We start from the raw sequence: 114409 nt of genomic DNA, 5'->3' as shown, positions 1-114409 counted from the left end.
CTGTGCCTGATATTGCCACTATAACCGCTATTTCTGCAGAAGTGGAATCCTGACGTATCATCGCGTAGTGTAGAACGGCCTTTTTTTCATCAGTCACGCCTGCTGATGAGGTTTAATTGAAGGAATAACAACAAGATTATGCAAAACCTGTCCCCCGCATCGCGATATCAACTGGCCCTGGACGAGGGCTCACATCAGCCGGATGACGTTCAACGTGAAGCGGTTAACCGTCTGGATACCCTTTTCCATGAGCTTACGGCAAAACCTGCGGAAGCAGGGCAGAGCGGTGGGCTGAAGGCGGCATTGAGCCGGCTGCTCGGAAAAAAAGAGCCACAGGCTAACGCTCCGGCACGCGGTTTATATATGTGGGGCGGTGTCGGGCGCGGGAAAACCTGGTTGATGGATCTGTTTTATCAGAGCCTGCCGGGTGAGCGTAAACAACGCCTGCACTTCCACCGCTTTATGCTGCGGGTACATGAAGAGTTAACGGCGCTGCAGGGCAAAAGCGATCCACTGGAGATTGTGGCTGACAGGTTTAAGGCCGAAACGGACGTCCTCTGTTTCGATGAGTTTTTTGTTTCGGATATCACCGATGCCATGCTGTTGGGCGGCCTGATGAAAGCGCTGTTTGCCCGCGGCATCACGCTGGTCGCCACCTCGAATATTCCGCCGGATGAGCTGTATCGTAACGGCCTCCAGCGGGCGCGTTTTCTGCCTGCCATTGATGCCATCAAACAGCATTGTGACATTATGAATGTTGATGCGGGCGTGGATTACCGTTTGCGCACGCTGACTCAGGCGCACCTGTGGCTCTCACCGCTGAATGCCGAGACCACCCGCCAGATGGATAAACTCTGGCTGGCGCTGGCCGGGGCAAAGCGCGAAAACGCCCCGACGCTGGAGATTAACCATCGTCCGTTGCCTACGCTCGGTGTTGAAAACCAAACGCTGGCGGTCTCTTTTGCGACGCTGTGCGTGGATGCCCGCAGTCAGCACGACTACATCGCTCTTTCGCGCCTGTTCCACACGGTGATGCTGCTGGATGTACCCGTCATGACACGGCTGATGGAAAGCGAGGCGCGACGCTTCATTGCGCTGGTGGACGAGTTTTACGAACGCCACGTCAAGCTGGTGGTGAGCGCCGAGGTGCCTTTATATGAGGTGTATCAGGGGGAACGTTTGAAGTTTGAGTTCCAGCGCTGCCTGTCGCGCCTGCAGGAGATGCAAAGCGAAGAATACCTGAAGCTGGAGCATATGCCTTAAATGCCCTTCTCTCTCCCTCAGGGCTGAGGGATCTCCACAGAAAAAGCGCGCACGGACGGCCCCCTCTCCTCTTAGGGGAGAGGGCTGGGGTGAGGGGGAACATACAGCTCTGGTGGTTATTCCGTTCACTTTATATTCCTTGCTACTCTGTAACGACTTCATCGGTGAACGTGCCAGGGCGGCTCAATCGCCGCCGCCCTGGCGACCCGGGCTCCCGGCGGTAAATCGCCGCTTCGCGGTGCCTTCGGCTTATTCCTTCCGGCTTATTCCTTCCGGCTTATCGGGGACGGGCGGATGTAACGTCCCTGTAAAGCCGCCCTCTCGGCGCATCCATGCGCCTCGCCCCGGCCTGCAGGAAACGCCTCAGCGATTTACAGCCGGACCAGGGCATCGCTGAATGCTCTCAGTCATTCTGAGAGCAGCGTTATCGCTTCTGGTTATGAATTACTGGGGAACCCTTAGCCCAGTGGGAGAGGGGCTGGGGGTGAGGGCACCGGACCGCAAAAACTCGCCCCCCGAAAAACCCATTCCAAATCACATTTAAGGGTCGATCTTTGACCTCAACTTCTCTATAATCTTGCGACCCCACGTTACGAGAAGGTTTTTTTCCCGAAACTTTCTATGTGTCGGCATGAGCTATTCGAAGGGGTAGGTTTGCCGGACTTTGTCGTGTGAACCTCAACTGACTAAACGTTTGGGTGTTCACCAACGTGTAACTTATTATTTGGGTAAGCTTTTAATGAAAACTTTTACAGCTAAACCAGAAACCGTACAACGCGACTGGTATGTTGTTGACGCGACCGGTAAAACTCTGGGCCGTCTGGCTACTGAACTGGCTCGTCGCCTGCGCGGTAAGCACAAAGCGGAATACACTCCGCACGTTGATACTGGTGACTACATCATCGTTCTGAACGCAGAAAAAGTTGCTGTAACCGGCAACAAGCGCGAAGACAAAATGTACTACCACCACACTGGCCACATCGGTGGTATCAAAGAAGCGACCTTTGAAGAGATGATTGCTCGCCGTCCTGAGCGTGTGATTGAAATCGCGGTTAAAGGCATGCTGCCAAAAGGCCCGCTGGGTCGTGCTATGTTCCGTAAACTGAAAGTTTACGCAGGTAACGAGCACAACCACGCGGCACAGCAACCGCAAGTTCTTGACATCTAATCGGGATTATAGGCAATGGCTGAAAATCAATACTACGGCACTGGTCGCCGCAAAAGTTCCGCAGCTCGCGTGTTCATCAAACCGGGCAACGGTAAAATCGTAATCAACCAGCGTTCTCTGGAACAGTACTTCGGTCGCGAAACTGCCCGCATGGTAGTTCGCCAGCCGCTGGAACTGGTTGATATGGTAGAAAAACTGGATCTGTACATCACCGTTAAAGGTGGTGGTATCTCCGGTCAGGCAGGTGCGATCCGTCACGGTATCACCCGCGCTCTGATGGAGTACGACGAATCCCTGCGTTCTGAACTGCGTAAAGCTGGCTTCGTTACTCGTGACGCTCGTCAGGTTGAACGTAAGAAAGTGGGTCTGCGTAAAGCACGTCGTCGTCCACAGTTCTCCAAACGTTAATCATTTTCTGCTCACGCAGAACGATTGGCGAAAAACCCGCTTCGGCGGGTTTTTTTATGGGTAATGCTCAGGTTATCCACATTATCAATGCATATATCTCCTCTTTTTCCGCATTTCCAGAATCCCCTCACCACAAAGCCATCAAAATCTGGTAAACTATCATCCAATTTTCTGCCCAAATATCGGTGAATACTCGATTTTTGTTCGATTCTTGAACAATGTGTCTTCTCTGGGATGGGCGCTACATCATCTGGCTGGCCCCACCGGGCCGGTAGCAGTAAAAATTCTGAATATACCTGGAGGTTTTCATGGCTGTCGCTGCCAACAAACGTTCGGTAATGACGCTGTTTTCTGGTCCTACTGACATTTATAGCCATCAGGTTCGTATCGTGCTGGCCGAGAAGGGTGTCAGTTTTGAGATCGAGCATGTGGAAAAGGATAACCCACCTCAGGATCTGATCGATCTCAACCCGAGCCAAAGTGTACCAACGCTGGTGGATCGCGAGCTGACCCTGTGGGAATCCCGTATCATTATGGAATACCTGGATGAGCGTTTCCCGCATCCACCGCTGATGCCTGTTTACCCTGTGGCGCGTGGCGAAAGCCGCCTGTACATGCAGCGTATCGAGAAAGACTGGTACACGCTGATGAACGTGATCGAAAACGGCTCTGCTTCAGAAGCAGACGCTGCACGTAAACAACTGCGTGAAGAGCTGCTGGCGATTGCCCCTGTGTTCGGCCAGAAACCGTTCTTCCTGAGCGATGAGTTCAGCCTGGTGGACTGCTACCTGGCACCGCTGCTGTGGCGCCTGCCGACACTTGGCGTTGAATTCAGCGGCCCGGGCGCAAAAGAGCTGAAAGGCTATATGACCCGCGTCTTTGAACGCGACTCCTTCCTGGCATCCTTAACTGAACCGGAACGTGAAATGCGTCTCGGCCGAGGCTAATGACTGTGGAAATGTCACAACTTTCACCACGCCGTCCGTATCTGCTGCGCGCCTTCTATGAATGGCTGCTGGATAACCAGCTCACGCCGCACCTGGTTGTGGATGTGACGTTGCCGGGCGTGCTGGTTCCGATGGAATACGCGCGTGACGGACAGATCGTTTTGAACATCGCCCCCCGTGCGGTGGGTAATCTTGAACTGGCGAACGACGAAGTGCGTTTTAACGCGCGTTTCGGCGGCGTACCACGTCAGGTTTCCGTGCCGCTGGCCGCGGTGCTGGCTATCTACGCGCGGGAAAACGGCGCGGGTACGATGTTCGAGCCGGAAGCGGCTTACGATGAAGACGTTGCCAGCCTGAATGAAGACGATGCAACCGGGGAGCGAGACAGCGACACGGTGATGTCGGTTATCGACGGCGACAAACCTGACCGCCAGGATGAAAACGATCCTGATGACGATCCGCCACCACGCGGCGGGCGTCCGGCTCTCAGAGTGGTAAAATAAGCGTCATCCATTATAAAATCCAGCCCTCCTCAGTCGGCTGGATTTTTTTTGCCGATGTAATGATTAAGCGCCTGTTGAACGGATATTTTTTCTATGTATAGATTTGTACAAAATTAAGACAGTGCAATGCTTTATTCTATATGACAGAAATTTTGGAATACAAAGCCGGAAAAAATAAATCATCGCAATCAATAATTATTCTGAATATAAATGGTCTAAAAAGAACTGGAAACCTCTGTTTTATAAATCCTGCCTATTGTTTGAGTAAATCTAAAAAGAAAAGTTAATAAACCTAAGTTGCATGTATTTATGATTTCTATATTATCGCACCATGCATTTTGCAAACGGAGGTAATAGCGACTATCAAGGATGAACTCAGTCGAATTTTATTTTCTTTAAATCATAAGTTATGGATTAACTCGTGAAAAAAATTCTATTGGCTACAGCATTATTCCTTTGCGTAAACTCTACGTTTGCCGCTGAAACCGCGATATTGAAAATTAAAGGGACGCTGACAGCCTCGGCCTGTACTCCTGAATTTAGCAATGGCGGCGTGGTGGACTATGGAAATATCCGCTTAGGTGAATTGTCCTCTACGGCGGTGAACCAGTTAGGGCAACGGAATATCGATCTCACCATCACCTGCACGGCAGCAACAAAAGTGGCCTGGAATATGATAGACGATCGCGCCGACTCTAACGCAGGATTAACCGTTTCTGCCGGTACATTTACGGGTGGGGCACAGAGTGCGACTAACCAGACCTATGGCGTTGGCAAAGCAGGCACGGTAAATATTGGCTCTTATGCCATGTTTATGAAGGTGAATAGCGTTACAGCAGACGGAAAATCTGTCGATCCAATATATCAGCAGAATGGCTCAACGACCTGGGCTAAGAGTACTGATGGTTCAAGTCAGGGTGAAAATAATCGTAATATTACCGTCGCATTAGCGGGAAGTATTGACCCGCTTGCTTTCCAGACAGCAACATTTCCGCTGGTAACGTCTCTGGCTATTCAGAATACCACAACGCTTGCCATTACCGATGATACCCGGCTGGATGGTCAGTTGACGATCAGCCTAAAGTATCTGTAATTCTTTCAAATTTAAAGTGAGTTAAATTTAATGCAGAGGGAATACGCTTTCTCTCAAAAATAAGCGCCATCAACACGGAATGTTAAGTAGTGCTTTCAAGGAATATACATATGACATGCTCTAAAAAGGTTTTATTTAAAACACTCGCTGCCGCAGCTTTATTCTCTGCACAGTTTGGCGTACATGCAGCCGGTATGGTGCCAGAAACCAGTCTGCTGGTGATTGATGAAGCGACCCACAGTGGCACCATCAACGTCAAAAATACCGATAGCCATCCGTCGCTGCTGTACACCGACGTGGTGGATCTGCCAGATGATAAAGGCCTGAAACTCGTCACGACTCAGCCTGTGGTACGACTCGAGCCCGGTCAGACTCAGCAATTGCGCTTCATCCTGCAAACCAGCAAACCGCTGGACGTTGAGCACTACAAGCGTGTGACCTTTGAAGGGATCCCGCCGAAGAGCGATGACAATAAAGTGAAAATTGGCATCAATATTCGTCAGGACCTGCCCGTACTGATTCGCCCTGCGAAGCTGGCCGTGGTAACCGATGCGTGGAAATTCCTCGACTGGACCGCGTCAGGCACGTCCGTCACGGTAAAAAACCCAAGCAAATATGTTGTGCGTCTGGCACAGAACGTGGTTCTGCAGCCTTCAGGCATCAGCGGATCGCTTGTCAAAACCTACATTTTACCCGGTGAAACCATGACGGTTTCTATGGGCAAATCCGTCAGTGGAAACACGAAAGTGAAGTTTTTCCCGGCCAGCCGCTATGGGGTCGAAGTGCCCAGCTTTATCTCGGATCTCAATAAAAAATAAAGGATTATGGCAGTGCGTAAAAAAAGCCAACTTGCACTTTTTGTGCGCGCTGTGATTTATAGCGCAATACCTCTGATGTTGCTTGATGCTCCCTCCCTCCACGCGAGGGAGGTGACGTTTGATACTGATATCCTGAAATCACGTGGTCTTGGGGCCGATCTAAACCGCTATTTTGCACAAGCGCCGCGCTTTTTACCGGGGACGCATTCCGTTTCTGTCAAAGTGAACGGTAACGATCGCGGAACAGCAGCCGTACGCTTCAGTGAAGACGGAACGATGTGCGTTGATAACGACTTCCTGGAATTTGCAGGTCTCATGCCGGTGCCCATAAAGGCGAATGAGACCTGCCATGATCTGCGTAGCGATTACGCTCAGGCGGTGATCAATCCCTTGCCAAACCAGGAAGCGGTCGAGCTTTATCTGCCAGCGGAAGCACTTAACAGCCTGAGCGCTGATGTCAAAAATTTCCAGCATGGCGGCACGGCAGGCATGCTTAACTACTCGCTCTTCAGCACCAAAAACGAATACAGCGGAAGTGACAGCAGCAGTAACCGTTACTCACAGGCAAGCCTGGAGGCGGGCTTCAACGCGATGGACTGGTCGCTACGCAGCCGCTATATCCTGACGGATGACGACGGCAACCGAAACGCAGAGAGTATTTATACCTACGCAGAGCATGTGTTTGTTCCTCAACGCCTGACCATGCAGGTGGGGGAAATTAACGCCATGTCAGATGTGTTAAGCGGCGTCCCGATTACCGGTGTGCAGTTAATGCCGACCAGCGGTCTGCAGAAAGACAGCTCGGGGGTGAGCGTATCCGGTATTGCCCGAACCTCGCAGGCGCGCGTTGAAGTGCGTCAAAACGGAAGACTCATTTTCAACACGTTAGTACCGGCGGGCCCGTTCACGCTGGATGACGTCCCGATGGTCCGTAACAACGTCGATCTTGACGTCACTGTTGTGGAGTCCGACGGTTCGACCAACCGCTACATTGTTCCCGCCGCATCTGTAAAAGCCCGAAATCTTTCAAAACCAAACGGCCTGACCGTTTCGGCGGGCCAGGTGCGTGGTATAGACAGTGACTACAGCGATCCGCTGGTGTTCAACGTATCCGATGGCTGGCGAATTTTCCCCTGGATGAACCTGCTTGCCTCCGGCGTGGTGGCCGAAGATTACCAGGCCGCGGGGGCGCGCACAGAATTTATGGTTACCGATGGCTGGAACGTCTCTACCAGTATGGCCGCCAGCAACGCGCAATTTGGCGACAGTGATAACGGTATCAAAAACGAACTCCAGAGCGATTACTCGTTGACTGAGAATGTCGGCCTGTCTACCAGCGTGGCGCATTACAGCGGTGATTATCGTGAACTCGCAGATGCCATGGATGATGATTATCAGGGCTATGACAACAGTTATTCGGCCAACGTACGGTGGTCCACAGAATTGGCCGGGGCATTTAGTGCGGGCCTGAGCTACAACCAGGCCGCAGGAGACGGCGAAGATTCCCGCTACTTGCTTCTGTCGTGGGGAAAAACCTTCAAATACGCTTCAATCAACGTGAACTGGCAAAGCGCAGTGGGCAGCACGGATGACGACCAGGACGACGATCTGCTCTATATCAACCTCAGCATTCCGTTAGGCGGTTCGCAGAGCCTGAGTTCGTATATGCGTAAGCAGGGCGACAGCACCAGCTATGGTCTGGCGAACAGCGGGTCGCTGGGGGAGAACACCAACTACTATATTTCTGCCGATCGTGATGACGAATCACAGGAAAACAGCTTCAACGGCAACATCAACACTAATCTTCACTACACCCAGCTTAGCGTCGGGGGCGGTACCAGCGGCGATCATCAGCGTAACTACAATGCGACCCTGTCTGGCGGCATTGCGATGCACAAAGACGGTGTGACCTTCTCGCCGTATTCCATCAAGGACACGTTTGCCATCGCCAGACTCAGCGAACCGAAAGCGGGCGTTGAGATCACCACGCCGCAGGGCACCGTCTGGACCGATCACTGGGGCCAGGCTGTCATTCCCGGCCTGACTGAATGGCGTAACTCACGTATCGAAGTGGATGCGAACAAGCTACCGCAGAGCATGACCCTGGCGAACGGGACCAAATATATTGCTGCTGCACATGGCTCGGTAAGCGAAGTGAGCTTTAAAGTATTGAACAGTCGCCGCGTGATGTTACGTATTAAGCAGGCCGACGGGAAGCCGCTGACGAAAGGTCTGTCGGTGGTGGATGATAAAAATAACTACGTGGTGACGGTGGTTGATGACGGACATGTCTTCCTGAACGATGCCGATCAGATTAGCGCGCTTTATGCCGTTGATGATGATAATAACCGTCTGTGCAAACTTGATTTTACGCTTCCTGAAAAGCACGACGAAGACGCGTTTTACGAAGAAGTTAACGGAGTATGTCGATGAACATTCAACGTCTGGCTGCGCTATTGCTGCTTGCTTTGCCGTGCCTTTCTTATGCTGACGATTGTCAGCTAACGCTCTCTCAGCCGGTTGTGGATTATCATCAGATGCGGCGTGACAGCATTGTCACCAGCCAGCAGAGCTGGAACAAAATGCCGGAAAAGGACATAAATGTCAGCGTCTATTGCCCGGAAAAACAGCAGATGGCGACGCTGTTACAGGGGGCTTCTGGTCAGAAAGGGCGTTTTCAGTTTGGTCAGAACGGTGGTGTGGCGATAAAGGTCAGCAACCTGACGCTGGATGGTAAAAGCTACAACGTAGGGAAAACAACGGATCAGGTGAATTTTACGCCGGATACTGATAATGGGTCATCGCTCTATATCCGCAATAACGAGGCTGTCGTGGCGGTTGAAAACGGCAGGGTACCCAGCGGCCAGCAGATGAACTTTACCGTCACCATTTTCCCGGTGCTCAATGACAGCGCGTTTAACCATATTTCGGATCAAACCGCGCTGGAGACCGATTTAACCTGGCAACTGCTTAAAAAATAAAAGTTGGCCCGGCAATCGCCTGGCCATTTTTTACACTTCCAGATAGTTCAGTATACCGTCTGCCGCCTTACGGCCTTCGGCAATTGCCGTCACCACCAGGTCAGAACCACGAACGATATCACCACCGGCGAAGATTTTCGGGTTGCTGGTCTGGAACGCATTGTCGCTGCCTTCTGGCGCGATAATACGACCCTGCGAATCCAGCTCAACGCTGTGCTTCGCCAGCCACTCCATGCTGTGAGGACGGAAACCGAACGCCATGACGACCGCGTCAGCCGGGATCACGTGCTCAGAACCAGCCACGATCTCCGCGCGACGACGGCCTTTGGCATCCGGGGCACCCATCTCGGTGCGCGCCATCTTCACGCCGCTCACTTTACCGTTGGCATTCACTTCAATACCCAGAGGCTGGATGTTGAACTGGAACTCCACGCCCTCTTCACGCGCGTTTTTCACTTCGCGTTTTGAGCCCGGCATGTTCTCTTCGTCACGACGGTAAGCACAGATTACGTGCGCCGCGTTCTGACGAATGGAGGTACGCACGCAGTCCATCGCGGTGTCACCACCGCCCAGCACCACCACGCGTTTGCCTTCCATGCTGACGTAAGGCTCGTCAGCCGTTTCGCCATACCCCATGATCTGTTTGGTGTTGGCAATCAGGAACGGCAGCGCGTCGTACACGCCTGGCGCGTCTTCGTTCTCGAGCCCGCCACGCATGGACTGATAGGTGCCCACGCCCAGGAACACGGCGTCGTAATCCTTCAGCAGATCGTCGAGCTGCACGTCGCGGCCCACTTCTACATTCAGTTTGAACTCAATGCCCATGCCGGTGAAGATTTCACGGCGACGGGTCATAACCTCTTTCTCCAGCTTGAAGGCAGGGATACCGAAGGTCAGCAGGCCGCCGATCTCCGGATGACGGTCAAAGACCACCGCCTTCACGCCGTTACGGGTCAGGACATCCGCACAGGCCAGGCCCGCCGGACCCGCGCCGATGATCGCCACGCGCTTGTCGGTTTGCTTCACGCCGGTCATATCCGGACGCCAGCCCATCTCAAACGCTTTATCGTTGATGTAACGCTCAATGTTACCGATGGTCACCGCGCCAAACTCGTCGTTCAGCGTACAGGAGCCTTCACACAGACGGTCCTGCGGACACACGCGGCCGCACACTTCTGGCAGGGTGTTGGTCTGGTGAGAAAGCTCGGCGGCTTCAAAAATACGCCCTTCGTTGGCCAGCTTCAGCCAGTTAGGGATGTAGTTATGGACTGGACATTTCCACTCACAGTAAGGGTTACCACAGGACAGGCAGCGGTCTGCCTGTGCTTTGGCCTGGCCTTCTGAAAACGGCTCATAGATTTCTACAAATTCAATTTTACGGAGCTTCAGCGGTTTCTTTGGCGGATCAACACGCTGCAGGTCGATAAACTGGTATACGTTCTGGCTCATCTGAATTCCTTACTGCGCCTGCACACGCAGCTCTGCTGCGCTACGACTACGGTGACCCAACAGGGCTTTAACATCGCTGGACTTCGGTTTAACCAGCGCGAATTTCGCAGAGAACGCTGGCCAGTTCGCCAGGATCTCTTCGCCGCGCGAAGAACCGGTATGCTGCACGTGTTCGGTAATCAAACCGCGCAGGTGTTCTTCGTGGATCGCCAGCGTATCAACGTCCAGCACTTCCACCAGCTCTGGGTTCACGCGTTTGCGGAACTCACCATCTTCATCCAGGACGTATGCAAAACCGCCCGTCATACCTGCGCCAAAGTTCACGCCGGTTTTCCCCAGCACGCAAACAATCCCGCCCGTCATGTATTCACAGCCGTTATCGCCAATGCCTTCCACCACGGTGATAGCACCGGAGTTACGCACCGCAAAACGCTCACCCGCACGGCCCGCGGCAAACAGACGGCCACCGGTCGCGCCGTACAGGCAGGTGTTACCGATGATGCTGGCTTCGTGACTGCGGAAGGCAGAGCCCACCGGAGGACGCACCGCCAGCAGACCACCCGCCATGCCTTTACCGACGTAGTCGTTAGCATCGCCGGTCAGGTACAGCTCAACGCCGCCGGCATTCCACACGCCGAAGCTCTGACCCGCCGTACCGCTGAAGTGCGCGGTGATCGGATCCGCTGCCAGCCCCTGATCGCCGTGCGTTTGCGCGATGTAACCAGAGAGCGACGCGCCCACAGAGCGGTCGGTGTTGCGGATATCAAACCAGAACGTTTTGCTCTGCTTTTCATCTACATACGGCTTCGCCTGCTGCAGCAGCTGCGCGTTCAGCACGCCATTGTCGAACGGCGGGTTGTTCTCGGTGCAGTAGACCGCTTTACCCGGATGCGGCTCGGCCGTTTCCAGCAGCTTGCCCAGATCCAGTTTCTGCTGTTTGGCAGTGAAACCGTCCAGCTCTTTCAGCAGGTCGGTACGGCCAATCAGATCCACCAGACGTTTTACACCCAGTTGCGCCATCAGCTCGCGGGTTTCACGGGCGATGAAGTCAAAGTAGTTTGTCACTTTGAACGGCAGGCCGTGATAGTGGTTCTTACGCAGCTTCTCGTCCTGGGTTGCAACGCCGGTCGCACAGTTGTTCAGGTGGCAAATACGCAGGTATTTACAGCCCAGCGCAACCATCGGGCCGGTACCAAAGCCGAAGCTTTCCGCACCCAGAATCGCCGCTTTGATGATGTCGAGGCCGGTTTTCAGGCCGCCGTCCACCTGCAGACGGATCTTATGACGCAGACCGTTTGCCACCAGCGCCTGTTGGGTTTCCACCAGGCCAAGCTCCCACGGGCAGCCCGCGTATTTCACGGAAGAGAGCGGGCTTGCACCAGTACCACCGTCATAACCGGCGATGGTGATAAGATCCGCATAGGCTTTCGCCACACCGGTCGCGATGGTGCCGACGCCCGGTTCGGAAACCAGCTTCACGGAGATCATCGCTTTCGGGTTGACCTGTTTCAGGTCGAAAATCAGCTGCGCCAGATCCTCGATAGAGTAGATATCGTGGTGCGGCGGCGGGGAGATCAGCGTCACGCCCGGTACCGAGTAACGCAGTTTAGCGATGTACGGGGTGACTTTATCACCCGGTAACTGACCGCCTTCGCCCGGTTTTGCCCCCTGAGCGACTTTAATCTGAATGACGTCGGCGTTGACCAGGTACGCTGGCGTTACGCCAAAGCGACCAGATGCCACCTGCTTGATACGGGACACTTTATTGGTGCCGTAGCGGGCAGGATCTTCACCGCCTTCACCGGAGTTAGAGTTACCGCCGATGCTGTTCATCGCTTCGGCCAGCGCCTCGTGGGCTTCCGGGCTTAATGCGCCGATGGACATAGCAGCGGTGTCAAAGCGTTTGAACAGCTCAGACGCAGGCTCTACGTCGTCGATGCTGACCGCTTCATCACCTGGGTTCAGCGCCAGCAGATCGCGCAGCGTGGCTGCCGGGCGGTTGTTCACCAGCTCAGCATACTGCTGATAATCGCTGTACTCGCCGCTCTGGACGGCCTGCTGCAGCGTGCGCACCACGTCCGGGTTGTAGGCGTGATACTCACCACCGTGAACGTACTTCAGCAGACCACCTTGCTCCAGCGGCTTACGTGCCAGCCAGGCGCGCTTAGACAGGTTCACCAGATCCTGCTGGAAGTCGGCAAAACCGGCTCCACCGATACGGCTGACCACGCCCTGGAAGCAGAGGTTTGCCACGTCGTTATGCAGGCCAACCGCTTCAAACAGCTTCGAGCAGCGGTAAGAGGCGATGGTCGAGATGCCCATTTTGGACATGATCTTGTAAAGGCCTTTGTTGATGCCGTTACGGTAGTTCAGCATCACGGTACGGTAATCTTTGTCGATCGCGCGGGTGTCCACCAGACGAGCCAGCGTTTCGTAGGCCAGGTATGGATAGATCGCCGTCGCACCAAAGCCTAACAGCACGGCAAAGTGGTGCGGATCGCGTGCGCTTGCGGTTTCAACAATGATGTTGGCGTCGCAGCGCAGGCTCTTATCGACCAGACGCGTCTGGATAGCCCCCACCGCCATTGGCGCAGGCACCGGCAGGCGGTTCTTCGCGATATTACGGTCAGACAGTACCAGCAGAACGGTGCCGTTACGCACCATCTGTTCCGCTTTGTCACACAGCGCGTTCACCGTCTCTTCGAGGCTCGCTTCAGTCACGTCGAAGGTGATATCGAGCGTGTCGGCGCGGTAGTGATCCTCTTTCAGCGTGGTGAGCTGTTTGAAATCGGAGTAAAGCAGGATCGGCGATTTAAAGGTCAGGCGGTGAGCCTGGCCTTCTGCCTCGCAGAAGACGTTCATCTCGCGACCAATGCTTGTTGCCAATGACATGACGTGGGCTTCACGCAGCGGGTCGATTGGCGGGTTGGTCACCTGTGCAAACTGTTGACGGAAGTAGTCATAAATTACACGCGGCTGGCTGGAGAGCACGGCAAACGGGGTATCGTCACCCATGGAGCCGACAGCCTCTTGGCCGTTTTCACCAAGCACGCGGATGACGGAATCCAGCTCTTCCGCACTGTAGTTAAACTGCTTCTGGAAGCTTGCCAGCGTATCGTCATCCAGCTCGCGGCTGCCCACTTCTTCGTCCGGCAGATCTTCGAACGGCACCAGACGGCGCACGTTTTTCTCCATCCACTCTTTATAGGGATGGCGGCTCTTCAGATCGTTATCGGTTTCAGCGGAGTGCAGAATGCGCCCACCGCGGGTATCGATAACCATCAGCTCGCCCGGCCCTACGCGGCCTTTCTCAACCACTTCGTCAGGCTGGTAATCCCAGATACCGACTTCTGAGGCGCAGGTGATGAGCTTGTCTTTGGTGATGACGTAGCGCGCCGGACGCAGACCGTTACGGTCCAGGTTACAGGCGGCAAAACGACCGTCGGACATGACGATGCCCGCCGGGCCATCCCATGGCTCCATGTGCATGGAGTTAAAGTCAAAGAATGCACGCAGCTCCGGATCCATATCCGGATTGTTCTGCCAGGCCGGTGGCACGAGCAGACGCATGGCACGCACGATATCCATGCCGCCTGCCAGCAGCAGTTCCAGCATGTTATCCATGGAGCTGGAGTCAGAGCCGGTTTCGTTAACGAACGGCGCAGCATCATGCAGGTCCGGGATCAGTGGGGTCTGGAACTTATAGGTACGGGCGCGCGCCCACTGGCGGTTACCGGTGATGGTGTTGATCTCGCCGTTGTGCGCCAGATAGCGGAACGGCTGTGCCAGCGGCCAGCGTGGAACGGTGTTGGTGGAGAAGCGCTGGTGGAACAGGCAAATGGCCGATTCCAGACGCAGGTCCGCCAGGTCCAGGTAGAAGCGCGGCAGGTCAGCCGGCATACACAGACCTTTATAGATGTTCACCAGGTTCGAGAGGCTACAGACGTAGAACTCTTTATCGTCCTGGAGACGTTTTTCAATGCGGCGGCGGGCAATAAACAGACGGCGTTCCATATCACGTGGACGCCAGCCCGCAGGCGCATTAACAAAAATCTGTTCAATACGAGGCAGCGAGGAGAGGGCGATTTCACCGAGCACCCCTTCGTTGGTTGGCACATCGCGCCAGCCGACAATAGACAGGGTTTCACGCTGAAGTTCTTCTTCAACGATGCGGCGTGAGGCGGCAGCTTTTTCAGGATCCTGATTCAGGAACAGCATACCGACAGCGTAGTTTTTGGCTAAACGCCAGCCGCGCTCTTCCGCCACGATACGGAAGAAACGATCCGGTTTTTGCAGCAGCAGGCCGCAACCGTCGCCGGTTTTACCATCGGCAAGGATGGCACCACGGTGCTGCATACGGGCCAGTGCGTGAATAGCAGTACGCACTACCTTGTGGCTAGGTTCGCCTTCTATGTGGGCGATCAGGCCGAAACCACAGTTATCCTTCTCAAGGGATTTATCGTACAACATATCAGTGAACCTCCCCAGGCTCGTCGGGCTTCCCACTGAACCGTGGCGCACAGGCACAGAAAGAGCATGGCGACGGGGTTTGCGTTTCATACGCGGACCTCGCATTCGCCCTCTTTTCATCCTTTCGCGCAGGTAAACAAGTTTGAGGACTTGCTTCAGAGGGAATCTCAATTACTGCATAAATATGATGAGCAGGCCGCTCATCCAGAAAGCTTCCAGCGGATTTCCAACTTATCGGGAATTGGTACACAGGTCAAATGGCAATCTTATTTATACAAAAATGTGCTATAGAGAAGCTAATGAATTGTATTTAAAAGATATTTAACTATTTTTACAACCACTAAGCGCCCTGCGAAGTCGCAGCGGAGTGTGATCTGACTCACTATATGAAAGCGGTATTATTGATGCAGCGTGCTGAATAGCGGTTTTATGGCAGGATAATAAACTGCTGTGCGGTTTAAACCCGCATAAAGTCACTGTTTTTCAGTGCTGGCGTTATAAATAAAAAAAACAATCAGAACATAAGGAAAAGTAATCACATTTGGCGTGAATGAAATTGCAGTAATCTTGAGTAGTTATTCAAATAGATAAAAGCCAGCCAGGGCGATTGATCCAGGTCATCGCCGATGGTGGCTAAAAATGGCAGGCTTGTCCCCTTTCTTCGGGACGGTCTATCAGATTATGCAGTTACAGAAATTAGTCAATATGTTTGGTGGGGATCTTTTGCAGCGCTACGGGCAAAAGGTTCACAAGCTGACGCTGCATGGCGGTTTTAGCTGCCCGAATCGCGATGGTACGCTCGGGCGCGGCGGCTGCACCTTCTGTAACGTGGCCTCCTTTGCGGACGAGGCGCAGCAGCATAAATCTATCGCGGAACAGCTCGCGCATCAGGCCCGTCTTGTGAACCGGGCAAAGCAGTATCTGGCCTATTTCCAGGCCTACACCAGCACATGGGCGGAAGTGCAGGTGCTGCGTTCGATGTATCAACAGGCGGTCGCTCAGGCGAACATTGTCGGGCTGTGTGTCGGTACGCGTCCGGACTGCGTGCCCGACGCGGTGCTGGATTTACTCAGCGAGTATAAAGAGCAGGGCTATGAGATCTGGCTGGAACTAGGCCTGCAAAGCGCGCATGACAAAACCCTGCACCGTATTAATCGCGGCCATGATTTTGCCTGCTATCAGCGCACCACCCGCCTGGCCCGCGAACGTGGCCTGAAAGTCTGCACGCATCTGATTGTCGGCCTGCCGGGAGAAGGGCAGCAGCATGGCCTGGAGACGCTGGAAAAAGTCGTTGAGACAGGCGTGGACGGGATCAAGCTGCACCCGCTGCATATTGTGCAGGGCAGCATTATGGCCAAAGCCTGGCAAGCCGGGCGGTTAAACGGCATCGCACTCGACGAGTATACGGTAACGGCAGGGGAGATGATCCGTCATACGCCGCCCGAGATTGTCTATCACCGTATCTCCGCCAGCGCCCGCCGTCCAACGCTTCTGGCACCGCTATGGTGTGAGAACCGCTGGACGGGGATGGTGGAGATTGACCGCTATCTGCATGAGCACGGTGTGCAGGGCTCGGCGCTGGGACGGCCGTGGGTCGCTCCGCTACCGGCGGCGACCGCCTAACAGACTCCCCAGCATGCCGCGCACTATCTGATTCGTGACCTGCCGCGCGGCGCTTTTCGCCATCGTCTGTACAACGCCATCGCGCTTGCCGCCGCGCGGCCCGGTACTGCCAAACAAAATGTCTTTCAGCCCACCCAGAATGCCGTCATCCACCGCGACTGACTGGCCCCTGGCGGGTGGGGCGTCCTGCGAGTCGGTGGTGGCCTGTACCCCTTTTTGCAGCATCTCGAAGGCAGATTCGCGATCCACTTCATCTTCGTATTTCCCGTAAACCGGGGAGTGGTTAATCAGTCCGTTGCGCTCATCGTCCGTTACCGGCCCCATTCGCGAGCAAGGGGCAATCACCATGGCGCGTTCCACAATGGACGGGCTGCCTTTGGCATCCAGGAAGGAGATCAGCACCTCACCGGTACCCAGCGCCTGAATCGCCGCTTCGGTATCAAAGGCCGGGTTCGCGCGCATGGTTTGTGCGGCAGCTTTGACGGCTTTCTGATCTTTTGGCGTAAAGGCGCGCAGGGCGTGCTGGACGCGATTACCGAGCTGCCCCAGCACGTTATCGGGGATATCCGACGGGTTTTGCGAAACAAACCACACGCCGACGCCTTTGGAGCGGATCAGCCGGATAACCTGCTCGATCTTGTCGAGCAGCACCTGCGGCGCATCGTTGAACAGCAGGTGCGCTTCGTCGAAGAAGAACACCAGCTTCGGCTTCTCAAGGTCGCCCGCCTCCGGCAGCTGTTCGTAAAGTTCAGAGAGCATCCACAGCAGGCTGGCGGCGTAGAGTTTCGGCATCTGATAGAGCTTCTCTGAGCTCAGAATGTTGATGATGCCTTTGCCGTTGCTGTCAGTGCGCATCCAGTCTTTGATATCGAGCATCGGCTCGCCGAAGAAATGCTCTGCACCCTGTTGCTCCAGCGTCAGTAACCCGCGCTGAATGGCCCCCACGGAGGCACTGCTGATGTTGCCGTACTGGTTCTGGAAGGATTTAGCGTTATCGCCGATGTATTGGGTAATGGCGCGCAGATCTTTGAAATCGAGCAGCAGCAGCCCCTGATCGTCGGCAATACGGAAGATGATGTTCAACACCCCGGACTGGACATCGTTGAGATTCAGAAGACGGGCCAGCAGCAGCGGGCCAAGATCGGAGACGGTGGCACGTACCGGATGACCTTTCTCACCAAAGATATCCCAGACAACTACCGGGTTGTTGTGCGGCGTCCAGTCATTGACGCCGATATTTTTCAGACGCTCAAGGAGTTTTTCTGAGGGTGCCCCCTCCTGAGCCACACCGGTTAAATCGCCTTTTACATCGGCCATAAAGACCGGCACGCCAATCTCAGAGAGCGATTCGGCCAGCTTCTGCAGGGTAACGGTTTTCCCCGTCCCGGTGGCGCCGGTGATCAGGCCGTGACGGTTCGCCATCGCAGGCAGTAAAAACAGCTCTTTCTCCAGCGTCCTGGCAATTAACAATGGTGTACTCATGATACTCATCCTCTCTTAGTCCTGGGTGGAGTATAGGCAACCTGACGGCAAAATGGCGTTAAAAATTCCTTACTTTGCGGCGTATTACCCAGCGCGGACTATGCTTTTGCATACGGTTCACAACAAGTTGAGAATGTATGTCCAGATTCTTTTTTAATAATCGCAAACAACTGGTCAACGATGCTATTGAAGGCATTCTGATTTCTGCTCCGCACGGTAACCTCGTCAAGCTTGATGTTGATCCTGCCATTCGCATTGTGGCCCGCAGCGACTGGGACAAGAGCCGCGTGGCGGTGATCTCCGGTGGCGGTTCCGGCCACGAGCCTGCACACGCCGGGTTTGTCGGCAAAGGTATGTTGACGGCAGCAGTGTGCGGCGATCTGTTCGCCTCGCCGAGCGTGGATGCGGTGCTGAATGCCATTGTGGCGGTGACGGGTGACCGTGGCTGCCTGCTGATCGTTAAAAACTACACCGGTGACCGCCTGAATTTTGGTCTGGCGGCAGAAAAGGCGAAACGCTACGGCCTGAAGGTGGAGATGGTCATTGTGGCAGACGATATTGCGCTGCCGGACAACAAACAGCCGCGCGGCATTGCCGGTACGGCGCTGGTTCATAAGATCGCGGGTTATGCCGCAGAGCACGGAAAATCGCTGAGTGAAGTGCGTGATATTGCGCAACAGGCCTGCGATAACCTCTGGAGCCTGGGCGTTGCGATGCAAACGTGTAATCTGCCGGGAAGCGACGAGGAAGAAGGGCGCATTAAGCAAGGTCATGTCGAGCTGGGTCTGGGCATTCATGGCGAGCCGGGGGCTTCCGTCGTGGATACGCAGAACAGTAAAGCGATTATCGACACGCTGGTGACGCCGCTCAAGGCGAAGGCGGGTGACGGGCGCTTCGCAGTGTTGATCAATAACCTGGGGGGCGTATCAGCGCTTGAGATGGCTCTGCTCACCAAAGAGCTGGCCCACTCGGCACTGAAAGATAACCTGGCGTACCTGATTGGCCCGGCACCGCTGGTGAGCGCCCTGGATATGAAGGGCTTTTCGCTGACGCTGCTGAAGCTAAACGATCTGTTCGAAAAAGCCCTTCATGAAGAGGTTGAGACGCTGGGCTGGCAGAAGCCGGTGGCGTTTGCCCCGCTGCGTACCCAGGAACATAGCGCGATCCATGACCGCGTGGAGTTTACCCCGTCCGCAAATCCGCAGGTGGGCGAATATGTCTCTGTGGTGACAAAGACGTTGATTCAGCTGGAAAACCGTCTGAACGCGCTGGATGCGAAAGTGGGGGATGGCGATACCGGATCCACCTTTGCGCAAGGGGCGCGGGAGATTGCGCAGCGTCTGGAGGAGAACAACCTTCCTCTTAACGACGTGTCGACATTACTTCTGCTGGTGGGCGAGCGGCTGGCAACGGTGATGGGCGGATCGAGTGGCGTATTAATGTCGATCTTTTTCACGGCAGCCGGACAAAAGCTGCATGACGGACAATCGCTTGCGGATGCATTGCTGAGCGGGCTGGCACAGATGAAGCAGTATGGCGGGGCCGATCTCGGCGATCGCACGCTGATCGATGCGCTACAGCCGGCGCTGGAGACGTTACAGAAAAACGATCTTCAGGCGGCGGCGCAGGCGGCACAGCAGGGCGCAGAGGCAACGGCCAGAATGGGCAAAGCGGGCGCGGGACGTTCGTCGTATGTGAATAAAGAGAATCTGGATGGGGTAATGGATCCGGGAGCGGTTGCGGTGGCAGAGGTGTTTAAGGCCATGGTAGAAGCAAAACGGTAACAACCGTTACCGTTTTTAGTGTTTGCGCCCTCTCCCTGTGGGCTGAGGGATCCCCAGTAATTTTTTTACCGAAAGCGACGAAAGTTGTTTCATGAAAATGAATGATTTACAGCGACGCCCTGGTCCGGCTGTAAATCGCTGAGGCGTTTCCTGCAGGCCGGGGCGAGGCGCATGGATGCGCCGAGAGGGCGGCTTTACAGGGACGTTACATCCGCCCGTCCCCGATAAGCCGGAAGGAATAAGCCGAAGGTACCGCGAAGCGGCGATTTACCGCCGGGAGCCCGGGTTGCCAGGGTGGTGGCGACTGAGCCACCCTGGCACGTTCACGGGTCATGTTGTTACAGAGCAGCAAGGAACGTAAAGTGAACGGAATTACCTCTACAGCCATATATTCCCCCTCACCCCAGCCCTCTCCCTCAAGGGAGAGGGAGTCCTCCGTGCAGGTATTATTATGTGGGGAACCCTCAGCCCTGTGGGAGAGGGGTGTGTCACATTAAAAATCTGCTTTCAACACCACGCGGTAACGGGCTTTGCCGTCACGCACGTGCTGGATCGCTTCGTTGATTTTCGACATCGGATAGAGTTCGGTGGTTGGCGATACTTTCGTGCGCCCGGCGAACTTCATCAGTTTGCGCAACTCGAACGGCGTGCCGGTTGCAGAGCCGGACACGCTGCGATCCCCGCCGATCAGGGTAAACGCCGGAACCGGCAGCGGCTTCAGCACGGCACCCACAGTATGGAAGTTACCGCCGTAGGCCAGTGCTTCAAAGTACGGCTGCCAGTCGAGATCGACATTAACGGTGTTGATGATCAAATCGAATTGACCCGCCAGTGCTTTCAGCGCGTCTGGATCGCGGCTGTTCACCACTTTATCCGCCCCCATCGCCAGCACTTCTTGCTCTTTCGCCGGGTTAGAACTGAACGCCGTTACTTCGCAGCCCATCGCGTGCAGCAGTTTGATGGCAATATGACCGAGCCCCCCGATACCAATCACACCCACACGGCTGGTGGCGGTGATATGGTGCATCAGCAACGGTTTAAAGACGGTAATGCCGCCGCACAGCAGCGGGCCTGCGGATTCGATATCAATGCTGTCCGGCAGCGGAATGACCCATTGCCAGTCGGCGCGCAGTTTATCGGCAAAACCGCCCTTGTTGAGGATGGTTGGAACGGCGCCTTCAAGGCAGTTGATCTGGTTGCCGCTGATACAGGCGTCGCAATGACCGCAGCTGCGTGCCGTCCAGCCAATACCCACACGCTGGCCCACTTTCAGGCCTTTGTCCTGCGCAGCGCTGCCGAGCGCCACGACGCGGCCAATCACTTCGTGTCCGGCGACCAGTGGATAGCTTGAAAAGCCCCATTCGTTGTCGATCATGGAGAGATCCGAGTGGCAGATCCCGCAGTAATCAACCTGTACTTCGACGTCTTCCGCTTTTAGTTCGCCCGCATCGTACTCGTACAGTTCAAGTTCTGCACCCGCCTGCGGTGCGGCGTAGCTTTTTATCTTCGACATCGTGTTTCCCCCGTTATGGTGTGAACTGAGAGTGTAGAGCATTCAGTTAACCACCGCTTAACAGAAGAGGGCAGCAAAAGTATTTACAGCGTTTTCAGCATCCTGACTTCGCAATCGACGTGGCCGGTGCAGCCCAGCGGTGCATCAATATGCTCAAAGCCGAGATGTTCATACAGGCCGATGGCCTCTTTGAGGAAGGCGGTTGTTTCGAGGTAACAGCGTGTAAAACCCTGATTGCGGGCATAGTCGAGTGCGACCAGCGCCAGTCTCTTCGCCAGGCCTTGTCCGCGAACAGATGGCAGGAAATACATTTTCTGCAGCTCGCAGATATCCGGCTCGCTGCAGCTGAGCGGAGCAACGCCGCCGCCGCCCACCACCTGGCCATTCTGCTCAATAACCCAGTAGGCATGGCCCGGCTGGCTGTAAAGCTGGAACAGCTCGTCCAGATTTGGATCAGCAACCGTGTAGCCTTTATCAGCCGTCAGGCCATATTCGGCAGAAACCGTACGGATAACGGCGGCGATAGCCGGGTTGTCCTGCACAGCGATCCGACGCATCGTCGTCGCGACGGGGGTAATCACGCTCATAGCATTACTCATTACAAAAATTGACACACAACTGCTGTTAATAGCACCGCAGAAAGGGGAGTGCAAGCGAGGAGTTTTCAGGAAGAATACCCCTTACGCCCTGAAGCGTAAGGGGTAAAAGCATTACAGGGCCGCAATCACCGCCTGCTGCTCAATCAGCTTGGTCTTCGCATCGGCGAAAGCAACCAGGCGTTCACGCTCTTTGGCGATGACCGCTTCAGGCGCGCGGGCGACAAAGCCTTCGTTCGCCAGTTTGCTTTCGATTTTGCCAATTTCCACGTCGACTTTCGCCACTTCTTTCGCCAGACGTGCCAGCTCAGCGTCTTTGTCGACGAGACCCGCCATTGGGATCAGCAGCTCAGCGCCGTCGATGATTTTCGTCACGGAGACCGGACCTTTGTCATCGGCTGGCAGCACGGTGATGCTTTCCAGACGCGCCATGGTTTTCAGGAAGGTATTGTTCTCGGTGACACGACGAACAGCCGCGTCGCTGCAACCGCGCAGGAGCAGCTCCAGAGGTTTGCCCGGAGCGATGTTCATTTCTGCACGGATGTTACGTACAGCGACGATCGCCTGCTTCAGCCACTCGGTATCCGCTGAGGCAGCTTCATCCACTTTAGCGGCATCGAATTCCGGGAACGGCTGCAGCATGATGGTGTCGGCGTTGATGCCCGCGATGGCTTTCACACGCTGCCAGATGGTTTCGGTGATAAATGGAATGATCGGGTGCGCCAGACGCAGCAGGCCTTCCAGCACTATGATCAGCGTATTACGCGTACCGCGCAGTTCTGCCTCCGTTCCGCCGTTCATGACCGGCTTCGCCAGCTCCAGGTACCAGTCACAGAACTGGTTCCAGGTGAATTCGTACAGAATGCCCGCCGCGATGTCGAAGCGGTAGCTGTCCAGCGCCTCGCGGAACGCTTTCACCGTCTGGTTGAATTCCGCCAGGATCCAGCGGTCGGCCAGAGAGAGGATCATCTCGCCGCCGTTGAAGCCGCAATCTTGATCTTCGGTGTTCATCAGCACGAAGCGGCTGGCGTTCCACAGTTTGTTACAGAAGTTACGGTAACCTTCCAGACGCTTCATGTCCCAGTTGATGTCGCGACCGGTGGAGGCCAGCGCCGCCAGGGTGAAACGCAGGGCGTCAGTACCGTGAGATTCAATCCCGTTCGGGAACTGCTTCTCGGTGCGCTTGCGGATCTTCTCTGCCAGCTGCGGCTGCATCATGTTACCGGTGCGTTTTTCCAGCAGCTCTTCCAGGGAGATCCCGTCCACCATATCCAGCGGGTCAATGACGTTGCCCTTGGATTTGGACATCTTCTGGCCTTCATCGTCACGGATAAGACCGGTCATATAGACGGTATGGAACGGAACCTGCGGCTTGCCGTTTTCATCTTTAATAAAGTGCATGGTCATCATGATCATGCGGGCAATCCAGAAGAAGATGATATCGAAGCCAGACACCATCACGCTGGTTGGGTGGAACTGACGCAGCGCGTCGGTGTTCTCTGGCCAGCCGAGGGTGGAGAAGGTCCACAGCGCGGAGGAGAACCAGGTATCCAGCACGTCTTCGTCCTGACGCAGGGCGACATCCGCGCTCAGGTTGTTTTCCTGACGCACTTCATCTTCACTGCGCCCAACGTATACGTTGCCTTCGTTGTCGTACCATGCCGGGATACGGTGACCCCACCACAGCTGACGGGAGATACACCAGTCCTGAATATCGCGCATCCAGGAGAAGTACATGTTTTCGTACTGCTTCGGCACGAACTGAATGCTGCCGTTTTCAACCGCTTCAACAGCCGGTTTTGCCAGCACGTCGGCACGCACATACCACTGGTCGGTCAGCATTGGCTCGATAACCACGCCACCACGGTCGCCGTACGGCACGGTCAGATCGTGAGGTTTAATCTCTTCCAGCAGGCCGAGTGCGTCAACGGCAGCCACAATCGCTTTACGCGCGGCAAAGCGTTCCAGCTTCTGGAACTCCGCCGGAATGTCGCTTGAGTAAACGTCGGATTCGTTGCCTTTGGTGTCATACACTTCTGCGCTTTCACGGATGTCACCGTCGAAGGTCAGAATGTTGATCATCGGCAGGGCGTGACGACGACCCACTTCGTAGTCGTTGAAATCGTGCGCCGGGGTGATTTTCACGCAGCCGGTGCCTTTTTCCATGTCGGCGTGTTCGTCGCCCACAATCGGAATGCGGCGGTTCACCAGCGGCAGCACCACGAATTTGCCAATCAGATCTTTATAACGCGGATCTTCCGGGTTAACGGCAACGCCGGTATCGCCCAGCAGGGTTTCCGGACGGGTGGTTGCCACCACTAAGTAATCTTTACCGTCTGCGGTTTTCGCGCCGTCGGCCAGCGGATAGCGGATGTGCCACATGGAGCCTTTAGACTCGCGGTTTTCCACTTCCAGGTCAGAGATCGCGGTGCGCAGTTTCGGGTCCCAGTTAACCAGGCGTTTGCCACGGTAAATCAGGTCTTCTTTGTACAGACGGACGAACACTTCTTTTACGGCGTTGGAAAGGCCTTCGTCCATGGTGAAACGCTCGCGCTCCCAGTCTACGGAGTTACCGAGACGGCGCATCTGACGGGTAATGGTGCCGCCAGATTCTGCTTTCCACTGCCAGATTTTATCGATAAAGGCGTCGCGACCGTAATCGTGACGGGTTTTACCCTCTTCAGCGGCAATCTTACGCTCAACCACCATCTGGGTCGCGATACCCGCGTGGTCAGTCCCCGCCTGCCACAGGGTGTTTTTGCCCTGCATGCGCTGGTAGCGGATCATGGTATCCATGATGGTCTGCTGGAAGGCATGACCCATATGCAAACTGCCGGTGACGTTCGGCGGCGGGATCATGATGCAGAAGGACTCTTTGCTTTCATCGCCGTTAGGCTTGAAATAGCCCTGCTGTTCCCAGTGCTCGTAAAGCGGCTGTTCGATATCGCGTGGGTTATATGTCTTTTCCATTATTTCCAGGTTGCCGTATTCAGGTTAAAACCAGCCAGGCGGTACGCTTTGTAGCGTTCGCGCGCCAGTTGTTTCAAGGATTCTTCGTAAGGGACAAAGTCTACCACTTCTGTGAAAGCGGTGGCAAAATCTGCAAAATCTATCCGCAGGCTAATCAGAATATCGCGCGCGCTGCTGTTGCGCTTTTGCGGCCAGGCTATCTCGACCGGTGCGCCGCCGCGCGGCCCTTCGCCAGACAGGTTATGCGGTACAAAACTCTCCGGCGGGCGCGCCCACAGCGCTTCGTCAAGACGAATCGCCTGCTGTTCATCTTCACAGGCAATCAGAACCCGTTTACCTGCGCGCCAACGTTCTGCGGCAATTTCACACACCAGCTGTTCTACGGCGCTGAGGCCATCCTGATGGGTGTCGTTGTCCAGAAGGTAGAACGTTGCATTCTTCATATATGGGGCTTCTTGTGCTCACTTTAAATGCTTAAGCCGGGTGGCGGCTTCGCCTTACCCGGCCTACGGTTTACTGCCGTTTTGACTTACTCGTCGCCATTAAATCCGGCGCGGTTTAGCAGGAACTGCGACAGCAGCGCAACCGGACGACCGGTCGCGCCTTTGGCTTTTCCGGAGCGCCATGCGGTGCCGGCAATATCCAGGTGCGCCCAGTTGTACTTGCGGGTGAAGCGTGCCAGGAAGCAGCCCGCGGTGATGGCACCACCAGGACGGCCGCCGATGTTCGCCATGTCCGCAAAGTTAGACTCCAGCTGTTCCTGGTATTCGTCACCCAATGGCAGACGCCATGCGCGGTCACCGGCTTGTTCGGACGCGCCGATAAGCTCGTGCGCCAGCGGATTGTGGTTCGACATCAGGCCGGTGATGTGGTGGCCCAGCGCGATCACGCAGGCACCGGTCAGGGTGGCCACGTCGATCACCACGTCAGGTTCGAAGCGTTCAACGTAGGTTAATACGTCGCACAGCACCAGGCGGCCTTCGGCGTCGGTGTTCAGCACCTCTACGGTCTGGCCGGACATGGTGGTCAGGACATCACCCGGACGATAAGCGCGTCCACCCGGCATGTTTTCGCAGCCCGCCAGCACGCCGATAACGTTAATCGGTAACTGAAGTTCAGCCACCATACGCATCACACCATACACCGCCGCTGCACCACACATGTCGTACTTCATCTCATCCATGCCTTCAGAAGGCTTGATGGAGATACCACCGGAGTCGAAGGTCAGGCCTTTACCGACCAGCACCACAGGACGCGCGTCTTCTGACGGATTGCCCTTGTATTCGATAACCGACATCAGGGATTCGTTCTGCGAGCCGTTGCCCACCGCCAGGTAAGAGTGCATACCCAGCTCTTTCATCTGCTGTTCGCCGATAACGCGGGTGATGACATTCTTGCTGTAGGAGTCAGCCAGCTGGCGCGCCTGTGAGGCCAGATAGGCGGCGTTACAGATATTAGGCGGCATGTTGCCCAGATCTTTTGCGGCTTTAATCCCGGCGGCAATCGCCAGACCGTGCTGGATGGCGCGCTCGCCGCTGGTGAGTTCGCGACGGGTTGGCACGTTAAAGACCATTTTACGCAGCGGACGGCGCGGCTCGCTTTTATTGGTCTTGAGCTGATCGAAGCTGTACAGGCTCTCTTTTGCGGTTTCGACAGCCTGGCGCACTTTCCAGTAGGTGTTACGACCTTTGACGTGCAGTTCGGTCAGGAAGCAAACGGCTTCCATTGAGCCGGTGTCATTCAGGGTATTAATTGTTTTCTGAATCACCTGCTTATACTGACGTTCATCCAGCTCGCGCTCTTTACCGCAGCCAATCAGCAGAATACGTTCGGACAGCACGTTCGGAACATGGTGCAGTAACAGCGTCTGCCCAGGTTTGCCTTCCAGTTCGCCACGGCGCAGCAGGGCGCTAATGTAGCCGTCACTGATTTTATCGAGTTGCTCGGCGATCGGGGAGAGTCGGCGTGGTTCAAAGACGCCCACAACGATGCAGGCACTCCGCTGTTTCTCCGGGCTACCGCTTTTTACACTGAACTCCATGCACTACGCTCCTGAATCTTAAAGACAACAGCGGCTGCTACGGATAGAATTGAAACCTTTCGTAACTCAAGTCCGCTGTTGTGGTGACTTCGTGTTAATCTTACGTTATTACGGTTTCGACACGTCAGAAAAAGTCCTGAAGCGTGAATCCGCCGGGTGTTTTAATCTTAGCGATGATTTCGACGACTCAAGAGAATAAATGACGTTTAAGCCATGAAACAAGCGATTTTCCAGCAAAGAGACGGGTTTTTACGGGCGTATTTAAAGTGATAATCATAAGATATCTGGTGCGGGAGACGCTCAAAAGCCAACTGGCGATCCTCTTCATCCTGCTGCTGATTTTTTTCTGTCAGAAGCTGGTCAAGATCCTCGGTGCGGCCGTTGACGGCGAAATTCCAACGAATCTGGTGCTTTCCCTGCTTGGTTTAGGGATCCCGGAAATGGCGCAGCTTATTCTGCCGCTGAGTCTTTTCCTCGGTCTGCTCATGACGCTCGGTAAGCTTTATACCGAGAGTGAAATCACGGTGATGCATGCCTGTGGTTTGAGCAAGGCTGTTCTGGTGAAAGCCGCCATGATACTGGCGCTGTTCACGGGTATCGTCGCCGCGGTGAATGTGATGTGGGCGGGCCCAATGTCCTCTCGTCATCAGGATGAAGTGCTGGCTGAAGCAAAAGCGAACCCCGGTATGGCGGCATTAGCGCAGGGGCAGTTCCAGCAGGCGACCGACGGAAACTCAGTGCTGTTTATTGAGAGCGTCGACGGCAGTAAATTCAACGACGTCTTCCTGGCGCAGCTGCGGACCAAAGGAAACGCCCGTCCATCGGTGGTGGTGGCAGACTCCGGTCAGCTTGCGCAGCGCAAAGATGGTTCCCAGGTCGTGACGCTGAATAAAGGCACCCGCTTTGAAGGCACCGCGATGCTTCGTGACTTCCGTATTACGGATTTCCAGAACTATCAGGCCATTATTGGTCATCAGGCGGTGGCGCTCGATCCAACGGATACCGAGCAAATGGATATGCGTACGCTGTGGAACACTGATACTGACAGAGCGCGTGCGGAGTTCCACTGGCGTATTACGCTCGTCTTCACCGTGTTTATGATGGCATTGATTGTCGTGCCGCTGAGCGTGGTGAACCCGCGTCAGGGGCGCGTGCTCTCAATGCTGCCGGCGATGCTGCTGTACCTGATCTACTTCCTGCTGCAAACCTCGATTCGTTCTAACGGCGCGAAGGGTAAGCTGGACCCGATGGTCTGGACGTGGTTCGTCAACAGCCTGTACATCTTACTGGCGCTGGGATTAAACCTGTGGGATACGGTGCCAGTGCGCCGCATACGTGCCCGATTTTCGCGTAAAGGAGCCATCTAATGCAGGCGTTTGGCGTTCTTGATCGCTATATCGGTAAAACCATTTTCACCACCATCATGATGACGTTGTTCATGCTGGTGTCGCTCTCCGGCATTATTAAATTTGTCGATCAGCTGAAAAAAGCCGGGCAAGGGAGCTACGACGCGCTGGGTGCAGGGATGTATACCCTGCTCAGCGTGCCAAAAGATGTGCAGATCTTCTTCCCGATGGCGGCCCTGCTGGGCGCGCTGCTGGGGCTGGGGATGCTGGCACAGCGCAGCGAACTGGTTGTGATGCAGGCATCGGGCTTTACCCGTTTGCAGGTGGCGCTGTCGGTCATGAAAACTGCGATTCCACTGGTGCTGTTGACCATGGCGATTGGCGAGTGGGTGGCACCGCAGGGTGAACAGATGGCGCGTAACTATCGTGCCCAGGCGATGTACGGCGGTTCACTGCTTTCAACACAGCAAGGGTTATGGGCGAAAGATGGCCAGAACTTCGTCTATATCGAACGCGTGAAAGGGGATGATGAGCTGGGCGGCGTGAGTATTTACGCCTTCAATGATGAGCGTCGTTTACAGTCTGTACGTCACGCATCGTCAGCGAAGTTTGACCCCGAACACAAGCAGTGGCGGTTATCCCAGGTTGACGAGTCTGACCTGACGAACCCAAAACAGATCACCGGCTCTCAGACGGTGTCCGGGACGTGGAAAACCAACCTCACGCCGGACAAACTCGGGGTGGTGGCGCTGGATCCGGACGCGCTCTCCATCAGCGGGTTGCACAACTACGTCAAATACCTGAAGTCGAGCGGGCAGGATGCCGGGCGCTATCAACTCAATATGTGGAGCAAAATCTTCCAGCCGATGTCCGTGGCGGTGATGATGCTGATGGCCCTGTCGTTTATCTTTGGTCCGCTGCGTAGCGTACCGATGGGTGTTCGAGTGGTCACCGGGATCAGCTTCGGCTTTGTATTCTACGTCCTCGATCAGATCTTTGGCCCGCTGACGCTGGTTTACGGCATTCCGCCAATTATTGGTGCGCTGCTGCCGAGCGCCAGCTTCCTGCTGATCAGCCTCTGGCTGCTGCTGAAACGCTCCTGATTGTCCTCTCCTCGCTTCCGGTTAGCCGGAAGCGAGGCTAATCTCCTGTTTCACCCCGCACTTTTTCTCACAACCTTCAACGTCCCGCCGCGAATTTGAGTATTATTGAGCGATAAAGTCGTGAAGGGATCCTCTATGAAGCAAATTCGAATGCTTGCCCAGTACTACGTCGACCTGATGATGAAGCTCGGGCTGGTGCGTTTCTCCATGCTGCTGGCGCTGGCGCTGGTTGTTCTGGCCATTGTCGTGCAAATGGCCGTGACCATGGTGTTGCATGGTCAGGTCGAGAGTATCGACGTCATCCGCTCTATCTTCTTCGGTTTGCTGATCACCCCCTGGGCGGTCTATTTTCTTTCCGTCGTCGTTGAACAGCTGGAGGAGTCCCGTCAGCGCCTGTCAAAACTGGTTGATAAGCTGGAAGAGATGCGCGAGCGCGATTTAAAGCTCAACGTCCAGCTGAAAGACAACATTGCCCAGCTTAACCAGGAGATTTCAGATCGTGAGAAGGCGGAAGCCGAGCGTCAGGCGACGCTTGAGCAGCTGAAAATCGAAATGAAAGAGCGTGAGGTGACGCAGATCCAGCTTGAGCAGCAATCCTCTTTCCTGCGTTCATTCCTTGATGCTTCTCCGGATCTGGTTTTCTACCGTAACGAAGACAAAGAGTTCTCCGGCTGTAACCGGGCGATGGAGCTGCTGACCGGCAAAAGCGAAAAGCAGCTGATCCACCTGAAACCCCAGGATGTATACTCCGAAGAGGCGGCTGCAAAGGTCATGGAGACGGACGAAAAAGTCTTCCGCCACAACGTCTCGCTGACCTATGAACAGTGGCTGGATTACCCGGACGGGCGTAAAGCCTGCTTTGAGATCCGTAAAGTGCCGTACTACGACCGCGTCGGGAAACGCCACGGCCTGATGGGCTTTGGCCGCGATATCACCGAGCGTAAGCGTTATCAGGATGCCCTTGAGCGCGCCAGCCGCGATAAGACGACCTTCATCTCCACCATAAGCCATGAACTGCGTACCCCGTTGAACGGCATCGTCGGCTTAAGCCGTATTCTGCTGGACACCGACCTGACGGCGGAGCAGGAAAAATACCTCAAAACGATCCATGTCTCGGCGGTCACGCTGGGGAATATCTTCAACGATATTATCGACATGGATAAGATGGAGCGCCGTAAAGTCCAGCTTGATAACCAGCCGGTTGATTTCACCAGCTTCCTTGCCGATCTGGAAAACCTGTCCGGCCTGCAGGCGCAGCAGAAGGGGCTGAGCTTTGTCATGGAGCCAACCCTGCCGCTGCCGCACAAAGTGGTCACGGACGGCACGCGTCTGCGCCAAATCCTCTGGAACCTGATCAGTAACGCGGTGAAATTTACCCAGCAGGGGCAGGTGGCGGTGCGTATCCGCTATGACGAAGGAGACATGCTGCACTTTGAGGTGGAAGACTCAGGCATTGGCATTCCGCAGGAAGAGCAGGACAAAATCTTTGCCATGTATTATCAGGTGAAGGACAGCAACGGTGGTAAGCCTGCTACCGGCACGGGCATTGGCCTTGCGGTATCGAAACGGCTCGCGAAGAGCATGGGCGGTGATATCACCGTGGCCAGCCAGGCGGGCAAAGGCTCTACCTTTACGCTGACGGTGCATGCCCCGGCGGTGGCAGAAGAGGTTGAGGATACCTTTGAACAAGACGATATGCCGCTCCCGGCGCTGCATGTTCTGCTGGTAGAAGACATCGAGCTGAACGTGATTGTGGCGCGCTCGGTGCTGGAAAAACTGGGTAACAGCGTGGACGTGGCGATGACCGGTAAAGCCGCGCTGGAGATGTTTAAACCGGGCGAATATGACCTCGTCCTGCTGGATATTCAACTGCCGGACATGACCGGGCTGGATATCTCCCGTGCGCTGACAACGCAGTATGCTGCCGATGAACTGCCGCCGCTGGTCGCGCTGACGGCCAACGTCCTGAAAGATAAAAAAGAGTACCTCGATGCCGGTATGGATGATGTGCTCAGCAAGCCGCTGGCGGTGCCTGCTCTGACCGCCATGATCAAGAAGTTCTGGGATACCCATGATGAAGAGGAGAGCACCATGACGTCTGTTGATAGCGCGAAGGCCCAAACGATTCTGGATACTGCGATGCTGGAGCAGTACATCGACCTGGTTGGCCCAAAACTGATTACCGATGGTCTGGCCGTGTTCGAAAAAATGATGCCTGGCTACCTGAGCGTGCTGGAGTCCAACCTGACCGCACGCGATCAGAAAGGCATTGTGGAAGAAGGGCATAAGATCAAAGGCGCTGCTGGCTCTGTCGGGTTACGCCACTTACAGCAGTTGGGACAACAGATTCAGTCACCTGATTTACCGGCATGGGAAGATAACGTGGGTGATTGGGTCGAGGAGATGAAACAAGAGTGGCAGAACGATGTGGCGGTGCTAAAAGCCTGGGTGGATGCCAGAAAAAAATGACCCCGGCTTAACCGGGGTGCGCGAATACTGCGCCAACACCAGGGAAATCGTGGCTGCGCCTGATTTTTCGTGTTGTTTTCGCATGGGCGCCGCCTGAAAATTTAGGCCGCACGCAGATAAGATAGCAAATCTTAAATGGTTTGTTACATGAATCAGTGAAATGTGTGAAGCATAGCGTTTTAATCAAAATTAATTATGTGCTTCAGCAAGTTGCAAAGAAGGAACGTCAGGATGAAAAAGGTTGGTGTCGTACTGAGCGGATGCGGTGTTTACGATGGTTCAGAAATTCATGAAGCCGTCATCACGCTGCTGGCCCTGGCAAGGCAGGGGGCGGAAGCGATCTGTTTCGCGCCAGACAAAAAGCAGGCAGATGTGATTAATCATCTGACCGGAGAGGCCATGGCGGAAACCCGTAACGTACTGATTGAAGCGGCGCGTATTGCGCGTGGCGATGTCCACCCCCTTATTCAGGCGGACGCCGCTGAGCTCGATGCGTTAATCGTGCCGGGCGGGTTTGGGGCGGCCAAAAATCTCAGTACCTTTGCTTCAGAAGGGGCGGCGTGTCAGATCGATCCCCATTTAAAAGCGCTGTCGCAGGCGATGCACGCGGCAGGTAAACCGCAGGGCTTTATCTGTATCGCGCCGGCAATGCTGCCTAAAATTTTTGATTTCCCGCTGCGGCTGACAATCGGCACCGATATTGATACCGCAGAAATCATCGAGGAGATGGGCGGCGAGCACGTACCTTGTCCGGTGGATGACATTGTGGTGGATGAAGACAACAAGGTCGTTACCACACCTGCCTGGATGCTGGCGCAGAATATTGCCGAGGCCGCTGCAGGCATCGAAAAACTGGTGGCCAGAGTGCTGGTGTTGACTGAATGAGTCGTAAATTCGGCGCAGGCGCGTGGGTGAAACGCGCCCTGTTGCGCATCGTTCTCGTGCTCGCGGTATTCTGGGGCGGCGGACTCGCCTTATTCAGCATTATGCCGGTCCCGTTTTCGGCCGTGATGGTCGAGCGTCAGCTTGGGGCATGGCTCAGCGGTGATTTCAGCTATGTGGCTCACTCGGACTGGGTAAGTATGGATGAGATCTCACCTTTTATGGGACTGGCGGTCATTGCGGCAGAGGATCAGAAATTCCCGGAACACTGGGGGTTTGACGTGGCGGCAATCGAGAAAGCGCTGGCGCACAATGAACGCCACGAAAACCGCGTCCGTGGGGCATCGACATTATCGCAGCAAACCGCAAAGAATTTGTTCCTGTGGGACGGCCGCAGCTGGGTACGAAAAGGGCTGGAAGCGGGGTTGACGCTGGGGATGGAAACGGTCTGGAGCAAAAAACGCATTCTGACCGTCTATCTCAATATTGCTGAGTTTGGCGATGGCGTGTTTGGTGTGGAGGCCGCCGCGCAGCGCTATTTCAATAAACCGGCCAGCCGACTGAGTATGTCCGAAGCGGCGCTCCTGGCTGCCGTCTTGCCTAATCCCATCCGCTTTAAGGCCAGTGCCCCGTCCGGGTACGTGCGAAGCCGTCAGGCGTGGATCATGCGCCAGATGCGTCAGTTAGGCGGGGAAGGGTTTATGCAGCGTAATAAGCTGATGTAGCGGGTAAGCACAGCGCCACCCGCCAGCGGGGCTGAAATCAATCCTCGTCAAACCCGGCGTTAAACAGCGCAATCACCGCCGCCAGCGCTTCCTCTTCCTGTGGGCCGGTAGCTTCGACTTCAATCTGGCGACCTTTGGCGGAGTCCAGCATCAGCAGCGCAATGACGCTGTTTGCTTCCGCTTCGGTCCCTTCATCATTTCGCAGCAGAACTTCCGCATCGAAACCCTGCATCAGTTCAAACAGCTTCATTGCCGGGCGTGCGTGCATGCCCAGCTTATTGGTGATCTCAACGGTTTGTTTTACGGTCATGTTTTACGTTTTTCCAGCGTGCGATGACGGGACTGAACGTTCTTTCCGCGTGAACGGAAATAGTCGGCCAGCTGTTCGGCGATATAGACCGAACGATGTTTACCGCCGGTACAACCAATCGCTACCGTCAGATAGCTACGATTGTTTGTCTCCAGCATAGGTAACCATAGCTCAAGGTAGCTTCGCGTCTGGTAGATAAAATTGTGAACTTCTGTGTGCCTGTCGAGGAACGCCGCGACGGGTTTATCCAGACCGGTCATTGGACGCAGTTTCGGATCCCAGTGTGGGTTTGGCAGGAAGCGCACGTCGAAAACATAATCCGCATCGATAGGTATGCCGTGCTTAAAGCCGAATGACTCAAACACCATTGTCAGTTCACGCTCGCGTTTGCCCAGTAAACGGGTACGCAGCATTTCTGCCAGCTCGTGAACGGACATTTCGGAGGTGTCGACAATCAAATCGGCACGTGAGCGCAGGGGCTCCAGCAGGTCGCTCTCTTCGTCGATTGCGCTCTCCAGAGAGAGGTTCTTGCTGGAAAGCGGGTGCAAACGACGGGTATCGCTGTAGCGACGGATCAGCGTGTTGCGGTCCGCATCAAGGAACAACAGCTGAGGTGAAAAGGTGTCCGGCAGGTTGCTCATCGCCTGTTCAAAGATTTCTGGCGATTCAGGCATGTTACGGACGTCGATGCTGACGGCGGCAGAGATTTGTCTGTCTGCAAGGGTGCGCGCCAGCTCGGGCAGCAGTACCACCGGCAGGTTATCTACGCAGTAAAAACCCATGTCTTCCAGCGCGCGCAGGGCGACGGATTTCCCCGACCCTGAACGGCCACTGACAATCATCAGCACCATGTTCCGTTTCTCCTCAGGACAACAGATGTGAAGGCCATCTCCTGGTTATGCCTCATCCTGACTGCCTTCTGCTTCAGTGATAATTTCATAAAGCTCTTCATCACTTTGCGCTGAGCGCAGTCGACGGCAGATGGTTTTATCGGCCAGGCGTTTAGCGACCAGTGAAAGCGTATGCAGATGGGTTTTCGTCTGATCGGCAGGAACCAGCAGCGCGAAGAGGAGATCAACGGGCTGGTTATCGATGGCATCAAAGGCAATAGGCGTTTCCAGTTGCACAAACACACCGACGGCACGCAGGGTGTCCTCTTCCAGTTTGCCATGCGGGATCGCAATGCCGTTGCCGATACCGGTACTGCCCATTTTTTCACGGGTCAGGATGGCTTCGAATACGACCTGCGGTGGCAGGCCCAGCTGTTTTGCGGCCAGTTCACTGATAATCTCCAGCGCACGTTTTTTGCTCTGGCAGTGAACGCCACTGCGGGTACATTCCTGGTTAAGGACATTGCTCAATTGAAGAGCGGAATCGTTGTTCATCATAATTTCACCTAAGCGCTAACTGTACAAATGGCCTGTTGTGCTCCACAACAGGCCTTCCTGCACCCGTTAACTGCCCGGACAATTAGTGTTGTTTCAGTTTATCTTTATGTTTATTGAGCTGTCTTGCAAGCTTATCAATCAAGCCATCGATAGCAGCGTACATGTCTTGCCCTTCCGCACTGGCGTGGAGTTCGCCCCCATTGACATGCAGGGTTGCATCCGAGATATGAGTCACTTTCTCCACTTTCAACACAATATAGACCTGATTGATCCTTTCGAAATACTGCTCGAGTTTTGCGAATTTCGTGTTCACAAAGTCGCGTAAAGCTTCAGTAATTTCGACGTTTTGTCCAGTGATGTTGAGCTGCATAGTGTCTTCCTTATCGGTTGTGTCAGACCAGCTGTTTACGCTGGTTAGACGGCGGAATGGATAAAGACTCTCGATACTTCGCAACAGTACGACGTGCCACCATAATACCCTGGTCGGACAGCATGGTGGTTAACTTACTGTCGCTCAGTGGCTTCGCGGGGTTCTCCGCGGCGATCAACTTCTTCACCAGTGCACGAATCGCCGTTGACGAGGCTTCGCCACCGCCTTCGGTATTCACATGGCTGGAGAAGAAATACTTAAGCTCAAATATACCGCGAGGACTGTGCAGATACTTCTGCGTGGTCACGCGGGAAATCGTTGATTCATGCATCTCGACGGCCTGGGCGATATCCGCCAGCACCATCGGTTTCATATACTCTTCGCCCTGCTCAAAGAAAGCCTGCTGTTGTTCGACGATACAGCGGCTCACACGCAACAGCGTATCATTGCGGCTCTCCAGGCTTTTGATTAACCAACGCGCTTCCTGCAGATTGCTACGAATATACTGGTTGTCGGCGTCGTTACGCGCGCTGGTGCACATGGAGGCATATTGCTGATTGATTTGCAGGCGAGGAATGCTGTCTGAATTGAGTTCAACGACCCAGCGGCCGTTGTGTTTTCTGACCAGCACGTCAGGTATGACGTATTCAGGCTCACTGGTCTGGATCGACTGGCCGGGGCGAGGATCGAGCGACTGGATCAGGTTAACCGCCTCTTTCAGCACCTCTTCTTTCAGACGCGTAACGCGCATCAGGGTACGGAAATCATGGTTAGCCAGCAGATCCAGATGATCGCTGATGATTAAGCGGGCTTCATCGATCCAGGGCGTCTCTTTGCTGAACTGCGAAAGCTGGATCAGCAGACAGTCGCGCAGGTCTTTCGCTGCTACGCCCACCGGGTCGAAACGCTGAATGCGCTTCAGAACGGCTTCTATCTCTTCAAGTTCAATCTCGTCATCGCCCATGCTTTCCAGAATATCGTCCAGCGTGACGGTCAGATAGCCGGTATCGTCAACGGCATCGACGATGGAGGTGGCAATCGCGCGATCGGTATCGGAGAAAGGGGTCAGCTCCACCTGCCACATCAGGTAATCCTGTAGTGACTGGGTGGTTTCACCCTGATAGACCGGTAGCTCATCGTCCTGGTAGTCTGCACGCGTGCCGGAAGGGGTTCCGGCGGTGTAGATTTCATCCCAGCTGGCATCCAGCGGAAGCTCGTCCGGCATCTCTTTTTGTTCGAGTGCATCGGCGGTATCGAGGGCTTCCGTGTCCTGTGATTGCTGAGTGTCTACCTCGTCATGAAGATCGGCTTGCTCCAGCAGCGGATTGCTGTCCAGCGCTTGCTGGAGCTCCTGCTGGAGTTCTAATGTGGACAGTTGCAACAGGCGAATCGCCTGCTGTAACTGCGGCGTCATCGCCAGTTGTTGGCTGAGCCTTAATTGCAAACCTTGCTTCATGTTCAGAGCATTTTTCTCCGGTTCGGCGTTACGTTACCTCTACCCTATCAGAGTCTGAAGTCTTCCCCAAGATAGACGCGCTTAACATGATCATCTTCGAGGATCTGCTGTGGCGTGCCGTGGGCGATCAGGTTGCCCTGGCTCACGATATACGCACGTTCACATACGGCCAGTGTTTCACGGACGTTGTGGTCAGTAATCAACACGCCAAGACCGCTGTCGCGCAGATGCTCAATAATACGTTTAATGTCGATAACGGAGATGGGGTCAACGCCTGCAAATGGTTCATCCAGCAGGATGAACTTCGGGTTTGCTGCCAACGCGCGTGCAATTTCAACACGGCGGCGTTCCCCCCCGGACAGCGCCTGACCAAGGCTATCGCGCAGGTGCTCAATGTGAAACTCTTCCATCAGCTCGTTGGCGCGATCCTGACGCTGTTCGCTGGTCAGGTCGTCACGAATTTGCAGAACGGCCATCAGGTTATCGAAGACGCTCAGGCGACGGAAAATGGAGGCTTCCTGCGGCAGGTAGCCAATACCCCGGCGCGCGCGCGCGTGCAGTGGCAGAAGGCTGATGTCTTCATCATCAATGATGATGTTACCGGCATCGCGTGGGACAATACCCACGACCATGTAGAAGGTCGTGGTTTTACCTGCACCGTTTGGACCAAGCAGGCCAACAATTTCGCCGGAGTTGACGGTCAGACTGACATCTTCCACGACACGGCGGCCCTTATAGGCCTTCGCGAGATTTTTTGCAGTTAATGTTGCCATAACGAATTAGTTACTCTTCTTCTGTGCCGGAGCCTGGCCCTTGCCTTTGTCCTGCAGCTGAGACGGCACTAACACGGTGGTGACGCGTTTGCCTTTCTCGCTGGAGGCCTGCATTTTTTGCTCTTTCACCAGATAGGTGATCTTATCGCCGGTGATATTGCTATCGAGCTGTTCCAGATAGGCGTTACCGGTAAGGATGACCAGATCTTTCGCCAGTTCATAATGCATGTGGCTGGCATGGCCCTTCACTGGCTTGCCGTTGTCCTGCATCTGGTAGAACGTGGCCGGGTTGCCGTAGCCATCAATGATCTCTTTGCCCTGTTCGCCACCTGGACGGGTAACGACCACCTTATCGGCGTTAATCTTGATGGTGCCCTGGGTCATGACCACGTTGCCGGTAAAGGTAACGACATTACCCTGCATATCAAGAGACTGCGTATCGGACTCGATATGGATCGGCTGTTCGGTATCGCCAGTAACAGCAAGCGCGGGAAGACTGGCCGCCAGCATCGCGCTGGCGATAATTACTTTAAGGCTGAGTTTGTTTGTTTTGAATTTCATAGGAGGTTCTAACCTTTTCAATCAGCTCGGCGTTTTTGCTGCGTAAGTTCCCGCGCATTCTTAAACCGCTGGAATTAAATGTTGTGCCGTACAGAGTGACCAGATCCTGCGACGTCACATCCTGAGTAACCAGGTTGATCTGGGCATTATCTGTCGTAATTTTGCGCAGTTGTGAGTCAGCGGTCAGGGCGTTGACTTCAACATGGCCATAAAGATAAAGCATACGGTCATTCGTCAGTTTTGCCCGGTCGGACTTAATCGACCAGGTCGGCACTTTGTCCTTGTCAAACGTCGTCATGACCGGCTGGGTAAACCACGAAATACCGTCATCTGAAAAATATTCAACGTGCTGGGCAATCAGGCGATAGTTCAGCGCACCTTCCGGGCTATAGACTACGGTATCACTGTGATCGCTTTTATAGGTTGGATCGTTATTGTTGATCACTTCCGTTTGCGTATCGTCACGATCGGCAAGGTTCACGCCAATCAGTATCAGTGCGACAAGCGAAAGCAGAATGATAACCCAACGTCTGGTTTTACTCATATCGATTGCCCTTTGGCCTCATCAAGCTTGCCCTGCGCCAGCAGAAGCAGATCGCAGACTTCACGTACGGCACCACGGCCACCGTTGATGTGGGTAACATAATCAGCCCGCGGGATCAGCAGCGGATGCGCATCCGCAACCGCGACACTCAGGCCAATCTCAGCCATTACCGGCCAGTCGATCAGGTCGTCCCCGACATAGGCCACATGTTCTGGCGCGATAGACAGTTTACCCAGTAAATCATTGAAAGCAGCCATCTTATCGGACTGTCCCTGATACAGATGGGTAATGCCCAACGTTTCACAGCGATCTTCTACCAGTTTAGCTTTTCGCCCGGTGATGATGGCAACCTCGATACCCGATGTGAGTGCACAACGAATACCGTAGCCATCGCGAACGTTGAACGCTTTCAGCTCTTCACCATTATTGCCCATGTAAATCAGGCCATCGGACAGTACGCCGTCCACATCCAGAATCAGCAGGCGAATATTTTCTGCCTTTGCCATCACGTGGGCACTGACCGGACCATAACAGGTTGCAAGGGATGCACCCGCATTACTCATTGTCTTATCCTTCATTACACTACGCCTGCGCGCAGCAGATCATGCATATGTACCACACCCAGCAATTGGTCGCCATCGGCAACCATCACTGAGGTGATATGTCGGGACTGCATCAGGTTCAGTACATCCACCGCCAGCGTGCCCGGGCGAACGCGAATCCCGCCGGGCGTCATCACATCGGCAATACCCAGCGTGCGAACATCCACGCCCATGTCGAACACGCGACGCAGGTCACCGTCGGTGAAAATCCCTTCGATCTTCATCAGATCGTCACACACCACCGTCATGCCCAGGTTTTTACGGGTGATTTCCAGCAGCGCATCACGCAGAGAGGCCTCTTTACTGACGTGAGGGATCTCATCGCCAGTATGCATAATATCGTTAACCCGCAGCAGCAGCTTCCGACCCAGCGCACCGCCAGGATGGGAAAGCGCGAAATCTTCAGGGGTAAAACCGCGGGCTTCAAGGAGCGCAACGGCAAGCGCGTCGCCCATCACCAGCGCCGCGGTGGTGCTGGATGTCGGCGCAAGACCCAGTGGGCAGGCCTCTTTCGGCACTTTCACGCACAGGTGAATATCCGCCGCACGTGCCATGCTGCTTTCCGGGCGGCTGGTCATGCAAATGAGCGGGACCTGCAGCCGCTTCAGAACCGGTATCAGCGCCAGGATCTCGTTGGACTCCCCGGAGTTTGACAGCGCAATGACGACATCCTGCGGCGTCACCATGCCCAGATCGCCGTGTGCCGCTTCTCCTGGATGTACAAAGAAGGAGGAGGTGCCGGTGCTGGCGAAAGTGGCGGCCATTTTGCGGCCAATGTGGCCGGACTTGCCCATCCCCATTACCACGACTTTACCGGCACAGTAGAACATCTTCTCACAGGCCAGACTAAAATCCTGATTAATGTACTGATCTAACTGCGCCAGACCTTCACGTTCAATCTCCAGAACGTCTTTGCCTGCTTTCTGAAAGTCAAAACCCGGCTGCAATTCTATTTGCGACATAATGCGTTTCCGTTTACCCAGAGAGAAGAGGCGAAAGCCAGTACAGCATCGCCATCCATACGATAAATCCACCCGTCAGCAGCGCGCCTGCGCCTTTGCCGATCTGTCGTTGCCGCCGCCAGCAGAGCAGGGCAAAGATAACGCTTACCAGCAACATCACCCCGTAATCACGTGAGAAGGCCAGCGGGTTAAACGGCCCGGGCGTTATCAGGGCTGGCAGGCCCATGACGATGGCAATATTGAAGATGTTCGAGCCGATAATATTGCCGATGGCGATGTCATCTTCACCTTTACGTGCCCCGGCAATGGCCGTGGCCAGCTCCGGCAGGCTGGTGCCGATGGCGATCACGGTCAGGCCAATGGTCAGTTCGCTCATGGCGAAATAATTCGCCAGTACCGTCGCGTTATCCACGACCATCCGTGTTGCCATGGGCATAATGATCAACGCGACACCCAGCCAGAGCAGTGCCACAGGCAGCGTACCTTCACGCGGTAGCTCGGCGACCTGCTCACGCGTCAGGCTGTCCTGACCCTGTTTTTCCGCCAGGCGGGCAATGTTAACACTATAGAGCAGCCAGATGACCGCCAGCGCCAGCAAGAAAATGCCGTCACTGTAGCTCAGAACGCCATCGTAAAATACGCATCCTGCCAACAGGCTTACGATCAACATTAGCGGCAATTCCCGGCGCAGAACATCAGAATGCACGCGAAATGGATGGAGCAGCGCGGCCAGGCCCAGAATAAGCAGAATATTGACGATGTTAGAGCCAATCGCGGTGCCAACAGCAAGGTCTATCTGACCATGCAGCGATGCCGTCACAGAGACGATGATTTCAGGCAGGGAGGTTCCAACACTGACCACGGTCATCCCGATGACAACAGGTGGGACGCCAGTGAGGCGGCACAGGATCGATGCAGCAAACACCAAACGGTCAGCACTGTAGACCACCAAAAGTAAACCAATTATTAACAGTGCTGTTGCTAAAAGCATCAAAAGTCCTTTCTTCAGGTATACTCGCCGGTCCACCGCGCGGGAATTGTTAGCGCTGCATACAGCCTAAGACGTAACGAATTCCTAATTTTGACTTTATGCGCCGGAAAAGTAAAACAAATGCCAGCTTTCGCTAACCTCTACGGCTAATATTCTGTAAAAATGTGGGGTTTAGGGCTGATTTAAGCTTCACGCTTCGCATGAAGCAGGGTAAGAAAGGAACCGTAAATGAGCCAAACGATGGCGAATTTAGTCGATGTCCGTGGGGTGAGCTTTTCTCGCGGCAACAGATTGATATTTGATGATATTTCGTTGACCGTGCCACGTGGCAAAATCACAGCCATCATGGGACCGTCCGGGATCGGTAAAACGACCCTGCTGCGACTTATCGGTGGGCAGATCCCACCCGATAGCGGTGAAATCCTCTTCGACGGCGAAAACGTACCGGAGATGTCGCGGTCGCGCCTGTATACTGTGCGCAAGCGGATGAGCATGCTCTTTCAGTCGGGGGCCTTGTTCACCGACATGAACGTCTTTGATAATGTCGCCTATCCGCTGCGTGAGCATACGCAGCTTCCGCCAGAGCTGCTGAAAAGCACGGTAATGATGAAGCTGGAGGCGGTAGGGCTGCGTGGCGCCGCAAAGCTGATGCCCTCAGAGCTGTCTGGTGGCATGGCGCGTCGCGCCGCGCTGGCGAGAGCCATTGCGCTGGAACCCGATTTAATCATGTTCGACGAACCGTTTGTCGGACAGGATCCAATTACGATGGGCGTGCTGGTGAAGCTCATCTCTGAATTGAACAGCGCGCTCGGCGTCACCTGTATTGTGGTGTCTCACGATGTGCCGGAAGTGTTGAGTATTGCCGACTATGCCTACATTGTGGCAGACAAAAGGATCGTCGCGCACGGCAGCGCCCAGGCGTTGCAGGAAAACTGCGATCCGCGAGTACGGCAGTTCCTCGACGGTATTGCGGATGGGCCTGTGCCGTTCCGCTACCCTGCGGGCGACTATCGTGACGATTTATTGGGAATAGGGAGTTAAGCCACTCATGCTGTTAAATGCGTTGGCCGCTCTTGGACACCGTGGCATAAAAACCATCAGGACGTTCGGGCGCGCCGGATTGATGTTGTTCAACGCGCTGGTCGGCAAGCCGGAGTTCCGCAAGCACGCGCCTTTACTGGTAAGGCAACTCTATAACGTCGGCGTGCTGTCGATGCTCATCATCATTGTGTCCGGTCTGTTTATCGGCATGGTGCTGGGGCTGCAGGGCTACCTTGTTCTGACGACCTACAGCGCGGAAACCAGCCTCGGCATGCTGGTGGCGCTTTCGCTGCTGCGTGAACTGGGGCCGGTGGTGGCGGCACTGCTGTTTGCCGGACGCGCGGGGTCGGCACTCACCGCAGAGATTGGTCTGATGCGTGCCACCGAGCAGCTTTCCAGTATGGAAATGATGGCGGTCGATCCGTTGCGGCGTGTTATCTCCCCCCGTTTCTGGGCAGGGGTTATCTCCTTACCGTTGCTGACTATCCTGTTTGTGGCCGTCGGTATCTGGGGCGGTTCGCTGGTGGGCGTTCACTGGAAAGGCATTGATGCCGGTTTCTTCTGGTCTGCCATGCAGGACGCCATCGATCTGCGAATGGATCTGGTTAACTGTTTGATTAAAAGCGTGGTATTTGCCATTACGGTCACCTGGATTGCGTTATTTAATGGTTACGATGCCATCCCGACGTCGGCGGGCATTAGCCGTGCAACTACACGTACTGTCGTACATTCGTCGCTGGCCGTATTGGGTCTGGATTTTGTGCTCACCGCACTGATGTTTGGGAATTGAGTTCATGCAAACGAGAAAAAATGAAATTTGGGTCGGCGTGTTCCTGTTGCTGGCACTGCTTGCCGCACTGTTTATCTGCCTGAGAGCGGCGGATATCACCTCAGTGCGTACCGAACCGACTTATCGCATCTATGCCACTTTCGATAATATCGGAGGGCTGAAGGCGCGCTCTCCTGTGCGTATTGGCGGTGTGGTTATTGGCCGTGTGGCTGACATTACGCTTGATGAAAAAACCTATCTGCCGCGCGTGGCGATGGATATTGAAGAGCGTTACAACCATATCCCGGATACCAGCTCGCTTTCTATCCGCACCTCCGGCCTGCTGGGCGAACAATATCTGGCACTGAACGTGGGCTTTGAAGATCCTGAGCTTGGAACGACTATCCTTAAAGACGGTAGCGTGATCCAGGATACCAAGTCCGCGATGGTGCTGGAGGACATGATTGGTCAGTTCCTTTACAACAGTAAGGGAGATGATAAAAAGTCCGATGCTGCCCCTGCGCAGACTGAAGATCATACCAACGTCGCACCGACACCTGGCACGACGAATTAATATCAGGAGAAGTCATTCATGTTTAAACGACTGTTAATGGTTGCCATGCTGGTTATTGCCCCTCTCACGGCAGCACACGCCGCGGATCAGAGCAACCCGTACAAACTGATGGACGAAGCCGCGAAGAAAACCTTCGATCGTCTTAAAAACGAACAGCCTAAAATTCGTTCTAATCCTGATTATCTGCGTGACGTGGTCGATCAGGAGCTGCTGCCGTATGTGCAGATCAAATATGCCGGTGCGCTGGTGCTGGGGCGTTATTACAAAGACGCTACCCCTGCGCAGCGTGAAGCCTACTTTGCTGCCTTCCGTGAATACCTGAAACAGGCTTACGGCCAGGCGCTGGCGATGTACCACGGCCAGACCTACCAGATTGCACCGGAACAGCCGCTGGGTGATGCCTCCATTGTGCCTATTCGCGTCACGATCATCGATCCTAACGGTCGTCCACCGGTTCGCCTGGATTTCCAGTGGCGTAAAAACAGCCAGACCGGCAACTGGCAGGCGTATGACATGATCGCCGAAGGGGTGAGCATGATCACGACTAAACAGAATGAGTGGAGCGACCTGCTGCGTACTAAAGGCATTGATGGCCTGACCGCCCAGCTGCAGTCTATCTCTCGCCAGAAAATCACCCTGGATGAGAAGAAGTAATGTCGCAGCAACTGAGCTGGTCGCGTGAGGGCGAAACATTAAAGCTGTCCGGTGAACTCGATCAGGATCTGCTCAACCCGTTATGGGATAAACGCCATGACGCCATGCAGGGCGTTACGCTGATCGATTTGAGCGGCGTCACGCGGGTGGATACGGCTGGGGTGGCGCTACTTGCCCACCTCATTGCCGTGGGGAAAAAGCAGGGGGCAACCGTAATGCTTCACGGGGCCAGCGATAATGTCGTCACCCTGGCGCAGCTCTACAATCTTCCTCAGGACGTACTGCCGCATTAATATTTTCAGTGCGTTACTTCTGAAAGCCCTGACAGTTTCATCGTCGGGGCTTTTTGCTTGTTTAAGACGACGCCACTTTGCTCTAAGATGTTGGGCTTGTTTTCACTATCAGATGATTAAGAACTCATGGAAAATCATGAAATCCAGACAGTGCTGATGAATGCACTCTCCCTTCAGGAAGCCCACGTCACAGGCGATGGCAGTCACTTCCAGGTTATTGCTGTGGGTGAGATGTTCGACGGTATGAGCCGTGTGAAGAAACAGCAGGCTGTGTACGCGCCGCTGATGGAATATATTGCGGATAACCGCATCCACGCCCTGTCGATTAAAGCGTTCACCCCGCAAGAGTGGGCACGCGATCGCAAACTAAACGGTTTTTGAGCTGAGGGCGATGCGCCCGCAGCACGGTTGAATTTATAAGAGAGCACACCATGGATAAATTTCGTGTACAGGGGCCGACGCGCCTCCAGGGCGAAGTCACAATTTCTGGCGCGAAAAACGCCGCGCTGCCGATCCTCTTTGCTGCGCTGCTCGCGGAAGAGCCGGTAGAAATTCAGAACGTACCGAAGCTGAAAGATATCGACACCACCATGAAGCTGCTCACCCAGTTGGGGACGAAAGTCGAGCGTAATGGCTCCGTCTGGATCGATGCCAGCAACGTGAACAACTTCTCAGCACCGTACGACCTGGTGAAAACCATGCGTGCATCCATCTGGGCGCTTGGCCCGCTGGTAGCGCGTTTTGGTCAGGGACAGGTGTCACTGCCTGGTGGTTGCGCCATTGGCGCGCGTCCTGTTGACCTGCATATCTTCGGTCTGGAGAAGCTGGGCGCGGAGATCAAACTGGAAGAAGGTTACGTTAAAGCGTCCGTTAATGGCCGCCTGAAAGGCGCACACATTGTCATGGACAAAGTGAGCGTTGGCGCAACCGTCACCATTATGTCCGCGGCAACGCTGGCAGAAGGTACCACCATTATCGAAAACGCCGCGCGCGAGCCGGAAATTGTGGATACTGCCAACTTCCTCGTGGCGCTGGGTGCAAAAATCTCTGGCCAGGGTACCGATCGCATCACCATTGAAGGCGTTGAGCGTCTGGGGGGCGGTGTGTATCGCGTTCTGCCAGACCGTATTGAAACCGGGACTTTCCTGGTGGCTGCGGCCATTTCTGGCGGCAAGATTGTTTGCCGTAATGCGCAGCCTGACACCCTGGATGCGGTGCTGGCGAAGCTGCGTGAAGCGGGTGCGGATATCGAAACCGGTGAAGACTGGATCAGCCTTGATATGCACGGTAAACGTCCAAAAGCGGTAACCGTTCGCACGGCTCCGCATCCGGCATTCCCGACCGATATGCAGGCTCAGTTCACGCTGCTGAACCTGGTGGCAGAAGGTACCGGTGTGATCACCGAGACTATCTTCGAGAACCGCTTCATGCACGTACCGGAGCTGATCCGTATGGGCGCACATGCAGAGATCGAAAGTAACACAGTGATTTGCCACGGTGTTGAGAAGCTCTCTGGTGCGCAGGTTATGGCAACCGATCTGCGTGCGTCTGCGAGCCTGGTATTAGCGGGTTGTATCGCGGAAGGAACGACGGTTGTGGATCGTATCTACCACATCGATCGTGGTTACGAGCGTATTGAAGACAAACTGCGCGCGCTGGGTGCCAATATCGAGCGTGTGAAGGGCGAGTAATCGTTCCGGCAGCCCCCTGCCAGAGATGGCCGGGGGGTTGCTGTTCCTGTCAAAAAAAGCGCGTCAGACCGGTTGCTCTTTCCTGGTTTTTTTCTGGCGAATCATGCGTGTTCTGTCAATAAACTCATGGGTAATGGGATCGTGGTAACGCGAGGGCCAAATGACCCACGGGTGCGTCTCCAGCGCCGAAGCAATAATTAATTCACCCTTTGGCCAGGGGCGAGTCAGGGCATTTGCCAGCGTTGATGAGCTCAATCCATTGCGACGTGATTCAGCGGCGAGCGATGTTCCTTTTTTGCGCAGCGCAGCAATAATATCTGCTGAGTGCCAGTCGATAAATTTCATATCCATAAAGCTGTCCTTGTGTTCGTAATCACCCACGTCATTTCTACCGAAACGACGAGGTTACTATACTCATTTTGAACACAGGCTCTAAAAAGTTCGCGTTACTTGAAGGAATATTCAGAATAAGACATGGCTTTATTCATGCGGTCTGTAAGCCGATGATTTTACGCGAATATGGAATTTATAAGAACTTATTGAAATCTCCCCGCGAAGGCCGCGGGGAGAAGCGAGACGTTAACGATCGCGCTGTACGGCGATGTGGGCAAGGCCGATTAATGCATCGCGCCATGGGCTGTCTGGAATGACCTGCAGTGCCGCGATGGCTTTATCCGCCTCTTCTTCAGCGCGCTGACGCGTCCACTCCAGCGAGCCGCAGATGGCCATTGTTTCCAGTACCGGTTCCAGTAGATGGCGTCCATTTCCCTGCTCGATTGCTTCACGGATCATTTTCGCCTGGTCAGCGGATCCGTTGTGCATGGCATGGAGCAGCGGCAGGGTCGGTTTACCTTCGTTGAGGTCATCGCCGACGTTTTTGCCGAGCGTTTCACCATCAGCACTGTAGTCCAGCAAATCGTCAATCAGCTGGAATGCGGTCCCCAGATAACGGCCATAGTCCTGCAGCCCTTTTTCCTGCGCAGCGGTACAGCCAGCCAGAATGCCGGAACATTGCGCCGCGGCTTCAAACAGGCGCGCGGTTTTGCTGTAGATTACGCGCATGTAATTTTCTTCGGTGATGTCAGGATCGTTGACGTTCATCAGCTGCAGCACTTCGCCTTCCGCGATCACGTTAACGGCTTCAGACATCACTTCCAGCACTTTCAGAGAGCCGAGGCTGGTCATCATCTGGAAGGCACGGGTATAGATAAAGTCACCGACCAGAACGCTGGCTGCGTTGCCGAAGGCGGCGTTTGCCGTGGCTTTGCCACGACGCATGTCTGATTCATCCACAACATCATCATGCAGAAGCGTCGCAGTGTGAATAAATTCGATCAGTGCTGCGATAGTGACATGAGCCTTTCCCTGATAACCCACGGCTCTGGCGGCCAGTATGGCAATCATCGGGCGAATACGTTTACCGCCGCCGCTGACGATGTAATAGCCCAACTGATTGATTAGCTGAACATCAGAGTTGAGTTGTTCCAGGATTGCTGCATTCACACCCGCCATATCTTGCGCGGTTAACTCGTTGATTTTTTCTAAATTCATCGCAAAAGCCGGGCTTTTTATCCTGTTTATCCCATCTTTAATGGGGTAACGAAGGGTTTCGGTTTATCAATAGTATTGCTGATTGTACTGAAAAAACGGCTCAGATAAACGCTACCGTACGTGTTGTGTTTTTTTTCTTCATGTATTGATGGTAGCACTTGTCAAAGGCTCGCGTTTTGCGTAATATTCGCGCCCTATTGTGAATATTTATAGCGCACTCTGATTCATACGAGGATGTGCGCGGAAGCGGAGTTTATATGTACGCGGTTTTCCAAAGTGGTGGTAAACAACACCGAGTAAGCGAAGGTCAGACCGTTCGCCTGGAAAAGCTGGACATCGCAACTGGCGAATCTGTTGAGTTCGCAGAAGTTCTGATGATCGCAAACGGTGAAGAAGTCAAAATCGGCGTTCCTTTCGTTGATGGCGGCGTTATCAAAGCTGAAGTTGTTGCTCACGGTCGTGGCGAGAAAGTTAAAATCGTTAAGTTTCGTCGTCGTAAACACTACCGTAAGCAGCAGGGCCACCGTCAGTGGTTCACTGATGTGAAAATTACTGGCATCAGCGCCTAAGACCTGAGGAGAGATTTAAATGGCACATAAAAAGGCTGGCGGCTCCACACGTAACGGTCGCGATTCAGAAGCTAAACGCCTGGGCGTTAAGCGTTTCGGTGGCGAATCCGTTCTGGCGGGTAGCATCATCGTTCGTCAACGTGGTACCAAATTCCACGCTGGCAACAACGTAGGTTGCGGTCGTGACCACACTCTGTTTGCTAAAGCAGACGGTAAAGTGAAATTTGAAGTTAAAGGCCCGAACAACCGTAAATACATCAGCATCGTTGCTGAGTAAGGTTTTCTCGGTCCGGTAACGGATTAAAGCCCCGCAACCTGTTGCGGGGCTTTTTACATTGGAAACCCGGTAATTTTTTCTGTAGGGAAAACGGGCATGAAGCAGCAGGCCGGCATTGGAATTCTTTTGGCGCTCACAACCGCAATGTGCTGGGGTGCGCTGCCAATTGCAATGAAGCAGGTACTGGAAGTGATGGAACCGCCTACGGTGGTGTTTTATCGCTTTCTGATGGCAAGTATCGGCCTGGGCGCCATCCTTGCTGTTAAAGGCAAGCTTCCGCCCCTGCGTCTCTTCCGTAAACCGCGCTGGCTGGTATTACTGGCTATCGCGACGGGGGGACTGTTTGGCAACTTCATTCTGTTCAGTTCTTCCCTGCAATATCTCAGCCCGACGGCGTCGCAAGTGATTGGTCAACTTTCACCGGTCGGCATGATGGTTGCCAGCGTCGTTATCCTCAAGGAGAAGATGCGCGGTACGCAGATCGTCGGGGCGAGCATGCTGCTATGTGGCCTGGTAATGTTCTTCAATACCAGCCTGATAGAGATTTTTACCCGCCTGACCGATTACACCTGGGGTGTAATCTTCGGTGTGGGGGCAGCAACGGTTTGGGTGAGCTATGGCGTCGCGCAAAAGGTGTTATTGCGTCGTCTTGCCTCACAGCAGATCCTCTTTTTGCTGTACACTTTGTGTACAATAGCATTATTGCCGTTAGCGAAGCCGGGGGTGATCACCCAGCTTAGCGACTGGCAGCTGGCGTGCCTCATATTTTGTGGGCTGAATACGCTGGTCGGTTATGGCGCGCTGGCCGAAGCAATGGCGCGCTGGCAGGCAGCACAGGTGAGCGCATTGATTACGCTCACTCCGCTGTTTACGCTGTTATTTTCAGATTTGTTATCAATGGCCTGGCCCGATGTCTTCGTCAGACCGATGCTCAACCTGTTGGGTTATCTCGGTGCGTTTGTCGTGGTTGCGGGCGCGATGTATTCCGCCATTGGTCATCGTCTCTGGGGGCGTTGGTGCAAAAATGAAGCGGTCCCCGCTCAGGCGAATGATTTACGGAGAGTAAAATGAAGTTTGTTGATGAAGCGACGATCCTGGTCGTGGCAGGTGATGGCGGCAACGGTTGCGTAAGCTTCCGCCGTGAAAAATATATTCCTCGTGGTGGCCCTGACGGCGGCGACGGCGGCGACGGCGGTGACGTATGGCTGGAGGCGGATGAGAACCTCAATACGCTGATCGACTACCGTTTCGAAAAATCTTTCCGCGCTGAGCGTGGCCAGAACGGCCAGAGCCGTGACTGTACCGGTAAACGTGGTAAAGACGTCACCATTAAGGTACCGGTGGGTACGCGTGTGATCGATCAGGGTACCGGTGAGACCATGGGCGACATGACCAAACACGGTCAGCGTCTGATGGTTGCAAAAGGGGGTTGGCACGGTCTGGGCAACAGCCGTTTCAAATCTTCCGTCAACCGTACGCCGCGTCAGAAAACAATGGGTACGCCGGGCGATAAGCGCGACCTGCAGCTGGAGCTGATGCTGCTGGCCGATGTGGGGATGCTGGGGATGCCAAACGCTGGTAAATCCACGTTTATTCGCGCCGTCTCTGCCGCTAAGCCAAAAGTAGCGGACTATCCGTTTACCACGCTGGTGCCAAGCCTGGGCGTTGTCCGTATGGATAACGAGAAGAGCTTTGTGGTTGCCGATATCCCGGGTCTGATTGAAGGTGCAGCGGAAGGTGCCGGTCTGGGTATCCGCTTCCTGAAACACCTTGAGCGCTGCCGCGTACTGCTGCACCTCATCGATATCGATCCGATCGACGGGTCCGATCCGGTAGAAAATGCCCGTATCATCGTCGGCGAGCTGGAGAAATACAGCGAGAAACTGGCGAACAAACCGCGCTGGCTGGTCTTTAACAAAATTGACCTGATGGATAAAGCCGAAGCGGAAGCAAAAGCGAAAGCCATTGCTGAAGCGATGGGGTGGGAAGATAAATACTACCTGATCTCTGCGGCAAGCCAGGTTGGCGTGAAAGATCTCTGCTGGGATGTGATGACCTTTATCATCGAGAACCCGGTTGTTCAGGCGGAAGAAGCGAAGCAGCCTGAAAAAGTCGAATTCATGTGGGATGACTACCACCGTCAACAGCTTGAAGAGCTGGAAGCGGAAGAGGAAGACGACTGGGACGACGACTGGGATGAAGACGACGAAGAAGGCGTCGAGTTCATCTACAAGCACTAATGACCCGATAAGGCCCCTGTTGATACAGGGGCTTTTTTTTATTCTAACGTTGAAGGCAGCCAGCAACTGGCAATGAGTCCGCCTTCTGCGGCATTCTCCAGCGTCAGCTTTCCGTGGTGAAGCTGCACAATGCGTTGCACAATGCTCAGACCCAGGCCACTGCCACCGTAGCGCTGATCGAGACGACGGAACGGCTCGGTAATTGACTGCCGGTGTGCTTCATCAATACCGGGGCCCTGATCGATCACGCTGACCCGAGTACCGCCGTCCTGTGCGGTCAATGTCACTGTGATAGTGGTCCCTGCGGGGCTATAGCGCCCGGCATTCTCCAGCAGGTTACGCAGCATGAGTCGCAGAAGCACCGCGTCCCCCTGCACCGTTAGCGGACTTTTGGCCGGCCATATCACCGTATGTTCTTTGGCTTCATGCTCAAGGCCAAGCGGGGTGATGATATTGTCTGTCCAGTTTACCGTCTCGTAGTGGCCGCTCGCCATTGCCTGCCCGGCCCGCGCCAGCATCAGCAGCTGTTCAATGGTATGCATGAGTTGATCGATACGGCTGATTAATGCTGAAGCCTGTGGCGAACCTGACTGTGCCATCAGTTCCAGATGCAATCTGATCCCGGCGAGTGGGGTTCGCAGTTCATGCGCGGCATCGGCGGTAAAGAGCCTTTCCTGTTGTATGGTGTGATCAAGCCTGGCGAGCAATTGGTTAAGAGAGGTTGTGACGGCGCCAATCTCTTCCATATCTGAATACATGGGCAGCGGAGTGAGGTTGTCCGCCGAACGATTCGCCAGACTGGCCCGCAATTGATTCAGCGGACGAGTTATCCAGGTGACTGCCCAGAAGGAGAAGAGCAGGGTAAAACCGACCATCACCAGGGAAGGGACCAGCAGCGAGGCAATCGCTTCGCGGATCTCTTTTTCGACATGGTTGTTACGTGCCTTTGCAGACAGCGTTTCATTGACCAGAAAGCCAATCTGTTCGCGGCTTTCATGCCACAGCCAAATCACGCTTATCAACTGGAAAAATAACAGGATCACCGCCAGCAAAACCATTAATCGCCGACGCATACTGTTCATTTCTGTCTCTCCAGACGATAACCCACGCCACGAACGGTTTTTATCCGGTCTTTGCCAAGTTTGCGTCGCAAATTGTGAATGTGGACTTCAAGGGTATTTGACCCCGGATCGTCCTGCCAGGAGTAGATATCCTGCTGGAGGGTTTCACGGTGTACCGTCTGCCCGCTACGCATGATCAGACGCGTAAGCAGGGCGAACTCTTTCGGTGTGACCTCAACAGGCAGAGACTGGCACAGCACCTGCTGAGTTTGCAGATTCAGGGTAATATCACCGTCGGTCAGTAAGTTATCACTGTGCCCCTGATAGCGGCGAATTAACGCCCGCACGCGCGCCTGTAGCTCTGCAAGGGCAAACGGCTTCACCAGATAATCATCCGCGCCGGAATCCAGGCCGTTGATACGATCTTCGATGGCATCGCGCGCCGTCAGGATCAACACCGGGTTGTCAACACCGCGACGCCGCCACTGGCTTAACAACGTGGCCCCGTCTTTATCCGGGAGGCCCAGATCGAGGATCACCAGACTGTATTCACCGCTCTGGATCAGGGCATCCGCCTCTGCCGCCGTGGCGGCGCAGTCGAGGGCATAGCCTTCATTGGACAGCGCCAGCGCCAGCCCTTCCTGTAATAACAGATCGTCTTCAACTATAAGTAGTTTCATCGCTAGTTATTCTGGTAGATGTCCTTATAAAGCCTGCTTTCGAAGCGCACCAGCGGGATACGGCGATTGCGCTGGTCGGCCGGTTCGACGGCATAGCCGGAAAGATACTGCACGAATGCCAGACGCTGCCCGCTGGCGGTGGTGATGAAGCCTGCAAGGTTGTAAACACCCTGCAGTGAACCTGTTTTGGCTGATACCTTACCGTCCACACCGGCGGCGTGAAGACCGGCCCGGTACTGAAGTGAACCGTCATGCCCGGCAAGTGGCAGCATCGAAATAAAGTTTAGCTCAGTGTCATGTTGTGCAATGTACTGAAGCACTTGCATCATGGTCGCCGGGGAGATCAAATTGTGACGTGATAACCCGGAACCATCGACAGCGATAGTATTGCCCAGATCGATCCCCGCCTGCTGACGAAGGATCTGACGCACGGCGTCGGAACCCGCACGCCAGGTTCCCGGAACGCCAAAACGCGCGTGACCAATCATGCGGAACACGGTGTCGGCGATCATATTGTCAGACTTCTTCAGCATGATCCTTAGCAAATCGTGCAACGGTGCAGACTGTTTGCTGGCGACAACCGTGCCGGGTTGATTAACCTGCGTCTGGCGGAGCAGGGTACCGGTATAGGTGATCCCAGCCTGTTTCAGTTCGTCCTTGAGAATTGCGCCCGCGTAGCTTGCGCCATCCTGGATGGCGAAGGCCAGCGGGAGGGGATCGGCGCGTTGCGTCAGGCAACCGGTAAGCGTGAAGCGGTTAAGGTCGCCGGGCACCACATCCAGTTCGCAATATTGCGCATCCGGGGAGCCTTTTGCCAGCGTTCGGACCTGGCTAAACATGGTGACCGGGTAGTAAGACGCCACGCGAATAAACGCTAAATCGTCCGGTTTTGGCGCGCTGTAAAGCGAAATCGAGAAGCAGTTACGATCAACAATCGCTGCCGATGGCGGTGCGCTAAAGCACTGCGTCATGTCGTTCCACGGCCAGCCCGGCGCTTTATCGTGGCTGGCAAAGATGGAGGTGTCGATCAACACGTTACCATCGATCTTCTGCACGCCAGATTTTTTCAGCACCGCCACCATGTTGCGGATATCCTGACGTTTGAAGGTGGGGTCACCGCCAAAACGGGCAATAAGATCGCCTTTCAGCTCACCGTCTTTAACCTCTCCCCTGGTCTCAAGAGTCGTGGTAAAACGGAAGTCAGGACCAAGCTGAAGCAGGGCAGCGAGCGCAGTGATCACCTTCTGAGTACTGGCAGGCAGCGCCATTTGTTGACTGTGATAGTCAATCTCAGGTGCCTGCGCGCCGACCTTCTGCACCATCAGAGCAAGGTTGGCCCCGGCAGGGAGCTGATTAATATATTCATCAACATTCGCGGCCTGAACGCTGAACGTTATACTGGTAGTCAATCCGATGATAAATCTGGAAAATCGCATAATCTCGCGCTAACAACCCGAAAACAAACCGTCATACTACGGTGCATGGCACTGCAAAGTAAACGATGACCCATAGTGAACTTCGCGGTAAAATACGTATCAAATTGAAAATTGCTGCTGACCTGGGGCGTTGCTCCCGGGTCGGTTTTCTTTTTGCTTCTGGCCCGCTCATGAGGGCCGGGGTAGGGAACACTGCTCCCAACAGGAATGTTTAAGAGGTATAACAAATGCAAGCTATTCCGATGACCTTACGTGGTGCCGAAAAACTGCGCGAAGAGCTGGATTTCCTGAAATCTGTTCGTCGCCCTGAAATCATCGCCGCTATCGCGGAAGCGCGTGAGCATGGCGACCTGAAAGAGAACGCTGAATACCACGCGGCGCGTGAGCAGCAGGGTTTCTGTGAAGGGCGTATTAAAGATATCGAAGCTAAGCTGTCTAATGCGCAGGTTATCGATATCACCAAAATGCCAAACAATGGGCGTGTGATCTTTGGTTCAACCGTTAGCGTGCTGAACCTGGACACTGACGAAGAGCAGACTTACCGCATCGTGGGTGACGATGAAGCAGACTTCAAACAGAACCTGATTTCAGTGAACTCACCGATTGCTCGCGGCCTGATTGGCAAAGAGCAGGACGATGTCGTGACCATCCGTACCCCGGGTGGCGAAGTGGAATACGAAATTATTAAGGTTGAGTACCTGTAATTCGCCTCTCCACGAAGATGTTGATACATTGTAAAGAAAGGAAAAAGGCCGCATAGCGGCCTTTTATCAACTCAAGGAGCATGGCATTTTGCTCACCTGCTGACAGAAATCCCTCGTTTTACACAGAAAATGTGTTTAATTCAGGATATCCTTAGCGTGGCAGCGAGATTTTACGCTCTTTAGTTGGGCGATAGAGCACCAGCGTTTTACCGATGACCTGCACGTTACAGGCACCGGTTTCGCGCACGATGGCTTCCACGATCAAGTTCTTCGTGTCTCTGTCTTCAGAGGCAATTTTCACCTTGATCAGCTCGTGGTGTTCCAGCGCTTGTTCAATCTCGGCAAGCACCCCTTCGGTCAAACCATTGTTGCCAAGCATGACTACAGGCTTGAGCGGATGTGCCAGACCTTTAAGGTGCTGTTTTTGTTTAGTACTCAGATTCATCGTATATTTTTGCTTACGTTGGGATTGAAAACGGTTCATTCTACCGCCATCTCCCTTATATCGCCAAATAGCTGCGTAGAAATTTACGTCACAGGCAAGCAACGATGAACCAGGACGGAAATGTTAAATGACAGGTAAAAAGCGTTCTGCCAGCTCCAGCCGCTGGCTTCAGGAACACTTTAGCGATAAATATGTTCAACAGGCACAGAAAAAGGGGTTGCGTTCCCGTGCCTGGTTTAAACTTGATGAAATACAGCAAAGTGACAAACTTTTTAAGCCGGGGATGACGGTGGTTGACCTCGGTGCGGCACCTGGCGGATGGTCGCAGTATGCGGTAACGCAGATTGGCGGCACGGGCCGCATCATCGCATGCGATCTTTTACCAATGGATCCCATCGTTGGTGTCGACTTCCTTCAGGGCGACTTTCGTGATGAATTAGTGCTGAAAGCGTTACTTGATCGTGTTGGTGACAGTAAGGTCCAGGTTGTCATGTCGGATATGGCACCAAATATGTGTGGAACACCGGCGGTGGATATCCCCCGCGCCATGTATCTGGTGGAGCTAGCGTTAGAAATGTGTCGTGATGTACTAGCGCCTGGTGGTAGTTTTGTTGTGAAGGTGTTTCAGGGCGAAGGTTTCGAGGAGTATCTTAAGGAAATTCGCTCCCTGTTTGCGAAGGTTAAAGTTCGTAAGCCGGACTCTTCCCGGGCCCGTTCCCGTGAAGTGTATATTGTAGCGACCGGGCGAAAATGATAACCGGTAGATTTCAGACGAAAGTTTGAATGACACTGGATATAGAGTATCCTGACGCTGTTTTTAACACAGTTGTAATATGAGGTTAATCCCTTGAGTGACATGGCGAAAAACCTAATACTCTGGCTGGTCATTGCCGTTGTGCTGATGTCAGTATTCCAGAGCTTTGGGCCCAGCGAGTCGAATGGCCGCAAGGTGGATTATTCTACCTTCCTGCAGGAGGTCAATCAGGACCAGGTTCGCGAAGCGCGTATCAACGGACGTGAGATCAACGTTACCAAGAAAGATAGTAACCGTTACACGACTTACATCCCGGTGAACGATCCTAAGCTGCTTGATAACCTTCTGACTAAAAACGTCAAGGTGGTAGGTGAGCCGCCAGAAGAACCGAGCCTGCTGGCTTCTATCTTCATCTCCTGGTTCCCGATGCTGCTTCTTATCGGCGTCTGGATCTTCTTTATGCGCCAGATGCAGGGCGGCGGTGGCAAAGGTGCCATGTCGTTCGGTAAGAGCAAGGCGCGTATGTTGACGGAAGATCAGATCAAAACCACGTTTGCAGACGTCGCCGGTTGTGACGAAGCAAAAGAAGAGGTGGGTGAACTGGTTGAATACCTGCGCGAGCCGAGCCGTTTCCAGAAGCTGGGCGGTAAGATCCCGAAAGGCGTCCTGATGGTCGGCCCTCCGGGTACCGGTAAGACCCTTCTGGCGAAAGCCATCGCGGGTGAAGCGAAGGTACCGTTCTTTACTATTTCAGGTTCTGACTTCGTAGAAATGTTCGTGGGTGTCGGTGCATCTCGTGTGCGTGACATGTTCGAGCAGGCTAAAAAGGCAGCACCGTGCATTATCTTCATCGATGAAATCGACGCCGTGGGCCGCCAGCGTGGCGCTGGTCTGGGCGGTGGTCACGATGAACGTGAGCAGACCCTGAACCAGATGCTGGTTGAGATGGACGGCTTCGAAGGTAACGAGGGTATTATCGTTATCGCGGCAACTAACCGTCCGGACGTTCTTGACCCTGCGCTGCTGCGTCCAGGCCGTTTCGACCGTCAGGTTGTGGTCGGTCTGCCGGATGTTCGTGGTCGTGAACAGATTCTGAAAGTGCACATGCGTCGCGTACCGCTGGCGCCAGATATCGACGCGGCAATCATTGCGCGCGGTACTCCGGGCTTCTCCGGTGCGGACCTGGCTAACCTGGTCAACGAAGCTGCACTGTTTGCCGCTCGCGGTAACAAACGTGTAGTGTCGATGGTGGAATTCGAAAAAGCGAAAGACAAAATCATGATGGGTGCGGAACGTCGCTCCATGGTGATGACGGAAGCGCAAAAAGAGTCCACAGCATACCACGAAGCGGGCCACGCGATTATCGGTCGCCTGGTGCCGGAACACGATCCGGTGCATAAAGTGACGATCATTCCGCGCGGTCGTGCGCTGGGTGTGACCTTCTTCCTGCCTGAAGGCGACGCGATCAGCGCCAGCCGTCAGAAGCTGGAAAGCCAGATTTCAACCCTGTACGGCGGTCGTCTGGCGGAAGAGATTATCTACGGTCCGGAACATGTTTCTACCGGTGCGTCCAACGATATTAAAGTGGCGACAAACCTGGCGCGTAACATGGTGACTCAGTGGGGCTTCTCCGACAAACTCGGTCCACTGCTCTATGCAGAGGAAGAGGGCGAAGTATTCCTGGGCCGTTCTGTGGCGAAAGCGAAACATATGTCTGATGAAACGGCTCGTATCATCGACCAGGAAGTGAAAGCGCTGATTGAACGTAACTACGGTCGCGCACGTCAGATCCTGAACGACAATATGGACATCCTGCATTCGATGAAAGATGCGCTCATGAAATATGAGACCATCGATGCTCCGCAGATTGACGACCTGATGGCTCGCCGCGAAGTGCGTCCGCCAGCAGGCTGGGAAGACCCAGGCGCTTCCAACAATTCTGACAACAATGGCACCCCGCGTGCGCCGCGTCCGGTTGATGAACCGCGTACGCCGAACCCGGGTAACACCATGTCAGAACAGTTGGGCGACAAGTAAGTCACTGCTGTTGGCGAGTGTGTCTGTACCTCAAACCCTGGAGCTTGCTCCGGGGTTTTTCTTTTATGTTTAACCACATTAATACCAGGGATTTAGCCATGAAACTTTTCGCCCAGGACTCGCATCTCGATCTCTCACATCCGCATGTGATGGGGATCCTGAATGTTACCCCTGACTCCTTCTCAGATGGCGGTACGCATAACACGCTTATCGAGGCGGTTAAGCACGCCAATCTGATGATCAACGCGGGGGCAACCATCATTGACGTTGGCGGTGAGTCGACGCGTCCGGGGGCGGCAGAGGTTTCAGTGGAGGAAGAACTGGCGCGTGTGGTGCCGGTGGTTGAAGCCATCGCACAACGTTTTGAGGTGTGGATATCCGTCGACACGTCTAAGCCAGAGGTGATTCGTGAAGTGGCGCGAGTGGGTGCTCACATCATCAATGATATCCGCTCTCTGACCGAGCCGGGGGCGATTGAAGCGGCCGCGGAAACCGGGCTGCCGGTTTGTCTGATGCATATGCAGGGAAAACCGAAAACGATGCAGGATGCGCCTAAGTATGAGGATGTCTTTGCGGATGTGAATCGCTTCTTTATTGAGCATATTGCACGCTGTGAGCGTGCAGGTATCGCAAAAGAGAAATTGCTGCTCGACCCGGGGTTCGGTTTCGGTAAAAATCTCTCCCACAATTATGCGTTGCTTGCGCGTTTATCCGAGTTTCATCATTTCGGCCTGCCGTTGTTGGTTGGCATGTCGAGAAAGTCGATGATTGGGCAGTTGCTGAATGTCGGGCCGAGTGAACGCCTGAGTGGCAGTCTGGCCTGCGCGGTGATTGCAGCAATGCAAGGCGCGCATATTATCCGTGTCCATGATGTTAAAGAAACAGTAGAAGCCATGCGTGTGGTGGAAGCCACACTGGCAGCGAAGGAAAAAAAACGCTATGAGTAATCGTAAATATTTTGGTACCGATGGTATCCGTGGGCGCGTAGGCGATGCTCCAATCACCCCTGATTTTGTGCTTAAGCTTGGCTGGGCTGCTGGCAAGGTTCTGGCACGTCATGGCTCGCGTAAGATCATCATTGGCAAAGACACCCGCATTTCCGGCTATATGCTGGAGTCTGCGCTGGAAGCCGGTCTCGCCGCTGCCGGGCTTTCAGCATCCTTTACTGGCCCAATGCCAACACCTGCTGTCGCCTATCTGACGCGTACCTTCCGCGCGGAAGCCGGCATCGTGATTTCAGCCTCACATAACCCGTTCTATGATAACGGTATCAAGTTCTTCTCCATTGATGGCACCAAGCTGCCGGATGATGTGGAAGAGGCGATCGAAGCCGAAATGGAAAAAGAGATCACCTGTGTTGATTCCGCTGAGCTGGGCAAAGCAAACCGTATTGTCGATGCGGCTGGCCGTTACATTGAATTCTGCAAAGGCACCTTCCCGAACGAGCTAAGCTTGGCTCACCTCAAAATTGTGGTGGACTGTGCAAACGGCGCGACGTATCACATTGCGCCGAATGTTTTCCGCGAGCTGGGAGCGAAGGTCATCACCATTGGCTGTGAGCCCGATGGTCTGAACATTAACGAACAGGTTGGTGCGACGGATGTTCGTGCCCTGCAGGCACGCGTGCTGGCAGAAAAAGCGGACCTGGGTATTGCCCTGGACGGCGACGGCGACCGTGTAATCATGGTTGACCACGAAGGGAACAAGGTCGATGGCGACCAGATCCTCTACATTATTGCGCGTGAAGGTCTGCGTCAGGGACAGTTGCGCGGCGGTGCGGTTGGCACGCTGATGAGCAACATGGGTCTGGAGCTGGCATTGAAACAGCTGGGGATCCCGTTTGTTCGCGCGAAGGTGGGTGACCGCTACGTGCTGGAAAAACTGCAGGAGAAAGGCTGGCGTATTGGCGCTGAAAACTCCGGTCATGTGATCCTGCTCGATAAAACCACCACCGGTGACGGCATTGTGGCAGCGCTTCAGGTTGTTGCCGCGATGGCACGCAACCATATGAGCCTGCACGATCTGTGCAGCGGCATGAAAATGTTCCCGCAGATCCTTGTGAACGTGCGCTTCACCGCAGGCAAAGGCGATCCGCTGGAAAATGATAACGTCAAAGCGGTGATGGCAGACGTTGAAGCTGCGCTTGGCAACCGTGGGCGTGTTCTGCTGCGTAAGTCAGGTACTGAACCGCTGATCCGCGTGATGGTGGAAGGCGAAGACGAAGCGCAGGTGACTGAATTTGCGCACCGTATTGCAGATGCTGTAAAAGCTGCATAACTTTTCACAGTAAGTGTTTAAAAAGGCGGCGCTTGCCGCCTTAGTTTTAAGCATTTAATGGCTTTTTGCTGTTTTTTTCTGCAGTTGATACAATGCGTCAAAATTGCCCTTGCGAAGGTCATTCGCTTTGGTTAGTATTCACACCCGCTTCAGTGGGAAACAAAAATCCTGCTAATTGGTCGAAGCATTGGTATGCGGCAAATCCGCAAGGAACAGGTTGATTATGTACGAAGCTCTTTTAGTTATTTTCCTTATTGTAGCCATCGCTCTCGTAGCGCTGATTATGCTGCAGCAAGGTAAAGGCGCTGATATGGGAGCCTCCTTCGGAGCAGGCGCTTCCGGTACGCTGTTCGGTTCAAGTGGTTCTGCGAACTTCATGACCCGTACCACAGCGATTCTGGCTACGCTGTTCTTTATCATCAGCCTGGTGCTTGGCAATATCAACAGCAACAAGACCAGCAAAGGAAGCGAGTGGGAAAACCTGAGCGCGCCAGCGAAAACTGAGCAGACTCAGCCAGCTGCACCGGCTAAGCCAACCAGCGATATCCCGCAGTAAGTATTCCGTACCGAGGTGGTGGAATTGGTAGACACGCTACCTTGAGGTGGTAGTGCCCTAACGGGCTTGTGGGTTCGAGTCCCATCCTCGGTACCAATATTCCAGAAAAAAGACGTCGAAAGACGTCTTTTTTTTCGTCTGTATTCTGTGGATCTGATCTTTTGTAGGGCGGGTAAGCGCAGCGCCACCCGCCTTTGCCCGGTGGCGCTGCGCTTACCGGGCCTACGAAGGCTACAAAAAAGGCGCCTGTTGGGCGCCTTTTGGATGTCTTCTCTCGATTACTTCTTATCGCTGTGCTCCAGGTTTTCAACCTGCGGCAGGCCGTTACCGGAACTGGCTGACAGCAGGCCATTCTCAACGTAGTTGAACAGCTTCTCACGGGTATCGGTGATATCCAGATTACGCATGGTCAGCTGACCGATACGGTCATCAGGTGAGAATACGGATTCACCTTTTTCCATAGTCAGACGTTCTGCTTTGTAGGTCAGGTTGTCAGACACAGTGTTCAGAATGGAGTAATCATTCCCGCGACGCAGTTCAAGAGTGACTTCGCCAGTGATAGCGCTTGCCACCCAACGCTGCAGGGCATCACGCAGCATCAGTGCCTGTGGATCGAACCAGCGGCCCTGATACAGCAGTTTACCCAACTGACGGCCATGAGAGTGATACTGTTCGATGGTATCTTCGTTGTGAATGCCGGTCAGCAGACGCTCATAGGCAATGTGCAGCAGCGCCATCCCCGGGGCTTCATAGATGCCACGGCTTTTCGCTTCGATGATACGGTTTTCGATCTGATCGCTCATACCCAGGCCGTGACGACCGCCGATGCGGTTCGCTTCCAGCATCAGTTCCACATCATCAGAGAAGGTCTTGCCGTTCAGGGCAACCGGATGGCCACGCTCGAAACGCACGGTTACTTCTTCTGCCGGGATTTTGACGCTTTCATCCCAGAATTTCACGCCCATGATTGGGTTAACGATTTTCACGCTGGAGTTCAGGAACTCCAGATCTTTTGCTTCGTGCGTTGCGCCCAGCATGTTGGAGTCAGTGGAGTAGGCTTTTTCGACGGACATTTTATAGTCGAAGCCGCAGGCAATCATAAATTCAGACATTTCATGACGGCCGCCCAGCTCATCGATAAAATCGGTGTCCAGCCACGGTTTGTAAATCTGCAGCTCGGCGTTGGTCAGCAGGCCATAACGATAGAAACGTTCAATGTCGTTGCCTTTATAGGTACTGCCGTCACCCCAGATGTTCACGCCATCTTCTTTCATGGCGGCAACCAGCATGGTGCCGGTCACGGCACGGCCCAGTGGGGTGGTGTTGAAATAGGTTAGACCGCCGGTGGTATTATGGAACGCGCCACACTGGATAGCGGCAATACCTTCGGCGACCAGCTGCTTACGACAATCAATCAGACGTGCGTTCTCTGCGCCATACTCTTTAGCACGACGAGGAATGGCATCATAGTCGTCCTCATCCGGCTGACCCAGGTTCGCAGTATATGCATACGGAACCGCTCCCTTTTGGCGCATCCACAGCAGTGCAGCGCTGGTATCCAGGCCGCCTGAAAAAGCGATGCCAATACGTTGTCCTACCGGAAGATGCTTGAGAATCGTCGTCATAAAATAAAACCCTGCGTGATTGACTGATTAGAGACCGCTTTCGCTCTCGATGCATGTTTATGCAAAATAAGTGAGTATTCATTTAATCATCTTTTGTCGATGACCGGAAGAGACTCGTGCGTTTTTTGTAAAAATTTCCCTCCGTATGCCCTGGCGGAAACTGAGTTGACAGATGGGGCTCACTATCAATATACTAAACGCCGGTTTTACGTCCCGTCTTCGGTACCAAATCCCAGCATTATTTGCAAATTCTGTCCAAAACGCGTAGAATTTGCCACGTTTCAGGCGCGGGGTGGAGCAGCCTGGTAGCTCGTCGGGCTCATAACCCGAAGGTCGTCGGTTCAAATCCGGCCCCCGCAACCACTTTCCCATAAAGTCATTTTTCAAATATACTGTGAAGACTCAGAGCCTTCGTAGCTGGATTTGAAAAAATTCTTTCGGAGAGTGCTCCAGGCCACAGTTGTGGCTATAGGGTTCAGTTATCTAAAGCCCCGATTTATCGGGGTTTTTTGTTATCTGACTACAGAATAACTGGGCTTTACGCCCTTTTTTTATGTCTTGGGGGTGGGCTTGTCCACATTAGAGCAAAAATTAACAGAGATGATTACTGCACCGGTCGAAGCACTGGGCTACGAACTGGTCGGCATCGAATTCGTTCGCGGCCGCACATCGACGCTGCGCATCTATATTGATAGTGAAGATGGCATCAATGTTGATGATTGTGCTGATGTTAGCCACCAGGTGAGTGCGGTTCTTGATGTTGAAGACCCAATTACCGTTGCGTACAACCTGGAAGTTTCCTCACCTGGCCTCGATCGCCCGATGTTCACGGCCGAGCACTATGTGCGCTTTACCGGTGAAGAAGTGGCTCTCGTTCTGCGTATGTCCGTACAGAACCGCCGTAAATGGCAGGGAATTATCAAAGCCGTTGATGGTGAAATGATCACGGTAACAGTCGAAGGCAAAGATGAAGTGTTCGCGCTGAGTAATATCCAGAAGGCGAACCTGGTTCCCCACTTTTAACAGTCTGGATTGAGGTGAAAAGCCCGCGATGAACAAAGAAATTTTGGCTGTTGTTGAAGCCGTCTCCAACGAGAAATCACTGCCGCGTGAAAAGATTTTCGAAGCGCTGGAAAGTGCACTGGCTACAGCAACCAAGAAAAAATACGAACAAGAGATCGATGTTCGCGTAGAAATCGATCGTAAAAGCGGTGACTTCGATACATTCCGTCGTTGGGTAATCGTTGAAGAAGTGACCCAGCCAACCAAAGAGATCACCCTGGAAGCGGCGCGTTTTGAAGACGAAAGCCTGAATGTTGGTGACTATGTTGAAGATCAGATTGAATCTGTGACCTTCGACCGTATCACCACCCAGACCGCAAAACAGGTTATCGTGCAGAAAGTTCGCGAAGCCGAGCGTGCGCTGGTTGTCGATCAGTTCCGCGATCAGGAAGGCGAAATCATCACTGGCGTGGTGAAGAAAGTGAACCGCGACAATATCTCTCTGGAGATCAAATCCGAAGGGATGCCGGGCAACGCTGAAGCTGTGATTCTCCGTGAAGACATGCTGCCGCGTGAAAACTTCCGCCCTGGCGACCGTATCCGTGGTGTGCTGTATGCCGTTCGCCCTGAAGCGCGTGGTGCACAGCTGTTCGTGACCCGTTCTAAACCAGAAATGCTGGTTGAACTGTTCCGTATCGAAGTGCCGGAAATCGGTGAAGAAGTTATCGAAATTAAAGCGGCGGCTCGCGATCCGGGCTCCCGTGCGAAAATTGCGGTGAAAACCAACGACAAGCGTATCGACCCGGTCGGTGCTTGCGTCGGTATGCGTGGTGCGCGTGTTCAGGCGGTCTCTACCGAGCTGGGCGGCGAACGTATCGATATCGTTCTGTGGGATGACAACCCGGCGCAGTTCGTGATCAACGCAATGGCTCCGGCGGATGTTGCGTCTATCGTTGTTGACGAAGACAAACACACCATGGATATCGCTGTTGAAGCGGGTAACCTGGCGCAGGCAATCGGCCGTAACGGTCAGAACGTACGCCTGGCGTCACAGCTGAGCGGCTGGGAACTCAACGTGATGACCGTTGATGACCTGCAGGCCAAGCATCAGGCTGAAGCCCATGCGGCGATCGATACCTTCACGAAATACCTGGACATTGACGAAGAGTTCGCCACGGTTCTGGTAGAAGAAGGTTTCTCTACGCTGGAAGAACTGGCCTATGTGCCAATGAAAGAGCTGCTGGAAATTGACGGTCTGGATGAACCAACCGTTGAAGCCCTGCGTGAACGCGCTAAAAACGCACTGACCACCCTGGCACTGGCTCAGGAAGAAAGCCTTGGCGATAAAAAGCCGGCTGATGACCTGCTGAATCTGGAAGGTCTTGATCGTGCGATTGCGTTCAAGCTGGCTGCCCGTGGTGTTTGTACGCTGGAAGATCTCGCTGAGCAAGGCGTTGATGACCTGGCTGATATCGAAGGTTTAACCGACGAGAAAGCCGGCGAACTCATCATGGCCGCACGTAATATTTGCTGGTTCGGCGACGAAGCGTAATAAACTGTAGCAGGAAGGAACAGCATGACTGATGTAACTGTAAAATCGCTGGCTGCTGAGATTCAGACCTCCGTGGACCGCCTGGTACAGCAATTTGCTGATGCAGGGATCCCGAAGACCGCTGATGACTCAGTGACGGCAAACGAAAAACAAACCTTGTTAGCGCACCTCAACCGTGAACACGGCTCTGCGCCTGACAAGCTGACGCTGCAGCGCAAAACGCGCAGCACGTTGAATATTCCAGGTACCGGTGGCAAAAGTAAATCGGTACAAATTGAAGTCCGCAAGACGCGCACCTTTGTAAAACGTGATCCGCAAGAGGCAGAGCGCCTTGCCGCGGAAGAGCAGGCACAGCGTGAAGCGGAAGAACAAGCTCAGCGTGAGGCAGAAGCAACTGCCAAACGTGAGGCAGAATTAAAAGCTGAACGTGAGGCCGCAGAAAAAGCGAAACGCGACGCAAGTGAAAAAGTGAAGCGTGAAGCTGCGGAAAAAGACAAAGTGAGCAATCAACAGACAGACGAAATGACCAAAACCGCCCAGGCTGAAAAAGCCCGTCGTGAAAATGAAGCTGCCGAACTGAAGCGTAAAGCCGAAGAAGAAGCACGCCGCAAGCTTGAAGAAGAAGCGCGTCGTGTGGCTGAAGAAGCGCGCCGTATGGCAGAAGAAAACGAGAAGAACGGTATTGATACCGCTGAGCAGTCTGAAGATACCAGCGACTATCACGTGACCACTTCTCAGCACGCGCGTCAGGCTGAAGATGATAACGACCGTGAAGTAGAAGGCGGCCGTGGTCGTGGTCGCAATGCGAAAGCAGCGCGTCCGGCGAAAAAAGGCAACAAACATGCCGAGTCTAAAGCTGACCGTGAAGAAGCGCGTGCAGCCGTGCGTGGCGGTAAAGGCGGCAAACAGCGTAAAGGTTCTTCCCTGCAGCAGGGCTTCCAGAAGCCAGCTCAGGCCGTTAACCGTGACGTTGTGATCGGCGAAACCATCACCGTTGGCGATCTGGCGAACAAAATGGCGGTTAAAGGCTCTCAGGTCATCAAAGCGATGATGAAACTGGGCGCAATGGCGACCATCAACCAGGTGATCGACCAGGAAACCGCACAGCTGGTTGCCGAAGAGATGGGCCACAAAGTTATCCTGCGTCGTGAAAACGAGCTGGAAGAAGCAGTAATGAGCGACCGTGATACCGGTGCTGCGGCAGAACCGCGTGCGCCAGTTGTGACCATCATGGGTCACGTTGACCACGGTAAAACCTCTCTGCTCGACTACATTCGTTCTACGAAAGTGGCTTCCGGTGAAGCGGGTGGTATTACCCAGCACATCGGTGCATATCACGTAGAAACCGACAACGGTATGATCACCTTCCTGGATACCCCAGGCCACGCCGCGTTTACCTCAATGCGTGCTCGTGGTGCTCAGGCGACAGATATCGTTGTTCTGGTTGTTGCTGCAGACGATGGCGTGATGCCACAGACCATCGAAGCTATCCAGCACGCGAAAGCGGCGGGTGTGCCGGTTGTGGTTGCAGTGAACAAGATCGATAAGCCAGAAGCGGATCCAGATCGTGTTAAAAACGAACTGTCCCAGTACGGCATCCTGCCAGAAGAGTGGGGCGGTGAAAGCCAGTTCGTACACGTGTCTGCGAAAGCAGGTACTGGTATCGACGAGCTGCTGGACGCGATCCTGCTGCAGGCTGAAGTTCTGGAGCTGAAAGCGATCCGTAACGGTATGGCGAGCGGCGCGGTCATCGAATCCTTCCTGGATAAAGGCCGTGGCCCGGTGGCTACCGTTCTGGTTCGCGAAGGTACACTGCATAAAGGCGATATCGTCCTGTGTGGTTTCGAATACGGTCGTGTTCGTGCGATGCGTAACGAACTGGGTCAGGAAGTGCTGGAAGCAGGTCCGTCCATTCCAGTGGAAATCCTCGGTCTGTCCGGTGTGCCGGCTGCCGGTGACGAAGTGACCGTTGTGCGTGACGAGAAGAAAGCGCGTGAAGTTGCACTGTACCGTCAGGGCAAATTCCGTGAAGTTAAACTGGCTCGTCAGCAGAAATCTAAACTCGAGAACATGTTCGCGAACATGGCTGAAGGCGAAGTTCACGAAGTGAACGTCGTACTGAAAGCTGACGTTCAGGGTTCTGTGGAAGCGATTTCCGACTCCTTGCTGAAACTGTCTACTGACGAAGTTAAAGTGAAGATCATCGGTTCTGGCGTAGGTGGTATCACCGAAACCGACGCAACCCTGGCGGCTGCTTCTAACGCCATTCTGGTTGGCTTCAACGTGCGTGCTGATGCGTCTGCTCGCCGCGTGATCGAAGCAGAAAGCCTGGATCTGCGTTACTACTCCGTCATCTATAACCTGATCGACGAAGTGAAAGCAGCGATGAGCGGTATGCTGTCTCCAGAGCTGAAACAGCAGATCATCGGTCTGGCCGAAGTGCGCGATGTGTTCAAATCACCGAAATTCGGTGCGATCGCGGGCTGTATGGTTACCGAAGGTACCATCAAGCGTCACAACCCAATCCGCGTACTGCGTGACAACGTGGTTATCTACGAAGGCGAGCTGGAATCTCTGCGCCGCTTCAAAGATGACGTTAACGAAGTTCGTAACGGCATGGAATGTGGTATCGGCGTGAAGAACTACAACGACGTTCGCGTTGGCGATATGATCGAAGTGTTCGAAATCATCGAGATCCAACGCAGCATCGACTAACCCTGTTGGGATAGGTCCATATGTCGGCCGGGATCGCCTCGTGCCACCCGGCAATAATTTTAAAAAGGGGCTTTAGCCCCTTTTTTGTCTGGAGAATTTATTATGGCGAAAGAATTTGGTCGCCCGCAGCGCGTAGCGCAGGAAATGCAGAAAGAGATCGCGCTCATTCTGCAACGCGAAATTAAAGATCCACGAGTGGGCATGATGACCACCGTGTCCGGCGTGGAGATGTCCCGTGACCTCGCCTATGCCAAAGTGTTCGTCACGTTCCTGAACGATCAGGACGAAGCAGCAGTGAAAAATGGCATTAAAGCGCTGCAGGAAGCCTCTGGTTTCATCCGCTCTCTGCTCGGCAAAGCGATGCGCCTGCGTATCGTGCCTGAGCTGACCTTCTTCTACGACAACTCCCTGGTCGAAGGTATGCGTATGTCCAACCTGGTGACCAGCGTGGTGAAACATGACGACGAACGTCGTGTTAACCCGGCGGACGACAGCAAGGAGGACTGATGAGTCGTCCTCGTCGTCGTGGCCGCGACGTGCATGGTGTGCTGCTGCTGGATAAACCCCAGGGCGCATCCAGCAACGACGTGCTGCAAAAAGTGAAGCGTATTTATAATGCCAACCGTGCGGGCCATACAGGCGCGCTGGACCCCCTGGCGACGGGCATGCTGCCCATCTGCCTGGGGGAGGCAACAAAGTTTTCTCAGTACCTGCTGGATTCTGATAAGCGTTATCGCGTTATCGCCAGGCTGGGCCAGCGCACGGACACCTCCGATGCCGATGGTCAGGTGGTGGAAGAGCGTCCTGTGACGTTTAGCGCAGAGCAACTGGATGCGGCGCTGGAGAGCTTCCGTGGCGATACGCTGCAGGTGCCGTCGATGTATTCGGCACTGAAATATCAGGGTAAAAAGCTCTACGAATATGCGCGCCAGGGTATTGAAGTGCCGCGTGAAGCCCGACCGATCACCGTGTATGAACTGCTCTTTATTCGCCACGAGGGTGACGAACTGGAGCTGGAAGTGCACTGTTCGAAAGGCACCTATATTCGCACCATTATCGACGACCTCGGCGAGAAGCTGGGCTGCGGTGCGCATGTTATCTACCTGCGTCGCCTGGCAGTCAGTAAATATCCGGTTGAGCGGATGGTGACCCTTGAGCATCTGCACGCGCTGGTTGAACAGGCGCAAGCGCAGGGTGTTGCCGCGGCAGATTTGCTTGACCCGTTGCTGATGCCGATGGATAGCCCGGCGGCCGACTTCCCGGTTGTTAATCTTCCTTTAACATCGTCCGTTTACTTTAAGAACGGAAACCCGGTTCGGACCACGAATGCACCGCTGGAAGGCCTGGTACGCGTGACCGAAGGGGATGACGGTAAGTTTATCGGCATGGGTGAAATGGACGGTGAAGGACGCGTTGCGCCCCGTCGTCTGGTGGTGGAATACCCGGTCGAAGGCTGACGGCGATATCAGCTCACCTTGCGGTAAACCGGTGAGGCGAGTAGAATATCGCGGCTTAACGTCCGGCAAATTGTTTAACAATTTTGCGGGGCGTATACGGGGATCGCTGAATTAGAGATCGGCATCCTTACATTCTTTATACTTTGGAGTTTGAAAATGTCTCTAAGCGTTGAAGCTAAAGCTAAAATCGTTTCTGAGTTTGGTCGTGGTACTAACGACAGCGGTTCTACCGAAGTTCAGGTTGCACTGCTGACTGCACAGATTAACCACCTGCAGGGTCACTTTGCAGAGCACAAAAAAGATCACCACAGCCGTCGTGGTCTGCTGCGTATGGTTTCTCAGCGTCGTAAACTGCTCGACTACCTGAAACGTAAAGATGTTGCACGTTACTCCGCGCTGATCGAGCGTCTGGGTCTGCGTCGCTAAGTCTTGCGAGTTTCAGAAAAGGGGGCCTGATGGCCCCTTTTTTCAACCGGACCGCAGCAATTCACTGGAAACTATTGTATTGTTGCTATAAATGATCTTCCTTGCAGAGGTTCGCGCGGCTAATGAGAGGCTTCACCCATGGGGGTGTTGGTTGTCATTAGTCGCGAGGATGCGAAGAAGGTCGGGTTAAATCGTCAGCACACCTGTGGTGTGCTGTCAAACATTTAAGAAAGGACAGAATTTTGCTGAATCCGATCGTTCGTAAATTCCAGTATGGTCAGCATACCGTCACGCTGGAAACCGGCATGATGGCACGTCAGGCTACTGCTGCCGTTATGGTAAGCATGGATGACACCGCGGTATTCGTGACCGTTGTTGGCCAGAAAAAAGCTAAACCAGGTCAGGACTTCTTCCCACTGACCGTTAACTACCAGGAGCGTACTTACGCTGCCGGTAAAATCCCGGGTGGCTTCTTCCGTCGTGAAGGCCGTCCAAGCGAAGGCGAAACCCTGATCGCGCGTCTGATTGACCGCCCGGTTCGTCCGCTGTTCCCGGAAGGCTTCGTAAACGAAGTGCAGGTTATCGCGACCGTGGTTTCCGTTAACCCACAGGTTAACCCGGATATCGTTGCGATGATCGGTGCTTCCGCTGCGCTGTCTCTGTCCGGTATTCCATTCAATGGTCCTATCGGTGCTGCGCGCGTTGGTTACATCAACGACCAGTACGTGCTGAACCCGACTCAGGAAGAGCTGAAAGAAAGTAAGCTGGACCTGGTTGTTGCCGGTACGGAAGCCGCCGTTCTGATGGTTGAGTCTGAAGCAGAGCTGCTGAGCGAAGACCAGATGCTGGGCGCTGTGGTCTTCGGCCACGACCAACAGCAGGTTGTTATCCAGAACATCAACGAGCTGGTGAAAGAAGCCGGTAAACCACGTTGGGACTGGCAGCCTGAAGCCGCTAACGACGCGCTGAACGCACGCGTTGCTGCACTGGCTGAAGCGCGTCTGAGCGATGCATACCGTATCACCGACAAGCAGGAGCGTTATGCTCAGGTTGACGTGATCAAAGACGAAACCATCGCCACGCTGGTTGCTGAAGACGAAACGCTGGATGCTAACGAGCTGAGCGAAATTCTGCACGCAATCGAGAAAAACGTTGTTCGTAGCCGCGTACTGGCTGGCGAGCCGCGTATCGATGGCCGTGAAAAAGACATGATCCGTGGTCTGGACGTGCGTACTGGCGTACTGCCACGTACTCACGGTTCTGCGCTGTTCACCCGTGGTGAAACGCAGGCGCTGGTTACCGCGACCCTGGGTACTGCACGTGACGCACAGATCATCGACGAGCTGATGGGTGAGCGCACTGACAGCTTCCTGTTCCACTATAACTTCCCTCCGTACTCCGTAGGGGAAACCGGTATGGTGGGTTCGCCTAAGCGTCGTGAAATTGGTCACGGTCGTCTGGCGAAGCGCGGCGTGCTGGCAGTGATGCCAGACGCAGACAAATTCCCGTACACCGTTCGTGTGGTTTCTGAAATCACCGAATCCAACGGTTCTTCTTCCATGGCTTCCGTGTGTGGTGCCTCTCTGGCGCTGATGGATGCAGGCGTGCCAATCAAAGCCGCCGTTGCGGGTATCGCAATGGGTCTGGTGAAAGAGGGCGACAACTTTGTTGTTCTGTCTGACATTCTGGGCGACGAAGACCACCTGGGCGATATGGACTTCAAAGTGGCGGGTTCCCGCGACGGTATCTCTGCACTGCAGATGGATATCAAAATTGAAGGTATCACCAAAGAGATCATGCAGGTTGCTCTGAACCAGGCTAAAGGTGCGCGTCTGCACATCCTGGGCGTGATGGAACAGGCTATCAACGCGCCACGCGGTGATATCTCCGAATTCGCTCCGCGTATTCACACCATCAAGATCAATCCAGACAAGATCAAAGATGTTATCGGTAAGGGCGGTTCCGTGATCCGTGCGCTGACCGAAGAGACCGGCACCACCATTGAAATCGAAGATGACGGTACGGTGAAGATCGCAGCGACCGACGGCGAAAAAGCGAAATTCGCGATTCGTCGCATCGAAGAAATCACTGCAGAAATCGAAGTGGGCCGTATCTACAATGGTAAAGTGACCCGTATCGTTGACTTTGGCGCGTTCGTTGCCATCGGTGGCGGTAAAGAAGGTCTGGTACACATCTCTCAAATCGCTGACAAGCGCGTTGAGAAAGTGACCGATTACCTGCAGATGGGTCAGGAAGTACCGGTTAAAGTTCTGGAAGTTGACCGCCAGGGCCGTATCCGTCTGAGCATTAAAGAAGCAACCGAGCAGTCTCAGCCAGCTGCTGCGCCAGAAGCACCGGCAGCAGAACAGCAAGGCGAGTAAGGTTGCCATTTGCCCTCCGCATCGCGGAGGGCCATTATCAGGCAGGACGCCTTGTTAAGCCGCCGGGGGACAGGACGTTCATCCAATAGTTGTCTTCGGGAGTGGGAAATGAAGCCTTTTTTGCGCTGGTGTTTCGTTGCGACAGCTTTAACGCTGGCAGGATGCAGCAACTCTGCCTGGCGTAAGAGCGAAGTCCTCGCAGTGCCATTGCAACCGACTTTGCAGCAGGAAGTGATTCTGGCACGCATGGAACAAATTCTTGCCAGTCGGGCTTTAACCGATGACGAACGCGCACAGCTTTTATATGAGCGCGGAGTGTTGTATGATAGTCTCGGTCTGAGGGCATTAGCGCGAAATGATTTCTCACAAGCGCTGGCTATCCGACCTGATATGCCTGAAGTATTCAATTACTTAGGCATTTATTTAACGCAGGCAGGCAATTTTGATGCTGCCTATGAAGCGTTTGATTCTGTACTTGAGCTTGATCCAACTTACAACTACGCGCACTTGAATCGCGGTATCGCATTGTATTACGGCGGTCGTGATAAGTTAGCGCAAGATGATCTGCTGGCGTTTTATCAAGACGATCCTAATGATCCTTTCCGTAGCCTGTGGCTTTACATCGTTGAGCAGAAGCTCGATGAGAAGCAGGCAAAAGAGGCACTGAAACAGCGCTTCGACAAATCGGACAAGGAACAGTGGGGATGGAACATTGTCGAGTTCTACCTGGGCAACATTAGCGAAGCAACGCTGATGGAACGCCTCAAGGCGGACGCAACGGATAACACCTCGCTCGCTGAGCATCTCAGTGAAACCAACTTCTATTTAGGTAAGTACTACCTAAGTCTGGGGGATAAGGACAGCGCTACGGCACTGTTCAAATTAGCGGTTGCTAACAACGTACACAACTTCGTTGAGCACCGTTATGCATTGTTGGAATTATCGCTCTTGGGCCAGGAGCAAGATGACCTGGCAGAATCGGACCAGCAATAGCTGACGACATAAACATCAGCCCGTAATCTTTTTGATTGCCATCACCTTCACTGGTGAGGGCGTTGTTGTTCGTCAATACACCTAATTTGAGCCGGTTCACACTTTTCAATGAAAATTGCAGATCATTTTCACGATGAGCTAAGTAGACTGGCCGCCATTGACATTGAGGCACTCGTACTACATGGCTGAATTCGAAACCACTTTTGCAGATCTGGGCCTGAAGGCTCCTATCCTTGAAGCTCTTAACGATCTCGGTTACGAAAAACCATCTCCGATCCAGGCAGAATGTATCCCACATCTGCTCTCTGGTCGTGACGTGCTGGGCATGGCCCAGACTGGTAGCGGCAAAACCGCAGCATTCTCGCTGCCGCTGCTGAACAACATTGATCCGGACCTGCGTGCACCGCAGATCCTCGTCCTGGCTCCAACCCGTGAACTGGCGGTTCAGGTTGCGGAAGCGATGACGGAATTCTCTAAACACATGCGCGGCGTAAACGTGGTAGCCCTGTACGGCGGCCAGCGTTATGACGTGCAGTTACGCGCCCTGCGCCAGGGCCCACAGATTGTTGTCGGTACGCCGGGCCGTCTGCTGGATCACCTGAAGCGCGGTACACTGGATCTCTCTAAACTGAGCGGTCTGGTACTGGATGAAGCCGACGAAATGCTGCGTATGGGCTTCATCGAAGACGTAGAAACCATCATGGCGCAGATCCCGGAAGGTCACCAGACCGCTCTGTTCTCTGCCACCATGCCAGAAGCAATCCGTCGCATTACCCGCCGCTTCATGAAAGAGCCGCAGGAAGTGCGCATTCAGTCCAGCGTTACCACTCGCCCGGACATCAGCCAGAGCTACTGGTCTGTGTACGGCATGCGCAAAAACGAAGCGCTGGTGCGTTTCCTGGAAGCGGAAGATTTTGATGCGGCGATTATCTTCGTTCGTACCAAAAACGCGACCCTGGAAGTGGCTGAAGCTCTGGAGCGTAACGGCTACAACAGCGCAGCGCTGAATGGCGACATGAACCAGGCTCTGCGTGAGCAGACGCTGGAGCGTCTGAAAGACGGTCGTCTGGATATCCTGATTGCAACCGACGTGGCAGCACGTGGTCTGGACGTTGAGCGTATCAGCCTGGTTGTAAACTACGACATCCCAATGGACTCCGAGTCTTACGTTCACCGTATCGGCCGTACCGGTCGTGCAGGTCGTGCGGGTCGTGCCCTGCTGTTCGTTGAGAACCGCGAGCGCCGTCTGCTGCGTAACATTGAACGCACCATGAAGCTGACCATTCCGGAAGCGGAGCTGCCAAACGCAGAACTGCTGGGCAAACGCCGTCTGGAAAAATTCGCCGCGAAAGTCCAGCAGCAGCTGGAAAGCAGCGATCTGGATCAGTACCGTGCGCTGCTGGCGCAGATTCAGCCGACCGCTGAAGGCGAAGAGCTGGATATCGAAACGCTGGCTGCAGCACTGCTGAAGATGGCACAGGGCGAACGTACCCTGATCGTGCCACCAGATGCACCGATGCGTCCTCGTCGTGAGTTCCGCGATCGTGACGATCGCTTCGAACGCCGTGGTGACCGTAACGATCGTGGCCCACGTGGTGACCGTTCAGAGCGTGGTGGCGAAGACCGTCCACGTCGTGAGCGTCGTGACGCTGGCGAAATGGAACTGTACCGCATTGAAGTGGGCCGTGATGATGGTGTTGAAGTTCGTCATATCGTTGGCGCGATCGCGAACGAAGGCGACATCAGCAGCCGTTACATCGGTAACATCAAGCTGTTCGCATCTCACTCCACCATCGAGCTGCCAAAAGGCATGCCGGGCGAAGTACTGCAGCACTTTACTCGCACCCGCATCCTGAACAAGCCGATGAACATGCAGCTGCTGGGCGATGCACAGCCACGTCCTGACCGTGGCGGCGAACGTCGTGGCGGTGGTCGCGGTTTCGGTGGCGAGCGTCGTGAAGGCGGTCGTAGCGAAGGTCGCGGTGGTGAAGGTCGTCGTTTCTCCGGTGAACGCCGTGATAGCCGTGGCCCACGTCGTGAAGAAGGCACCAGCCGTCGTCGTTTCGGTGACGCGTAAGCCTTTCGTTTCTGACGTAAAGTAATATATACAGCCCCGATAAAGACTATCGGGGCTTTTTTTATTCCCTTTGTACTCTTGTACTGGTACAGTGCAGCACATTAAAATGCAAACCACATTTTTGACTGGAGATATGGCTGTATGGCGACACTAACCACCACCCAAACGTCACCTTCGCTGCTTGGCGGCGTGGTGATCATCGGCGGAACCATTATTGGTGCCGGGATGTTCTCCCTGCCAGTGGTCATGTCCGGTGCGTGGTTCTTCTGGTCGCTGGCTGCGCTGGTCTTCACTTGGTTCTGTATGCTCCATTCAGGGCTGATGATCCTTGAAGCCAACCTGAACTACCGCATTGGCTCCAGCTTCGACACCATCACGAAAGATCTGCTGGGTAAAGGCTGGAACCTGGTGAACGGCCTTTCCATCGCGTTTGTGCTCTACATCCTGACCTACGCGTACATCTCAGCAAGCGGCTCGATTCTGCATCACACCTTTTCGGAGATGTCGCTGAACGTTCCGGCGCGTCTGGCCGGGTTGTGCTTTGCGCTGGGTGTCGCGTTTATCGTCTGGATGAGTACCAAAGCGGTGAGCCGGATGACGGCCATCGTTCTGGGCGCAAAGGTCATCACTTTCTTTCTGACCTTCGGTAGCCTGCTGGGGCACGTTACCCCGTCAACGTTGTTTAACGTGGCTGAAACCAATACGTCGTATACGCCGTATCTGCTGATGACCCTGCCGTTCTGTCTGGCGTCGTTTGGCTACCACGGCAACGTACCGAGCCTGATGAAGTACTACGGCAAAGACCCGCGGACAATCGTCAAGTGCCTGGTTTACGGTACGCTGCTGGCGCTGGGGCTGTATGTGATTTGGCTGCTGGGGACGATGGGCAACATCCCGCGTCCTGAGTTTATCGGCATTGCGCAGAAGGGCGGGAATATAGATGTGCTGGTGCAGGCGCTGAGCGGTGTACTGAACAGCCGCAGTCTGGATCTGCTGCTGGTGGTATTCTCCAACTTTGCGGTTGCGAGCTCTTTCCTCGGCGTGACGCTCGGCCTGTTTGACTATCTGGCGGACCTGTTTGGCTTTGATGACTCCGCGATGGGGCGCTTCAAAACCGCACTGCTGACCTTCCTGCCACCGATGGTGGGCGGCCTGCTGTGGCCGAACGGCTTCCTGTACGCCATTGGTTATGCCGGTCTGGCGGCTACCATCTGGGCGGCAATTGTGCCGGCGCTTCTGGCGCGTAAATCCCGTCAGCGCTTCGGTAGCCCGAAATTCCGCGTCTGGGGCGGTAAACCGATGATTGCACTGATTCTGGTGTTTGGTGTTGGTAACGCGCTGGTCCACGTGCTGTCGAGCTTTAATCTGTTGCCGGTATATCAGTAAGTTTTTGTGCCGGATGGCGGCTACGCCTTATCCGGCCTACGCGATCCCGTAGGCCCGGTAAGCGAAGCGCCACCGGGCAAAAAAACTACCCCACCAACTCCTCTTTCACCTGCATCGCCAGCTCAAACGAGTGCAAACGCGCCTGATGATCGAAAATCTGGCCGTTAACCATAATCTCATCAGCCTGCGTTTCGCGCAGCACCGCCTCAAGCCCGTGACGCACCTTCGCTTTATCTCCCACCAGCGACATGCTCAGCGCCTGTTGAACACCATACTGCTCGGAAGCTGACCACAGCTGATGCATATTCTCCACCGGCGGTGGAAGCTGGCCGGTCTCACCGCGACGCAGCTTCACAAACGCCTGCTGCATGGAGGTAAACAGGAATTCCGCATCGCGATTGCTGTCGGCGGCAATGATATTGATACACACCATCGCGTACGGTTTCTCCAGCCTTTCAGAAGGTTTGAAGTTCGTGCGGTAGAGATGCAGCGCCTGATGCAGCATATCCGGTGCGAAGTGGGAGGCGAACGCGAAGGGCAGCCCCAGCTGTGCAGCAAGCTGCGCGCTATAAAGACTTGAGCCTAACAGCCATACCGGGATCTTCTCGCCATAGCCCGGCACAGGGCGCACGTGCGGGTTCGGGTCACGCGCATCGAACCAGTCCACCAGTTCAGCCACATCACGCGGGAAATTGTCGATGTCACCGCTCATATGGCGACGCAGGGCGCGCATGGTGGGCTGGTCGCTGCCCGGCGCACGGCCAAGGCCTAAATCAATACGGCCCGGGTAGAGGGTATTCAGCGTACCAAACTGCTCGGCGATCACCAGCGGAGCATGGTTTGGCAGCATCACGCCACCGGATCCCAGGTGCAGGGTGGTGGTGTTCGCGGCCAGATAGCCAATCAGCACCGAGGTGGCGGCGCTGGCGATGCCGACCATGTTGTGATGCTCCGCCAGCCAGTAACGGTGATAGCCACGCTTTTCGGCCAGTTGAGCCAGATCGAGAGAGTGCGAAAAGGCTTCTCTTGCCGAGGAGCCTTGTGGGATCGGCGCCAGATCCAGCACCGAAAACGGAAGGGTTTTGTCAGTCATAACAGCTCACTTTGTCGACGGTCAATCTTTAATACTGCATTAAATAATGATAACCGTTGTTAACAAAGTGAGCCTTTTTCAGGCCTGCAGCTCCAGTCCGGCCAGCCGCTTCCAGTAGCCGTTACAGTCACTGTTTGCCGTCAGCGGCAGCGGCGATGCGCCGTTTTCATTGGCGCGAAAAGCATCCAGCATGGCAAACACGCTGGTGTCCAGCGGGGACAGACGCACCATGTCCACCAGTCCGTCCATCGACGCCAGCTCGTTACCAAGGTTATACACATAACCACTCATGGTCTGAATGCCGTTCAGGACAAACACCTGCTGATTCTCCTGCGACAGCATGCTGCGTCCGTTCGGGTACTTGATGCAACAGGTTTCGCACTCGTCTTTCGGGCGATCTTCAGAGCGGGCAGTGAAGCAGCGGGCAGAGTACGCCAGCGGCAGATGGCCATAGCTCAACACTTCCACTTCAAACTGGTTGCGAATACCCAGCTCGTCACACTGGTTCAGGAGGTTTACCAGCCAGTCACGCGACAGCTCTACCGGCATGCACCAGCGCATCATCCCCTGTTTCAGCAGCAGGCGCAGGGTCACGGCGTTATAGCAGTTCAATGCATGGCCCGCGACAAACGGCAGCTTGCGTTCGGCGCACATATTCACCACGCCCAGATCGCTGGCCTCCAGCAGAAACTCGCCGTTCTCCACGTAGCGCTTCAGCTCACCCAGTTCAGATGAGGCCTGCACCAGCGCCAGCGTAGAGAGCACCACCTGTTTGCCGCTCCCGGCCAGGCTTTTCGCCATCTCCAGCCAGTCGCCTGCTTTGGTGGCACGGCGCTTGCTGCATACCGCTTCGCCAAGGTAAATCACATCGGCGCTGCAGGTCGCGGCCTGTTGATAAAAATCTTCCAGCGTCTCTTTTGGCCAGTAGTAGAGCACCGGTCCTAATGAATATTTCATGGTTATCTCACTGCCATTTACGGTGATACGCGCCAAGCGTGGTTTGGGTGCCTTCAGACATTGCGCCGAGCGTCTCCATCCAGGCCGATTGCGGGGCGTAGTTCTGCGGGTCTGCCATGCAGCGGTCAATGGCCTGACGCCAGACTTTCGCCACCTGGCTGACGTAGGCCGGGCTGCGCTGGCGACCTTCAATCTTCACCGAGGCAATATTAGCGGCCAGCAGTTCCGGCAGCAGTTCCAGCGTGTTGAGGCTGGTGGGTTCTTCCAGCGCGTGATAACGCTCGCCGTCAACCAGATAGCGGCCTTTGCACAGCGTCGGGTAGCCAGCGTTTTCACCGTCCTGATAGCGGTCAATCAGTACCTCATTCAGGCGAGATTCCAGCCCCTGTGGGGTTTGCTGCCAGCGAACAAAGCGGGCAGGCGAGCAGGCGCCAACGGTATTAGGGGATTCACCGGTTAAATACGAGGAGAGATAGCAGCGGCCTTCAGCCATGATGCACAGGCTACCAAAGGCAAAAACTTCCAGCGGCACTGGCGTGACGCGCGCGAGTTGCTTAACCTGATGAATAGAGAGCACGCGCGGTAAAACCACCCGGGCCACGTCAAAGTTTTGATGATAAAAACGTATCGCCTCTTCGTTGGTGGCAGAGGCCTGAACAGAGACATGGCGCTCAATATGAGGATAGCGTTCTGCCGCATACTCTAGCATGGCGAGGTCGGCCAGAATCAGCGCATCGGCACCCAGCTGTGCTGCCATATCCACCGCGCGCTGCCAGCGGGCATAGCCATCAGGATGGGCAAAGGTATTGATGGCAATATGCAATTTGCGGCGGTGCTGATGTACGAAGTTAACGGCTTCCTGAAGCTTTTTCTCCGTAAAGTTGAGGCCAGCAAAATGGCGGGCGTTAGTATCATCTTTCAGCCCGATATAGACCGCATCGGCCCCATTTTCGATGGCCGCCTTAAGCGCCGGAAGGTTTCCGGCAGGGCAGAGCAGCTCCATAATTTATCCTGATGTCGTCGAGAGCAAAAATGTTAACGAGCTGGGATTTTAATTAACCCATACGCGACAATTTTTGATTTAAGGCAGCTAATGGCGTATTGATGGCACCAATAATGAGGTACACCGGACGACGGTTTGTTGATTTACGCCGCTATGTTCTCCTCCGGATATGGCAAAATACCCGGACTATCGCTATCAGGGAGTAAAGCTCGTGCTGGATAAACTGCGTTCACGTCTCGTACAATTTGGTCCATCAATGCTGAGCGTGCCGGTAAAACTGGCGCCGTTCGCGCTTAAACGTCAGGTGCTGGAGCAGCTCCTGAGCTGGCAGTTCCGCCAGGCGCTGCAGGAAGGCGAACTGGCGTTCCTGGAAGGCCGCTGGTTAAGCATTGAAGTGCGTGATATCGGTCTGCGCTGGTTTACCTCCGTCGAGAATGACCAGCTGATTGTGCGCCAGTCCGCCGACGCGGATGTGAGCTTTAGCGCCGACGCCTGCGATCTGCTGATGATCGCCGCGCGTAAGCAGGATCCGGATACCCTCTTTTTCCAGCGCCGTCTGGTCATTGAAGGCGATACGGAACTGGGTCTGTACGTCAAAAATTTAATGGATGCCATTGAGCTGGAGCAGATGCCAAAAGCGCTGCGCGTGATGTTAATGCAAATGGCAGATTTCGTTGAGGCCGGGCTGAAAACCCCGCCTGACAGTAAACACACTTCAGTAGGTGAGCCATGCTGATTCGAGTCGAAATTGGGATTGATGCACCGGGTATCGATGCGTTGTTACGCCGCTCTTTTGCGAGCGACGCAGAAGCCCAACTGGTCCACGATCTCCGCGAAGACGGCCTGATCACGCTGGGGCTGGTTGCCACCGATGACGAAGGTCAGGTGGTGGGCTACGTTGCCTTCAGCCCGGTAACCGTTCAGGGTGAAGAATTACAGTGGGTAGGAATGGCGCCGCTGGCGGTAGATGAACACTATCGTGGACAAGGGCTGGCACGTCAGCTGGTGTATGAAGGGCTGGACTCGCTCAATGAGTTTGGCTACGCCGCGGTGGTGACGCTGGGCGATCCTGCTTTCTATGGTCGCCTGGGTTTCGAGCCGGCGGCGCAGTACGATCTCCGCTGTCGCTGGCCGGGAACCGAAACTGCCTTCCAGGTGCACCGTCTGGCGGATGACGCGCTCAACGGCGTAAATGGCCTCGTGGAGTATCACGACCATTTTAATCGCTTCTAATCAGGCTTTCACACAGCGCCTCAAACGATCCGTCTCCGGTGACGAGGCGCTCTTTCTGGCGCTTCGTCAACTGCTTAATGCGGTATTCCACTCTTAACGCCAGCGATCTGTCACCCACGGGGGCAGAAAAGGCGAGCGTCAATTCTCCTTTCCCCCGCAGCGCTTTTGCCCCTTTTCCCGTTTGATGCTGAAGAAAACGCCGCGCCACATCGGTCGTGATCCCGGTGTAGAGAGCGTTATCGGCGGTACGGACAAGATAGAGAAACCAGCACACGGTAAACAGATTCAGTATGTTAAGGTGAACGCACCATAGCATGAGAGAGAACGAAAATGGAAACTCTGGCTGCCATTAACCGCTGGCTGGCGAAACAGCATGTTGTCACCTGGTGCGTGTATGACGACGGTGAAATGTGGTGCGCGAATGCGTTTTACTATTATGACCCTGAGCGCGTTGCGTTTTATGTGATGAGCGAAGATAAAACGCGCCATGCGCAGATGACCGGTCAGCAGGCGAAGGTGGCAGGGACAGTTAACGGTCAGCCTAAAACGGTGGCACTGATCCGTGGGGTGCAGTTTAAAGGGGAGATCCGTCGTCTGGACGGTGAAGAGAGCGACGCGCGCCGTAAGCACTACACGCGCCGCTTTCCGGTAGCCGCCGCCTTAAAAGCCCCGGTGTGGGAAATCCGCCTTGATGAGCTGAAATTTACCGACAACACGCTGGGCTTTGGCAAAAAGCTGCACTGGCTACGCGCCGAGCAGGCGTAGCGCTTCGCGGTTGAACGCCGGCAGATCGTCCGGGGTTCGGCTGGTGATCAGCTGGTCTTTGTCGTTGACCACCTCCTGATCGTAAAACTCGGCCCCCGCGTTTTTCAGATCGACAACGATCGGTTTCACGGCAGTGAGTTTACGCCCGCGCACCACATCCGCGCTGATAAGCAGTTGCGGACCATGGCAGATAGCAAAGACCGGTTTTCCGGTGGAGACAAAATCGCGGGTGAACGTTACGAAGCGCTCGTCGCCGCGCAGGGAATCCGGTGAATGACCGCCGGGTAACAGCAGGGCATCAAAATCAGACGGGCTGACGTTATCGATGGTTTCATCGATGGTCACGCTGGCCTCGCCCTTATGGCCTTTCACCGTTTTTCCCGCCTCTTTCTCAATGGTGATGACCTCATGTCCCGCCTTGCGGAACGCCTCAGCAGGTGAGGTGAATTCTGAATCTTCAAACTCGTCGGTAATCAGGACTGCGATTTTTTTACCCATGCTTCCTCCGTTGTTTTCGCTTCAGACTGTTTTTTTCCCGTTTGTGGTAAATACTTACCGGTAACAGACTTCTAAGTGTGGTTGACCATGCTGAGTTCGCAAACGGACTATTCTGTAAAGGGGATGAAATGAGTCAGGTACTGATTACGGGGGCAACCGGGCTGGTGGGCGATCATCTGCTGCGGCTGCTGATCCAGGATCGCAGGGTGAACTACATTGCGGCCCCGACACGTCGACCGCTGGCGGACATTTCGGGCGTCTTTAATCCTCACGATCCACAGCTGACCGACGCACTGGCGCAGGTGCAGGATCCCATCGATATCGCCTTTTGCTGCCTCGGGACAACGCGGCGTGAGGCGGGCAGTAAAGAGGCGTTTGTTCATGCTGACTATACGCTGGTGGTCGATACGGCGCTGACGGCAAAAAAGCTGGGTGCCACCCATTTTGTGGTGGTCAGCTCGCTGGGCGCCAGCGCCCGTTCGCCGTTCTTTTACAGTAAGGTGAAGGGCGAGATGGAAGAGGCCCTGATTGCCCAGAAGTGGGAGCGGTTGACAATAGTCCGTCCCTCCATGCTGCTGGGGCATCGCGACGAGCGTCGTTTTAACGAGTCGATGTTTGCCCCGTTGTTCCGCATTCTCCCTGGTAACTGGAAATCCATCGAGGCGCGCGACGTGGCGCGTGCGATGTTAAAAGAGGGGCTGTCACCATCGCAGGAGGGAGTGAATATCATCCCTTCGGCGAAACTGCGTGAAATCGCGCAGGGCGAGGCGTAAACTCCCCCGGCTAATTAAATAACACTCTCCGGGGAATGCTATGACTGGTCAGTCTTCATCTCAGGCGGCAACACCTGTCCAATGGTGGAAGCCCGCGCTCTTCTTTCTCGTGGTCATTATCGGCCTCTGGTATGTGAAATGGCAGCCGTACTACGGTAAAGCCTTCACTGCCGCTGAAACGCACAGCATCGGTAAATCTATTCTCGCTCACGCTGATTCCAGCCCGCTTCGCGCGGCGTGGGATTATGCCATGGTCTATTTCCTTGCCGTCTGGAAAGCCGCCGTATTAGGCGTCATTCTGGGCTCGTTGATTCAGGTGCTTATCCCGCGTCACTGGCTGGTGAAAACCCTGGGGCAGCCACGCTTTCAGGGCACCCTGCTGGGGACCATTTTCTCCCTGCCGGGCATGATGTGTTCGTGCTGTGCCGCGCCTGTTGCTGCCGGTATGCGTCGTCAGCGAGTCTCTATGGGCGGTGCGCTGGCGTTCTGGATGGGCAACCCGCTGTTAAACCCGGCAACGCTGGTGTTTATGGGCTTTGTCCTTGGCTGGTATTTCGCCTTTATCCGCCTGGTGGCCGGTCTGCTGACGGTGCTGGTGGTGGCAACGCTGGTGCAGAAATGGGTGAAAGATAACGCCGTTGAACCGGCCGCCATTGAGCTTGATGTCAGCGAGCCGCAGGGAAGCTTCTTTGCGCGCTGGGGGAATGCTCTGTGGCAGCTTTTCTGGAGCACCATTCCTGTGTATATCCTGGCGGTGCTGGTGCTCGGGGCCGCACGTGTCTGGCTATTCCCGCATGCCGACGGCGCCATCGACAATACCCTGATGTGGGTCATTGCGATGGCCATTGCCGGTTGTCTGTTTGTGATCCCAACGGCGGCTGAAATTCCGATTGTGCAGACCATGATGTTGGCCGGCATGGGCACCGCACCGGCACTGGCATTGCTCATTACCTTGCCTGCCATCAGCCTGCCGTCGCTTATCATGCTGCGTAAGTCATTCCCGGCGAAAGCGCTGTGGCTCACCGCAGGGCTGGTGGCGTTGAGTGGGGTGATTGTGGGGGGTATTGCGCTTCTGTGAAAAAAGCCCGGTGGCGCGAGCGCTCACCGGGCTTACAGTCAGGTGGGAATTACTTAATGTAGGTAAATGCGGTGGTGACGTGTTTCACGCCGCTCACCCGGCTGGCAATATCGGCCGCCGCTTTCCCTTCACGGTCGGTAACCAGACCCAGCAGGAACACTTCGCCGTTTTCGGTCGTCACTTTCACGTTGGATGATTTCACCTGGTCTGAACCCAGCAGCTGGGAACGGACTTTGGTGGTGATCCACGTGTCATTGGAGGCGGTACCAAGGCTGATTGGCTGCCCCTGACGGACTTCGTTGAAGACTTCCGCAGTGCCCTCTACGCCCATCGCGATCTGTTTCGCGCGGCTGGAGAGTTCGCTATTTGGCGCCTGGCCTGTCAGCAGCACTTTGCCCTGGTAAGCCGTCACGTTGATCCGCGCTTCTTTCTTGATTTGTTCGTCTTTCGACAGCGCACTGTTAACGCGCAGCTCCAGCGTGCCGTCATCTACCTGGGTGCCAACGGTGCGCGGATCGGTCGCTGCTTTGGTGCCGACGGCAGCGGTACCCACAACAGCCGCAGCGATACATCCCTGCAGCAGTAATGCAGACATAAGGACTGCGAGGGTCGATAAAGCCTTCATGAGAACTCCTTAATCATCCTGGTGAGGGAAAAGCGTGTTATCGATCAAATCACATAAGCAGTTCACCGTGAGCATATGCATCTCCTGAATGCGTGCGCTACGGTGAGACGGAATGCGGATTTCCACATCCTGCGGCCCCAGCAGGCCCGCCAGCTCGCCCCCGTCATAGCCGGTTAAGGCAACGATAGTCATATCGCGGGTAACGGCGGCTTCGACGGCTTTGACAATGTCACGGCTATTGCCGCGCGTGGAGATGGCCAGCAGCACATCGCCCGCATGGCCCAAGGCACGCACCTGCTTAGCGTAAATCTCGTCATGCAGACGATCGTTAGCAATCGCTGTTAAGACCACATTATCGGTATTAAGTGCAATGGCAGGTAAACTGGGGCGTTCTGTTTCAAAACGATTGATCATACTGGCAGCAAAATGCTGTGCGTTGGCAGCGGACGTGCCATTGCCACAACAGAGGATTTTGTTGCCATTGAGCAGGGACTGCACCAGCGTCATGGCGGCGCGAGAGATTGCGTCAGGGAGGGCTTCTGCCGCGGCAATCTGAGTCTGAATGCTTTCTGTGAAGCACACTTTAATTCTTTCGAGCACGTTATCCCTTTTAAATCTTAATTATGCGTCTTCGCCAAAAGCGTTTTTCAGCCATTCGATCTCGTTTCCGGTGAAGGCTAACACATCGAACCGGCAATCCACAGTATCAAAACTCCCATTATGGCGGGCAAGCCACAAGTGGGCAGTCTGTAATAATTTATGTTGTTTGGCGGGCGTCACGCTGGCGGCAGCACCGCCAAAACGGGAAGACTGTCGGTAGCGTACTTCCACAAACACAATGACCTGACCCTCTTTCATGATCAGATCGATTTCGCCGCCACGTCCGCGAACGTTAGCGGCGATAAAGCGCAGTCCTTTGCCCTCAAGCCAGCGACGCGCTTTTAATTCCCAGGCGTCGCCGGTCTCTTTACGGCTTAACTGGCCGGGACGATTTGTCCCTGCTGGTATTTGAGCCATGATAACTTCCTGTTAATCACGCAATCCTGAGTGGCCGTCAGATCGCCGGTATTGCCGTTTAGCTCAAAGCCCGGCACCTGACGCATTTGGGTAAAGTGGTTCGCCAGCGTCCAGGCATCGACGCCCATCGCGTACAGACGCGCCAGTGAGTAGTCGTTACGGACTGCGCTCAGCGCCTGCTGCATCAGGGCCGGATTGCTGCCCGCCAGCATCGGAATTTCGCTGTATTGCAGGCCGTCCATCTCCAGGCGGAAATCCGGGCCTGCAGTGCCCTGTGCGCTGCGAGAGCTGGCGTAGAGCGTGGCGCCGCTCTGGCTGCCGTTACGCATGGCGATCATCGGCTTGATGAAGGCAATCTCTTGTGGCGTAGCGACGATATAGGCCGCATCCACTTTACCGCCACCGCTAATCTGTGCATCGGTAGGTGGGGCAGGGATGGTCAGACCACCAATCGTCACGCTCTGCTGCTGTGGCAGGCTTGCACTCACCGGGCTGCCGTTAAGCGCAATACCCGCGCCGCCGTTAACGCCCGCGCGCAGTTCAGAGACGGAACCGAATTTCTGCTGCAGCACGATGCCGCCGCCCAGCTTCTGCCACTCTTCGGCAAAGGCGTTGGCGACGCGATCGCCCAGCGTACTGCGAGGGATCAGCAGCAGCGGAGACTGTTTCCCCTGCTCGTGAATATGACGCGCCGCATCGCGGGCTTCATCTTCCGGAGAGAGGGCGAAATAGCAGATATTGGCGCGGTTCTGAACCTGTTCAGGCTGGTTGAGCGCCAGCACGTTCAGCGCAGTGTTGCTCTTCATCAGCTCTTCGACGTTGTTTTTCAGCAGCGGACCCACAACGATGCTGGCACCGTCCTGTTGCACCTGCGCCAGAACCTGATCGAGCGGTTGAGAACTGGTGTCGTAGATTTTCAGCTCAGCGCCCGGGTTAGCGCTGGTGGTGGCTGCGGCCTGTGGCTGGGCAGCAGGCTGAGCGGCAGGTTGTGCTGCGGGCTCAGTGGTCTGCGGTTGAGGTTGCTCCGCTGTCGCAGGCTCTGTTGCCGGTGCGGATTGTGTCTCTACCGGAGCCGGAGTCACAGGCGCGGGTGCTGCAGCCGCAGGTGTGGTCGGTGCTGTCACCGGGTTCTGCATCGTCCCCTGCGCCGGGGTTTGTGCTGTGGTCAGGTCGCTGGTTTCCGCGGCGGAAGGGCTGACAACGTCGTTCACGTTTGCCGCCTGAGCTGCCTGCGCCGGAACTGCACTGCCGGTCACTGGCGTGGTACCGTTCTTCGCCGCTTCAAAACCTTGTTGAATGGTGCGGCCAAATACCGCCGCCTGGCCGTTCAACGGCAGAAGCAGGGCGATTTTGCTGGTGGAGGCAGGCTTAAAGTTCTGCACGTTCACCAGCTGTGTTGGCAGCATTTTCGCGCCCGGGTTTTGTGGGTAGCGCGTTTGCCAGTCGGTAATACCGGCTTTCAGCATGTTTGGATCGCTGCGGTTGTTAAACCACATCTGTTGCAGATCCAGCCACCCCTGCAACACGTTTTCATCAGCATTGATGACCAGCGCCTGCGCCTGTTCCTGGGTCATTGAGGCGAGCGCCTGCCAGGTGGCATCGATATTTTTCTGCTTGTCCGCACCGCCGAGCAGCGGCTCCTGGGCGATCAGTGCCCGCAGCAGCGTCAGGGAAGGGCGTCCCTGCTCAGCGGTAATCCCCGCCTGCCAGAAACGGGCCTGCTGATTTTTATCCAGCGCGCTCACGTCGATGTCGCCAAGGATCTTTTTCGCGGCGGCATAATCTTTCAGCGCGACTTTTAGCTCGGCAGAGAGCAGGCTCTGCTCAAGACGCTGGGCATCGTTAAGCTCGTGCGGAAGCTGGTTGAACAGTTCGGCGGCCTGCTGGGTTTTGCCCTCTTTCAGCAGTGCACGAATGGCGAGTAATTGCCAGTTGATCCTGGTATCATTTGAGCTTTGCGACATTTGTTGCAGATAAAAGCCAGAATCAGCCTGAGCGGATCCCTGCAGATGGGCCGTGCTCTGGTCAGGTGCCTGGGTGCTACAGCCTGCAAAGATCAGGGCTGCCAGCAGAAGCGGCACGCTGCGCGTGGCTTTTTTTCGAAGAAACGTTAACGGTACCATACTGTATCCAGTGATTTTTTTACGCAATGCTCAATATTAAATCGGCAATACGGACGAAACAATGAAACAACACGAAACGGCAGAGAATTCTCAAGGCCAGCTTTATATTGTACCTACTCCTATCGGGAATTTGTCTGATATTACCCAACGTGCGCTGACCGTATTGCAAGCTGTTGATTTAATTGCTGCTGAAGATACCCGGCATACCGGTTTATTGCTGCAACACTTTGCGATTAACGCTCGTCTCTTCGCCCTGCACGATCATAATGAGCAGCAAAAAGCAGAAACGCTGGTGGCGAAGCTCAAAGAGGGGCAGAACATTGCGCTCGTCTCTGACGCCGGTACGCCGCTGATTAACGACCCGGGCTACCATCTGGTGCGTACCTGCCGTGAAGCCGGGATCCGGGTGGTCCCACTGCCGGGGCCGTGTGCTGCGATTGCTGCGTTGAGCGCAGCAGGCCTGCCGTCCGATCGTTTCTGCTATGAAGGTTTCCTGCCCGCCAAATCCAAAGGCCGCCGTGACGTGTTAAAAGAGCTGGAAGCTGAACCGCGTACGCTGATTTTCTACGAATCCACGCATCGCCTGCTGGAAAGCCTGGAAGATATGGTGACCGTCTGGGGAGAGAGCCGCTACGTGGTGCTGGCGCGCGAGCTGACCAAAACCTGGGAAACCATTCACGGCGCGCCGGTCGGCGAACTGCTGGCGTGGGTGAAAGAGGACGAAAACCGTCGTAAGGGCGAGATGGTGCTGATTGTCGAAGGGCATAAAGCGGAGGAGGACGCACTGCCTGCCGATGCGCTGCGTACTCTGGCACTGCTACAGGCTGAATTGCCGCTTAAGAAAGCGGCAGCACTGGCGGCAGAAATCCACGGCGTGAAGAAGAATGCGCTCTATAAATATGCGCTGGAGCAGCAGGGGGAGTAAATCATACTCCGCCTGTTTTTGCCGGGCGGTGCTGCGCTTGCCCGGCCTACAAAATCCAGAGTGTCGGAATAAATGTCGGTAGAAATGTCGGAAAAGAAAATTGCGCAGGCCAACCGGCGATCTGCGTCTTTCGCTAAACCGTAATGATCTCAGTGCCCGTTTTGCTCAGCAAGTCTTTATCGTGTTTTCCGATCCCATCATCCGTAATCACACAGTCAATCTTCTCCATCGGCAGCACCTGATTAAACCCGCGACGATTAAACTTGCTGGCATCCAGTACGGCAATCACTTTATGGGCGGCAGCGGCCATCACGCTGCTGATGGAGTAGCCTTCATTGAAGGTGGTGATACCATTTGTTGCATCAATGCCGTCAGCCCCAACAAACATCAAATCCGCGCTGATACCTGCAAGCGAACGCTCGGCAATGGTTCCGTGCATGGAGTGCGTTTTATGGCGTACCGTGCCGCCGCAAACCACCAGCGTAATATCTTTATTTTCCGAAAGAGCAAACGCAGCGGGCAAGCTGTTGGTGATGACGGTAATATTGGCTTTCCTCACCAGCGCTTCGGCTATCAGCATAGTGGTACTGCCGCTGTCTAAAATAACCGTCATCCCTTCTTCGATCAGGGCGGCGGCGGCCTGAGCAATACGTTTTTTCGGATCGCTTGCCAGCTGGTAGCGTTCCTCCAGTACGACTTCCTGATTCTCACTTTCAGCCAGGTTACTGCCAGGCTTTGCGGCGCCCCCATGGAAGCGCGTGACCAGCCCTTTTTCTTCCAGCAGACGCAGGTCGGTTCGAATGGTCACTTCAGAGATGCCAAACAGATTTGATAGATCCTGCACCATCACGCTGCCCTGAGCGTTGACGAGGTCAACGATTTTGTTCCTTCGCTCAAATGAGTTCATATTGAATTGCCTGATAATTAATTGTCCCTATTCTAATCGAAGGTATGCGAAAGGTGTAAGGCAATATTCGAAAGTAAATGTGAGCCAGCTCAGGTTGCTGGCTCGAGGGATTAGGCGAAACGCAGCATAATTTTGCCCTGCATCGGTGCGCCGTTCAGAGCCTGCACGGCCTGAGCGAAGCTCTCACTGTCGCCGGTATGGGCAATGAGTGGCTCCAGTTGCAGTTTTTTCCCGGTGAGCAGGCGGACTGCCGTTTCCCACTCTTCCCCAGGCCATGGTGCTGAGTAGTTCATCCAACTACCCAGAAGCGTCAGCTCCTTACGCAATATTTTGCCAAAGGTTGCGGCAGGTAAATTCAGGTCATGATGTAATGTACCGACCAGCGCCACCTGGGCGTGAGGACCGGCAATATCAATGGCAAGCGAGACAGTTTGTGGTGTTCCAGCGGTTTCCAGCACGAGTTGATCAAACCGGTTGTCCTTCAGCGCGTTGAGAATGTCATCGGTGCTCAAGGTCCGGCTGTTGAACACCTGGGTCGCGCCCAAGGTTGTCGCCAGGGCGAGTTTATCGTCGTTGATATCAATTGCAGCCACGCTCTTTGCCCCCAGTGCCAGCGCGCACTGCATCGCCAACAGACCGATCGTTCCTGCACCGACGATAATGACATTTTTATCTTTGCAGCCCGAAGCCAGATGGAACGCGTGCAGCCCTACGGTGATAGGCTCGATAAATGCCCCGTCTTCGATCGCCATCTCTGCTGGCAGGCGGAACAGGTTCGCGCGCTTCACGACAATATATTCCGCATTGCCACCGTCACTGCGTGAGCCGACAAACTGGTACTGCTTACACAGCGAGTAGTAGCCTTTTTCACACTCCGGGCACGAAAAACAGGGCAGGAGTGGAATGCAGGCTACAGGATCTCCGGCCTGGAGATCCTTTATATCCGCACCACAGGCTTCGACGTGTCCGCTAAATTCGTGGCCCAGGGTGATCGGGTAGTAGTGCGCCCCTTTGGCAAAAATACGCGGGATGTCTGAGCCGCATAATCCTGAGCAAACGATGCGTACCAGAACATCATCCGCATCCTGTATTTGAGGGACCGGGCGTTCTTCAACGCGCACGTTGCCCTCAGCGTGAATTACCACTGATTTCATGATTCACTCCAGAAAAAGAAGGGGAGCATGGCTCCCCGGATATTAAGATACCGTCTGGCTTTGCGGGTTATCGGCGTTTTTCTCCGCCGCCGTAAACGCCCGGGCACGTCGCCAGGTGAGCAGTACGCCAGTAAAATAGATCGCACCAATCACGATGAATCCCACCACGTTTTGCCAGGTAAAGAGCTGAATGAGCAGCCAGGTGATCGGCGAACCGCCCTGATCCATGGATGCCACAAGCCCACCTGCTTTTAACGCCCCCGCGTTCTGTGCAAGCAGGGTGTGCAGGCCGATGGTCTGTGTGGCGATCCACAATGTGATACCCATTATGATGACGCCGGAGATGAGAGTACGGAACAGATTACCCTGATGAACCGCGACCGCCATTGCCACGAAGAAGCCGATAGTCGCAAGGTCGCCGAAAGGCAGCACCTGGTTACCCGGCACCAGTACCGCAATCAGAATTGTTAATGGGATGAAAATGAGACTGGCGGAGACCACTGACGTATGGCCCAGCAGCAGCGCGGGATCAAGACCAATTAAGAACTCCTGACCACCAAATTTGGCCTGCAGGCGTTTGCGGGCGTGTTTAGCAATTGGCGTCAGGCCGTCCATAATCGGCTTGATGACACGCGGCATCAGCAGCATCACCGCAGCGGTTTTCACCGCCAGTTGCAGAACGGATTTCGCGTCGTATCCTGCCAGCATGCCGATGACCAGCCCCATGACAAAACCGACGGTGACGGGCTCGCCAAACGGACCAAAGCGTTTCTGCACATCGTCGGCGCTAAAGTGGATCTGCTTCAGACCTGGAATGTGGTTGATAATCGTATCGACCAGCACCGCGACAGGACCGAGATACGCCGACGAGCCGTGAGGAATGGCAATTCCCTCCAGACCGAAGAAGTCTCGCGTGTCTTTGGCAAACCAGTCCCCCAGCTTGTAGACAAAGGCCGCGTGAACCACCACGCCAAGGATCCCCAGCCAGTAAGAGCCAGTGGCCAGGTGCAGCATTGCCCCGGTGAATGTCATATGCCAGATGTTCCAGATATCCACATTCACTACACGGGTCATACGGGTGACCAGCATGATGACATTGACCCCAATGGCTACCGGGATCGCCACCAGTGCGATTTGGGAAGCCCAGGTCATAGGGGAAGAACCTGGCCAGCCGATGTCAACCACGTGCAGGTTAATCTGGAATTGTTCCGCCATCGCTTTGGCTGCAGGGCCAATGGAGTCGAGCATCAGGCCAATGACCAGCCCAATTCCCACGAAGCCGATGCCGATATGCAGGCCGGATTTGAAGCAATCGCCTAGTTTCATCCCCAGAAGTTTAGAGAAGATAATAATGACGATGGGCAGCATGACGGTGGGACCGAGGTCGAGGATATACCGCATGATTTCGGTAAACATGATCTTAACCCTCGAGGATAGTAAGGATTTTTTGTTGCAGGGCTTCGATACCGACGCCTGATACAAACGGCATCCCATGAACTACCGGAATGTCACCAAACGATCTGTCGACTTTTGCCGTGGTGCAGATCAGGTCTGCACCGTCCATATAGGTTTCAATTTCGGTCACCCGACACTGAACCAGATCCAGCGTTATGTTGTGGGCTTCACACAGTTCTTTGATCTCTTCAGCCGCCATGGTTGAGGTGGCTACGGCACCACCACAGGCAACAATAACTTTACGTTTCATAGGGTACTCCTTTTTATTATCAGTATGTTATGAAGCCTGTGCACAGGAGGCAGGCTCAAGGATAGTCTCCCGGAATCGCTCGGCCAGGCGATCGGCTGGCGTGGCCAGCAACATGTCCAGCATGTCCGGGTTTTGTAGCTCGCTGAAAAGACGGCGCAGCAGTTTTATTTGCGCCGTAGGGTTTTCAACAATTAACGCGATAATGAGTGAAACCGCGACCTCTCCATCATCATCCGCCTGCTGAAAATTCACCGGTTTGTCCGGGCGAATCAGGTAAATCGCAGGGCTTTTGGCATGTACCGCTTCACAATGCGGGATTGCAACCGCATGGCGTTCGAGGGTAATGCCGGTGGGGTAGTTGAGCTCCCTTTCGAGAAGTGCGGCTGGGTAAGTGGCATGCACAACCCCTTTCGCCAGCATCTCCTCGCCAATATGTGCCAGCGCAAGCTGGCTATTTTCAAACTCAATCCCGGTACGGACAAAAACGTGACTCATAGACTCTCCGGGCATCAGACGTATTCAGGGGAACAGCCAAATCGATAGGCGCGTAATACATCCTGTATTTTGTCGATGATGAGATTTTGCGGTGTTGCAACGATCTCATTCATCGACAATCGTTCGAACTGAACGGGCATAAACTGGCTGATCAGCCCAAGTGGCAGTGCGGTGTTACTCAGGTTGGCGAGTAATTTCTCCACACCCTGACGGATACGCGGATGCGGCCAGTAGTAGCGAATGCGGTCAGACAAGCTGAAATGAATATCCACCATCGCCTGGCTCCAGGTCGGGCGGTAGTACTTCTTCCAGTAGTCCGGCTCGTTCAGCATCACCTCGTCGATCACCGCCAGCACGTGGCTGCGCTGCTCAGGAGCGATAAGTTCTTTCTCCATTTGCGCAAGGGCAAAGATGGCTTCACGCAGGGCAAAAGTGAGCGCCGGGCCAACTTTCAGAATCGCGAAGTGATCGCGTACCAGGGCGCGATAGGCCTGGCGGGTCTGGTAATCGGTCGAATGCGCCTCGTAGACCATCGGTGTCTGGCGGATCCAGCCGGAAAGCGCCTCTGCTGCGTGGGGCTGATAGTGAATAATTTGGGTATGGTCGAACTCCACGCCTGGTTGCACCACGATAGCAATCACGCGCGTCATGGCGTCTTCCAGACCGAGTTCGCTAAAGGCTGCGCGATGGGTGTCCAGCGTCTGTGCAGCATCTTCGACACGGGTAACATGCACGCTGTTAATACTGCTGGCTTCTCCACCTGGTACGGGAACTTCAGTACCAATGACGTAGGTCAGTGCCGCCTTTTGTTCCTCCGTAGCCGTCTCTTCAGCTGCTTTACACAGCCGCGCAGCGCGCTGTGCTACCACCACTGGCGCTAGCGGGATGGCGTCGTCGGCGCAGGACATGGATGCGTCCAGATGGATCTTGGTAAATCCCGCAGCGACATAGGCTTTGATCAGCTCAACGGATTTATCCATCGCGGCTTCCGCCGGTTCGTTTTGCCAGCAGTTAGGCCCCAGGTGATCCCCTCCAAGAATCAGGCGCTCTCGTGGAAAACCAACGTGTTTGGCAATGTTCAATACAAAATCGCGAAAATGGGCAGGAGTCATGCCGGTATAGCCACCAAACTGATTCACCTGATTCGAAGTGGCCTCAATCAGCACTTTATTGTTGGTGTTCAAATCAAACCGCAGTGCAGCTTCGATAACCAGCGGGTGTGCTGAACAGACAGAACAAATACCGAGGTGTTCTCCCGCCTTATGGCGGGCAATAATATCTTTCACAATTCCTCCGGGTCAGGACGTTAGAGTTTTCCTTCACAACCACAATCGATAATCACCTTGCGTACCACCTCTTGCATGGCACTTTTGGCTGGTACCATGTAATGACGCGGATCGCTGGCATCGGGGTGTGAAGCGAGATAGGTTTTCAGCGCGTTTGAGAAGGCGATTTTGAGTTCTGTGGCGACATTGACTTTGCAGATCCCGAGGCTAATTGCCTTACGGATATCTTCTGTCGACAATCCTGAGGCACCGTGCAGTACCAGCGGAATATCAACCTGATTACGGATCTCTGCCAGGCGCTCGAAATCGAGCTTTGGCGTGGCTTTGTACAGGCCGTGCGCAGTGCCGATGGCAACAGCCAGCGAGTCGATACCCGTGAGTTCAACAAACTCATGCGCCTGTTGTGGGTTGGTGTAAAGCGCATCTTTACTGTCGACGACCAGGTCATCTTCCTGACCACCCAAACGCCCAAGTTCGGCCTCCACGCTAACGTCGTAGCGGTGGCAGTAGTCCGTCACTCTCTTTACCAGCGCCACATTTTCACTGAACGGATGATGAGATCCGTCGATCATTGCAGAGCGGATCCCGCTCTGTACTTTCTGCGCGATATCGTCGAAATCTTCGTGATGATCGAGGTGGATCGCCAGTGGCTGGTTGTACGTTTTGGCCAGATCGCTGGCGATGGCGACCACGTTCCCGGTTCCGGCATAGCTAAACGTACCGGGCGTACCCGCGACGATCAGGGGAGCTCGCATCTCAGAGGCCGTTTCGACGACCACCTGCAGCGTTTCGAGATTATGAATATTGAATGCCGGAACGGCGTAACCTTCACGCTGTGCCTTTATCAGCATCGCTTTCGACGAGATGATATACATCTTTCCTCCGAAACCTTTCGTTTTGTATATGCGAAAGACAATATAGGGTTTCGGAATGTTTTTTTGTGATTGGTATCTTAAAAATGAAAGAATCGAAATGAAAGGCAAGGATGCGAAAGAATCGAAAGCAAAAAAAAGCATGGCCGAAGCCATGCTATGGGAGGTTTTACAGTAAACTCACGTCACCGGTGCCGGGTTAAACACCGCCAGCTGATTGTGCAGCCCCCACTGGTCCGAGAAGGTTTTCTTCCTGCCGCTCGCCACATCCAGAATAAAGTGGAACAGCTTCCAGCCTACCTCTTCTATGCTCTCTTCCCCGGTGGCGATGGTGCCTGCGTTAATGTCCATTAGGTCATACCAGCGGTTAGCCAGCTCAGTGCGGGTGGCCATTTTAATCACAGGCACCGCCATCAGGCCGTACGGCGTACCGCGTCCGGTGGTAAAGACCTGCACCGTAATACCGGAAGCCACCTGCTGGGTGCCGCAAACAAAGTCACTGGCCGGGGTTGCCGCGTAGATCAGGCCGCGTTTCGTTGGGCGCTGGCCCGGCGAGAGGACTTCTACAATGGCACTTTGACCGGATTTGGCGATAGAGCCGAGCGCTTTTTCCACCACGTTCGCCAGACCCCCTTTTTTGTTCCCCGGAGATGGGTTGGCGCTGCGGTCGGTTTTTCCCATATCGAGGTAATTATCGTACCAGGCCATCTCTTCGAGCAGGCGTTTGCCCACCTCTTCGTTGATGGCGCGTGGCGTGAGCAGATGAATGGCATCTCGCACTTCTGTCACTTCAGAGAACATCACCGTGGCCCCGCAGCGAACAAACAGGTCGGAGGCATAACCCACCGCCGGGTTGGCGGTCACGCCGGAAAACGCATCGCTGCCGCCACATTGTGTACCAATCACCAGCTCGGAAGCCGGGCAGGTCTCACGTTGACGCGTATTGAGTTTAGCCAGATGACGCTCTGCAACCTCAAGGATATCGTCAACCATCGAACGGAAACCAACGTGGTGTTCGTCCTGCAGACGTACAATGCTGGCCTCGTCGGCCGGAATGGCTTTTACATCCTCGGTGCCCTGCAGCAAGCGCTCAGGCTGTAGCTTTTCACACCCCAGGCCTATCACCATCACTTCGCCACCAAAGTTCGGGTTCAGGGCGATATTGTGGATAGTTCGGATTGGCACCACGGCCGCAGGGGCATTGATCGCCACGCCGCAGCCGTAAAGGTGATTCAGCCCCACCACGCCATCAACGTTCGGGTACTTTGGCAGCAGATCGCGCTCGATGAGTTTCACCACATAATCCACCACGCCTGCCACACAGTGAACGCTGGTGGTAATGCCGAGCAGATTCTTGGTTCCAACGCTGCCGTCTGCGTTGCGATAGCCTTCAAAGGTGTACCCTTCCAGCGGTGGCAGCGGCTCCGGGACGCGGGTCGCCAACGGCAGGGTGTTCAACGGTGGGGCTTCTGGCAGCTCGACCAGAGACTCATCAATCCAGCTGCCTTGCGGAATGGCACGGACGGCATAGCCAATGACTTCACCATAACGCACGATTTCACCCTGGGCCGGGATATCCACCAGCGCCACTTTATGCCCCTGCGGAATATGTTCAATCAGCTCCAGGCCATCCGGGAAGCGGGTTCCGGCTTTTAAGCCATTGTCGTTCACAATAATTGCCACATTATCCGTGTCGTGAACTTTTATATAGAACGCCGTCGGCAACGCTTGTCGAATTTCAATGTCGGCCATTGTTCAATATTCTCCAGCAAAGAATCTGATAATAAATACAGCCAATTTTCTTATGGCAAAAATAAAAACGCAGCTTGCGAAAATAGAGCATGTCAGGAGACAGAGCGTGAGAATGTGATCGCGATCGCTCCCGAACCAGTAATGGCTGATTCTGTGCATCAGCGCCCAGTGGTTTGTGCATATGCTCAAAATATTATTGAAACAGAGCGTAACACTTGAGCATTAAAACAATGTGCTGCCGGAAAGTGGCGATTATACTGAATGACGATTTTATCACGCCGAAATAGAGAATAAATATAACGCTGGTAATAAATATACTGACCAGGGCTGCGGAATTAAAAAGGTAAATACGATGAATAACGCTATCTTCCCAAATAAATTTAAAGCGGCGCTTGCGGCGCACCAGATTCAAATTGGATGCTGGTCCGCACTGGCAAACCCAATCAGCACCGAAGTGCTGGGTCTGGCGGGGTTCGACTGGCTGGTGCTTGATGGCGAGCATGCGCCGAACGATATCAGCACCTTTATTCCGCAGCTGATGGCGCTCAAAGGCAGCCAGAGCGCGCCGGTGGTCCGCGTCCCCACGAACGAGCCGGTGATCATCAAGCGCCTGCTGGATATCGGCTTCTACAACTTCCTGATCCCGTTTGTTGAAACGCAGGAGGAGGCGGCACAGGCCGTGGAGTCAACACGCTATCCGCCGGAAGGGATCCGCGGTGTCTCCGTTTCGCATCGCGCCAACATGTTTGGCACCGTACCGGACTACTTTGCGCAGTCCAACAGCAACATCACCATTCTGGTACAGATTGAGAGTCAGCAGGGTGTCGATAACGTGGATGCCATCGCCGCCACCGAGGGCGTGGACGGCATTTTCGTCGGCCCAAGCGATCTGGCGGCCGCATTTGGGCACCTGGGCAATGCGGGTCACCCGGATGTGCAGCGCGCCATTCAGCACATCTTTGCCCGCGCCAAAGCGCACGGCAAACCGTGTGGCATTCTGGCGCCGGTTGAAGCAGACGCACGCCGCTATCTGGAGTGGGGCGCGACCTTCGTTGCCGTCGGCAGCGACCTCGGCGTATTCCGTTCTGCGACGCAGAAATTAGCGGACGCTTTTAAAAAATAACCATCTTGAGGAAAACAGATTATGACGCTGAAAGTGGGTTTTATTGGCCTCGGCATTATGGGCAAACCAATGAGTAAAAACCTCATCAAAGCAGGATACTCCCTGGTGGTTTCAGACCATAATTCGCAGGCCGTGGCCGAAGTGATGGCGGCTGGCGCAGAAACCGCCACCACAGCCAAAGCCATTGCAGAGCAGTGCGATGTCATTATCACCATGCTGCCAAACTCTCCACATGTTAAAGAGGTCGCGCTGGGTGAGAACGGCATTATCGACGGCGCGAAGCCGGGCCTGGTGTTGATCGACATGAGCTCCATCGCACCGCTGGCCAGCCGGGAAATCAGCGAGGCGCTGAAAGCGAAAGGCGTCGAGATGCTCGATGCCCCGGTGAGCGGCGGTGAACCGAAAGCCATCGACGGCACGTTGTCGGTCATGGTCGGCGGCGATAAGGCGATTTTCGACAAATACTACGAACTGATGAAAGCGATGGCCGCTTCCGTGGTGCACACCGGGGAGATTGGCGCGGGTAACGTAACCAAGCTGGCAAACCAGGTGATTGTGGCGCTGAATATTGCCGCCATGTCGGAGGCGCTCACTCTGGCCACCAAAGCGGGCGTCAACCCGGATCTGGTTTACCAGGCGATCCGCGGTGGGCTGGCGGGTAGCACGGTGCTGGACGCTAAAGCGCCGATGGTGATGGATCGTAACTTCAAACCCGGTTTCCGTATCGACCTGCACATTAAAGATCTGGCTAACGCGCTGGACACTTCTCACGGCGTAGGGGCCCAACTGCCGCTGACCGCCGCCGTCATGGAGATGATGCAGGCGCTACGTGCCGATGGTCTGGGCACCGCTGACCACAGTGCCATTGCGTGCTACTACGAAAAACTGGCGAAGGTGGAAGTCTCCCGTTAATTTCTGCTTCCCTACAACCAAGGGTGACAGCGGCGTGCAAACCCACTATACTGCGCGCCGAAGCTGACCAGACAGTCGCCGCTTCGTCGTCGTCCACCTTCGGGTGGAGACGGGCGGAGGGGAGGAAAGTCCGGGCTCCATAGGGCAGGGTGCCAGGTAACGCCTGGGGGGGAAACCCACGACCAGTGCAACAGAGAGCAAACCGCCGATGGCCCACGCAAGTGGGATCAGGTAAGGGTGAAAGGGTGCGGTAAGAGCGCACCGCGCGGCTGGTAACAGTCCGTGGCACGGTAAACTCCACCCGGAGCAAGGCCAAATAGGGGTTCACATGGTACGGCCCGTACTGAACCCGGGTAGGCTGCTTGAGCCAGTGAGCGATTGCTGGCCTAGATGAATGACTGTCCACGACAGAACCCGGCTTATCGGTCAGCTTCAACTTCTTAGAAAACCCCGCTTCGGCGGGGTTTTTGCTTAATGGGGTATGTACGCAGGGTAAGCGCAGCGCCACCCGGCAACCCCCCAAACGACACCAATTCTCATATTTGCGACATTAAGCACATTTCACTGTTTTCTCCATTCATTGCCGCTCTGCTGTCTAATCCCGATCGTTATCACAAAATTTACCGCTAAAAAATCCTGAATTCTGAGTATGATTAATTTGTTATGAATGTTAACTGGATGATCCCGGATGTTTTCTTATTTGATATGTATATTTTGAAATTAAAAACATTCACCCTAAGAATGTGTGACGTATTCCACTCTTTCCCGAACCTCTGTCAAATTATGCCCGTAAATTTCGAAAAACTGAAAGAATGTTTCACATGAATAATGGTTGTTTATTGTTCTTTAATTGCCTGAAAGATAGTCTTTATTGATTTTTTAAACGCAGCAAAATTTATCCGGGTTATCGCCATAAAATAAATTTATTACCGCCATTTTTGTTGATCAATATCAGCGTAATAGCGTATTTTATTGGTTGTATTTTATTGATTTAAAAGGTTTTTAATGGGGTTGGGTAGTTCATGGTAAGGGTACGAAAAGGCAAATTGTGAGTAACAGCACATACCCCCTGAAACAATATTGAGTAGAATCCACCCCGTCATAGGGAAATAAGCGCAGAATATTATGAACACTATTATTCTACCGAAAACACAGCACCTCGTGGTATTTCAGGAAGTCATTAAAAGTGGCTCCATAGGTTCTGCAGCAAGACAACTGGGTCTGACGCAACCCGCCGTCAGCAAAATTATCAGTGACATCGAATCTTACTTCGGTGTGGAAGTGATGGTGCGTAAAAACACGGGCGTAAAACTAACGGCGGCGGGCCAGGTTCTGCTCTCGTACTCAGAGTCGATCACCCGTGAGATGAAAAACATGGTGAGCGAGATTAACAGCCTCAGTTTCAGCACCGTCATGGACGTCTCGTTTGGTTATCCCTCGCTGATTGGCTTCACGTTCCTCTCTGAAATGATCAAAAAATTCAAGGAAGTGTTCCCGAAAGCGCGGGTCTCCATGTATGAAGCGCAGCTCTCTTCTTTCCTTCCCGCCATTCGTGACGGGCGGCTGGACTTTGCCATCGGCACGCTGAGTGATGAAATGCTGCTGCAGGATCTGCATGTCGAACCGCTGTTCGAGTCTGAATTTGTGCTGGTGGCCAGCAAATCACGAACGTGCACCGCCCCGACGACACTGGCATCGCTCACCCATGAACAGTGGGTGATGCCGCAAACCGACATGGGCTACTACAAAGAACTTCTGACCACCCTGCAAGACAACCACATCAGTATTGAAAACATCGTCCAGACCGATTCCGTCGTCACCATTTATAACCTTGTCCTCAATGCCGACTACCTGACGGTGATCCCCCGTGACATGATTGCGCCGTTCGGTTCAGACCAGTTTATTGTGCTGCCAGTGGAAGATGAATTACCGGTGGCACGCTATGCCGCCGTGTGGTCCAAAAATTACAGAATTAAAAAATCAGCGTCAGTGTTAGTTGAGCTGGCGAAACAATATGCGTCACTGACCAGTGAACGACGACGATGAATAATTAATTTTCAAATAAGTACTGCCTATTTTTTGAAAAACACCCCAGAGCTTATTTTAGCTGTGCTCTGATACCCTGACTTTGCCCGAAAAGAATGAATTATTATAACGAGGATATTATGCATATTACCTACGATCTCCCGGTAACCATTGAAGATATTCAGGACGCCAGAAAACGACTGGCAGGAAAGATATATAAAACCGGCATGCCGCGCTCGAATTATCTCAGCGAACGCTGTAAGGGTGAAATCTTTCTGAAGTTTGAAAATATGCAGCGTACCGGCTCCTTCAAAATTCGCGGCGCGTTCAATAAATTAAGCTCGCTGACCGATGCTGAAAGACGTAAAGGGGTTGTGGCCTGCTCTGCGGGAAACCATGCGCAGGGCGTCTCCCTTTCCTGTGCCATGCTCGGCATCGACGGCAAAGTGGTGATGCCGATGGGCGCGCCAAAATCCAAAGTTGCCGCCACGCGTGACTACTCGGCGGAAGTGGTGCTGCACGGCGAGAACTTCAACGACACGATCGCCAAAGTGAGCGAAATCGTTGAGATGGAAGGGCGTATTTTTATCCCGCCTTACGATGACCCGAAAGTGATCGCCGGCCAGGGCACGATCGGCCTCGAAATTCTCGAAGATTTATACGATGTGGATAACGTCATTGTGCCGATCGGCGGTGGCGGGTTAATTGCTGGCATCGCAACGGCAATAAAATCGATTAACCCGACCATTAATATTATCGGCGTGCAGTCTGAAAACGTTCACGGTATGGCGGCGTCGTATCAGGCGGGTGAAATTATTAACCATCGGGTTACCGGCACATTAGCAGACGGCTGCGACGTTTCTCGTCCGGGTAAATTAACCTTCGAAATTGTTCGTGAATTAGTCGACGACATTGTGCTGGTCAGCGAAGACGATATTCGCAACAGCATGATTGCGTTAATTCAGCGAAACAAAGTGGTGACCGAAGGGGCGGGGGCGCTGGCCTGCGCGGCGTTATTGAGCGGCAAGCTCGACCATTATATTCAGGGGCGCAAAACCGTCTGCATTATTTCCGGCGGCAATATCGATCTCTCTCGTGTTTCCCAAATTACCGGCTTCGTTGACGCATAAGGATGACCTATGAGCAACACTGAAAGCATTATCGTTGGCCAGACAAAAACGTCCTCCTGGCGTAAGTCAGACACCACCTGGACGCTGGGATTGTTTGGTACCGCCATTGGCGCAGGCGTGCTGTTCTTCCCTATACGTGCAGGTTTTGGCGGCTTGATCCCTATCCTGCTGATGCTGCTTCTCGCGTTCCCGATTGCGTTCTACTGCCACCGCGCGCTGGCGCGTCTGTGCCTGTCCGGTAGCAACGTTTCCGGCAATATTACCGAAACGGTGGAGGAGCATTTTGGTAAAACAGGCGGAGTGGTCATCACGTTCCTCTACTTCTTCGCCATTTGCCCGCTGCTGTGGATTTACGGCGTCACCATTACCAACACCTTTATGACCTTCTGGGAAAACCAGCTCCAGATGCCGGCGCTAAACCGCGGCGTGGTAGCGCTGTTCCTGCTGCTGCTGATGGCCTTTGTGATCTGGTTCGGTAAAGACCTGATGGTGAAGGTCATGAGCTATCTGGTATTCCCGTTTATCGCCAGTCTGGTGCTGATTTCCCTGTCGCTGATCCCTTACTGGAACTCGGCGGTGATCGACCAGGTTAACCTGAGCGATATCGCCTTCACCGGCCATGACGGCATACTGGTGACGGTGTGGCTGGGGATCTCCATCATGGTCTTCTCCTTTAACTTCTCACCAATTGTCTCCTCGTTTGTGGTCTCCAAGCGCGAAGAGTACGAACCGGAGTTCGGTAAAGACTTCACCGAGCAGAAATGCTCCAGAATCATCGGCCGCGCCAGCCTGCTGATGGTCGCCGTGGTGATGTTCTTCGCCTTTAGCTGCCTGTTTACGCTCTCTCCGCAGAACATGGCTGATGCCAAAGCGCAGAACATTCCGGTGCTCTCTTATCTGGCGAACCATTTTGCGTCGATGTCAGGCACCAAATCGACGTTTGCGACGGTGCTGGAATACGGCGCCTCTATCATCGCGCTGGTCGCAATCTTCAAATCTTTCTTCGGCCATTATCTGGGCACGCTGGAAGGGCTGAACGGCCTGATCCTGAAGTTCGGGTATAAGGGCGATAAGAAGAAGGTCTCGGTGGGCAAACTGAACACCATCAGCATGGTCTTCATCATGGGCTCCACCTGGGTTGTCGCGTATGCCAACCCGAACATTCTGGACCTTATTGAGGCCATGGGAGCACCCATCATCGCTTCTCTGCTGTGTCTGCTGCCGATGTATGCCATCCGCAAAGCCCCGGCAATGGCGAAGTATAAGGGCAGACCCGAGAACATCTTCGTCACCGTTGTCGGCCTGCTGACCATCCTGAATATCGTTTACAAACTGTTCTAAATCAATGCTCAGGAAGAGCGGAGTCACACCATGATTGAGTTTCCGGTTGTACTGGTTATTAACTGCGGTTCGTCCTCTGTTAAGTTTTCAGTGCTCGATGCCAGCAGCTGCGATGCCCTGATGACGGGCATTGCCGACGGTATCAACACTGAAAAAGCCTTTATTTCCGTGAACGGGGGTGAGCCAGCCACACTGGCTCACCATGACTACGAAGGGGCGCTGGCTGCCATCGCCCTGGAGCTGGGGAAGCGTGACCTGATGAGCAGCGTGGCCTTAATTGGCCACCGCATTGCCCACGGCGGTGAACGCTTCAGCGAGTCGACCCTTATCACGGAGCAGGTTATCAACGAGATCCGCCAGGTTTCTTCTCTGGCACCACTGCACAACTACGCCAACTTAAGCGGTGTGGAAGCGGCGGAACGCCTGTTCCCTAACGTTCAGCAGGTGGCGGTGTTTGACACCAGTTTCCATCAGACGCTGCCGCCGCAGGCGTATCTTTACGGGTTGCCGTACCGCTATTTTGAGGAGCTGGGCGTGAGGCGCTACGGTTTTCACGGTACTTCCCACCGCTACGTTGCCGGGCAGGCGCATGCGCTTCTCGGACTTTCACCGGACGACAGCGGGTTAGTGATTGCCCACCTGGGTAATGGCGCGTCGATTTGCGCGGTTCGTAATGGCAAAAGCGTCGATACCTCGATGGGGATGACGCCGCTGGAAGGGCTGATGATGGGCACGCGCTGTGGCGACGTGGATTTTGGCGCGATGTCGTGGATTGCCCAGCAAACCGGCCAGTCGTTCGAGGATCTGGAGCGTGTGGTTAACAAAGAATCTGGTTTGCTGGGGGTCTCCGGGATTTCCGCCGATCTCAGGACGCTGGAAAAAGCCTGGCGCGAGGGAAATCCGCGGGCGCAGCTGGCGATAAACACCTTTGTGCACCGCATTGCACGGCATATCGCCGGCCACGCGGCGTCGCTGCATCGCCTGGACGGGGTGGTGTTTACCGGAGGGATTGGCGAGAACTCTACGCTCATCCGCAGGCTGGTAGCAGAACATCTCAAGGTCTTTGGCCTCATCCTCGACGAGACCCGCAACGCCCTGCCTGGCAGCGCGGGTGAACGCATCATCAGCGCCGATACGTCCCGCGTGGCGTGTGCGGTGATCCCTACCAATGAAGAAAAAATGATCGCGCTGGACGCCCTCCGTCTTGGGAAGGTTACCCCGGCTGCGGCTTACGCCTGACAGAGCGAGAATCTCATGAAAGTAACGATTGATACGCGCGTTGCGCCCTACAGCGACGCATGGGCCGGGTTTCGCGGTGAAGAATGGAAAGATGCCGTTAACGTGCGCGATTTTATTCAGCATAACTACACCCCTTATGAAGGCGACGAAACTTTCCTCGCGCAGGCGACGCCAGCAACGACGGCGCTGTGGCAAAAGGTGATGGTGGGGATTCGCCAGGAAAATGCCACCCACGCCCCGGTGGATTTCGATACCAACATCGCCACCACCATTACCGCTCACGGACCGGGCTATATCGACCGGGAGCTGGAGACCATCGTCGGCCTGCAAACCGATAAGCCGCTCAAGCGCGCCCTGCATCCGTATGGTGGGATCAACATGATCCGCAGCTCGTTTGAAGCCTACGGCCGCGAGATGGATCCGCAGTTCGAATACCTGTTTACCGACCTGCGTAAAACCCATAACCAGGGCGTGTTTGACGTCTACTCGCCGGAGATGATGCGTTGCCGTAAATCGGGCGTACTGACCGGGCTGCCGGACGGCTACGGACGCGGGCGCATCATCGGCGACTACCGCCGCGTGGCGCTGTACGGCATCAGCTATCTGGTGCGTGAACGTGAACTGCAGTTCGCGGATCTGCAGCCGAGACTGGAACGCGGCGAGGATCTGGAGGCGACGATCCGCCTGCGCGAAGAGCTGGCGGAGCATAAGCGTGCGCTGCTGCAGATCCAGCAGATGGCGGCGAACTACGGCTTTGATATCTCGCGTCCGGCGATGAACGCGCAGGAAGCGGTGCAGTGGCTGTACTTTGCCTACCTGGCCGCGGTGAAATCCCAGAACGGTGGGGCGATGTCGCTGGGGCGTACCGCGTCATTCCTCGATATCTACATTGAGCGCGACATGCAGGCCGGGCGGCTGAATGAAGTTCAGGCACAGGAGCTGATCGACCACTTCATCATGAAGATCCGCATGGTGCGCTTCCTGCGTACGCCGGAGTTCGACACGCTCTTCTCTGGCGATCCGATCTGGGCGACAGAGGTGATCGGCGGAATGGGGCTGGACGGCCGCACGCTGGTGACCAAAAACAGCTTCCGCTACCTGCACACGCTGCACACCATGGGGCCTGCGCCAGAGCCAAACCTGACGATCCTGTGGTCTGAACAACTGCCGATCGCGTTCAAGAAATACGCCGCGCAGGTCTCGATTGTCACCTCGTCGCTGCAGTATGAGAACGACGATCTGATGCGTGCCGACTTCAACAGCGACGACTACGCTATTGCCTGCTGCGTCAGCCCGATGGTGATCGGCAAGCAGATGCAGTTCTTTGGTGCCCGCGCCAACCTGGCGAAAACGTTGCTGTATGCGATCAACGGCGGGGTGGATGAGAAGCTGAAGATCCAGGTCGGGCCGAAAACCGCGCCGCTGCTGGACGAGGTGCTGGACTACGACACCGTGATGGCGAGCCTGGATCACTTTATGGACTGGCTGGCGGTGCAGTACATCAGCGCGCTGAATCTCATTCACTACATGCATGATAAGTACAGCTACGAAGCCTCGCTGATGGCGCTGCACGATCGGGACGTCTACCGCACCATGGCCTGCGGTATCGCCGGACTGTCGGTGGCCGCCGATTCCCTGTCGGCCATTAAATATGCGACGGTGAAACCGGTGCGCGACCATACCGGTCTGGCGGTCGATTTTGTCATTGAAGGGGATTATCCGCAGTACGGTAACAACGACGATCGGGTGGACAGCATCGCCTGTGACCTGGTGGAGCGCTTTATGAAGAAAATTCAGGCGTTACCAACCTATCGTAACGCGGTACCGACCCAGTCGATCCTGACCATCACCTCGAACGTGGTGTACGGCCAGAAGACCGGCAACACGCCAGACGGACGCCGGGGCGGCACGCCGTTTGCGCCGGGTGCCAACCCAATGCACGGACGTGACAGAAAAGGGGCAGTGGCGTCGTTAACCTCGGTTGCCAAGTTGCCGTTCACCTACGCCAAGGATGGGGTCTCTTACACCTTCTCCATCGTGCCGCAGGCGCTGGGCAAGGACGAGCTGGTACGCAAAACCAACCTTGTGGGGCTGCTGGACGGGTACTTCCACCACGAAACAGCCATCGAGGGCGGGCAGCATCTGAACGTCAACGTCATGAACCGGGAAATGCTGCTGGATGCCATTGCGCACCCGGAAAATTACCCGAACCTGACGATCCGCGTTTCGGGGTATGCGGTGCGCTTTAATGCCCTGACGCGTGAGCAGCAGCAGGATGTGATTTCAAGGACGTTTACGCAGGTGATGTGACGGTCATTAATATTAAAGCCCTCTTTAAATAAAGTGGGCTTTCCTTGTATGTTTTATTTCGCTAATTCAGGATTAATATAGATAAGTTAGCCAATATTGACTGTTCCACTTCCAATAACGACGCCACCACAGTCGATGGCATCTCCTGTTCTTGCTGCAGGTAAACCATCGATAAATACGGTGGGTGAACCACTGGCGATTTTACGAGGATGTGGAGGGTGGAGAAGTTTGGCATGGGGTGTTAAGGGATCTCCTAATCTGGCAGCGGGTAACCCATCAAAAGATACCGTTGGTGAGCCGGCAGTAATAACGGTTTCATGATAGCCGTCATGTTGGGTGCCTATGTCGGCGAGTTTGGCTGCTAATGGCATATGCTTCTCCTCTGCGAGGCAATAGCGGCGGAAAATGTAAGATAACCGGTAAAATGAACATCTCAACAATCATCGTCTTACCGGATGCCCAAGGGGAGTATATAATTTGAGTAATTACGTAACAGGGATAAATTTTCCGTTAATCAGAGAAAATATCGGAGCATAAGAACTCATGGCTTCCTGTCCATCTTCATCTATAAATCTGTAGGTCAAGGGTGAGTATACGGGCTTTGATTTATTATATAATTGCACCATGCGCCCCTTATTCATTACCCGAACTGCGTAATCCCCCCATTTTATGGGAAGTATTCTGGCTTTTCCTCCCTCCAATTCTTCTTTTGTATACAGTGAAAGCAGGATGGCATCTTCGCTGTCGCCAGTTGTGGCTGACCACGCTTTCAGCGCCTCACTATCAAACGCTTTAAGCCGGTCCCGATTCCGGCTGTTAATGATTTCAGCCATTTCGATATAGGCTGCTTTTAGCTTCTGCAACTGCTCATCACTGCCGGTGAACGGGGTTGCTCTGGTCCAGCGCCATTCAGGAAGCCCTTCCACCGTAACTTTTTGTGTAAACTGATATATTTTCATCTCTTTCGGGAAATAGGTTTCATCAAAATAATCCGGGTCAATAAATCCGGGCTCTGCCTGTTCCGCCAAAATCTCTTTTCGGACCACGGGATGGACATTGTCCGGCTGTGCTTCAGGTATTCCCTGCTGATTAATTGACACTTTTATTGATGACAGAATGGTCTCATCCTGTTTCACAAAGCGAACCAGATCCAGACTGCATTCTGCCTGTGGTGTAAACCGCGCCCGTTCTTCTGTGCTGGCAGGTTTATCAGAAAACCACCCCAGTGCGCCCATCTCCAGACTGATTTCATTTTCACCATTTTCCATAAGCATCATGGCATTCGTACTGGATGTTGCGGTGCCTGTTGAGTCGCCATTTTCCGCCCATGCAGATCGCCGGTTACTGTATCCCGTGACGCCATTGGTTTTGATGGCGCAGTATGATTCCTGAATACTGAACCGGCTGCGAATTTTTTGTGGTTCACCACCTTTATAAAGCACTGCTCCCATGATACCTCCCGATAGTAAAACAACCGATACCAGATATTCTATCTTCATATATACAAGGCCTTCTTTTTTATGGGGTTTTATCTTTCTCAACCAATATTGAGTGCGTTGCTATTAATATTCCTTTCGTCACAATTTCTAGCATTGCCAGTTTTTGCCGCAGGAAATCGATCAATTGATATTATAGATGAACAGGTAGTTATGACGGTTTCATGATAGCCATTATATTGAGTTCCTTTTTCATAACGTTTGCAGCGAGTGACATGACTTTTCCTTTTTTTGTAGAATCATCTAACTATAACTATTTTCCCATTTATAATGGAAAGGTATGGTGTGAAAGAATATACAATTTCATTATCTTTATTTTTAAGCCTCAATGGGGAGTTTTCATAAATTCCATTAGATAATCTAAATACCCGACCATTGCAATAGGTTGTGAGCCTGTATTCATCCCATTCTAAATCTATAGGTGTTAAATCCTTGTCAAGGATATTTTTAGAAAGTTCATATGATTCAAAGACAATATCTGGTGAAATGCCCTCTGCCTCACCCATTTCATTACTTGAAATAGCTGCCATTTGCCTTAGTGTCTTTATATTTCTATCTTTCATTGCTCTCCACAGTATCCGATAAAAGTTTTGAATTTCAGGTATGTCTTTTTCCGTTACCGTTCTGTCCGAATTTACCCAAGACCATTTTTTTATGCCGTTAAATTCGATGTCGCGATAAAATCTTTGTAAATAAAGCCAGTCGTCTTCTTTCTTCTGCTCTTCGATAATGCGCCCCTCGTGTTCGAACCCATCAAAATTTGTTGATGTTGTTGCTATGATATTTTTATTGGCATCAACGGATAGTTTGAAAGTCGTCACATTTTGACTGGAATTAATTGTGTCTTTTGTGATTGTAAGTTCACATTCTGAATCAGAGTAAAGTGTTTCCTTATTTTGTGGGTCAATAGATCCCATCAATACTTCAACTGTATTTTTACCATTTTCGATAAATGATGTAATGTTGTCACCTGCTGCTATTGTGCCACTTGAAAAAGTAAAATTATCAAAAATAGGAAAACCATTTATTCTGACCATACAAGCACTGCGTTTTGTTTTGAAATAAATAAGATACTTGATGTTATCTCTGGCATTCTCCTTGGCTTGAGTAAAATTCATCGTGGAAATTATCATAAAATAAATAATGGGAATGCATTTTTTAAATTAAAAATTGTCATAAATGCCTCATTATTATCTTACGATAATTATTTTATTATTTATTTTGGCAAGATAAGGATCGTAGGAGAATACTATTTTACCTTCCTTATTTTTTAATCTTAATGGAGAATTCTGATAGATTCCGGTCGTCAATCTAAATACTCGGCCACCACAGTAAGTAGTGATTTTATATTTGTCCCACTCTAACTGTACCGGCGTTAAATTTTGGTCAAGAATGCTTTGGGGTAAATCATATGACTCGAAAACTATATCCGGTGAGATACCTTCAGCTTCACCCATTTCTTTGCTAGAAGTGTCAGCCAATTTCTTCAGTGCATCAATGTTTCTATCTTTCATCGCCTGCCAAATTTTACGGTATGTATCTTGAATAGCTGGTAAATCCATTTCCGATACTATTCTGTCAGCATCCACCCAAGACCATTTTTTAATGTTATTAAACTGAATATCGCGATAAAATCGATGTAAAAATAACCTTTTATCTTCTGGCAATTGCTCCTCGATAATCGATCCCTCATGTTTTCCTCCATCATAATTAGATGATGAGGTTGCGATGATATTTTTTTTGTTGTCTACAGATAATTTAATTGTTGTCACGTTTTCACTCGAATTAATCGTGTCTTTTGTAATGGTGAATTCACATTCTGAATCAGAGAAGAGGGTGTCTTTATCTTGAGAATCTATGGAACCCATCAATACTTCAACACGATTTTTTCCATTTTCAATAAAAGATGTAATATTGTCACCCGCTGCAATTGTCCCGCTTGAATATATAAAGTTATCAAAGATGGGAAACCCATTGACTCTAACCATACATGCACTACGTTTTGTTTTAAATGATACCAGGTATTTTATACTATTCATTGTTTCAGCCTTTAATGGGATAAATGTAGATATTAACACCAATGAGATAATGCTATATAAAATGAAAGCGATATGTTGATTCATTTTTTTTAAGTTTATCATGAATTATCCACTCCTTTTTCTTTCCTTCAGTGTGTTTTGTTGAGTTGCGAAATTCTTCCTCAGTGCTTTGTTTCTCTTCACCTTTAGTTATGCCGACTGAACTTCCAACACCAACCTCAGCCCTAACTCCATTATGATAAAATATCATCTCAATATTATTCTGTGCAGTTAAATCGAAAGCAATTAACCCTTCAGCAATTGCTTTTGCATAAACCTCAAAAGCCCCCTCAAAAAAGTATATCTTGACACCAGCCCGAGCATTCGCTTCCAGAGAAAGCCCTAACTTTACCTCATTGGTTCCATCCACTCGCCATTTCCAGTCGTTGCTTGCCGTTGATTCATAAATAAGTGAAAGGTTAATAGTACCGGAAGCAATCAGATCGAACTTCAATCCCAGGTAGGCACCGTTATCACCATTTTTAACTGAGTTCTCACGTGCAGCGAGCTGTTGTCTGATGACATCACTGACATTTGCAGCACCATACCAGGCTGCAAATGCCTGCAACAAATCAAACGTCATTCTGAGTCCAATCAGCGGTGACAAGCCAACGGATACTTTGCCTTTCATATAAACTGAATGGCTGCCTTTATCTTCTGTCAGAACGGCGCTACCACCTATGACCAGTTTTGGATATAAAATATCTGTATTTAGTATCTTATATTTTGTACCGGCTCCTTCTTTTGTTGAAAGGGCCTTGCCAACGAGATCCAGTGCTCTGGTAGCATCCTGTAATAGCGTTAATTCTTTAGCTTTTCTTTTAAAATCAATCTTTAATTTCTGGCTAAATTCATGTCTTGGCATGGAAGCGAGTTTATAAGACATCGTCCCATCGATATCCAATGCATCCGTAATTGAATACCTCGGACGCTGAGTCCATCCTCTGACACCTCGTTTTTCTTGTCCTGCTTCTCTGTTCTTTTTACGCTGCTGAGACTTTAGTTCATCATCGCTGTACTCAGTAACTTTATCCGTCAGGCCAATTTTTACATCAATTTTCCAGTCATAACTGGGATAGACATTAATGGCACACCATATTCTTTTATGTGGTGTAAGATTAAACATTTCTTTTACACCGTCCATGAAAGTAATGCTTTCTTCAACAAGTGGATCGCCATAACACTGGCCAATGCGTAAAAGGTATTTGTTTTTAGGAAGTAAGGCTAAAGCGCTGTTTTGAGAGAGGATGTATTTATTTATAAAAAAAATGGAATTAAGAGATGACAGATCGCTCACTCCAGCCTTGTTATATGTTACTGAGTACTCTGTTGTTCCGTTTACAACTTTCTTTAATGTGTCCTTTTTGTTTAAATCGTAAATAATACCATTTGGACATTCGGGGTTATGGGAGACGCAGCTTTTCCCTGTTAGTGATAAGGTTAGAGAGACCGGTTTTTCCTTTGCATTGATAACATCAATGCTTGAGAAAAATTCGTCTTGCTTATATTCATAAACATTTTTATCTAAACTCATTTTAAATGAGTGGATGCAAGTATCCGGGTTCTTGCAGTTACAAGTTGGTGAAGCAGCAGTCAGGCTTGTCATAATTTTCCTTAATAATACTTACAGAGGAACATCACCCAGTTCCTGAATCAGAAGCTTTTCTGCCTTGAAAACACCTTCTTCGTTCTCAACACAAAGTATCTCTTTGAATTTTTGCGGTATCGCACCAACCGCAAGACAACGTTGCTTGTAAAAAAGGAAAAGCAGGCCACGAATACTACGATCATCCGTTATTTTTTGTTCTTTTAACCAGTCAAAGGTATCTTCAATAATTGCCCTGTCTATATTTTCAGATGATTCACCCCATGAATGGATTAACTTAATAACGTTATTAATATATCGCTGTTTGTAAATATGATTTAACATTTGTATCTGAGTAGATGATATTTTCATCATCTTTTGTCGAACAATACTTTCACTCGGGTATTTTGTCTTTAAAGTTTTAAAATCTTCCTCATTAAGCTCGCTATTCCATACGGATATAAATTTATCAACGGGCCCTACAAAAAGATACTTCTCCCATTCAGTTAAGATAGAAAGAAAATCCCAGATATTTCTTGGGTCGTAAAAACGGAGTAAAACAGGTTTAGGTTGTTCTGGAATCAATACCTGCAAATATTTTCTCAAATGTTGTCTCAAGCCATTCATGGTCGTTTTTGTTATAATAAAAATACCCCACGGCGTAACTTTCGATTGTAACCATTCCTCGACTTCAGAAGTAACTTCTACAAGGTAAGGGGCTAGTTTGATTAAATCTGGCTGTATCGGTTCGGCATACAGGCAGCAATGCGGAGGGTTTATTCTTTTCAAAAAATCCAGCAGCCCTTCCTCAATAGCGCCATCAATAATGGCATACCGTATCGCTTCCATTATTATTCCTCCTTCGGACAATGTGACACGAACATTGAGCCGCTCCCTGCTGCTGCTTTTAGTATCACCGGGCGCATCGGTAAAATAACGTCACCGGGGTTTCCCCCTCCATTGAGGTTAATGCGGGGACCTCTGATATCGACTCCACCCGCATGTATTGCCACAAACGAACCACCTACCCGCAGGCTAATTTTACTGTTGCTCTGTAAAACAATATCCCCCTGTACACTGATGCCGAGAGCTCCGGCAACCTTCTGCGCCAGATCGCCTTTTACTTCAAGGCCGGTATTACCCTCAACCAGACTGAGATGATCTTTTGTTGTTTTATGATCCTGTTTCCCGTCGACAGTTACTTTCCGGTCATTGGCCACCACAAGCGATTCGTCATGACCAATGCTCACCGTCCGATCATAATTAACCCGTACGTCTTTACTGTTGAGCACTTTCACCTGCATGTTTTTCTGCGCATGTAAGAAAACTTCTTCGTTATCCGTGGCATCGTCAAACCGCAGCTCATTAAAGCCGTCGCCTTTGTAGGTCTTCGAGCGGATGGTCATCTGCGTTTTCGTGCCCGGCAGATCTCCCGGAGAGCGGTTATCTTCATGGTAGGTTCGGCCCATCACGATAGGCTGGTCCGGGTCGCCGTTAAGGAAGTCGACAATCACCTCCTGGCCCACACGGGGAATGGCGAGGTTACCGAATCCGGTTCCGGCCCAGGCCTGAGACACCCGTATCCAGCAGGAGCTGTCCTCCGTTCCGCCGTGATAACGGTCCCACAAAAACTTCACCCGTACCCGGCCGTGCTCATCGCAAAAGATTTCTTCACCCGCCGGACCGGTGACCACCGCGCTCTGCGGGCCATCCACCTTCGGTTTTTCCCGGAGGTCTGGCCGCCAGGTGCGGTCAGCCGGTATCACGGTAAAATCGTTGCTGAGCGAGGTTCCCTCTCCCTGGCTGCCGTGCTGCGCCTGCGGCTGGAGGCCCGTCAGTGTGCTGCTCACCACCTGCCACTCCCGGTTAAGGCCGTGCGTCGGGTGCCCTGTCAGGGTAAAGCGGGTGCCCGGCCACAGTCTGGCTGAATTACTGACGCAGGTGGCCATTTCGGCACCGTTGCGCCTGCCTTCCATTTTGTAGCGGGTGAAGTTCTGACCATGCTGTTCGTCCTTGAAACGTCCCGGATAATCAAAAATTTCGTACTGCGACAGCTGACCGTTCAGGTTGTCAGCTTCATGGGCATAGATACCCG

Annotated in this window: 107 protein-coding genes, 2 tRNA genes and 1 other RNA gene; 60 read left to right on the top strand and 50 right to left on the bottom strand. The window is 53.8% G+C overall.

Annotation, left to right across the window (positions count from 1 at the left end; translation table 11 throughout):
- The first annotated feature begins 138 nt into the window (after positions 1 to 138).
- The 9 genes from zapE to AC2FAK_RS17010 all read left to right on the top strand — a co-directional run bounded on the left by zapE (position 139) and on the right by AC2FAK_RS17010 (position 9181).
- Positions 139 to 1263: a cell division protein ZapE gene (gene zapE / locus AC2FAK_RS17050; RefSeq protein WP_020687372.1), complete on the top strand. Its 1125-nt coding sequence runs from the start codon at positions 139 to 141 to the stop codon at positions 1261 to 1263.
- A gap of 739 nt (positions 1264 to 2002) precedes the next feature.
- The gene (gene rplM, locus AC2FAK_RS17045; RefSeq protein ID WP_013098967.1) at positions 2003 to 2431 is read left to right on the top strand and encodes a 50S ribosomal protein L13; all 429 of its coding nucleotides are present in this window, start codon (positions 2003 to 2005) and stop codon (positions 2429 to 2431) included.
- Positions 2432 to 2446: 15 nt separating this feature from the next.
- Positions 2447 to 2839 carry a 30S ribosomal protein S9 gene (gene rpsI, locus AC2FAK_RS17040; protein WP_000829818.1) on the top strand — a complete coding sequence of 131 codons (393 nt, stop codon included), beginning with the start codon at positions 2447 to 2449 and terminating at the stop codon, positions 2837 to 2839.
- A gap of 308 nt (positions 2840 to 3147) precedes the next feature.
- Positions 3148 to 3786, top strand: coding sequence for a stringent starvation protein SspA (gene sspA / locus AC2FAK_RS17035; RefSeq protein ID WP_013098965.1), 639 nt, complete (start codon positions 3148 to 3150; stop codon positions 3784 to 3786).
- 5 nt (positions 3787 to 3791) lie between these two features.
- On the top strand, positions 3792 to 4289 hold the full coding sequence (gene sspB, locus AC2FAK_RS17030) for a ClpXP protease specificity-enhancing factor (RefSeq protein WP_013098964.1): 498 nt from the start codon (positions 3792 to 3794) through the stop codon (positions 4287 to 4289).
- Positions 4290 to 4710: 421 nt separating this feature from the next.
- On the top strand, positions 4711 to 5382 hold the full coding sequence (locus tag AC2FAK_RS17025; protein ID WP_038983653.1) for a DUF1120 domain-containing protein: 672 nt from the start codon (positions 4711 to 4713) through the stop codon (positions 5380 to 5382).
- A 110-nt stretch (positions 5383 to 5492) separates the two neighbouring features.
- A complete protein-coding gene (locus AC2FAK_RS17020; RefSeq protein WP_095455372.1) occupies positions 5493 to 6200 on the top strand; it encodes a fimbria/pilus chaperone family protein in 708 nt (235 codons plus the stop codon).
- Between the two features lie 6 nt (positions 6201 to 6206).
- Positions 6207 to 8633: a fimbrial biogenesis outer membrane usher protein gene (locus AC2FAK_RS17015; protein ID WP_095455373.1), complete on the top strand. Its 2427-nt coding sequence runs from the start codon at positions 6207 to 6209 to the stop codon at positions 8631 to 8633.
- Entirely contained in the window at positions 8630 to 9181 is a 552-nt protein-coding gene (locus tag AC2FAK_RS17010; protein WP_013098960.1) for a DUF1120 domain-containing protein, read from the top strand. Before AC2FAK_RS17015 ends, AC2FAK_RS17010 begins: the two co-directional genes overlap by 4 nt.
- Positions 9182 to 9211: 30 nt before the next feature.
- Here AC2FAK_RS17010 and gltD read toward each other — a convergent pair whose 3' ends face one another.
- Positions 9212 to 10630 carry a glutamate synthase subunit GltD gene (gene gltD, locus AC2FAK_RS17005; protein ID WP_095455374.1) on the bottom strand — a complete coding sequence of 473 codons (1419 nt, stop codon included), beginning with the start codon at positions 10628 to 10630 and terminating at the stop codon, positions 9212 to 9214.
- Between the two features lie 9 nt (positions 10631 to 10639).
- Positions 10640 to 15100, bottom strand: coding sequence for a glutamate synthase large subunit (gene gltB, locus AC2FAK_RS17000; RefSeq protein WP_141236774.1), 4461 nt, complete (start codon positions 15098 to 15100; stop codon positions 10640 to 10642).
- Between the two features lie 681 nt (positions 15101 to 15781).
- Here gltB and mnmL point away from each other — a divergent pair.
- Positions 15782 to 16723, top strand: coding sequence for a tRNA modification radical SAM protein MnmL/YtqA (gene mnmL, locus AC2FAK_RS16995; protein ID WP_095908469.1), 942 nt, complete (start codon positions 15782 to 15784; stop codon positions 16721 to 16723).
- Here the strand turns inward: mnmL and AC2FAK_RS16990 are convergent.
- Entirely contained in the window at positions 16703 to 18205 is a 1503-nt protein-coding gene (locus AC2FAK_RS16990) for a helicase HerA-like C-terminal domain-containing protein (protein ID WP_095455376.1), read from the bottom strand. The two genes, mnmL and AC2FAK_RS16990, sit on opposite strands and share 21 nt — an antisense overlap.
- 137 nt (positions 18206 to 18342) lie before the next feature.
- Here AC2FAK_RS16990 and AC2FAK_RS16985 point away from each other — a divergent pair, with 137 nt between their 5' ends.
- The gene (locus AC2FAK_RS16985; RefSeq protein WP_038420702.1) at positions 18343 to 19989 is read left to right on the top strand and encodes a dihydroxyacetone kinase subunit DhaK; all 1647 of its coding nucleotides are present in this window, start codon (positions 18343 to 18345) and stop codon (positions 19987 to 19989) included.
- Between the two features lie 493 nt (positions 19990 to 20482).
- Here AC2FAK_RS16985 and ahr read toward each other — a convergent pair whose 3' ends face one another.
- The 5 genes from ahr to pepA form a co-directional block, all read right to left on the bottom strand.
- Complete coding sequence (gene ahr / locus AC2FAK_RS16980) at positions 20483 to 21502, bottom strand: NADPH-dependent aldehyde reductase Ahr (protein ID WP_013098954.1); 1020 nt, start codon at positions 21500 to 21502, stop codon at positions 20483 to 20485.
- A gap of 83 nt (positions 21503 to 21585) precedes the next feature.
- Positions 21586 to 22089 (bottom strand): GNAT family N-acetyltransferase, encoded by a 504-nt coding sequence (locus tag AC2FAK_RS16975; RefSeq protein WP_013098953.1) that lies wholly within the window; start codon positions 22087 to 22089, stop codon positions 21586 to 21588.
- Between the two features lie 123 nt (positions 22090 to 22212).
- Positions 22213 to 25068: a valine--tRNA ligase gene (locus AC2FAK_RS16970; RefSeq protein ID WP_095455377.1), complete on the bottom strand. Its 2856-nt coding sequence runs from the start codon at positions 25066 to 25068 to the stop codon at positions 22213 to 22215.
- Positions 25068 to 25511 (bottom strand): DNA polymerase III subunit chi, encoded by a 444-nt coding sequence (gene holC, locus AC2FAK_RS16965; RefSeq protein WP_008502815.1) that lies wholly within the window; start codon positions 25509 to 25511, stop codon positions 25068 to 25070. The genes AC2FAK_RS16970 and holC overlap by 1 nt, the downstream gene beginning before the upstream one ends.
- A gap of 86 nt (positions 25512 to 25597) precedes the next feature.
- On the bottom strand, positions 25598 to 27109 hold the full coding sequence (pepA, locus tag AC2FAK_RS16960) for a leucyl aminopeptidase (protein WP_013098951.1): 1512 nt from the start codon (positions 27107 to 27109) through the stop codon (positions 25598 to 25600).
- A gap of 266 nt (positions 27110 to 27375) precedes the next feature.
- On the opposite strand from pepA, the gene lptF reads away from it, so the two are divergent.
- The 5 genes from lptF (at position 27376) to mtgA (ending at position 33634) form a co-directional block, all read left to right on the top strand.
- On the top strand, positions 27376 to 28476 hold the full coding sequence (gene lptF / locus AC2FAK_RS16955; protein ID WP_029883394.1) for an LPS export ABC transporter permease LptF: 1101 nt from the start codon (positions 27376 to 27378) through the stop codon (positions 28474 to 28476).
- The gene (gene lptG / locus AC2FAK_RS16950) at positions 28476 to 29558 is read left to right on the top strand and encodes an LPS export ABC transporter permease LptG (protein ID WP_013098949.1); all 1083 of its coding nucleotides are present in this window, start codon (positions 28476 to 28478) and stop codon (positions 29556 to 29558) included. The genes lptF and lptG overlap by 1 nt, the downstream gene beginning before the upstream one ends.
- Before the next feature lie 135 nt (positions 29559 to 29693).
- On the top strand, positions 29694 to 32027 hold the full coding sequence (gene arcB, locus AC2FAK_RS16945; protein ID WP_013098948.1) for an aerobic respiration two-component sensor histidine kinase ArcB: 2334 nt from the start codon (positions 29694 to 29696) through the stop codon (positions 32025 to 32027).
- 231 nt (positions 32028 to 32258) lie between these two features.
- On the top strand, positions 32259 to 32912 hold the full coding sequence (gene elbB / locus AC2FAK_RS16940; RefSeq protein ID WP_023619937.1) for an isoprenoid biosynthesis glyoxalase ElbB: 654 nt from the start codon (positions 32259 to 32261) through the stop codon (positions 32910 to 32912).
- On the top strand, positions 32909 to 33634 hold the full coding sequence (gene mtgA / locus AC2FAK_RS16935; RefSeq protein WP_020687356.1) for a monofunctional biosynthetic peptidoglycan transglycosylase: 726 nt from the start codon (positions 32909 to 32911) through the stop codon (positions 33632 to 33634). The genes elbB and mtgA overlap by 4 nt, the downstream gene beginning before the upstream one ends.
- A 37-nt stretch (positions 33635 to 33671) precedes the next feature.
- On the opposite strand, the gene npr is transcribed toward mtgA, so the two are convergent.
- From npr to AC2FAK_RS16880, 11 genes are all read right to left on the bottom strand, one after another.
- Positions 33672 to 33944 (bottom strand): PTS phosphocarrier protein NPr, encoded by a 273-nt coding sequence (gene npr / locus AC2FAK_RS16930; RefSeq protein WP_003861872.1) that lies wholly within the window; start codon positions 33942 to 33944, stop codon positions 33672 to 33674.
- Positions 33941 to 34795 carry an RNase adapter RapZ gene (gene rapZ / locus AC2FAK_RS16925; RefSeq protein ID WP_013098945.1) on the bottom strand — a complete coding sequence of 285 codons (855 nt, stop codon included), beginning with the start codon at positions 34793 to 34795 and terminating at the stop codon, positions 33941 to 33943. Before rapZ ends, npr begins: the two co-directional genes overlap by 4 nt.
- Before the next feature lie 45 nt (positions 34796 to 34840).
- Positions 34841 to 35332 (bottom strand): PTS IIA-like nitrogen regulatory protein PtsN, encoded by a 492-nt coding sequence (gene ptsN, locus AC2FAK_RS16920; protein WP_013098944.1) that lies wholly within the window; start codon positions 35330 to 35332, stop codon positions 34841 to 34843.
- An 82-nt stretch (positions 35333 to 35414) separates the two neighbouring features.
- The gene (gene hpf / locus AC2FAK_RS16915; RefSeq protein ID WP_013098943.1) at positions 35415 to 35702 is read right to left on the bottom strand and encodes a ribosome hibernation promoting factor; all 288 of its coding nucleotides are present in this window, start codon (positions 35700 to 35702) and stop codon (positions 35415 to 35417) included.
- Positions 35703 to 35724: 22 nt separating this feature from the next.
- The gene (gene rpoN, locus AC2FAK_RS16910) at positions 35725 to 37158 is read right to left on the bottom strand and encodes an RNA polymerase factor sigma-54 (RefSeq protein WP_013098942.1); all 1434 of its coding nucleotides are present in this window, start codon (positions 37156 to 37158) and stop codon (positions 35725 to 35727) included.
- A 47-nt stretch (positions 37159 to 37205) separates the two neighbouring features.
- Positions 37206 to 37931 carry an LPS export ABC transporter ATP-binding protein gene (lptB, locus tag AC2FAK_RS16905; RefSeq protein WP_013098941.1) on the bottom strand — a complete coding sequence of 242 codons (726 nt, stop codon included), beginning with the start codon at positions 37929 to 37931 and terminating at the stop codon, positions 37206 to 37208.
- 6 nt (positions 37932 to 37937) lie between these two features.
- Positions 37938 to 38492, bottom strand: coding sequence for a lipopolysaccharide ABC transporter substrate-binding protein LptA (lptA, locus tag AC2FAK_RS16900; RefSeq protein ID WP_013098940.1), 555 nt, complete (start codon positions 38490 to 38492; stop codon positions 37938 to 37940).
- Positions 38461 to 39036: an LPS export ABC transporter periplasmic protein LptC gene (gene lptC, locus AC2FAK_RS16895; RefSeq protein ID WP_013098939.1), complete on the bottom strand. Its 576-nt coding sequence runs from the start codon at positions 39034 to 39036 to the stop codon at positions 38461 to 38463. Before lptC ends, lptA begins: the two co-directional genes overlap by 32 nt.
- Complete coding sequence (gene kdsC, locus AC2FAK_RS16890; RefSeq protein ID WP_029883391.1) at positions 39033 to 39599, bottom strand: 3-deoxy-manno-octulosonate-8-phosphatase KdsC; 567 nt, start codon at positions 39597 to 39599, stop codon at positions 39033 to 39035. The genes lptC and kdsC overlap by 4 nt, the downstream gene beginning before the upstream one ends.
- A 14-nt stretch (positions 39600 to 39613) precedes the next feature.
- Complete coding sequence (kdsD, locus tag AC2FAK_RS16885; protein ID WP_014833452.1) at positions 39614 to 40600, bottom strand: arabinose-5-phosphate isomerase KdsD; 987 nt, start codon at positions 40598 to 40600, stop codon at positions 39614 to 39616.
- A 13-nt stretch (positions 40601 to 40613) separates the two neighbouring features.
- On the bottom strand, positions 40614 to 41591 hold the full coding sequence (locus AC2FAK_RS16880; RefSeq protein WP_013098936.1) for a calcium/sodium antiporter: 978 nt from the start codon (positions 41589 to 41591) through the stop codon (positions 40614 to 40616).
- A 228-nt stretch (positions 41592 to 41819) separates the two neighbouring features.
- On the opposite strand from AC2FAK_RS16880, the gene mlaF reads away from it, so the two are divergent.
- From mlaF to murA, 7 genes are all read left to right on the top strand, one after another.
- Positions 41820 to 42632 carry a phospholipid ABC transporter ATP-binding protein MlaF gene (gene mlaF, locus AC2FAK_RS16875; RefSeq protein ID WP_020687352.1) on the top strand — a complete coding sequence of 271 codons (813 nt, stop codon included), beginning with the start codon at positions 41820 to 41822 and terminating at the stop codon, positions 42630 to 42632.
- Between the two features lie 7 nt (positions 42633 to 42639).
- Positions 42640 to 43422 carry a lipid asymmetry maintenance ABC transporter permease subunit MlaE gene (gene mlaE, locus AC2FAK_RS16870; RefSeq protein ID WP_010436044.1) on the top strand — a complete coding sequence of 261 codons (783 nt, stop codon included), beginning with the start codon at positions 42640 to 42642 and terminating at the stop codon, positions 43420 to 43422.
- Between the two features lie 4 nt (positions 43423 to 43426).
- Positions 43427 to 43975, top strand: a complete 549-nt coding sequence (gene mlaD, locus AC2FAK_RS16865; protein WP_013098934.1) for an outer membrane lipid asymmetry maintenance protein MlaD — start codon at positions 43427 to 43429, stop codon at positions 43973 to 43975.
- Between the two features lie 18 nt (positions 43976 to 43993).
- Positions 43994 to 44629, top strand: coding sequence for a phospholipid-binding protein MlaC (gene mlaC / locus AC2FAK_RS16860; RefSeq protein WP_095455378.1), 636 nt, complete (start codon positions 43994 to 43996; stop codon positions 44627 to 44629).
- Positions 44629 to 44922 carry a lipid asymmetry maintenance protein MlaB gene (gene mlaB / locus AC2FAK_RS16855; protein WP_023622313.1) on the top strand — a complete coding sequence of 98 codons (294 nt, stop codon included), beginning with the start codon at positions 44629 to 44631 and terminating at the stop codon, positions 44920 to 44922. The genes mlaC and mlaB overlap by 1 nt, the downstream gene beginning before the upstream one ends.
- Positions 44923 to 45048: 126 nt before the next feature.
- The gene (ibaG, locus tag AC2FAK_RS16850) at positions 45049 to 45303 is read left to right on the top strand and encodes a BolA family iron metabolism protein IbaG (RefSeq protein ID WP_008501458.1); all 255 of its coding nucleotides are present in this window, start codon (positions 45049 to 45051) and stop codon (positions 45301 to 45303) included.
- A 50-nt stretch (positions 45304 to 45353) separates the two neighbouring features.
- Positions 45354 to 46613: a UDP-N-acetylglucosamine 1-carboxyvinyltransferase gene (gene murA, locus AC2FAK_RS16845; protein ID WP_013098931.1), complete on the top strand. Its 1260-nt coding sequence runs from the start codon at positions 45354 to 45356 to the stop codon at positions 46611 to 46613.
- Between the two features lie 63 nt (positions 46614 to 46676).
- Here murA and sfsB read toward each other — a convergent pair whose 3' ends face one another.
- Positions 46677 to 46964, bottom strand: a complete 288-nt coding sequence (sfsB, locus tag AC2FAK_RS16840; protein WP_038983629.1) for a DNA-binding transcriptional regulator SfsB — start codon at positions 46962 to 46964, stop codon at positions 46677 to 46679.
- Between the two features lie 228 nt (positions 46965 to 47192).
- The gene (gene ispB, locus AC2FAK_RS16835; protein ID WP_013098929.1) at positions 47193 to 48164 is read right to left on the bottom strand and encodes an octaprenyl diphosphate synthase; all 972 of its coding nucleotides are present in this window, start codon (positions 48162 to 48164) and stop codon (positions 47193 to 47195) included.
- 257 nt (positions 48165 to 48421) lie between these two features.
- On the opposite strand from ispB, the gene rplU reads away from it, so the two are divergent.
- From rplU to cgtA, 4 genes are all read left to right on the top strand, one after another.
- Positions 48422 to 48733 (top strand): 50S ribosomal protein L21, encoded by a 312-nt coding sequence (rplU, locus tag AC2FAK_RS16830; protein ID WP_003025032.1) that lies wholly within the window; start codon positions 48422 to 48424, stop codon positions 48731 to 48733.
- 19 nt (positions 48734 to 48752) lie between these two features.
- Positions 48753 to 49010: a 50S ribosomal protein L27 gene (gene rpmA / locus AC2FAK_RS16825; RefSeq protein ID WP_004385076.1), complete on the top strand. Its 258-nt coding sequence runs from the start codon at positions 48753 to 48755 to the stop codon at positions 49008 to 49010.
- Positions 49011 to 49106: 96 nt separating this feature from the next.
- Positions 49107 to 50081, top strand: coding sequence for a DMT family transporter (locus AC2FAK_RS16820; RefSeq protein ID WP_058680253.1), 975 nt, complete (start codon positions 49107 to 49109; stop codon positions 50079 to 50081).
- Entirely contained in the window at positions 50078 to 51250 is a 1173-nt protein-coding gene (gene cgtA / locus AC2FAK_RS16815; RefSeq protein WP_013098927.1) for an Obg family GTPase CgtA, read from the top strand. Before AC2FAK_RS16820 ends, cgtA begins: the two co-directional genes overlap by 4 nt.
- A 38-nt stretch (positions 51251 to 51288) precedes the next feature.
- Here the strand turns inward: cgtA and pmrB are convergent, their stop codons facing one another.
- Genes pmrB through dacB form a run of 3 tightly spaced genes read right to left on the bottom strand, consistent with a single transcriptional unit; the run spans position 51289 to position 54427 of the window.
- A complete protein-coding gene (gene pmrB / locus AC2FAK_RS16810; protein ID WP_029883388.1) occupies positions 51289 to 52332 on the bottom strand; it encodes a two-component system sensor histidine kinase PmrB in 1044 nt (347 codons plus the stop codon).
- Entirely contained in the window at positions 52329 to 52991 is a 663-nt protein-coding gene (gene pmrA, locus AC2FAK_RS16805; RefSeq protein WP_013098925.1) for a two-component system response regulator PmrA, read from the bottom strand. Before pmrA ends, pmrB begins: the two co-directional genes overlap by 4 nt.
- A gap of 2 nt (positions 52992 to 52993) precedes the next feature.
- Complete coding sequence (dacB, locus tag AC2FAK_RS16800) at positions 52994 to 54427, bottom strand: serine-type D-Ala-D-Ala carboxypeptidase (protein WP_038983620.1); 1434 nt, start codon at positions 54425 to 54427, stop codon at positions 52994 to 52996.
- Between the two features lie 227 nt (positions 54428 to 54654).
- On the opposite strand from dacB, the gene greA reads away from it, so the two are divergent.
- On the top strand, positions 54655 to 55131 hold the full coding sequence (greA, locus tag AC2FAK_RS16795) for a transcription elongation factor GreA (RefSeq protein WP_013098923.1): 477 nt from the start codon (positions 54655 to 54657) through the stop codon (positions 55129 to 55131).
- A gap of 151 nt (positions 55132 to 55282) precedes the next feature.
- Here greA and yhbY read toward each other — a convergent pair whose 3' ends face one another.
- Positions 55283 to 55576 (bottom strand): ribosome assembly RNA-binding protein YhbY, encoded by a 294-nt coding sequence (yhbY, locus tag AC2FAK_RS16790; protein ID WP_014833438.1) that lies wholly within the window; start codon positions 55574 to 55576, stop codon positions 55283 to 55285.
- A gap of 127 nt (positions 55577 to 55703) precedes the next feature.
- On the opposite strand from yhbY, the gene rlmE reads away from it, so the two are divergent.
- The 6 genes from rlmE to AC2FAK_RS16760 all read left to right on the top strand — a co-directional run bounded on the left by rlmE (position 55704) and on the right by AC2FAK_RS16760 (position 61296).
- Positions 55704 to 56330, top strand: coding sequence for a 23S rRNA (uridine(2552)-2'-O)-methyltransferase RlmE (gene rlmE / locus AC2FAK_RS16785; protein ID WP_003861812.1), 627 nt, complete (start codon positions 55704 to 55706; stop codon positions 56328 to 56330).
- Positions 56331 to 56432: 102 nt separating this feature from the next.
- Positions 56433 to 58367 carry an ATP-dependent zinc metalloprotease FtsH gene (ftsH, locus tag AC2FAK_RS16780; protein ID WP_013098921.1) on the top strand — a complete coding sequence of 645 codons (1935 nt, stop codon included), beginning with the start codon at positions 56433 to 56435 and terminating at the stop codon, positions 58365 to 58367.
- A gap of 98 nt (positions 58368 to 58465) precedes the next feature.
- Entirely contained in the window at positions 58466 to 59314 is an 849-nt protein-coding gene (gene folP, locus AC2FAK_RS16775) for a dihydropteroate synthase (protein ID WP_020687345.1), read from the top strand.
- The gene (glmM, locus tag AC2FAK_RS16770) at positions 59307 to 60644 is read left to right on the top strand and encodes a phosphoglucosamine mutase (RefSeq protein WP_013098919.1); all 1338 of its coding nucleotides are present in this window, start codon (positions 59307 to 59309) and stop codon (positions 60642 to 60644) included. Before folP ends, glmM begins: the two co-directional genes overlap by 8 nt.
- A 223-nt stretch (positions 60645 to 60867) precedes the next feature.
- The gene (secG, locus tag AC2FAK_RS16765) at positions 60868 to 61200 is read left to right on the top strand and encodes a preprotein translocase subunit SecG (protein WP_003861803.1); all 333 of its coding nucleotides are present in this window, start codon (positions 60868 to 60870) and stop codon (positions 61198 to 61200) included.
- A 9-nt stretch (positions 61201 to 61209) separates the two neighbouring features.
- A tRNA-Leu gene (locus tag AC2FAK_RS16760) sits at positions 61210 to 61296 on the top strand.
- A 182-nt stretch (positions 61297 to 61478) separates the two neighbouring features.
- Here the strand turns inward: AC2FAK_RS16760 and argG are convergent.
- Positions 61479 to 62825: an argininosuccinate synthase gene (argG, locus tag AC2FAK_RS16755; protein WP_029883387.1), complete on the bottom strand. Its 1347-nt coding sequence runs from the start codon at positions 62823 to 62825 to the stop codon at positions 61479 to 61481.
- A gap of 286 nt (positions 62826 to 63111) precedes the next feature.
- On the opposite strand from argG, the gene AC2FAK_RS16750 reads away from it, so the two are divergent.
- The 12 genes from AC2FAK_RS16750 to mtr all read left to right on the top strand — a co-directional run bounded on the left by AC2FAK_RS16750 (position 63112) and on the right by mtr (position 76814).
- Positions 63112 to 63188: transfer RNA gene (locus AC2FAK_RS16750), tRNA-Met, on the top strand.
- A gap of 207 nt (positions 63189 to 63395) precedes the next feature.
- Complete coding sequence (gene rimP, locus AC2FAK_RS16745; protein ID WP_047367056.1) at positions 63396 to 63848, top strand: ribosome maturation factor RimP; 453 nt, start codon at positions 63396 to 63398, stop codon at positions 63846 to 63848.
- 28 nt (positions 63849 to 63876) lie between these two features.
- Positions 63877 to 65379, top strand: coding sequence for a transcription termination factor NusA (gene nusA, locus AC2FAK_RS16740; protein ID WP_013098917.1), 1503 nt, complete (start codon positions 63877 to 63879; stop codon positions 65377 to 65379).
- 24 nt (positions 65380 to 65403) lie between these two features.
- Positions 65404 to 68094, top strand: a complete 2691-nt coding sequence (gene infB, locus AC2FAK_RS16735) for a translation initiation factor IF-2 (protein ID WP_013098916.1) — start codon at positions 65404 to 65406, stop codon at positions 68092 to 68094.
- 102 nt (positions 68095 to 68196) lie between these two features.
- Positions 68197 to 68601 (top strand): 30S ribosome-binding factor RbfA, encoded by a 405-nt coding sequence (gene rbfA, locus AC2FAK_RS16730; RefSeq protein WP_003024988.1) that lies wholly within the window; start codon positions 68197 to 68199, stop codon positions 68599 to 68601.
- Positions 68601 to 69551 (top strand): tRNA pseudouridine(55) synthase TruB, encoded by a 951-nt coding sequence (truB, locus tag AC2FAK_RS16725; protein ID WP_013098915.1) that lies wholly within the window; start codon positions 68601 to 68603, stop codon positions 69549 to 69551. The genes rbfA and truB overlap by 1 nt, the downstream gene beginning before the upstream one ends.
- A gap of 156 nt (positions 69552 to 69707) precedes the next feature.
- Positions 69708 to 69977, top strand: coding sequence for a 30S ribosomal protein S15 (gene rpsO / locus AC2FAK_RS16720; RefSeq protein WP_013098914.1), 270 nt, complete (start codon positions 69708 to 69710; stop codon positions 69975 to 69977).
- Positions 69978 to 70219: 242 nt separating this feature from the next.
- Complete coding sequence (gene pnp, locus AC2FAK_RS16715) at positions 70220 to 72358, top strand: polyribonucleotide nucleotidyltransferase (RefSeq protein ID WP_013098913.1); 2139 nt, start codon at positions 70220 to 70222, stop codon at positions 72356 to 72358.
- A gap of 108 nt (positions 72359 to 72466) precedes the next feature.
- Positions 72467 to 73351 carry a lipoprotein NlpI gene (nlpI, locus tag AC2FAK_RS16710; protein ID WP_013098912.1) on the top strand — a complete coding sequence of 295 codons (885 nt, stop codon included), beginning with the start codon at positions 72467 to 72469 and terminating at the stop codon, positions 73349 to 73351.
- 108 nt (positions 73352 to 73459) lie between these two features.
- Positions 73460 to 73540 (top strand): protein YrbN, encoded by an 81-nt coding sequence (gene yrbN, locus AC2FAK_RS16705; protein ID WP_097533792.1) that lies wholly within the window; start codon positions 73460 to 73462, stop codon positions 73538 to 73540.
- Positions 73533 to 75428 (top strand): DEAD/DEAH family ATP-dependent RNA helicase, encoded by a 1896-nt coding sequence (locus AC2FAK_RS16700; protein WP_013098911.1) that lies wholly within the window; start codon positions 73533 to 73535, stop codon positions 75426 to 75428. Before yrbN ends, AC2FAK_RS16700 begins: the two co-directional genes overlap by 8 nt.
- A 141-nt stretch (positions 75429 to 75569) precedes the next feature.
- A complete protein-coding gene (gene mtr, locus AC2FAK_RS16695) occupies positions 75570 to 76814 on the top strand; it encodes a tryptophan permease (RefSeq protein WP_038420695.1) in 1245 nt (414 codons plus the stop codon).
- A gap of 85 nt (positions 76815 to 76899) precedes the next feature.
- Here mtr and AC2FAK_RS16690 read toward each other — a convergent pair whose 3' ends face one another.
- The 3 genes from AC2FAK_RS16690 to ubiU all read right to left on the bottom strand — a co-directional run bounded on the left by AC2FAK_RS16690 (position 76900) and on the right by ubiU (position 79867).
- Positions 76900 to 77907: a luciferase-like monooxygenase gene (locus AC2FAK_RS16690; protein WP_023621081.1), complete on the bottom strand. Its 1008-nt coding sequence runs from the start codon at positions 77905 to 77907 to the stop codon at positions 76900 to 76902.
- 78 nt (positions 77908 to 77985) lie between these two features.
- Positions 77986 to 78864, bottom strand: a complete 879-nt coding sequence (locus AC2FAK_RS16685; RefSeq protein WP_095455379.1) for a U32 family peptidase — start codon at positions 78862 to 78864, stop codon at positions 77986 to 77988.
- 7 nt (positions 78865 to 78871) lie between these two features.
- On the bottom strand, positions 78872 to 79867 hold the full coding sequence (gene ubiU, locus AC2FAK_RS16680) for a ubiquinone anaerobic biosynthesis protein UbiU (protein ID WP_020687338.1): 996 nt from the start codon (positions 79865 to 79867) through the stop codon (positions 78872 to 78874).
- Between the two features lie 211 nt (positions 79868 to 80078).
- On the opposite strand from ubiU, the gene ubiT reads away from it, so the two are divergent.
- Positions 80079 to 80603, top strand: a complete 525-nt coding sequence (gene ubiT / locus AC2FAK_RS16675) for a ubiquinone anaerobic biosynthesis accessory factor UbiT (RefSeq protein ID WP_038420959.1) — start codon at positions 80079 to 80081, stop codon at positions 80601 to 80603.
- Complete coding sequence (locus tag AC2FAK_RS16670) at positions 80597 to 81100, top strand: GNAT family N-acetyltransferase (protein WP_020687336.1); 504 nt, start codon at positions 80597 to 80599, stop codon at positions 81098 to 81100. The genes ubiT and AC2FAK_RS16670 overlap by 7 nt, the downstream gene beginning before the upstream one ends.
- Here AC2FAK_RS16670 and AC2FAK_RS16665 read toward each other — a convergent pair.
- Complete coding sequence (locus tag AC2FAK_RS16665; protein ID WP_020687335.1) at positions 81087 to 81416, bottom strand: GIY-YIG nuclease family protein; 330 nt, start codon at positions 81414 to 81416, stop codon at positions 81087 to 81089. The genes AC2FAK_RS16670 and AC2FAK_RS16665 overlap by 14 nt on opposite strands.
- 14 nt (positions 81417 to 81430) lie before the next feature.
- Here AC2FAK_RS16665 and AC2FAK_RS16660 point away from each other — a divergent pair, with 14 nt between their 5' ends.
- The gene (locus AC2FAK_RS16660) at positions 81431 to 81865 is read left to right on the top strand and encodes a YhbP family protein (protein WP_013098903.1); all 435 of its coding nucleotides are present in this window, start codon (positions 81431 to 81433) and stop codon (positions 81863 to 81865) included.
- Here the strand turns inward: AC2FAK_RS16660 and AC2FAK_RS16655 are convergent.
- Positions 81845 to 82363: a type 1 glutamine amidotransferase domain-containing protein gene (locus tag AC2FAK_RS16655; protein WP_013098902.1), complete on the bottom strand. Its 519-nt coding sequence runs from the start codon at positions 82361 to 82363 to the stop codon at positions 81845 to 81847. The two genes, AC2FAK_RS16660 and AC2FAK_RS16655, sit on opposite strands and share 21 nt — an antisense overlap.
- Before the next feature lie 128 nt (positions 82364 to 82491).
- Here AC2FAK_RS16655 and AC2FAK_RS16650 point away from each other — a divergent pair, with 128 nt between their 5' ends.
- Positions 82492 to 83136 carry an NAD(P)H-binding protein gene (locus AC2FAK_RS16650; protein WP_013098901.1) on the top strand — a complete coding sequence of 215 codons (645 nt, stop codon included), beginning with the start codon at positions 82492 to 82494 and terminating at the stop codon, positions 83134 to 83136.
- A 40-nt stretch (positions 83137 to 83176) separates the two neighbouring features.
- A complete protein-coding gene (locus tag AC2FAK_RS16645) occupies positions 83177 to 84214 on the top strand; it encodes a permease (RefSeq protein WP_095440457.1) in 1038 nt (345 codons plus the stop codon).
- A gap of 49 nt (positions 84215 to 84263) precedes the next feature.
- Here the strand turns inward: AC2FAK_RS16645 and dolP are convergent, their stop codons facing one another.
- The 4 genes from dolP to AC2FAK_RS16625 are packed head-to-tail and all read right to left on the bottom strand — an operon-like array spanning position 84264 to position 87979.
- Entirely contained in the window at positions 84264 to 84839 is a 576-nt protein-coding gene (gene dolP, locus AC2FAK_RS16640; RefSeq protein ID WP_013098899.1) for a division/outer membrane stress-associated lipid-binding lipoprotein, read from the bottom strand.
- Between the two features lie 9 nt (positions 84840 to 84848).
- Complete coding sequence (gene diaA, locus AC2FAK_RS16635) at positions 84849 to 85439, bottom strand: DnaA initiator-associating protein DiaA (protein WP_003861754.1); 591 nt, start codon at positions 85437 to 85439, stop codon at positions 84849 to 84851.
- A gap of 21 nt (positions 85440 to 85460) precedes the next feature.
- Entirely contained in the window at positions 85461 to 85856 is a 396-nt protein-coding gene (locus AC2FAK_RS16630; protein WP_013098898.1) for a YraN family protein, read from the bottom strand.
- Positions 85814 to 87979: a penicillin-binding protein activator gene (locus tag AC2FAK_RS16625; protein ID WP_311379540.1), complete on the bottom strand. Its 2166-nt coding sequence runs from the start codon at positions 87977 to 87979 to the stop codon at positions 85814 to 85816. The genes AC2FAK_RS16630 and AC2FAK_RS16625 overlap by 43 nt, the downstream gene beginning before the upstream one ends.
- Before the next feature lie 61 nt (positions 87980 to 88040).
- Here AC2FAK_RS16625 and rsmI point away from each other — a divergent pair, with 61 nt between their 5' ends.
- Positions 88041 to 88904, top strand: coding sequence for a 16S rRNA (cytidine(1402)-2'-O)-methyltransferase (gene rsmI / locus AC2FAK_RS16620; RefSeq protein WP_013098896.1), 864 nt, complete (start codon positions 88041 to 88043; stop codon positions 88902 to 88904).
- A gap of 133 nt (positions 88905 to 89037) precedes the next feature.
- Here rsmI and AC2FAK_RS16615 read toward each other — a convergent pair whose 3' ends face one another.
- From AC2FAK_RS16615 to garD, 8 genes are all read right to left on the bottom strand, one after another.
- On the bottom strand, positions 89038 to 89811 hold the full coding sequence (locus AC2FAK_RS16615; protein WP_047023159.1) for a DeoR/GlpR family DNA-binding transcription regulator: 774 nt from the start codon (positions 89809 to 89811) through the stop codon (positions 89038 to 89040).
- 110 nt (positions 89812 to 89921) lie between these two features.
- Positions 89922 to 90965 carry a galactitol-1-phosphate 5-dehydrogenase gene (gene gatD / locus AC2FAK_RS16610; protein WP_095455381.1) on the bottom strand — a complete coding sequence of 348 codons (1044 nt, stop codon included), beginning with the start codon at positions 90963 to 90965 and terminating at the stop codon, positions 89922 to 89924.
- A gap of 42 nt (positions 90966 to 91007) precedes the next feature.
- On the bottom strand, positions 91008 to 92381 hold the full coding sequence (locus tag AC2FAK_RS16605) for a galactitol-specific PTS transporter subunit IIC (RefSeq protein WP_020687326.1): 1374 nt from the start codon (positions 92379 to 92381) through the stop codon (positions 91008 to 91010).
- Between the two features lie 4 nt (positions 92382 to 92385).
- Entirely contained in the window at positions 92386 to 92670 is a 285-nt protein-coding gene (gene gatB, locus AC2FAK_RS16600) for a PTS galactitol transporter subunit IIB (protein WP_058651412.1), read from the bottom strand.
- Positions 92671 to 92697: 27 nt separating this feature from the next.
- Positions 92698 to 93165, bottom strand: a complete 468-nt coding sequence (gene gatA / locus AC2FAK_RS16595) for a PTS galactitol transporter subunit IIA (protein ID WP_095455382.1) — start codon at positions 93163 to 93165, stop codon at positions 92698 to 92700.
- 14 nt (positions 93166 to 93179) lie between these two features.
- Positions 93180 to 94451 carry a tagatose-bisphosphate aldolase subunit GatZ gene (gatZ, locus tag AC2FAK_RS16590; RefSeq protein WP_094084861.1) on the bottom strand — a complete coding sequence of 424 codons (1272 nt, stop codon included), beginning with the start codon at positions 94449 to 94451 and terminating at the stop codon, positions 93180 to 93182.
- A 20-nt stretch (positions 94452 to 94471) separates the two neighbouring features.
- Positions 94472 to 95326, bottom strand: a complete 855-nt coding sequence (locus tag AC2FAK_RS16585) for a tagatose bisphosphate family class II aldolase (protein ID WP_094084860.1) — start codon at positions 95324 to 95326, stop codon at positions 94472 to 94474.
- Between the two features lie 177 nt (positions 95327 to 95503).
- The gene (garD, locus tag AC2FAK_RS16580; protein WP_058680264.1) at positions 95504 to 97075 is read right to left on the bottom strand and encodes a galactarate dehydratase; all 1572 of its coding nucleotides are present in this window, start codon (positions 97073 to 97075) and stop codon (positions 95504 to 95506) included.
- A gap of 352 nt (positions 97076 to 97427) precedes the next feature.
- Between garD and garL the strand changes: the two genes are divergently transcribed.
- The 8 genes from garL to pflB all read left to right on the top strand — a co-directional run bounded on the left by garL (position 97428) and on the right by pflB (position 107155).
- Positions 97428 to 98198 (top strand): 2-dehydro-3-deoxyglucarate aldolase, encoded by a 771-nt coding sequence (garL, locus tag AC2FAK_RS16575; protein ID WP_095455383.1) that lies wholly within the window; start codon positions 97428 to 97430, stop codon positions 98196 to 98198.
- Between the two features lie 21 nt (positions 98199 to 98219).
- Positions 98220 to 99110 (top strand): 2-hydroxy-3-oxopropionate reductase, encoded by an 891-nt coding sequence (garR, locus tag AC2FAK_RS16570; RefSeq protein WP_095455384.1) that lies wholly within the window; start codon positions 98220 to 98222, stop codon positions 99108 to 99110.
- 59 nt (positions 99111 to 99169) lie between these two features.
- Positions 99170 to 99548: RNase P RNA component class A (rnpB, locus tag AC2FAK_RS16565), an RNA gene on the top strand.
- A 687-nt stretch (positions 99549 to 100235) separates the two neighbouring features.
- On the top strand, positions 100236 to 101156 hold the full coding sequence (gene tdcA, locus AC2FAK_RS16560) for a transcriptional regulator TdcA (RefSeq protein WP_038983586.1): 921 nt from the start codon (positions 100236 to 100238) through the stop codon (positions 101154 to 101156).
- A 119-nt stretch (positions 101157 to 101275) separates the two neighbouring features.
- On the top strand, positions 101276 to 102265 hold the full coding sequence (tdcB, locus tag AC2FAK_RS16555) for a bifunctional threonine ammonia-lyase/L-serine ammonia-lyase TdcB (protein ID WP_038983796.1): 990 nt from the start codon (positions 101276 to 101278) through the stop codon (positions 102263 to 102265).
- Positions 102266 to 102274: 9 nt separating this feature from the next.
- Positions 102275 to 103606 carry a threonine/serine transporter TdcC gene (gene tdcC / locus AC2FAK_RS16550; protein WP_013098878.1) on the top strand — a complete coding sequence of 444 codons (1332 nt, stop codon included), beginning with the start codon at positions 102275 to 102277 and terminating at the stop codon, positions 103604 to 103606.
- 30 nt (positions 103607 to 103636) lie between these two features.
- Entirely contained in the window at positions 103637 to 104845 is a 1209-nt protein-coding gene (tdcD, locus tag AC2FAK_RS16545; protein ID WP_095455385.1) for a propionate kinase, read from the top strand.
- A 15-nt stretch (positions 104846 to 104860) separates the two neighbouring features.
- Positions 104861 to 107155, top strand: coding sequence for a formate C-acetyltransferase (gene pflB / locus AC2FAK_RS16540; protein ID WP_095455386.1), 2295 nt, complete (start codon positions 104861 to 104863; stop codon positions 107153 to 107155).
- Between the two features lie 86 nt (positions 107156 to 107241).
- Here pflB and AC2FAK_RS16535 read toward each other — a convergent pair whose 3' ends face one another.
- The 7 genes from AC2FAK_RS16535 to tssI form a co-directional block, all read right to left on the bottom strand.
- Complete coding sequence (locus AC2FAK_RS16535; protein ID WP_023621429.1) at positions 107242 to 107526, bottom strand: type VI secretion system PAAR protein; 285 nt, start codon at positions 107524 to 107526, stop codon at positions 107242 to 107244.
- A 114-nt stretch (positions 107527 to 107640) separates the two neighbouring features.
- Positions 107641 to 108606: a hypothetical protein gene (locus AC2FAK_RS16530; protein ID WP_141236776.1), complete on the bottom strand. Its 966-nt coding sequence runs from the start codon at positions 108604 to 108606 to the stop codon at positions 107641 to 107643.
- 284 nt (positions 108607 to 108890) lie between these two features.
- Positions 108891 to 109769 (bottom strand): hypothetical protein, encoded by an 879-nt coding sequence (locus tag AC2FAK_RS16525; RefSeq protein ID WP_095455388.1) that lies wholly within the window; start codon positions 109767 to 109769, stop codon positions 108891 to 108893.
- A 72-nt stretch (positions 109770 to 109841) separates the two neighbouring features.
- Positions 109842 to 110792, bottom strand: a complete 951-nt coding sequence (locus AC2FAK_RS16520; protein WP_028028053.1) for a hypothetical protein — start codon at positions 110790 to 110792, stop codon at positions 109842 to 109844.
- The gene (locus tag AC2FAK_RS16515) at positions 110743 to 112335 is read right to left on the bottom strand and encodes a hypothetical protein (protein WP_095455390.1); all 1593 of its coding nucleotides are present in this window, start codon (positions 112333 to 112335) and stop codon (positions 110743 to 110745) included. Before AC2FAK_RS16515 ends, AC2FAK_RS16520 begins: the two co-directional genes overlap by 50 nt.
- Positions 112336 to 112353: 18 nt before the next feature.
- The gene (locus AC2FAK_RS16510; protein WP_095455391.1) at positions 112354 to 113163 is read right to left on the bottom strand and encodes a DUF4123 domain-containing protein; all 810 of its coding nucleotides are present in this window, start codon (positions 113161 to 113163) and stop codon (positions 112354 to 112356) included.
- Positions 113164 to 113165: 2 nt separating this feature from the next.
- The coding region (gene tssI / locus AC2FAK_RS16505; protein WP_485453321.1) for a type VI secretion system tip protein TssI/VgrG at positions 113166 to 114409 on the bottom strand (1244 nt) is incomplete at its 5' end.

It is taken from the genome of Enterobacter cloacae complex sp. 394F7 (assembly GCF_057320385.1).
This window is presented reverse-complemented; position numbering and strand designations above follow the sequence as displayed.

What these genes read in the sequence shown, in the direction of transcription:
- lptB (WP_013098941.1), bottom strand. Translation starts at nt 37,931, where the DNA reads ATGGCAACATTAACTGCAAAAAATCTCGCGAAGGCCTATAAGGGCCGC.
- AC2FAK_RS16645 (WP_095440457.1), top strand. Translation starts at nt 83,177, where the DNA reads ATGACTGGTCAGTCTTCATCTCAGGCGGCAACACCTGTCCAATGGTGG.
- gatA (WP_095455382.1), bottom strand. Translation starts at nt 93,165, where the DNA reads ATGAGTCACGTTTTTGTCCGTACCGGGATTGAGTTTGAAAATAGCCAG.
- AC2FAK_RS16525 (WP_095455388.1), bottom strand. Translation starts at nt 109,769, where the DNA reads ATGAATTTTACTCAAGCCAAGGAGAATGCCAGAGATAACATCAAGTAT.
- rlmE (WP_003861812.1), top strand. Translation starts at nt 55,704, where the DNA reads ATGACAGGTAAAAAGCGTTCTGCCAGCTCCAGCCGCTGGCTTCAGGAA.
- pmrA (WP_013098925.1), bottom strand. Translation starts at nt 52,991, where the DNA reads ATGAAACTACTTATAGTTGAAGACGATCTGTTATTACAGGAAGGGCTG.
- AC2FAK_RS16615 (WP_047023159.1), bottom strand. Translation starts at nt 89,811, where the DNA reads ATGAACTCATTTGAGCGAAGGAACAAAATCGTTGACCTCGTCAACGCT.
- murA (WP_013098931.1), top strand. Translation starts at nt 45,354, where the DNA reads ATGGATAAATTTCGTGTACAGGGGCCGACGCGCCTCCAGGGCGAAGTC.
- mtr (WP_038420695.1), top strand. Translation starts at nt 75,570, where the DNA reads ATGGCGACACTAACCACCACCCAAACGTCACCTTCGCTGCTTGGCGGC.
- ubiU (WP_020687338.1), bottom strand. Translation starts at nt 79,867, where the DNA reads ATGGAGCTGCTCTGCCCTGCCGGAAACCTTCCGGCGCTTAAGGCGGCC.
- ptsN (WP_013098944.1), bottom strand. Translation starts at nt 35,332, where the DNA reads ATGATGAACAACGATTCCGCTCTTCAATTGAGCAATGTCCTTAACCAG.
- mlaB (WP_023622313.1), top strand. Translation starts at nt 44,629, where the DNA reads ATGTCGCAGCAACTGAGCTGGTCGCGTGAGGGCGAAACATTAAAGCTG.
- lptC (WP_013098939.1), bottom strand. Translation starts at nt 39,036, where the DNA reads ATGAGTAAAACCAGACGTTGGGTTATCATTCTGCTTTCGCTTGTCGCA.
- pflB (WP_095455386.1), top strand. Translation starts at nt 104,861, where the DNA reads ATGAAAGTAACGATTGATACGCGCGTTGCGCCCTACAGCGACGCATGG.
- arcB (WP_013098948.1), top strand. Translation starts at nt 29,694, where the DNA reads ATGAAGCAAATTCGAATGCTTGCCCAGTACTACGTCGACCTGATGATG.
- secG (WP_003861803.1), top strand. Translation starts at nt 60,868, where the DNA reads ATGTACGAAGCTCTTTTAGTTATTTTCCTTATTGTAGCCATCGCTCTC.
- mtgA (WP_020687356.1), top strand. Translation starts at nt 32,909, where the DNA reads ATGAGTCGTAAATTCGGCGCAGGCGCGTGGGTGAAACGCGCCCTGTTG.
- nlpI (WP_013098912.1), top strand. Translation starts at nt 72,467, where the DNA reads ATGAAGCCTTTTTTGCGCTGGTGTTTCGTTGCGACAGCTTTAACGCTG.
- elbB (WP_023619937.1), top strand. Translation starts at nt 32,259, where the DNA reads ATGAAAAAGGTTGGTGTCGTACTGAGCGGATGCGGTGTTTACGATGGT.
- AC2FAK_RS17010 (WP_013098960.1), top strand. Translation starts at nt 8,630, where the DNA reads ATGAACATTCAACGTCTGGCTGCGCTATTGCTGCTTGCTTTGCCGTGC.
- AC2FAK_RS16660 (WP_013098903.1), top strand. Translation starts at nt 81,431, where the DNA reads ATGGAAACTCTGGCTGCCATTAACCGCTGGCTGGCGAAACAGCATGTT.
- AC2FAK_RS16690 (WP_023621081.1), bottom strand. Translation starts at nt 77,907, where the DNA reads ATGACTGACAAAACCCTTCCGTTTTCGGTGCTGGATCTGGCGCCGATC.
- greA (WP_013098923.1), top strand. Translation starts at nt 54,655, where the DNA reads ATGCAAGCTATTCCGATGACCTTACGTGGTGCCGAAAAACTGCGCGAA.
- holC (WP_008502815.1), bottom strand. Translation starts at nt 25,511, where the DNA reads ATGAAGAATGCAACGTTCTACCTTCTGGACAACGACACCCATCAGGAT.
- AC2FAK_RS16515 (WP_095455390.1), bottom strand. Translation starts at nt 112,335, where the DNA reads ATGACAAGCCTGACTGCTGCTTCACCAACTTGTAACTGCAAGAACCCG.
- rapZ (WP_013098945.1), bottom strand. Translation starts at nt 34,795, where the DNA reads ATGGTGCTGATGATTGTCAGTGGCCGTTCAGGGTCGGGGAAATCCGTC.
- AC2FAK_RS16970 (WP_095455377.1), bottom strand. Translation starts at nt 25,068, where the DNA reads ATGGAAAAGACATATAACCCACGCGATATCGAACAGCCGCTTTACGAG.
- AC2FAK_RS16630 (WP_013098898.1), bottom strand. Translation starts at nt 85,856, where the DNA reads ATGGCTCAAATACCAGCAGGGACAAATCGTCCCGGCCAGTTAAGCCGT.
- AC2FAK_RS16520 (WP_028028053.1), bottom strand. Translation starts at nt 110,792, where the DNA reads ATGATAAACTTAAAAAAAATGAATCAACATATCGCTTTCATTTTATAT.
- AC2FAK_RS16510 (WP_095455391.1), bottom strand. Translation starts at nt 113,163, where the DNA reads ATGGAAGCGATACGGTATGCCATTATTGATGGCGCTATTGAGGAAGGG.
- rbfA (WP_003024988.1), top strand. Translation starts at nt 68,197, where the DNA reads ATGGCGAAAGAATTTGGTCGCCCGCAGCGCGTAGCGCAGGAAATGCAG.
- AC2FAK_RS16655 (WP_013098902.1), bottom strand. Translation starts at nt 82,363, where the DNA reads ATGGGTAAAAAAATCGCAGTCCTGATTACCGACGAGTTTGAAGATTCA.
- ahr (WP_013098954.1), bottom strand. Translation starts at nt 21,502, where the DNA reads ATGTCGAAGATAAAAAGCTACGCCGCACCGCAGGCGGGTGCAGAACTT.
- truB (WP_013098915.1), top strand. Translation starts at nt 68,601, where the DNA reads ATGAGTCGTCCTCGTCGTCGTGGCCGCGACGTGCATGGTGTGCTGCTG.
- sfsB (WP_038983629.1), bottom strand. Translation starts at nt 46,964, where the DNA reads ATGGATATGAAATTTATCGACTGGCACTCAGCAGATATTATTGCTGCG.
- dacB (WP_038983620.1), bottom strand. Translation starts at nt 54,427, where the DNA reads ATGCGATTTTCCAGATTTATCATCGGATTGACTACCAGTATAACGTTC.
- tdcC (WP_013098878.1), top strand. Translation starts at nt 102,275, where the DNA reads ATGAGCAACACTGAAAGCATTATCGTTGGCCAGACAAAAACGTCCTCC.
- rplM (WP_013098967.1), top strand. Translation starts at nt 2,003, where the DNA reads ATGAAAACTTTTACAGCTAAACCAGAAACCGTACAACGCGACTGGTAT.
- rpsO (WP_013098914.1), top strand. Translation starts at nt 69,708, where the DNA reads ATGTCTCTAAGCGTTGAAGCTAAAGCTAAAATCGTTTCTGAGTTTGGT.
- rpmA (WP_004385076.1), top strand. Translation starts at nt 48,753, where the DNA reads ATGGCACATAAAAAGGCTGGCGGCTCCACACGTAACGGTCGCGATTCA.
- rsmI (WP_013098896.1), top strand. Translation starts at nt 88,041, where the DNA reads ATGAAACAACACGAAACGGCAGAGAATTCTCAAGGCCAGCTTTATATT.
- pepA (WP_013098951.1), bottom strand. Translation starts at nt 27,109, where the DNA reads ATGGAGTTCAGTGTAAAAAGCGGTAGCCCGGAGAAACAGCGGAGTGCC.
- AC2FAK_RS16975 (WP_013098953.1), bottom strand. Translation starts at nt 22,089, where the DNA reads ATGAGCGTGATTACCCCCGTCGCGACGACGATGCGTCGGATCGCTGTG.
- kdsD (WP_014833452.1), bottom strand. Translation starts at nt 40,600, where the DNA reads ATGTCGCAAATAGAATTGCAGCCGGGTTTTGACTTTCAGAAAGCAGGC.
- AC2FAK_RS17015 (WP_095455373.1), top strand. Translation starts at nt 6,207, where the DNA reads ATGGCAGTGCGTAAAAAAAGCCAACTTGCACTTTTTGTGCGCGCTGTG.
- AC2FAK_RS16625 (WP_311379540.1), bottom strand. Translation starts at nt 87,979, where the DNA reads ATGGTACCGTTAACGTTTCTTCGAAAAAAAGCCACGCGCAGCGTGCCG.
- AC2FAK_RS16535 (WP_023621429.1), bottom strand. Translation starts at nt 107,526, where the DNA reads ATGCCATTAGCAGCCAAACTCGCCGACATAGGCACCCAACATGACGGC.
- ibaG (WP_008501458.1), top strand. Translation starts at nt 45,049, where the DNA reads ATGGAAAATCATGAAATCCAGACAGTGCTGATGAATGCACTCTCCCTT.
- AC2FAK_RS16685 (WP_095455379.1), bottom strand. Translation starts at nt 78,864, where the DNA reads ATGAAATATTCATTAGGACCGGTGCTCTACTACTGGCCAAAAGAGACG.
- ispB (WP_013098929.1), bottom strand. Translation starts at nt 48,164, where the DNA reads ATGAATTTAGAAAAAATCAACGAGTTAACCGCGCAAGATATGGCGGGT.
- mlaD (WP_013098934.1), top strand. Translation starts at nt 43,427, where the DNA reads ATGCAAACGAGAAAAAATGAAATTTGGGTCGGCGTGTTCCTGTTGCTG.
- sspA (WP_013098965.1), top strand. Translation starts at nt 3,148, where the DNA reads ATGGCTGTCGCTGCCAACAAACGTTCGGTAATGACGCTGTTTTCTGGT.
- AC2FAK_RS16990 (WP_095455376.1), bottom strand. Translation starts at nt 18,205, where the DNA reads ATGAGTACACCATTGTTAATTGCCAGGACGCTGGAGAAAGAGCTGTTT.
- rplU (WP_003025032.1), top strand. Translation starts at nt 48,422, where the DNA reads ATGTACGCGGTTTTCCAAAGTGGTGGTAAACAACACCGAGTAAGCGAA.
- hpf (WP_013098943.1), bottom strand. Translation starts at nt 35,702, where the DNA reads ATGCAGCTCAACATCACTGGACAAAACGTCGAAATTACTGAAGCTTTA.
- tdcA (WP_038983586.1), top strand. Translation starts at nt 100,236, where the DNA reads ATGAACACTATTATTCTACCGAAAACACAGCACCTCGTGGTATTTCAG.
- yrbN (WP_097533792.1), top strand. Translation starts at nt 73,460, where the DNA reads ATGAAAATTGCAGATCATTTTCACGATGAGCTAAGTAGACTGGCCGCC.
- garD (WP_058680264.1), bottom strand. Translation starts at nt 97,075, where the DNA reads ATGGCCGACATTGAAATTCGACAAGCGTTGCCGACGGCGTTCTATATA.
- tdcD (WP_095455385.1), top strand. Translation starts at nt 103,637, where the DNA reads ATGATTGAGTTTCCGGTTGTACTGGTTATTAACTGCGGTTCGTCCTCT.
- lptA (WP_013098940.1), bottom strand. Translation starts at nt 38,492, where the DNA reads ATGAAATTCAAAACAAACAAACTCAGCCTTAAAGTAATTATCGCCAGC.
- pmrB (WP_029883388.1), bottom strand. Translation starts at nt 52,332, where the DNA reads ATGAACAGTATGCGTCGGCGATTAATGGTTTTGCTGGCGGTGATCCTG.
- zapE (WP_020687372.1), top strand. Translation starts at nt 139, where the DNA reads ATGCAAAACCTGTCCCCCGCATCGCGATATCAACTGGCCCTGGACGAG.
- gatD (WP_095455381.1), bottom strand. Translation starts at nt 90,965, where the DNA reads ATGAAATCAGTGGTAATTCACGCTGAGGGCAACGTGCGCGTTGAAGAA.
- AC2FAK_RS16605 (WP_020687326.1), bottom strand. Translation starts at nt 92,381, where the DNA reads ATGTTTACCGAAATCATGCGGTATATCCTCGACCTCGGTCCCACCGTC.
- mlaF (WP_020687352.1), top strand. Translation starts at nt 41,820, where the DNA reads ATGAGCCAAACGATGGCGAATTTAGTCGATGTCCGTGGGGTGAGCTTT.
- kdsC (WP_029883391.1), bottom strand. Translation starts at nt 39,599, where the DNA reads ATGAGTAATGCGGGTGCATCCCTTGCAACCTGTTATGGTCCGGTCAGT.
- gltB (WP_141236774.1), bottom strand. Translation starts at nt 15,100, where the DNA reads ATGTTGTACGATAAATCCCTTGAGAAGGATAACTGTGGTTTCGGCCTG.
- folP (WP_020687345.1), top strand. Translation starts at nt 58,466, where the DNA reads ATGAAACTTTTCGCCCAGGACTCGCATCTCGATCTCTCACATCCGCAT.
- AC2FAK_RS16530 (WP_141236776.1), bottom strand. Translation starts at nt 108,606, where the DNA reads ATGGGAGCAGTGCTTTATAAAGGTGGTGAACCACAAAAAATTCGCAGC.
- lptG (WP_013098949.1), top strand. Translation starts at nt 28,476, where the DNA reads ATGCAGGCGTTTGGCGTTCTTGATCGCTATATCGGTAAAACCATTTTC.
- AC2FAK_RS16880 (WP_013098936.1), bottom strand. Translation starts at nt 41,591, where the DNA reads ATGCTTTTAGCAACAGCACTGTTAATAATTGGTTTACTTTTGGTGGTC.
- ftsH (WP_013098921.1), top strand. Translation starts at nt 56,433, where the DNA reads ATGGCGAAAAACCTAATACTCTGGCTGGTCATTGCCGTTGTGCTGATG.
- nusA (WP_013098917.1), top strand. Translation starts at nt 63,877, where the DNA reads ATGAACAAAGAAATTTTGGCTGTTGTTGAAGCCGTCTCCAACGAGAAA.
- gltD (WP_095455374.1), bottom strand. Translation starts at nt 10,630, where the DNA reads ATGAGCCAGAACGTATACCAGTTTATCGACCTGCAGCGTGTTGATCCG.
- yhbY (WP_014833438.1), bottom strand. Translation starts at nt 55,576, where the DNA reads ATGAATCTGAGTACTAAACAAAAACAGCACCTTAAAGGTCTGGCACAT.
- cgtA (WP_013098927.1), top strand. Translation starts at nt 50,078, where the DNA reads ATGAAGTTTGTTGATGAAGCGACGATCCTGGTCGTGGCAGGTGATGGC.
- AC2FAK_RS16665 (WP_020687335.1), bottom strand. Translation starts at nt 81,416, where the DNA reads ATGCTATGGTGCGTTCACCTTAACATACTGAATCTGTTTACCGTGTGC.
- rpoN (WP_013098942.1), bottom strand. Translation starts at nt 37,158, where the DNA reads ATGAAGCAAGGTTTGCAATTAAGGCTCAGCCAACAACTGGCGATGACG.
- AC2FAK_RS16700 (WP_013098911.1), top strand. Translation starts at nt 73,533, where the DNA reads ATGGCTGAATTCGAAACCACTTTTGCAGATCTGGGCCTGAAGGCTCCT.
- AC2FAK_RS17020 (WP_095455372.1), top strand. Translation starts at nt 5,493, where the DNA reads ATGACATGCTCTAAAAAGGTTTTATTTAAAACACTCGCTGCCGCAGCT.
- mlaC (WP_095455378.1), top strand. Translation starts at nt 43,994, where the DNA reads ATGTTTAAACGACTGTTAATGGTTGCCATGCTGGTTATTGCCCCTCTC.
- AC2FAK_RS16650 (WP_013098901.1), top strand. Translation starts at nt 82,492, where the DNA reads ATGAGTCAGGTACTGATTACGGGGGCAACCGGGCTGGTGGGCGATCAT.
- infB (WP_013098916.1), top strand. Translation starts at nt 65,404, where the DNA reads ATGACTGATGTAACTGTAAAATCGCTGGCTGCTGAGATTCAGACCTCC.
- garL (WP_095455383.1), top strand. Translation starts at nt 97,428, where the DNA reads ATGAATAACGCTATCTTCCCAAATAAATTTAAAGCGGCGCTTGCGGCG.
- AC2FAK_RS16820 (WP_058680253.1), top strand. Translation starts at nt 49,107, where the DNA reads ATGAAGCAGCAGGCCGGCATTGGAATTCTTTTGGCGCTCACAACCGCA.
- rpsI (WP_000829818.1), top strand. Translation starts at nt 2,447, where the DNA reads ATGGCTGAAAATCAATACTACGGCACTGGTCGCCGCAAAAGTTCCGCA.
- garR (WP_095455384.1), top strand. Translation starts at nt 98,220, where the DNA reads ATGACGCTGAAAGTGGGTTTTATTGGCCTCGGCATTATGGGCAAACCA.
- AC2FAK_RS16670 (WP_020687336.1), top strand. Translation starts at nt 80,597, where the DNA reads ATGCTGATTCGAGTCGAAATTGGGATTGATGCACCGGGTATCGATGCG.
- AC2FAK_RS16985 (WP_038420702.1), top strand. Translation starts at nt 18,343, where the DNA reads ATGTCCAGATTCTTTTTTAATAATCGCAAACAACTGGTCAACGATGCT.
- gatB (WP_058651412.1), bottom strand. Translation starts at nt 92,670, where the DNA reads ATGAAACGTAAAGTTATTGTTGCCTGTGGTGGTGCCGTAGCCACCTCA.
- mlaE (WP_010436044.1), top strand. Translation starts at nt 42,640, where the DNA reads ATGCTGTTAAATGCGTTGGCCGCTCTTGGACACCGTGGCATAAAAACC.
- tdcB (WP_038983796.1), top strand. Translation starts at nt 101,276, where the DNA reads ATGCATATTACCTACGATCTCCCGGTAACCATTGAAGATATTCAGGAC.
- npr (WP_003861872.1), bottom strand. Translation starts at nt 33,944, where the DNA reads ATGACCGTAAAACAAACCGTTGAGATCACCAATAAGCTGGGCATGCAC.
- argG (WP_029883387.1), bottom strand. Translation starts at nt 62,825, where the DNA reads ATGACGACGATTCTCAAGCATCTTCCGGTAGGACAACGTATTGGCATC.
- glmM (WP_013098919.1), top strand. Translation starts at nt 59,307, where the DNA reads ATGAGTAATCGTAAATATTTTGGTACCGATGGTATCCGTGGGCGCGTA.
- mnmL (WP_095908469.1), top strand. Translation starts at nt 15,782, where the DNA reads ATGCAGTTACAGAAATTAGTCAATATGTTTGGTGGGGATCTTTTGCAG.
- AC2FAK_RS16585 (WP_094084860.1), bottom strand. Translation starts at nt 95,326, where the DNA reads ATGTATATCATCTCGTCGAAAGCGATGCTGATAAAGGCACAGCGTGAA.
- dolP (WP_013098899.1), bottom strand. Translation starts at nt 84,839, where the DNA reads ATGAAGGCTTTATCGACCCTCGCAGTCCTTATGTCTGCATTACTGCTG.